Origin of the sequence: Aquimarina agarilytica ZC1 (assembly GCF_000255455.1) — a bacterium.
In the GTDB taxonomy this organism is placed as follows: Bacteria; Bacteroidota; Bacteroidia; order Flavobacteriales; family Flavobacteriaceae; genus Aquimarina; species Aquimarina agarilytica.
The window spans coordinates 5,055-114,994 of sequence record NZ_JH621248.1 but is presented as its reverse complement, the minus strand read 5'-3'; the positions used below and the strand labels follow the sequence as shown (position 1 = coordinate 114,994).

The 109,940-nt window shown below is 33.4% G+C and carries 81 protein-coding genes and 1 tRNA gene; 40 read left to right on the top strand and 42 right to left on the bottom strand.

The genetic code is table 11. The features are described from left to right. The 4 genes from KQA_RS0202485 to KQA_RS0202470 form a co-directional block, all read left to right on the top strand. The coding region (locus KQA_RS0202485; protein ID WP_010177737.1) for an alpha/beta hydrolase at positions 1–871 on the top strand (871 nt) is incomplete at its 5' end. A 169-nt stretch (positions 872–1,040) separates the two neighbouring features. Then, the gene (locus tag KQA_RS0202480) at positions 1,041–2,195 is read left to right on the top strand and encodes a cytochrome P450 (protein ID WP_010177735.1); all 1,155 of its coding nucleotides are present in this window, start codon (positions 1,041–1,043) and stop codon (positions 2,193–2,195) included. A 47-nt stretch (positions 2,196–2,242) separates the two neighbouring features. Continuing rightward, positions 2,243–2,557: a 2Fe-2S iron-sulfur cluster-binding protein gene (locus KQA_RS0202475; RefSeq protein ID WP_010177733.1), complete on the top strand. Its 315-nt coding sequence runs from the start codon at positions 2,243–2,245 to the stop codon at positions 2,555–2,557. A gap of 15 nt (positions 2,558–2,572) precedes the next feature. Next, positions 2,573–3,826 carry an NAD(P)/FAD-dependent oxidoreductase gene (locus KQA_RS0202470; RefSeq protein ID WP_010177730.1) on the top strand — a complete coding sequence of 418 codons (1,254 nt, stop codon included), beginning with the start codon at positions 2,573–2,575 and terminating at the stop codon, positions 3,824–3,826. Between the two features lie 29 nt (positions 3,827–3,855). On the opposite strand, the gene KQA_RS0202465 is transcribed toward KQA_RS0202470, so the two are convergent. From KQA_RS0202465 to KQA_RS0202350, 24 genes are all read right to left on the bottom strand, one after another. Continuing rightward, positions 3,856–6,498, bottom strand: a complete 2,643-nt coding sequence (locus KQA_RS0202465; RefSeq protein WP_010177729.1) for a TonB-dependent receptor — start codon at positions 6,496–6,498, stop codon at positions 3,856–3,858. A gap of 3 nt (positions 6,499–6,501) precedes the next feature. Then, the gene (locus KQA_RS0202460) at positions 6,502–7,422 is read right to left on the bottom strand and encodes a FecR family protein (protein ID WP_010177727.1); all 921 of its coding nucleotides are present in this window, start codon (positions 7,420–7,422) and stop codon (positions 6,502–6,504) included. An 11-nt stretch (positions 7,423–7,433) separates the two neighbouring features. Next, on the bottom strand, positions 7,434–7,565 hold the full coding sequence (locus KQA_RS20885; protein WP_262482118.1) for a hypothetical protein: 132 nt from the start codon (positions 7,563–7,565) through the stop codon (positions 7,434–7,436). Positions 7,566–7,583: 18 nt separating this feature from the next. Next, positions 7,584–8,099 (bottom strand): RNA polymerase sigma factor, encoded by a 516-nt coding sequence (locus tag KQA_RS0202450; RefSeq protein WP_010177725.1) that lies wholly within the window; start codon positions 8,097–8,099, stop codon positions 7,584–7,586. Between the two features lie 380 nt (positions 8,100–8,479). Continuing rightward, positions 8,480–8,899: a Fur family transcriptional regulator gene (locus KQA_RS0202445; protein WP_010177723.1), complete on the bottom strand. Its 420-nt coding sequence runs from the start codon at positions 8,897–8,899 to the stop codon at positions 8,480–8,482. A 2-nt stretch (positions 8,900–8,901) separates the two neighbouring features. Next, positions 8,902–11,190 (bottom strand): TonB-dependent receptor, encoded by a 2,289-nt coding sequence (locus tag KQA_RS0202440; RefSeq protein ID WP_232285838.1) that lies wholly within the window; start codon positions 11,188–11,190, stop codon positions 8,902–8,904. 31 nt (positions 11,191–11,221) lie between these two features. Further along, positions 11,222–11,803: a hypothetical protein gene (locus KQA_RS0202435; protein ID WP_029209417.1), complete on the bottom strand. Its 582-nt coding sequence runs from the start codon at positions 11,801–11,803 to the stop codon at positions 11,222–11,224. A 360-nt stretch (positions 11,804–12,163) separates the two neighbouring features. Beyond that, the gene (locus tag KQA_RS0202430; protein ID WP_010177718.1) at positions 12,164–12,487 is read right to left on the bottom strand and encodes a hypothetical protein; all 324 of its coding nucleotides are present in this window, start codon (positions 12,485–12,487) and stop codon (positions 12,164–12,166) included. A gap of 3 nt (positions 12,488–12,490) precedes the next feature. After that, positions 12,491–12,826: a hypothetical protein gene (locus KQA_RS18370; RefSeq protein ID WP_232285837.1), complete on the bottom strand. Its 336-nt coding sequence runs from the start codon at positions 12,824–12,826 to the stop codon at positions 12,491–12,493. 198 nt (positions 12,827–13,024) lie between these two features. Further along, on the bottom strand, positions 13,025–14,668 hold the full coding sequence (locus KQA_RS0202420; protein ID WP_010177714.1) for a glycosyltransferase family A protein: 1,644 nt from the start codon (positions 14,666–14,668) through the stop codon (positions 13,025–13,027). Beyond that, positions 14,665–15,537, bottom strand: a complete 873-nt coding sequence (locus KQA_RS18365) for a DUF6734 family protein (protein ID WP_010177712.1) — start codon at positions 15,535–15,537, stop codon at positions 14,665–14,667. Before KQA_RS18365 ends, KQA_RS0202420 begins: the two co-directional genes overlap by 4 nt. A 38-nt stretch (positions 15,538–15,575) precedes the next feature. Further along, positions 15,576–15,764, bottom strand: coding sequence for a hypothetical protein (locus KQA_RS0202410; protein WP_010177710.1), 189 nt, complete (start codon positions 15,762–15,764; stop codon positions 15,576–15,578). A gap of 102 nt (positions 15,765–15,866) precedes the next feature. Beyond that, entirely contained in the window at positions 15,867–16,145 is a 279-nt protein-coding gene (locus KQA_RS0202405; protein WP_010177708.1) for a hypothetical protein, read from the bottom strand. Further along, positions 16,129–19,722: a tail fiber domain-containing protein gene (locus tag KQA_RS0202400; RefSeq protein WP_010177706.1), complete on the bottom strand. Its 3,594-nt coding sequence runs from the start codon at positions 19,720–19,722 to the stop codon at positions 16,129–16,131. Before KQA_RS0202400 ends, KQA_RS0202405 begins: the two co-directional genes overlap by 17 nt. A gap of 72 nt (positions 19,723–19,794) precedes the next feature. Then, on the bottom strand, positions 19,795–20,424 hold the full coding sequence (locus KQA_RS0202395) for a hypothetical protein (RefSeq protein ID WP_010177704.1): 630 nt from the start codon (positions 20,422–20,424) through the stop codon (positions 19,795–19,797). Positions 20,425–20,440: 16 nt separating this feature from the next. Beyond that, positions 20,441–25,027 (bottom strand): hypothetical protein, encoded by a 4,587-nt coding sequence (locus KQA_RS0202390; RefSeq protein ID WP_029209416.1) that lies wholly within the window; start codon positions 25,025–25,027, stop codon positions 20,441–20,443. 9 nt (positions 25,028–25,036) lie between these two features. Beyond that, positions 25,037–29,590 (bottom strand): hypothetical protein, encoded by a 4,554-nt coding sequence (locus KQA_RS0202385; protein WP_010177700.1) that lies wholly within the window; start codon positions 29,588–29,590, stop codon positions 25,037–25,039. Between the two features lie 4 nt (positions 29,591–29,594). Next, positions 29,595–35,669, bottom strand: a complete 6,075-nt coding sequence (locus KQA_RS0202380) for a hypothetical protein (RefSeq protein ID WP_010177698.1) — start codon at positions 35,667–35,669, stop codon at positions 29,595–29,597. Positions 35,670–35,680: 11 nt separating this feature from the next. Continuing rightward, entirely contained in the window at positions 35,681–36,799 is a 1,119-nt protein-coding gene (locus KQA_RS0202375) for an RHS repeat domain-containing protein (RefSeq protein WP_010177697.1), read from the bottom strand. Beyond that, the gene (locus KQA_RS0202370; RefSeq protein ID WP_010177695.1) at positions 36,786–40,448 is read right to left on the bottom strand and encodes a peptidoglycan-binding domain-containing protein; all 3,663 of its coding nucleotides are present in this window, start codon (positions 40,446–40,448) and stop codon (positions 36,786–36,788) included. The genes KQA_RS0202375 and KQA_RS0202370 overlap by 14 nt, the downstream gene beginning before the upstream one ends. A 3-nt stretch (positions 40,449–40,451) precedes the next feature. Next, on the bottom strand, positions 40,452–42,527 hold the full coding sequence (locus KQA_RS0202365) for a hypothetical protein (RefSeq protein ID WP_010177693.1): 2,076 nt from the start codon (positions 42,525–42,527) through the stop codon (positions 40,452–40,454). Between the two features lie 23 nt (positions 42,528–42,550). Beyond that, complete coding sequence (locus KQA_RS0202360; protein WP_157366566.1) at positions 42,551–44,065, bottom strand: hypothetical protein; 1,515 nt, start codon at positions 44,063–44,065, stop codon at positions 42,551–42,553. Between the two features lie 7 nt (positions 44,066–44,072). After that, positions 44,073–44,723: a hypothetical protein gene (locus KQA_RS0202355; RefSeq protein ID WP_010177689.1), complete on the bottom strand. Its 651-nt coding sequence runs from the start codon at positions 44,721–44,723 to the stop codon at positions 44,073–44,075. Positions 44,724–44,737: 14 nt separating this feature from the next. After that, on the bottom strand, positions 44,738–45,352 hold the full coding sequence (locus tag KQA_RS0202350) for a hypothetical protein (protein ID WP_010177687.1): 615 nt from the start codon (positions 45,350–45,352) through the stop codon (positions 44,738–44,740). A 608-nt stretch (positions 45,353–45,960) separates the two neighbouring features. Here KQA_RS0202350 and KQA_RS0202345 point away from each other — a divergent pair. Beyond that, entirely contained in the window at positions 45,961–51,348 is a 5,388-nt protein-coding gene (locus tag KQA_RS0202345) for a DUF7379 domain-containing protein (RefSeq protein ID WP_010177685.1), read from the top strand. A 3-nt stretch (positions 51,349–51,351) separates the two neighbouring features. After that, positions 51,352–52,086, top strand: a complete 735-nt coding sequence (locus KQA_RS0202340) for a toll/interleukin-1 receptor domain-containing protein (RefSeq protein ID WP_010177683.1) — start codon at positions 51,352–51,354, stop codon at positions 52,084–52,086. Between the two features lie 324 nt (positions 52,087–52,410). Here the strand turns inward: KQA_RS0202340 and KQA_RS0202335 are convergent, their stop codons facing one another. Then, complete coding sequence (locus KQA_RS0202335; RefSeq protein ID WP_010177681.1) at positions 52,411–54,069, bottom strand: MBL fold metallo-hydrolase; 1,659 nt, start codon at positions 54,067–54,069, stop codon at positions 52,411–52,413. A 599-nt stretch (positions 54,070–54,668) separates the two neighbouring features. On the opposite strand from KQA_RS0202335, the gene KQA_RS0202330 reads away from it, so the two are divergent. The 3 genes from KQA_RS0202330 (at position 54,669) to KQA_RS0202320 (ending at position 59,008) form a co-directional block, all read left to right on the top strand. Next, complete coding sequence (locus tag KQA_RS0202330) at positions 54,669–56,354, top strand: alkaline phosphatase PhoX (protein ID WP_010177679.1); 1,686 nt, start codon at positions 54,669–54,671, stop codon at positions 56,352–56,354. A gap of 6 nt (positions 56,355–56,360) precedes the next feature. Further along, entirely contained in the window at positions 56,361–58,205 is a 1,845-nt protein-coding gene (locus tag KQA_RS0202325) for a cytochrome-c peroxidase (protein WP_040395997.1), read from the top strand. A gap of 161 nt (positions 58,206–58,366) precedes the next feature. Next, entirely contained in the window at positions 58,367–59,008 is a 642-nt protein-coding gene (locus KQA_RS0202320; protein WP_010177675.1) for a hypothetical protein, read from the top strand. A 238-nt stretch (positions 59,009–59,246) separates the two neighbouring features. Here the strand turns inward: KQA_RS0202320 and KQA_RS0202315 are convergent, their stop codons facing one another. The 4 genes from KQA_RS0202315 to KQA_RS0202300 all read right to left on the bottom strand — a co-directional run bounded on the left by KQA_RS0202315 (position 59,247) and on the right by KQA_RS0202300 (position 66,713). Next, on the bottom strand, positions 59,247–60,692 hold the full coding sequence (locus KQA_RS0202315; protein WP_010177673.1) for a hypothetical protein: 1,446 nt from the start codon (positions 60,690–60,692) through the stop codon (positions 59,247–59,249). Positions 60,693–60,825: 133 nt separating this feature from the next. Beyond that, positions 60,826–64,254, bottom strand: a complete 3,429-nt coding sequence (locus KQA_RS0202310) for a hypothetical protein (protein WP_010177671.1) — start codon at positions 64,252–64,254, stop codon at positions 60,826–60,828. 111 nt (positions 64,255–64,365) lie between these two features. Then, positions 64,366–65,928 (bottom strand): DUF4301 family protein, encoded by a 1,563-nt coding sequence (locus tag KQA_RS0202305; protein WP_010177669.1) that lies wholly within the window; start codon positions 65,926–65,928, stop codon positions 64,366–64,368. A 161-nt stretch (positions 65,929–66,089) separates the two neighbouring features. Continuing rightward, entirely contained in the window at positions 66,090–66,713 is a 624-nt protein-coding gene (locus KQA_RS0202300) for a 4'-phosphopantetheinyl transferase family protein (RefSeq protein ID WP_010177667.1), read from the bottom strand. Positions 66,714–66,848: 135 nt separating this feature from the next. Here KQA_RS0202300 and ahcY point away from each other — a divergent pair, with 135 nt between their 5' ends. After that, complete coding sequence (gene ahcY, locus KQA_RS0202295; RefSeq protein ID WP_010177664.1) at positions 66,849–68,165, top strand: adenosylhomocysteinase; 1,317 nt, start codon at positions 66,849–66,851, stop codon at positions 68,163–68,165. Positions 68,166–68,253: 88 nt separating this feature from the next. Beyond that, complete coding sequence (locus tag KQA_RS0202290; RefSeq protein ID WP_010177662.1) at positions 68,254–68,844, top strand: NUDIX domain-containing protein; 591 nt, start codon at positions 68,254–68,256, stop codon at positions 68,842–68,844. Between the two features lie 45 nt (positions 68,845–68,889). Here KQA_RS0202290 and KQA_RS0202285 read toward each other — a convergent pair whose 3' ends face one another. Beyond that, entirely contained in the window at positions 68,890–70,431 is a 1,542-nt protein-coding gene (locus KQA_RS0202285) for an Rne/Rng family ribonuclease (protein WP_010177660.1), read from the bottom strand. 304 nt (positions 70,432–70,735) lie between these two features. Next, on the bottom strand, positions 70,736–71,026 hold the full coding sequence (locus KQA_RS0202280; RefSeq protein ID WP_010177659.1) for an HU family DNA-binding protein: 291 nt from the start codon (positions 71,024–71,026) through the stop codon (positions 70,736–70,738). A gap of 117 nt (positions 71,027–71,143) precedes the next feature. Here KQA_RS0202280 and mutY point away from each other — a divergent pair, with 117 nt between their 5' ends. From mutY to KQA_RS18360, 10 genes are all read left to right on the top strand, one after another. Beyond that, positions 71,144–72,196: an A/G-specific adenine glycosylase gene (mutY, locus tag KQA_RS0202275; RefSeq protein ID WP_010177656.1), complete on the top strand. Its 1,053-nt coding sequence runs from the start codon at positions 71,144–71,146 to the stop codon at positions 72,194–72,196. A 115-nt stretch (positions 72,197–72,311) separates the two neighbouring features. Then, on the top strand, positions 72,312–72,803 hold the full coding sequence (locus KQA_RS0202270) for a single-stranded DNA-binding protein (protein ID WP_010177654.1): 492 nt from the start codon (positions 72,312–72,314) through the stop codon (positions 72,801–72,803). A 77-nt stretch (positions 72,804–72,880) separates the two neighbouring features. Continuing rightward, positions 72,881–74,200 (top strand): gliding motility-associated protein GldE, encoded by a 1,320-nt coding sequence (gldE, locus tag KQA_RS0202265; RefSeq protein WP_010177652.1) that lies wholly within the window; start codon positions 72,881–72,883, stop codon positions 74,198–74,200. After that, positions 74,190–74,807, top strand: coding sequence for a gliding motility lipoprotein GldD (gldD, locus tag KQA_RS0202260; protein ID WP_010177649.1), 618 nt, complete (start codon positions 74,190–74,192; stop codon positions 74,805–74,807). Before gldE ends, gldD begins: the two co-directional genes overlap by 11 nt. A 121-nt stretch (positions 74,808–74,928) precedes the next feature. Next, positions 74,929–75,405: a DUF4199 domain-containing protein gene (locus tag KQA_RS0202255; protein ID WP_010177647.1), complete on the top strand. Its 477-nt coding sequence runs from the start codon at positions 74,929–74,931 to the stop codon at positions 75,403–75,405. A 281-nt stretch (positions 75,406–75,686) separates the two neighbouring features. Beyond that, positions 75,687–76,319, top strand: a complete 633-nt coding sequence (gene rplU / locus KQA_RS0202250) for a 50S ribosomal protein L21 (RefSeq protein ID WP_010177645.1) — start codon at positions 75,687–75,689, stop codon at positions 76,317–76,319. Between the two features lie 56 nt (positions 76,320–76,375). Further along, a complete protein-coding gene (rpmA, locus tag KQA_RS0202245) occupies positions 76,376–76,636 on the top strand; it encodes a 50S ribosomal protein L27 (RefSeq protein ID WP_010177643.1) in 261 nt (86 codons plus the stop codon). A 471-nt stretch (positions 76,637–77,107) separates the two neighbouring features. Next, on the top strand, positions 77,108–78,256 hold the full coding sequence (locus KQA_RS0202240; protein WP_010177641.1) for an Mrp/NBP35 family ATP-binding protein: 1,149 nt from the start codon (positions 77,108–77,110) through the stop codon (positions 78,254–78,256). A 3-nt stretch (positions 78,257–78,259) separates the two neighbouring features. After that, a complete protein-coding gene (locus KQA_RS0202235; protein WP_010177639.1) occupies positions 78,260–78,499 on the top strand; it encodes a NifU family protein in 240 nt (79 codons plus the stop codon). A 9-nt stretch (positions 78,500–78,508) separates the two neighbouring features. Next, positions 78,509–79,021 carry a hypothetical protein gene (locus KQA_RS18360; RefSeq protein WP_157366564.1) on the top strand — a complete coding sequence of 171 codons (513 nt, stop codon included), beginning with the start codon at positions 78,509–78,511 and terminating at the stop codon, positions 79,019–79,021. Positions 79,022–79,039: 18 nt separating this feature from the next. On the opposite strand, the gene KQA_RS0202225 is transcribed toward KQA_RS18360, so the two are convergent. Beyond that, on the bottom strand, positions 79,040–79,615 hold the full coding sequence (locus KQA_RS0202225) for a phosphatase PAP2 family protein (protein ID WP_010177635.1): 576 nt from the start codon (positions 79,613–79,615) through the stop codon (positions 79,040–79,042). Positions 79,616–79,738: 123 nt separating this feature from the next. On the opposite strand from KQA_RS0202225, the gene KQA_RS0202220 reads away from it, so the two are divergent. The 9 genes from KQA_RS0202220 to KQA_RS0202175 all read left to right on the top strand — a co-directional run bounded on the left by KQA_RS0202220 (position 79,739) and on the right by KQA_RS0202175 (position 90,475). Next, on the top strand, positions 79,739–80,200 hold the full coding sequence (locus KQA_RS0202220) for an FKBP-type peptidyl-prolyl cis-trans isomerase (RefSeq protein ID WP_010177633.1): 462 nt from the start codon (positions 79,739–79,741) through the stop codon (positions 80,198–80,200). A gap of 175 nt (positions 80,201–80,375) precedes the next feature. Continuing rightward, positions 80,376–81,491: a lactonase family protein gene (locus KQA_RS0202215; protein ID WP_010177631.1), complete on the top strand. Its 1,116-nt coding sequence runs from the start codon at positions 80,376–80,378 to the stop codon at positions 81,489–81,491. Between the two features lie 171 nt (positions 81,492–81,662). Then, complete coding sequence (locus KQA_RS0202210) at positions 81,663–82,781, top strand: lactonase family protein (protein ID WP_010177629.1); 1,119 nt, start codon at positions 81,663–81,665, stop codon at positions 82,779–82,781. 195 nt (positions 82,782–82,976) lie between these two features. Next, positions 82,977–83,294, top strand: coding sequence for a thioredoxin (gene trxA, locus KQA_RS0202205; protein ID WP_010177627.1), 318 nt, complete (start codon positions 82,977–82,979; stop codon positions 83,292–83,294). A 140-nt stretch (positions 83,295–83,434) separates the two neighbouring features. Then, on the top strand, positions 83,435–83,995 hold the full coding sequence (locus tag KQA_RS0202200; protein ID WP_010177625.1) for a DNA-3-methyladenine glycosylase I: 561 nt from the start codon (positions 83,435–83,437) through the stop codon (positions 83,993–83,995). Between the two features lie 81 nt (positions 83,996–84,076). Next, complete coding sequence (locus tag KQA_RS0202195; RefSeq protein ID WP_010177623.1) at positions 84,077–85,006, top strand: DUF58 domain-containing protein; 930 nt, start codon at positions 84,077–84,079, stop codon at positions 85,004–85,006. Positions 85,007–85,174: 168 nt separating this feature from the next. After that, a tRNA-Asp gene (locus KQA_RS0202185) sits at positions 85,175–85,248 on the top strand. Between the two features lie 368 nt (positions 85,249–85,616). After that, positions 85,617–88,178 carry a T9SS type A sorting domain-containing protein gene (locus KQA_RS0202180; protein ID WP_010177621.1) on the top strand — a complete coding sequence of 854 codons (2,562 nt, stop codon included), beginning with the start codon at positions 85,617–85,619 and terminating at the stop codon, positions 88,176–88,178. 245 nt (positions 88,179–88,423) lie between these two features. Further along, a complete protein-coding gene (locus KQA_RS0202175; RefSeq protein WP_157366563.1) occupies positions 88,424–90,475 on the top strand; it encodes an ATP-binding protein in 2,052 nt (683 codons plus the stop codon). A gap of 270 nt (positions 90,476–90,745) precedes the next feature. On the opposite strand, the gene KQA_RS18355 is transcribed toward KQA_RS0202175, so the two are convergent. Both KQA_RS18355 and KQA_RS0202160 read right to left on the bottom strand, forming a co-directional pair. Then, on the bottom strand, positions 90,746–94,507 hold the full coding sequence (locus KQA_RS18355) for an Ig-like domain-containing protein (protein ID WP_010177618.1): 3,762 nt from the start codon (positions 94,505–94,507) through the stop codon (positions 90,746–90,748). 577 nt (positions 94,508–95,084) lie between these two features. Next, on the bottom strand, positions 95,085–95,546 hold the full coding sequence (locus KQA_RS0202160) for a hypothetical protein (RefSeq protein WP_010177616.1): 462 nt from the start codon (positions 95,544–95,546) through the stop codon (positions 95,085–95,087). A 246-nt stretch (positions 95,547–95,792) separates the two neighbouring features. Here KQA_RS0202160 and KQA_RS0202155 point away from each other — a divergent pair, with 246 nt between their 5' ends. The 4 genes from KQA_RS0202155 (at position 95,793) to trxA (KQA_RS0202140) (ending at position 98,244) form a co-directional block, all read left to right on the top strand. Then, positions 95,793–96,644, top strand: a complete 852-nt coding sequence (locus KQA_RS0202155; protein ID WP_010177614.1) for a helix-turn-helix domain-containing protein — start codon at positions 95,793–95,795, stop codon at positions 96,642–96,644. 74 nt (positions 96,645–96,718) lie between these two features. Next, entirely contained in the window at positions 96,719–97,447 is a 729-nt protein-coding gene (locus tag KQA_RS0202150) for a cysteine hydrolase (RefSeq protein ID WP_010177612.1), read from the top strand. 5 nt (positions 97,448–97,452) lie between these two features. After that, complete coding sequence (locus KQA_RS0202145; RefSeq protein WP_010177611.1) at positions 97,453–97,872, top strand: OsmC family protein; 420 nt, start codon at positions 97,453–97,455, stop codon at positions 97,870–97,872. A gap of 57 nt (positions 97,873–97,929) precedes the next feature. Next, positions 97,930–98,244 carry a thioredoxin gene (gene trxA, locus KQA_RS0202140; RefSeq protein ID WP_029209414.1) on the top strand — a complete coding sequence of 105 codons (315 nt, stop codon included), beginning with the start codon at positions 97,930–97,932 and terminating at the stop codon, positions 98,242–98,244. 77 nt (positions 98,245–98,321) lie between these two features. Here the strand turns inward: trxA (KQA_RS0202140) and KQA_RS0202135 are convergent, their stop codons facing one another. From KQA_RS0202135 to KQA_RS0202105, 7 genes are read right to left on the bottom strand one after another with little or no spacing between them, the layout of a single operon-like run. Continuing rightward, the gene (locus KQA_RS0202135) at positions 98,322–99,353 is read right to left on the bottom strand and encodes a M14 family zinc carboxypeptidase (protein ID WP_010177607.1); all 1,032 of its coding nucleotides are present in this window, start codon (positions 99,351–99,353) and stop codon (positions 98,322–98,324) included. Position 99,354: 1 nt separating this feature from the next. Further along, entirely contained in the window at positions 99,355–99,687 is a 333-nt protein-coding gene (locus tag KQA_RS0202130; protein ID WP_010177604.1) for a hypothetical protein, read from the bottom strand. Between the two features lie 37 nt (positions 99,688–99,724). Beyond that, positions 99,725–100,249, bottom strand: a complete 525-nt coding sequence (def, locus tag KQA_RS0202125) for a peptide deformylase (RefSeq protein ID WP_010177602.1) — start codon at positions 100,247–100,249, stop codon at positions 99,725–99,727. Positions 100,250–100,276: 27 nt separating this feature from the next. Further along, a complete protein-coding gene (locus KQA_RS0202120) occupies positions 100,277–100,777 on the bottom strand; it encodes a DinB family protein (RefSeq protein WP_010177600.1) in 501 nt (166 codons plus the stop codon). Between the two features lie 19 nt (positions 100,778–100,796). Next, entirely contained in the window at positions 100,797–101,372 is a 576-nt protein-coding gene (locus tag KQA_RS0202115; RefSeq protein ID WP_010177598.1) for a DUF2911 domain-containing protein, read from the bottom strand. Positions 101,373–101,388: 16 nt separating this feature from the next. After that, positions 101,389–102,192, bottom strand: coding sequence for a DUF6503 family protein (locus KQA_RS0202110; RefSeq protein WP_010177595.1), 804 nt, complete (start codon positions 102,190–102,192; stop codon positions 101,389–101,391). Positions 102,193–102,207: 15 nt separating this feature from the next. Next, complete coding sequence (locus tag KQA_RS0202105; protein WP_010177593.1) at positions 102,208–102,843, bottom strand: VOC family protein; 636 nt, start codon at positions 102,841–102,843, stop codon at positions 102,208–102,210. A 297-nt stretch (positions 102,844–103,140) separates the two neighbouring features. Here KQA_RS0202105 and KQA_RS0202100 point away from each other — a divergent pair, with 297 nt between their 5' ends. The 5 genes from KQA_RS0202100 (at position 103,141) to KQA_RS0202080 (ending at position 106,997) form a co-directional block, all read left to right on the top strand. Continuing rightward, entirely contained in the window at positions 103,141–103,890 is a 750-nt protein-coding gene (locus KQA_RS0202100; protein ID WP_010177592.1) for an SDR family NAD(P)-dependent oxidoreductase, read from the top strand. Positions 103,891–103,962: 72 nt separating this feature from the next. Continuing rightward, positions 103,963–104,265: a carboxymuconolactone decarboxylase family protein gene (locus KQA_RS0202095; protein ID WP_029209413.1), complete on the top strand. Its 303-nt coding sequence runs from the start codon at positions 103,963–103,965 to the stop codon at positions 104,263–104,265. Then, positions 104,265–105,317: a flavin monoamine oxidase family protein gene (locus KQA_RS0202090; RefSeq protein WP_010177587.1), complete on the top strand. Its 1,053-nt coding sequence runs from the start codon at positions 104,265–104,267 to the stop codon at positions 105,315–105,317. Before KQA_RS0202095 ends, KQA_RS0202090 begins: the two co-directional genes overlap by 1 nt. A 116-nt stretch (positions 105,318–105,433) precedes the next feature. Further along, complete coding sequence (locus KQA_RS0202085; RefSeq protein ID WP_010177586.1) at positions 105,434–106,321, top strand: helix-turn-helix domain-containing protein; 888 nt, start codon at positions 105,434–105,436, stop codon at positions 106,319–106,321. Between the two features lie 76 nt (positions 106,322–106,397). Next, positions 106,398–106,997 (top strand): methyltransferase domain-containing protein, encoded by a 600-nt coding sequence (locus tag KQA_RS0202080; RefSeq protein ID WP_010177583.1) that lies wholly within the window; start codon positions 106,398–106,400, stop codon positions 106,995–106,997. A gap of 15 nt (positions 106,998–107,012) precedes the next feature. On the opposite strand, the gene KQA_RS0202075 is transcribed toward KQA_RS0202080, so the two are convergent. After that, positions 107,013–108,224: an autotransporter outer membrane beta-barrel domain-containing protein gene (locus KQA_RS0202075; protein ID WP_010177580.1), complete on the bottom strand. Its 1,212-nt coding sequence runs from the start codon at positions 108,222–108,224 to the stop codon at positions 107,013–107,015. 405 nt (positions 108,225–108,629) lie between these two features. Between KQA_RS0202075 and KQA_RS0202070 the strand changes: the two genes are divergently transcribed. Next, on the top strand, positions 108,630–109,844 hold the full coding sequence (locus KQA_RS0202070) for a site-specific integrase (RefSeq protein WP_010177578.1): 1,215 nt from the start codon (positions 108,630–108,632) through the stop codon (positions 109,842–109,844). Positions 109,845–109,940 lie beyond the last annotated feature (96 nt).

Below are 109,940 nucleotides of genomic sequence, written 5' to 3'. Positions count from 1 at the left end.
CCAAAAGCCAAAAGCCAAAAGCCAAAAGCCAAAAGCCAAAAGCCAAAAGCCAAAAGCCAAACTAAAAAAAATGTCCAAATTTAAAACTACCGAAATTTCAGATCCTCGTTTTGAGTCCAATAATTTGCGTCACATTACGGTAAAAAGTAAACACTTAAAAAATAGAGGTGATATTACGGTATATGTACCTTCGGGGAATCATGAAAATTTGCCCATAGTTGTGCTAATGCACGGGGTATATGGTAGTCATTGGATATGGTCACAAAAAACAGGAATACATTTAAAAATGCAATCCTGGATTAAGAATGGTGAAATACAACCGATGATCATAGCTATGCCCTCGGATGGGTTGTGGGGTGATGGAAGTGCCTATGTGCCACATCAAAATTCGGATTTTGAAAAATGGATAGTTGAGGATGTTATTGATGCGACTGTTGAGTTAATTCCTCAAGCAAGTGAACATTCAAAGTTATTTATAGCAGGATTGTCCATGGGAGGCTTTGGAGCCTTGCGAATTGGTATTAAATACCATGAAAAATTTTCAGGAGTTTCTGGTTTATCTTCTATAACTGTTTTAGATGAGATGAAATTATTTGTTGAAGAAGATTTATCTTTATATAAGCAGGATGATATAGAAAACAATTCGGTACTGGAAACTATAAAAAAACATAAGAATAACTTACCTCCATTTAGATTTGATTGTGGATCGGATGATTTATTAATTGAAGGAAACAGAAAGTTGCATAAGCAATTAGTTGATATGGGTATAGCGCATACCTATAAAGAAAACCTTGGTAAACACGAATGGATTTATTGGGAAACTCATATAAAAGAAACTATACAATTTTTTAACAAGATTCTAATTAGCTAACAAAAAATAAAGGGATTCTAATTATAGGGCAATATAGTTTAATTTTTAGACAATAAAGAGTGTGTTTTAAGTTGAAAATCTAACGTTCTTTGCATAAGAGGTTAGTGTTAAGGATATTGAATAAGGTGTTCCCTTTGGGGGGTATATTGAGTCATAAAAAAAGATAGAAATGGAAAAAAGTAAACTTACCGATCCGTTTGAAAAGGCAAGACTTGAAAAAGGTTTTGGGGAAATGAATGATCAAAATGATCCAGTAACCATGCTTTTACGCCTTAAAGATGTGCGTAAAGGAGCGCACAACTGGAAAACATTTCAGTCTGGTGCAGAACCTGGGCGTATTGTAGTTCCTTCGGAAGTGGCTATACGTGACATCCGTCAAATACCTTTTGAAGTTGATCCTCCAGCGCATAAAAGTTATCGAGACTTAATTGAACCTTGGTTTAAACGCCCATTGGAAGAGGAATATAGAAACAAGCTTACAGCTCAAATTAATGAAATTATTGATGAGGTATTGACCAAGGATAGTGTGGAGGTGGTTACAGACTTTTCATTAAAATTACAGTCACGAGCATTAACATTATTGTTAAATATTCCTTACGAAGAAGCCGAAACTTGGATAGGTTGGGGCACACATGTTTTTCGAAGCGAAGGTGAAGCCTTAGATGGTGATAAGGCCAATATTTTATATGATTATATCGATGCCCAAATTGAGAAAGCTATAGCGCATCCTGGTGCTGATTTATATTCAAAATTGATAGCTTCGGAAGTGAACGGTAAAAAATTGACTAAAGAAGAAATTAAAGGAGTAATGATCCTCACTTTTGCAGGTGGTCGTGATACAGTAATTAATGCAGTAACTAATTCAATCGCCTATTTTGCAGAACATCCAGAATCCTTACAACGTATAAAAAATGAACCTGAAATTACAGGAAAAGCGGTGGAGGAATTGATAAGGTATTTTGCACCATTAACGCACATGGGGCGTGTAGCTACCAAAGATACTCAAGTATGTGAGCATGCTGTAAAGGCGGATTCTCGTATTTCATTGTGTTGGGCTTCGGCAAACCGTGATGCTTCGGTATTTGAAAACCCAAATGAAATTGTGTTGGATCGCAAATTAAACCCACATGTCAGTTTCGGTTTTGGGACGCATAACTGTTTGGGAGCAACGCATGCACGTCAAATCATGAAAATTTTAGTAGAAACCTTAGCACAAAAAGTAGCGTCAATTGATATTATAGACTTTAAAGAAAATATAGAAGATTTAGATCAATTTAAGCGAAAAGTAGGCTACGATAGTATGCAAGTAAAATTCAATTCTTAGTAGTTAAATAACAAAGCCTTATATCCCTAAGGCTAAATAGATAAATTATGGCGAAAATAACATTTATAACAACCGATAATGAATCCATAGAGTTAGAGGCAACTTCTGGTTCTGTAATGCAACTAGCAGTTGACAATGATGTGCCTGGTATTGACGGTGATTGTGGAGGCGTGTGTTCCTGTGCAACTTGTCATGTGCACGTTAAACCAGAGCATATGGAAAAAACAGGTGAGGCTAGCGAGATCGAAAATGATATGCTAGAGTTAGATGATCATGTAAATGAATACAGTCGTTTGTGTTGTCAGTTAGAAGTTAGTGAAGCCCTTGATGGATTGGTACTTCAAGTAGCAGAAAGCGATTGATATAATATAAAAAACATGTCCTTAAATTTTTCAAAAGATAAAATCTGCGTAGTTATTGGCGCTAGCCATGCGGGTGTAAATTTTGCTTTTTCTTTACGCAAAGAAGGCTGGGAAGGTCGGATCATTCTTTTTGATAAAGATCCCGTGTTGCCTTACCATCGTCCACCATTGTCAAAGGCTTATTTGACTAGTGCTGATGCTATTGACAAAAATTTACTTAAATCTGCCGAAGCTTATGATAAATCAGGTATCGAATTAAGCTTAGGAGTTACGATAAATACTATTGATCGAGTAGCAAAGCATGTTGTTTTAAGTGATGGAAGGCTACAAACTTATGATACTTTAGTATTAGCAACAGGAGCGCGACCTATTATTCCGCCAATAAAAGGTTTAAGAGAAGCTTCTAATGTATTTACTTTGCGTACTGCAAATGATGTTGAGCGCATACGTAAAGCGATGTCCACTAGTGTGCATAAAAAAGTGGTCATTATTGGTGGCGGTTATATTGGTTTGGAAACAGCCGCTTCATTAAAAAAGTTAGGAGCTAGTGTTACTGTTTTAGAACGAGAAGAGCGTATTCTAGCTCGGGTTACTGCTCCTGAGATGTCTGATTTTTTTGAAAAATTACATGCCTCCAATGGGGTAGAGGTGTTGACAAATAAAAACGTAGTAAGTATAGCCAAACAGGCCAATTTTAATCAAGTTATGTGTGCCGATACTACAAGTTATGAGGCCGATATTATTATAGTTGGCGTAGGGGTGCATGTAAATGTAGCGTTGGCCGAACAAGTTGGCTTGGATATAGCTAATGGAATTAAAGTAAATGAAGCAGCAAAAGCAGCTACTGATATATATGCTATTGGTGATTGTACTAGTCATTATAATCCGCATTATGATCGTTTTATTAGATTAGAATCTGTTCAAAATGCCGTAGATCAAGCTAAAATAGCTGCGGCAGCAATATGTGATAAAAAGCCAGTTTATAATAGCATACCTTGGTTTTGGTCCGATCAATATGATATTAAATTACAAATGGTTGGTCTGTCTACGGGGTATACCAAGGCGTTACTTCGTAAGGAAGAAGGGACGCAGATTAAATTTTCCATATGGTATTTTAAAAATGATGAATTATTAGCGGTTGATGCGGTAAATAACGCCAAAGCCTATGTATTGGGAACTAAGTTTATAAAGAATAAGACTAAAATTGATCAACTAAAATTAGTTGATCCTTTTAGTGAATTTAAGCCGGCTGCTTTAATGATAAAATAAAATTATAGTGGTGATCAATCACTTAGTCATTAAAAATTAAGACGAAACAAAAAGTCGGGTGTAAACTGTAAAGATGCGGTATTAAAACTTTGTAGTATTGAACCTGTTTCATCATTAAAATTCAATTGAAACTCTTGACCAATTTCATTTTTTTGGTTATAAATATTTCGAATTGAAAAACCAATGAGTCCATTAATTTTCTTTTTTTGATCTAATGAAAAACGATAGGTAGTAGAAGCATCTAGTCTGTGATAATTTTTTAATCGTTCTGCATTAAAACCTTTAGGGTCAATGTTGAATTCAACTAATGAGCCCGAAAATTCATTGGTAGAAAAATTAGAAAATGGGCGTCCCGAAGCAAAGTTCCATCCTAAAGCAAATTCTAATTTTTTTATTTTTAATGTTTGTGAAATATTTAAAACATGAGGTTGATCAAAATTGTTAGGAAAAGTTTTTGCTTGCACACTTGGAATCGATACCGAAGTCTTACTCCAAGTATAACTCAGCCAAAAGCGGTAATTTTGGATTCTTTTTTTTAATAAAAAATCAACCCCCCATCGTTCTTCTTTTGAGTTAGTTACAAATTCGTCAGCTGTTGAAGTAATAGTTAATAAAAAGTTATTTGTAAAAGAGGTATCATTTAGGTTTTTATAATAGCCTTCCAGATCAACATGCCATCCTTTTTTAGCGTAAAGTAGTCCTAAAGTAACTTGTCGACTTTTAATAATTTGAAATTCTCTAAGGATTTCATCATTTTTAGCACCCGATAGTATCCATAATCGATCTCCATTGGGTAGGGTTGGGGGGGCATCAGTTTCATTAAACTCGCTAGCAAAAGTATCAACTTGAATTGATTGTTGGTTTTTTAATTCAAAGGAACTGGTTAGTTGTAAGTTTTTTGATAAGGGAGTTGATAAAAACATTCTTGGTTCAAAAAATAAGCTTTTATTGCTATTGCTTAATAGCGAATTTCGTAAACCAATACGCAGGTATATTTTTTTAAAATTGTAAATATATTCGTTGTAAAATGTATGGTTTGAGCCTTTTCCTTTTATAAATAAATCTGTTATTTCTTCGTCATCTGCACCAGTGAAGGTGTTGAAAATAGTAATATCAGTTTCATTATGAGTAAACTGATATCCTGTGTGTAGTGAATGGCTTTTACCAAGTTTAAAATTAAAATCAATTTCAGCTCCTGTATCACTTACCTTATTATCAAGGTCATTTTTGAATTCGAAATTTTCATTAATTCTTTTAAAAAATAGATTGTAATCAAAATTATATTGCGAAGTATAAACACTGAATTTTTGTGAAATTTTAGGCGTGTATTTTTTTCTCCAAATTAAGCTAGCGCCAAAATTTTGAGTTTTTAATTGGTCAGTTATATTGGTTTTAGAACTATTTTCGGCTTGTTGTTCTCTATAATTATCTAATATATTTTGTGTGGCTATAGTACTTAAAGTAATTTTATTATTAGTATTGGGTTGCCATAAAAATTTGAAGTTAGTATCAGCAAATTGGAGGATATCTTCGCGATTATTGTTTTCTTGACCTAGTTCTTCTTCTTCTGTTATTTCGGCTCTAGTATTTTGAAAAACTTTTTGACTCAAGTTTTTGGTAAGTATATTATCATAGATATCTGTTGATGATCTTCGGCCAGCAATTAAGAATCCTGCTTTGGGCGAAAGTGGAATTTTGGCATATATATCTGCATGGGTTAAATTAAATCCTCCACCTATTTTAAAGCGTTCTGTTACATCATCGTCAGAATTAATAATTACCGCACCCGAAATCCGATCCCCGTATTGCACACTTGTTCCACCACGGTAAATTTCTACATTTTTAATAATGTATGGATTAAAGGTGGATATCTGATTAAAAAAATGTCCGGTATTGTAAATTTTGATACCATCCCAAAGGATTAAATTTTGATCTGGAGTTCCTCCTCGTATAAACAAACTAGCAGGGTCTTCGGTAGGACTACTAACACCCGGTAGTAATTGGGCGCTTTGTAGCACATCGGGCTCAACAAGGCCGGGTAAAATTCGTAAACTTTTTGTTGAAATGTGGATGGAAGCATCTTCCTTTTTGTACATTCCTTTGGTTAAATACTCATCAATGATAACATCGTTTAGCGTTTCAACCTTGGGGGTAAGGTAAATAGTATCGCACAAGTTTGAGGGGAATTCTTTGGCAAGAATAGTTTTAGTCGTGTAACCCGTGTAGCGAATACTAATACTATCTGTTTGTATGGTTTCTATGGAAAAAAATCCATGCTTATTGGTTAAGGAAACCGCCCTATTATTTTTAAAAATTGTAGTCTGTGCTAATTCAAAATTAGAAGATTGGTCGACCACAGTACCACAAATTGTAATGGGACTATTATTTTTTATTAGAATATAATTTGTATTGTCAATTTTTTGCAACTTATAAATAGTCTGTTTTTTTACAAGTTGCGCTAATTGTTCAATAGATATATTCGTTAATTTGTTACTTATTTTGACATCAATGTTGTGAATTAACTCTGGATCATAAGAAAACTTAAGGGAGGCTTCTTTTTGAAAATGCAACAAAGCATCTTCAAGGGGTACCTTTAAAGTTAAGTTTGAATTTTGAGAAAATCCGTAAAAGTAACTAAATATAAAAATTAAAAAGGGTTTAAAATACCTCACTCATTATTCCTTTAATACAATTTCATTAGCACTAGCAAATGTATATTTTATATGTAAAGGTTCAAAACAGGTTTTTATTGCATTTTCTAAATTTTTATGTGTAAAAAAACCAGTAAATGTTCTTTTGGTATTGATATGTTTACTGTTAATTTTAACATCGTATTGTCTTTCTAGGCTTTCTATAACCTCGTTTAATGTAGCCTTGTTAAAAGCGCTATAGCCTTGTGTCCATTCTGGTTTGTTATCAGTTATTGTATAAGGAGTAAAGGTATTTTGCTCGTTTATTTTTACGGCTTTACCTTTGGTTAAAATAACTGCTTCGGCGGTATTTTTTACTTGTACTTTACCTTCAAAGCAACGTACTTTTAATTGATTATTACGTGAAAAAACATCAAATTGAGTTCCTAAAACACTAATGGCTCCTTTGTTGGTATTTACCGTAAAAGTGGATCCTTTAGCTACTTCAAAAAAAGCTTGACCTGTTAATTTGAGTGTTCTTTTTTTAAGGAACGTATCTTTATCATATTTAATACTACTTTCGGCATTTAACGTAACCATCGAATGATCGGGAAGTTCATGTGTTGTTTTTTCGGCTAAAGAAGCATTTATAACAATATTAGCCGGCGAAAACATTTTTAAGCCAATAAACATAAGTAGGGCAACAGAAGCTGCAGCGGCATAAATCCATGGGCGCAGTTTTATTACTTTTGTATTTTTCTTAGTGTAGTTTTTGTTGTATTCTTTTTGTTGTATTAATTCATGGTCTAGGTTAAATTCAGGCTTTTCAAACCTTTCAACAGCATTTAAAATTTCGCTGTAAGCGGAAAAATCATCAGATTTTTCAAAAGCTTTTTTTTCTTCAGCCGTCAGGTCATCTTCAAGCCAACGTGCTAAAAAATTATTTTTATTAATATAGTCTGACATGATTATTTTTTTTAATATGATTTTGTACTGGATACCACTAAGTTTTTATAGTTTTCCGACTTTAAAAATAAAGCCTCCTCTTCTAACGTAAGTTGCCTATGCACCCATTTAATTAAAAAATCATTAGTAAGAAAATTATCCATCGTATTCATATTTTAGGTTTAAATATTAGGGATTGTTTTTTTAAGGTTTACTAAGGCTAGCTGCATTCTTTTTTCTACGGCTTTTACCGATATGCCTAATAATTCAGCAATTTCCTTGTATTTTTTTTTCTCTATTCTACTTAAAAGAAAGACTTCCCGTTGTCCCTCTTTTAAATTATTAATAGCATATTCCAACCGAATCATAAATTCCTTTTCTTCCATTTGAAAATGGGGAGACTCATAAGTGCGATCAGATGTAAAACTTGTTTTTTGATGATTTAAAACTACTTTTTGATGCTTAATGTCATTTAAAGAAGCATTATTAGCAACTTTATACAAAAAGCTTTTAGCATTTGAAAAAGTAACCGATTCGCAATTTACCCATAACTGAGCAAAGCTTTCCTGAACCATGTCTTTGGCCTTTTCCATATTTCCATATTTAAAGAACAAGTATTTATATATTTTATCGGCATAAGTTTTATAAATTTCTGCGTATGTTTTTTCTTGACATACACTTATGTTTTCTTCAGCCATGCAATTAGTGTTTTAGTTAATCTTGTAATTTTTAATAAAGAGCGTCCTCATTAGGCTGTTATATTTTACAATAATATAACAACCTTAATTTGAAAAACCCTAAAAAATAATATTCTTGCATAATTAGGGTTTAGACCCAGATTATGTATTAGCACTTCATTATTAGTATGGAAAGCTCAATAAAATCAAGTGTTTTCTTGGTTTTAGCATAACATAGTTATGGTGAAATCAAAAAATGCAGCAAAGCCTTTGATTATGCAGAGATTTCGATACAGAATAGATTTTTTAATGCATAATTTGGGTTGAAACTTATTTCAATAATAAAATACAGAAAATAGGCATTACAATTTATCGTATTAAAAGTAAATTGGTTTGGTATACTAATTACAATTGTTACAAATACCAGTTAAAAGTACCTGCATTTTTTCAATAGTAAAATTAGGTAGTGCAATTGTTATTTCTTCATTTAAATGTTGGCAGGTCACATTATTACAAACATTACATTTAAAATGTACATGGTCATGAGCATGGATGTCGGCAGTACAGCTACTTCCGCATAAAGCATAATAGGTTTCTTCTTTATTGGTAAGGGCTTTATGAATGATGCATTTGTTTAATAAAGTTTGTATGGTACGGTATAGCGTGATACGATCAGTATCGGTTAATTGCTCTTGTATTTTAGAATAGGGAATAGCACTACCAAAACTTTTAATTACTTGAAGTAACTCAATACGAGTAGCGGTAGCTTTTAAATTACGATTACTTAACAATTTTTTGGCAAAATCTAAGTGTGTATCCATAATTAAAAAGTTAATTGTAGACCAATACTGGCATTTATACCTAAATCATCAGCAAAATAACGTTGTCTATTTAAATAATCTCTGTAGGTTGCATTTAAAATATTAGTTACTTTACCTGTGATTCTTAGTCTTGTTTTATTTAGTTGAATATCCGTAGAAGTAGTAAAATCTAACAAATTATAAGCATCCGGAGGTGTTACCGTAATTTCAGGGGAAATACGGTCTTGCTCAGCAGTGGTCCTAGATTGTGTGATGTATTTATTTCTTAGTGCGAGTTTAAAGTTTTCAAATTGTTTTTTACCGATACTTATAGGTTTAGGAAACTCATAACTAAGACCACCACTAAAATTAGTTGTAGGGATAAAGACTAAAGCTTCATTTTTTGTGGTGTCTTCACCAATAATATAACTTAAGCCTGCTTGTAATTTAAAAGAGGGTGAAATGTTATAATTAGTCAATACATCTAAGCCATAAATTTGAGCATCAGTTTGTTTGTAATCAAATAGGGGAAATGCACCTCGAATAGTTAACCGTAGTTCTCCTCTAGGTTGTATAAAAATATAGTTGTCAAATTTTTGAAAATAGGCAAGGGCTTCAAATGAAAACTTTTCGTGAACATCTCCCTTTATGCCTAATGTTGTTTTTAAGGCTTTTTCGGTTTTTAAGTTGTTATTCCCTTGCTCAATACCAGCTACACCTTGATGTAAACCAAAGCTGTATAATTCATTAATTGCAGGATTACGAGTAGCATAACCAAGGTTATAAGACAAGGAAATATGATCTGTAGCCGTATATACCCAACCCCCAGAGGTGCTAAAATTATGGAATTCATTTTTGAAACGTTCTACTCTCCTATTGATTACACTGGCCACATTTTGAATATTATTATCGTAACGTGCCCCCAATTCAAAAAAGGACTTCCCTTGTTTTTTAGACAGGACAGTATAAGCACTTGATTTAAACGAAATATAATCGGGAATTAGTGGGAGTGTACTTGTTATGGGGTCATTTTGATTATTAATATAATTAAACTGTACACCTGTTTTTAGCGTTAAGCTAGGACTTATTTTGTTTAAGTATTTTGTTTCAAAAAATAGGCTGAATTGATCTAAACTTTGGACAGGAAGATTGGAACGACCACCACGTCTTTTGTCAAACTCTTCTCGATTATTTAGTTGAGCAGATACAGTAACGTCTAACCATTGAGAAAAGTCAATAAAGTATTTGCTGTGTAATTTAACTAAATGATGATTTACTTGTTGTTTAGGCGGGTTGATATCAAAACTAGCTTCGTTTTTAGTAAATTGAGGTTCTTTTTCGGTAAATGCCTTTTTCAAATCGGTAGTGTTTCCGATTTGTGTTCCTTCTAAAATACCTAATTCGGTATTAAATGTGCTAAAATAAAAGTCGGTATGCCATTTATCTGAAAATTCCTTTTCAAGTTGCAAAGCAAAATTTATTTCTTGTGTACCTGTATTGGTTAAAAAATAATCGGGAGTTCGTTTGTCGGCACTTTTTTTGAAAGTTCCGTTTACTTTCCATCCAATTTTTTTGGTATATTGTTGTAATTGTGCGTTAACACCATTACTTAAGCCATTACTTTCAAAATAGTAATTGGCTTTCCCATGTAAATGTGGTTCTTTTTCAATTTTTTCGGGCTCAACTAAAATACTTGCGCCTAGGTTAGTTCCCATGTATTCTAGTGATGCAGTACCTTTAACTACTGTAATTTTATTAGCGACTAAGGGATCAATTTCCGGACTATGATCTGCGCCCCATTGTTGTCCGCTTTGTGGTACTCCATTGTTTAAAATGTTAATTCGGTTTCCCCATAGTCCATGTACCACGGGCTTGGCAATTCCGCTTCCGTTTTTAATAGTGCTTACCCCTGCAATGGCTTCTACCATAGTAGCTAAACTTTGATTAGCGTTGTCGGAGATATGTTGTTCGGTAAGTGTTTCTGCTATTTGTGTAGTTGGAGGTGCAGATTTGCCTGTTAACACCACATCATGCAAATCATGGATGGAATGTTTCATGGTTAAGTTCACATCTGTAGTGCTTTCGTTAAGTTCAATAAACACTTTTTTAGATTCGCACCCAATGTGACTTAGTGTAATGTGGTAATGTCCTTTACATAACTTTGATAATTCGAAATGACCATCGGCATCTGTTTCCGTGCCAGTTTCGGTCTCATTAATAAATAAGGTAGCATAAGGAATAGGCTCGTTCGTACCTATATCCTTTATGCTACCAGTTAATGTTAATTCGCAATTTTGTGAAAATCCTACCAATGGCAGGATTAACACTAAAAAAAAATTTAATTTACTCAACAACATTAATATCAAATGTTACATCAGCTTCGGTAACTCCACCTGCATTTCCAATTTTCCCTTCTTTAACACCTTCAGCACTTTTATTTGGTTGGTGTCTTAACTTTAAGTTTATATTACCCATACCAGCATCACCTGTAGTAACCGTTGTAGTTATTCCCAGTGGATTATTATCTGCATCTTTATCGGTATAGGCTATAGTTACTCCTTTAATTGAAGAAGCATAAAAAAGTTGATGATCCTCATCTTCTTCTATTATTTCTTCCGTTACATTTTCACTTTTGCCGTTTTGATTATTAAGTAATTCTAAAACACCTGTATATGTAGTATTGGCTTTTAATGTTCCACCTGTAATGGTTGGTGCGTTACCACCGTCACCATCTAAATCTTCAAATTTAAGTACAACTGGTGTCCCTGTTGTTGGTGTCAAAGTAAAGTTGATGTTGGTAATTACTTCTTCCTGATTAGGTACTACAGGATCCGGTTTTACTGCGTTATTGTCATCATCATCACCGCAAGAAGTAAAAGCAATACTTAAACTGCATAATGCCAAAGCAATTTTTTTCATTTTCATAGTATAAATTGATTTAAAGTTCATATTAATAATGCCAAAAATACTTTTTTATTGCAACAGTGTTGCAATAAAAAAATGTTTTTTCGAATTTTTTATTTTCTACACTTAATTAGATAGGAATATTAAAATAAACGCGCTTTTTTATGAATTTATGATACTTATCAGTGTTTTCATTCCAGTAAATGCGTACTTAAAATAAAAAAATAAAGTGGTGTTTTGAAAATCAATCAATTAGTTTTTTTTGATTTATAAGTTTGATAAAAAGCGTTTTTTTAAGAATGAAATGCTTTGCAAACTTACAGTAGGTTTGGAATTAGTGAGGTATTGGTCTACGATATCAATTTTTGAGTTACTATAAAATTATAACACAATAGTAACTATGGTGTTAAAAATAGTTTTGAGGATTTTGTTTTTTAAATGACCCAAACGTTGTTTGGATATACCGGCTTGATATAATGTTTCAAATTGCAGTAAATCTTTCTGGCTTTTTAAAAGCCATTCAAAATCAGATTCGCTAATTTTTTTTGAAGCCAATAATATAGTCCAACGTTCTAATTTTTCTTCTGAGGCCTTTAAAAAAACTTCAATATCTTTTTTAACTTCCTTTTTATGGTCTAAAAAGCTATCTGTAATTATAGCAATTACAGTTTCCTTTGTTTCTTTTAATATATTGTCAAAATTCATAGCTTATTGATTTTTAATTACAAAATTTTCTAAAAGTGTTCTATTTTCTTTACTTTTTTGCCCTTCAAATTTTAAAAGGATTTGCATAGCTTCTTCAATTTGTTTTTTAGCCTCGGTGGTAAAACTAGCGGATAATTTAGTTTCGTTTTTCCAACGCTTAAAAAATCCGGCCAGTAAGTTTTTGTCAGTGTCAATTAACATTGCCCACATTTTGGTGGTGGTTTCATTGTTTGGTTTGTTTTTTTCGTATTCGTGTAATTTTTGAGCATTTAATAATACTTTTTCAATAGAAGTTGAATATTGGGGATAGGCCTCAGTGGCTTTATCTATTAAATTCATACTTTCAACTTTTATTGAAATGGCTTCTTCATACGAATGTTGATCAAACAAGGCTGTTTTAAAAGAGGAACAACTTATTAAAAAACTGCTGGTAATTAATAAAAAGAGAAATGACTTTAGAAAACTAATGCTTTTTAAACAGTTAAAAGTTAGTGTGCTATTTTTCATAATTTTTTGTAAATAAGGTAGATTTATATTTTAATGATCAAATTGATAAGGATTAATTAGTTTAACGTCAATTTTATTTCTTTTATGATCAATTTTATAAAGTTTTAAGGTTTCATAGTTATTTTGGTTGGGAAATAATTTGAAGGCTAGGTTTCGATTATGGTATTGTGATTCGTATTTGGAATAGTGTAAATTTGGATATTGCGACATCGGTTTTTCATTAGCTACTCTTAGTTTATCGTCATGGTCAATAAATGCTAAATGTAAATTATTAGGTGTTAATAATTGTTTTACTCCTAGCTTTTTAAGCCTAAGCGTAATTTCGCTGTCTTCAAAGCCATAGTTTTCAATATTTAAATTATATCCGCCTATTTTTTTAAAATCCTTATGGTGTATCATAATACGGCCAAAAGCCCCTGCGGAATTTTGATGTGAGGGTCTTAAAAAAAAGTGATGTTCATTTTCAATCATTTGCAAACAATAATCAAGGTAGTTTTCATCAATAAAATTATCTGCGTCAATATTTATTAAATAGGCTCCTTTTGCTAAAAAATGGATGTTATTTTTTGGAAGTGTTCTGTGATAATATTTTGCATCGTAGTTTTTGTAATATGTAAGCAAATTATTTTCAATAGCTTCTAAAAACCAAGGTTGTTCAAAAAGGTAGGCTTCTAATCCATCTGTAGAGTTGTAATCTAAAATATTTAAATCAATTTGACCTGCATATTTTTTAGCAATACCAATATTGTGTTTTAATGTAATTACTACGTGATCAAAACGATTTTTTACTACGGTGCATAAACTTATTTTAAGTGGTTTTTTTTCTTCGGACTTTTTTTGAATAAGGAATGAAAAGTCAGGAAATTTATCGTTTATGGCACGTTCAATTTTTTGCTGAGCGGTTTTACTGTATTTACTAAATGATGTAAAATGAGTATAACCGATATTTTTTGCAAGGTTTTCAATTTCGGAATTATTATTAATGACTTGTGTTAAGCTAGCATTTGTGGACTTGAGTACACAAAATAATAAGTATTGATCTAGTATTCGAGAAAAGTTAGCATGCTTTCCGTTTTCACAAACAGCTAAACATTTATAAAATTCAGAGACGTATTGATCTCTAATTTTAAGGTTGTTAAATCCAATGATGGCAGTATTGCAATAATGATTTCCGGGTTTGTGGAATTCATCAATAAAAAAAGGACTTAAATCCACTAAATGTTGAAAAGCATAAATTTCATCAGTACTTATTTCAGTATCTTTTTTTTGGACTCCATTTTTAATGCTTTTTCTGGTACTTTCTATAATTACGTCGCTCGTACAGTTTTTTATAATTGAAGCAATTTCTTTTTTTACTAAAAAGACATCCCAATCTATATGCACAAAAGGAGTAGTTTGTTTTGAAATGGCTATTATTTTAGCTTCAGTCCAAGTACCTGTATATGTTAAAAAAGTAAGTTCACATGATATGTTATCGGCAGGTAAATCACTAAAATAATGTTTGTCATTAATGTGAGTGAAAATTTCTACTTCAAACCCCCATTTTTTAGCATAGAGTACAGAAAGATATAAACACCTAATGGAAGATTTTAATATCTCATCAGTACTTATATTTGATGAAGACCAACGCTCTTTTATAGAAGCACTCCAAAAGCTGTATATAATTTTATTCATACAGCGTTTGTAATTAACGTTGAATTTGAATAGTTTTTTATTTTTTTAGAAAGCTCTTTATATTGATCCGGGAATTCAGTTTCAAATAAATAGTGAATTCTTTTTATAGTTTTAGGATCGTATTTCGAAGAGCCATATAAATGAGTATACCCAATGTTGTTTGCAAATTGAGATTGCTCTATTTCATTAGTCCCCTCAATAATTTTTTTAGGAATTATATTATTATGATCCAGTAAACAACCTAAATTAAATTGCTCAATTACCAGACAAGGTTCTTGGTAATTTCCTGGACCTCCCATTTCTTCAAGGTAATTTTTATAGGCTATATGGTGTTTTTTGAATGTTTTTTCGAAGGTGTAAAAAGCGCTTACAAAAGCGTTTTTTACATCCATATTAGCAAAGCCAAGTACACCACAGCATGGAATTGATTTAAAATCCGGATTCCAATAATCTAGTTCATTAGCATAATTATTAAAAAAACGAACTAGTGATGAATAATTGTAATAAGCATTATCTGTACGTTCAACTATGACTGAATTAAAGGACAAATCGATATTCTTTTTAAAAAACACATCATTGTCTACATGTATAAAGGCTGAAGTTTGTTTTTGGATCACTTCAATTTTGGATTTCATCCATAATTCTGCGTCATTTTCAAAATCAGTTTGAATTACTTTACAGGGAAAGTCTTTGAAAAACGGAAACCCAATTTTATCAATATACAATTCAACCTCAGCATACCACTTGGTTGCATATTGAATGCTCAACCCGGTCATGTAAATAGTATTTATAAGTTTATTACCCATATTCCAGCGATTATTAGTAATCGGATAGGTGTTTAAACTAAATATAATTTTGGGTGATTTCATTTGTTTTAAGTGACAGAATGCGATTAATTCGTAAAACCTTAGTTTTTGTTTAGTTGGTATTTTTCGGCAATCATATTGCTAATTTCGCCGACCTCACCTAATGATATGTCTAAACCTTTTTGGTTGACTAATTCATTTACAGTCATAATAAGATCTAGGGTGGGCACATCAAAATTAGCACCAACCGTTCTAAGTGCAGAGGATAATAATTCAAGATTGTTATTCATTATTTTCTTTTAAAAATCATTAATTGAGCGTTCAATACAATTAAAAACTCATTCTTTAATTGACCAATTTAATAAATTAAAGAATGAGTTTAAGTTGTGGTACTACAAATCACCTATTGGGGGATTAAAATTAGTTCCTCTAGCTTGGTTTTGCCCAGAATAATAGGCTTGAGATTGGTAATAAGTATAGTAATAAAGCCCCCATGATTCCCCGTACCAATCGCTTAATTTATGTCTAATATCAAAAAACTTACTCTTTCCTGTTCTACGAAACCAATATTGTGCTAACGTATCTAAATCAATTTGATAATTGTCAGCAGTAATATTCATTTCCTCTAAAATATCTTTAATGCTAATTGGTCCACTAGTTGGTAACGCCATGCTTTAAGTTTTTAAGTGCTGCTTTTAATGCTTTAATTTCCTTGTGTAGTTCCTGAATTCCTTTTACAGCAAGTACTGCGCCCATTTTATCATAAGAAACGGCGTAGTGTTCGTTACTTTTATGAACCCATTGTGGAAATACTTCCATAACTTCTTGTGCAATAAAACCTAACTGTTCTGTTTGTTCTTTAGCTTTATCCTTCCATTGGTAAAAAGTAGGTTTTAGTTGATCTATCTTATTTAAAAAACTTTCAGTGACGGGTTTTAAGGCTTTTTTTAGTCTTCTGTCTGAAAAAGCAGTAATGTTTCCTGAGGCAACGGTGTTTCCATTTTCGTCTACTGAAAAAATAACATTTGAAGTACCCGAGGTATTATGACCTATTTCAAATCTGGAATTGGCATTATTGTTATTTGAATCTATATTTAATCGAATATGGTTAAATGAGTTCATGGTTAAACTATCACCAAAAGATGTTCCGTAGGTACTTCTGATGGCATGTTGTGTGTTGGTGCCATAAGTATCAGAGTCCCAAGTAAAGTGGATACCACCAAATTTATATAAATGTGAATATTTTTTGTCAACAGATTTACCTGTTATATTTCCATAAACGGTAGTGTTTCCATTTTTATCCACTTTGAATTTATCTCCCCCTCCACCAACTTGGAGTTCACCATCGGTACGCAAAATTTTACTTCCACAGTAAATACCCGAAGTAAATTGACTTGAAGGGTTTAAGCGTAACCAAGCATCACTAAATTGTATAATTTTTTTATTATCACCATAATAACCTGTGCCATTGGCATGGATGTCGCCAGCTACTTTTAGTGCATTTGCTTTTAGTTGCATCCATTCGACAGGTTCTAGTCTAGTTTGATGATGAATCCATTTAAAATATTCATTTGCATTATCAGTAGTTTTGAAATATAAATAAGAATCAGTATCCCTATCACTGGTATTCTTAAATCCAATAGCTGCACCATCGGTGTTTTTATTCCATTGTAATTCTTGATCTGTCAAATTTAAATGAGCTCCTTCTCTATGTACTTTTTTATCTTGAATAAAAATTTCAGCGCTTGAATTTAAACCGAGTGTGTTATCTAAATTTACAGTAGCAGCTATATTTGTTAATTTGGTATAATCCTTAATGCCTTTTGGAGCAGTTGCATCTGGAATCCATGTTTGGGGTGTCCAACCAGAAGATTGAATATCTTCAAAAATAAAGCCAGATACAGGAGCATCATCGGTATCAATATAAGCTTGTAATACAGCCCCATCATAAGTGCTGGCTTCTTTAATTCTTAAATTTTTAATGGCGCCACCACCCGAATGCCAGCTGTTGGATAGTACCGTAATCACATTTCCGTTTCCATAATTATGTGCGGCATAAAAATGAATACTTTGGTGTCTACCAGATCGGGTTTCTCTTAGTACAAATTTTGCACTAGCTCTATTCCCAATATTGGTAGCAATGGTATACCAGCCAATTTTTAATGTTTTAGCAGGAATAATTTCTTGTCTAGCAAAACCACTGGAGTCAATACCATCTAGTTTATCGGCATCAGAAACTTTTGTGTTTGCAGCTACAAGTCCTGCTAAGGCGGTGTTTACCCAAGTTTGCGTGGCTACACGTACGCCATTTTCAAATATAGCGCCATCGCTATGGCGCATGTAGGTGTCTTTCTGATATAATCTTATGTCTCCGTTAGCATGAACTCCTTTATTGAAATAGAAATTAGAGCGATCGGTTTCAAAATGAAACCAGCTAGTATTTCTTGAACCTAAATCACCATAGCCCGTTGGAGTTTGAATGCGGATTTTTCCACCGTTTATGTGTAATTTTTCTTTAGGGTTAGTTGTCCCGATACCAATATTACCTGTTTTTTGAACAGTAAATACCCCAAAAATTGGTTTTTTTTCAGCTTGATCGTAAATAAATAGCTCCATGCGACCACCTTGATTGGGATTGTGGAAAATATATTTATCATTACTATATCCATCAATAAAATTAAGCCAACTACCCCACTTGGAAATAATATTCATACGTGCACTTAGATGATCAACGTCAATTGTTTCAGGAGTAAGATTAAGTTTGTCATTAAAATAGACATCCCCTTCAAAAACTCCCCCATTTTTTTTAGACACAAAATCGCCAATACTATTAAAAGTGATATCCCATTTGTTTAAGTTAGGGGCTAGTAACTTATGATCCGTTTCGCAATTATGCGATAAGGCATTGATCATTAATTCGGGTTGTTGCGTTGCTTGATCTCCCCATCCCGTTACTAATGCAGTACTTTTTTTGGTTGTGGTTTCGTCTATAATAATAACATTATCAAAAATTAAGTGTCCTTCACCAGTTGTACTATTTTTCCTTTTGGAAAGTATAATGGCTGAACAATTTTCTTTTTGAATAATCAGTTTACTATTTCTTACTTCTAGTCTGCCATTTCCATTATTTCTATGTATTGAAGTGTTTTCAGAATACATTAAACAAGATACTTGAGGACTTATAAGGACTAAATTATCAGTGTAGGTATTATAAACCTCATTTATAATGGAATCGTTATCTTTTCTAGAAGTATCAATTGGAGATATTGCAGCTAGATTTGTCCTATTTGGTCCATTAAATATAATTCTGAATAATAATTCTCCTTTATAATCATAAATATCTGTGGTTTTATTTTTTGGATCATCGGTATTATAAGGCGGTAAAATAAAATCACAATCTTTAAATATTTGATTTCCGCCATCATTTCTAAAACTAGGAAACCTAAGACCATTTAAAAATCTACAATTGGTAAATTTCATGCTTTTATTTTTCCAAAGAGCATATTTAAAAATGATATCCATATTTGCAAAGTCAAAATGTACTGCATGATCGCGCCATATATCAATACCATCAACTAATTTAGCTTCGATATACATGGAGGAAACTTGTTGCATATTAATACCTTCTCGACCGTCAAATGAATCATAATTCTTATTTACAAAAGTTCCTTTACCATATACATTAGCATTAGTGATAGCTTCAAGTTTGTCATTAATTATAGAGCTAACAGTACCTTCGGTCCACACCACAGCTCCATCTTCAAAGTACATGTCCACGTGGTTACGATTCACACTTTCTTCATTATACGTACCTTTAAAAACATACACCATGTTTTTATTGCCTGTTTTATCATAATCAGCTCGTGCCGCTTCTGATGCCGCTACGATAGATTTGTAAAAACGGTAACTATTAGGAATGGCTTTGTCATCGTCCCCTTTTTCTTCCGATACAAAATAAAAATTATCATAGCTGTCTACATAGGGGATGGGCATTTTAACGGTGCCTACGGACCCATTTGTAGTTATATTAATAGTATCTCCACCCACAAAAGTAAATACAAGATTGCCATCGTCGTCAGTAGTTATACCATCAACAATTCCTGTACCTGTAGGGCCATCATTGGTATTAGTGCCTCCTCCTTCGTTTACATGAATTAATGAATCTATTAAATCTGAAAATTGTTGTTCGTTGGGTTTATCACCATTTTCAAAATATGTTTTTAATACGTCTCTTGATTTTACTGCCATGGCTATATGTTTTTACTGTGTTTGTGTTTCTTTAAATCCACATGGTGGAGTTTTTTTAAATGGAATGTTATTTTATTTTGCTATAAATGAAATTCCAGAAAGGCTAATGGTGGCATTTTTATTGCCTGTAACTTTACCATTGGTATTGATCGTAATTTTAACTGATGATGCATTGCTACCCAAGGTATATAATGTAATACTTCTAGAAGGTCTATATTCAGATTTCAACTCAAAAAGATCGGTGTTTCCTGCGGTAGTAGATGCTATGATTATTTCCCCTTCGATAAAAACAATTCCTACTTTTTTACGGTAACGTGGTGCATTTCCAACTTTTGTAATCCCGGTACTTAACGAAATAGTTTCCCATGGGGTATCATCTTCGGTATAATCAGGAATAGTAACCTTTCCAGTTTGTCCATTTACCTCTGTTATAGGTGGGCTAGGTGCAAATTTTTCAACGGCTCTTTTTGCACCTTCGGGAGTTACATATCGTTCTTTGTCTAAACCCGCATCAACTTCAGTCAAAGTTGCTTTTTCAACTATTCCTTTAGCAGTCGAGGTAGCATCAGGCAATTCATTAAACTTAAAATAAGGATCCTCTAATTTGTTTACGTAACTGTCAATAAAGTTCGCATAATCAACTTCGGTTGGTTTATCTCCTTTTTTGAATTTATTTTTTAATTCGTCTCTCGTTTTTTCCATTTTTATGCTATTTATTTTATCGAACTAAATTTGTGTTTTCTATAATCATACTACCTATACCTTCTAATGCAGCTTGTCCAGCTTCTCCAGGAATGGTTAAAATTTGACTCTTGGTATTTAACATGCCTACTGAATTTTCAGCATCTACTTTAAAGTGATGGTATGTTGGATTTCCATCACTATCTTTTATTTGCAATAGACTATCAATATCCGTTTCATTTAAAAACAATTGAACGTCTTGGTCATTAGTAATCAGTTCATGTATTTTTACCCAATTCCCTTGAGTGTTCATTTGATAAATATGATACTTACCGTTGTGAACTGTTTTGTTCCATTTAAGGATGACATTGTCAATAACCGAATCATTATTGGCTAATGCATCAAAACTATAAGTAGCTATTGGTGCATTTGGACTGGATGATTCAACGATACTGCTAATTACTAATTTTGATGGCTTAGAGGGTTGGTACTCTGAAACCAAAATAGTTGGATCACTTTCATTTATTTTAGGCTTGGCATACTCAACTTCTCTACTTACTGTTACTCTGTAAAATAAAGGATCACTGTAAGGGATAAATTCCAAATCAAGGAATTCATCTTTAATGTTTAGGATATTAGTATCTAATTGGTTCGTTAATACCAAATCTATAGAATTTACTAAATCCATTGTTCGAACGCTTAGTGAGTTTTCGGGTCGCATGGTTCGATATAAATTTAGTTTTCGAATACGTTGATCCGATTGATAGGCATTAACCTCAAAAGATAAAGCTGGATTGATTTCGTTTTCAGCAATATCTTTGACCAAAGCTTCGGTAGTCATCATTTGCAAATTTCTGATTTCACTATCGCTATCAAGCATAGAAAAGTCAATAAATAAGGGAATATTACTATCTAAAGCTAATTCGTAAAAAGGACGTTGATCTTTTTTGAAAATTAGATGATCATTTCTTCTTTCTATTTCTAACAAACTATTTTCATCATATTGCACACATTTTTCAATAAATACATCATTTTTATAAATAGATAAATAACCATCATCGCTTGCCAAAAGTGAGTAATCAATTTTTTTAGTACTATCTTGATTAAGTGTATCATCGGCTAAGCCCAACATGATATTTGTTCTCGTTTTTACGTTGTATGATATGGAACCATAATTAGGAATATATTCTACTGAATACGCGCCAGCATCCCAAGCATCGGCATTTATGCCCGCTTCTTTAGTAATCAATTGATCATTAATTTGAACAAAATTTTCTCCCGAAAATGATAATGGAATGTTAGTTCCTTTTAACACTTCCTTTGTGTAGTTAGGCGCAATGGAAAACAATGCGATATCTATAAGGCTACTCCCTGTTGTTTTTAATGAAACATCTAAGACATAATCAGTAGCTCTAATTAATTTAGTTGTATAAAGGATGACCTCATCTCTACTAAAAATAATTTGGTTTGCGTTAACTTCTATTTTAAACTGGGAATCTTTGTTGTAAAAGCCAACTTCGCCAAGGTCATTTCCACTTTCGTATATATGCAATTTACCATTCGCTTTTATGTATAATCCATATTGTATGGTACTGTAATGCGCACTGGTATTAAAACTAGAAAAACCGAGCATTCCTTCGGTACCATCCAAAACTTTAAAAGTAACATAGGAGTTTCCACGTAAAATTTGTCGGCTTGCTAGACCAGCATCCCAGTCATTTGCAGAGATTTTGGTTATGGAACGTTCTTCATTAATTTCTATATTTTCAATATCCGTAAATTCTAATGGGAGTTGCTCATATTCAAATGTACTAGTGCCTAATATGGGTAAAGCCCTTTTTATTTCTGGATTTTCGGGAGCTTTGGTATTTACTAATTTTACAGGCCCTTTTATGGTACTAAAATCCCCTAATTGAGTGGTGCTACCCACCTCTCTTGCCGAATAGAAATAAGTGTTTTTAGAGGTGCCATCTAATTTAAAGTCGGTAAATAAAATATCATCATATAATTTCCCTTCTACATTAAGTCGTTTAGCCATAGGAGCAATATCGTATGCACCAGTTCCAGGCTTAAGTAAATTGCCATTACGGTCTCTTATAACTTGTCTTTTCGTAGTGGGTTGATATGCTTCTCCCTCAATATAGTCATATAATAAAGGAACCTCAGTTAAAGAGACAAATGAATTCATGATGGCTTTTTCGACAAAAGTGGCCACTGTTTTTTCTGGAAATGTATCTAGGCCTTCGATCAATTCTGGTATAACTACTGTACTTAAATCAAAATCCTTTTTAGGATCAAATGCAGCAACCGATTTGTTATTGATTGTATTGAACCTAGTAATCTCATCATTAATATCTTTAAAAAAGGCAGGTTTATTTGGTGTTGGAAAACGATAAGCATTTTCATTTTTAGGAAATGTTTCAAACACAACTTTTCCATCTGAATCGTCCGATTTTTTGTAATCAAAACCTAAAAGATTGTCCCAACGATTGGCATAAAAAGGATCAGGATCGTAGGATTCTAATTTGGTAATAATTTTATTTACAGTTTCATTAGTATATAATGCTCCTAAAATAGATCGATCATTAGATCTGTAATACAACACGCCATAAGGTTGTTGTTTAAAAGAGGTGGTTAGGGTGTAAGTGGCTTTACCAAACGAATCTGGTGGAGTAGCATAAAGAGCCCCTTTTGGCTTATCGGGTTGTAAAGGATCGGTAATTTTATGCACAAACATCATAGCTGGTGCACTTACTTGGGAGGCGTAAATTTTATTATATGATCTTTCCCCATCAAGGTCTCTACTACGTAAACCAAATATGGAATATTTTAGGTCTTCATCAGTAGGAGTAATACTGTTTTTTGTTAAATTAAAAGCGGTATCGGCATATAAATAAGCTTTATAGCCTGGGTAAAAGTTGACTTCTACCTTGTCGCCAATTTGTATGGCATCATCGATTACTATATTCCCATCGGCATCTGGTAATACTGTTCCAAAAGAGTCATCGGATACATAAAGTGCTACATTTTTGGTAGTACTCCCTATGTTTTCAATGCGAATCACATTTAGATTTTTTCGGGGTCCAGTGTTATTATTTGCAGTATGTACTCTGATAATTCCGCCAGACCATTCTACAAAATTACCTGTAGCGTCGGGTTTGTTTTGAGAATGTTTAGCAAGCTTAAAAGGCATTTCAATAAGGTAAAGACCTCTGTGTGCTTCTTTTTTAGGTGTTCCATCATCATTAATTTCAATAACTTGATCCACTTTTGTTATTTTAGCCTCTCCCCAAAAGCCTCTAGATTTTTCTAATACTTCTTCAGGTTGATCATCGGGGCCTTCATTATTCACAATAATTTCTCTATGAATTTTAGTATGATCCCCTAAATCTAAATTAACTTTAAAGGTTTTATTTGGATTTGTAGGTCCCCAGGTTTCTGTAGCAGACATGTTTTCCAATGCCATAAATAAGGCATCATTCATTATTTGAGGAGCTTCTAATGGGATATTTCTTCTAGGAATTACAGTAGTTTGTATGCTGCCGTTTTCAATTTCTTTTTTAAATACATTGATTATTAAATTTGAAGCATTATCAATAATACTTTCTATAAAAAAGTTGGTTCCATTAGTGGTAAATATGCCACCTTCAAAATTTAGACTTGTTGTTCCAGTGGGTAATTCAGGAATTAAATACTCTTCATTTTCTTCATCACTATTACTGTGAACTTTGTATTTGTCTGTGGTAATTACCGAAATACGATCATCCGACGGATGGTCGGCAATACGTATTATTTTACCTCTTATATTTTGTGGAATTTCATTTCTGAAGAAAACTTCAATATGGTCGGCAAAAATCTCCTTTTCATCTTTGTAAACCGCATCATGGTGGAGTAGTGGGTTATCACCCGCAGATAACACCTCTTTTAATTTATCATTGGCCTCTAATTTTAATCTATCTGTGATTTTATATGAAACAAGTTCCTGAGTGGTGTTGTATTCAAAAGCCAAACGGACTAAGGTATCATCGGATTTGGTGTTGTTTTGCAATAACTTTTGCTCACTTACCGAAGTAAGTAATAGTGGGCGCTCTTCAACAATGTGTAAGGCATTAATATTATGTGGAGGCAATAAATTATTATCGGGAACAAACTCCGTTTTTATATTTAAGGCTTTTTGAACAGGAGAAACACGACTAAACCAGTTAATTCCATAAGTACCATAATAGTAAATACCCTCTTGAGTTTGTTTGTGGACAAATAAAGGTTTTTCCTTTTCGGGAATACCCAAAGGAATAATTTCGGGTGTGGGTTTGCCCGAAGCTGTTTTGTTAAAATATTCTTGTGTAATGGAAAGTTCGGGCTTGTCCCAAGGGGTATCACCAGGTTTCCACCCAGTATTACCATCTAAATCCTCAACTTTTTGCTCAATACCACCAAATACAGGAACCGTATAATTTGAACTATTAAATTGGGTTGTTTTTTGATAAAAATCTACCAATACTTCATTTTCTTGATCATCTTCGACAAATAAAGAGACAAAACGAGATCTTCCCTTACTATAGCCATCTTCATTTAACAATGACATGCTTGGTTCCACACTCACCACATTTCCTTGATCGTCCAATTGTTCTGCCTAAGGTAAGCCAGATGGCACTCCAGGTCTCAACTTATCTAATTGAAAAGGGAGCGGTAAACGTTGATCTGTATCAGATGTAGGTAAAGAAGTATATATGTGTTCTACTTCAAAATTTTTGTCATCATCGTATATGTAATTTTCGATTTTGTTTTTAGTAGTATACTTAATGGCATAAATATATTGTTGAGTTTCGGTTTTACCTGATAAATCAAAACAGCCTAAACCAAGCATACGGGCAATATGGTAATCTGCAGCGGCAATATTTAAAATATCGGCATATGCAATTTCTTGTGGATCGGTATCATCTTCACTAAATGAAATTAATTCTTTACCACTAGGATTATTTTGGTTATTACTCAAGCGAATATAATCGGTTACAATTTGTTTAATATCTTTTTCAAATGCCCCTTTTTTGTCATTATTCCATTTGTTTTGGTAGTTTTTTATATTCACTAAGTCTCCTTCATTAAATCTAGGCCACTTGCCATCAATTAGTCCAGCTTTGGGTTCTAAATATTCAAAGGCTTTTGCATCATTGTTTGTTAGGGCATATTCACCCATTTCTTCCCATAGATTCTCTTTATTTGCTTTTTCAACAATAGTAGCATACAATTCAATTTTTATACCTGATACGATACAGTTATTTGCTCTAAATCGTATCCGTTTAATATCCTCAGCTTGTTGAAAAGTAGTAGAAAATTGATTGCTTTTAAATGTTTTTCTAGCAACAATACCTTGTTTTCTGTCGGCAAGTAATTTTTCTTCGGTTGAAATTAATTCGGTTTGAAGTGTACTATTAGGGACACTATTGGCAACTATAAATTCAACAGAAAAAGCTAAACTATACGAGGTTTCTACCTCAATACTATTATTTCCATAACTCTGTAAAAATTCAATAGGATTGGTTTCTGGATTAATAGTCCTTGCCGAATTTTGATACTGGGATATATTATTAAAATAAATAATATATCTATTGCCTTCAACTTCATATACCCAAAAAGGCATTCTTCTTAAAAAGATAAAACTTCTTCTTCCCGAAAATACAAAAGTGGGTAAATCATTAAAGTCGATAATTATTTGCTCCTTTTCATAAGGGACTTTACATATTTTTACAAAATCGTTGGGCTTATTAAAGCCGTTCGAGTTTGCTGCCAAAGTTCCTTTAGGTAGATGATTGTCACCTAAAGTATTTTTAAAAATCCAACGTAAATGCACGCCCTTAGCACTTCCATCTTGTCCAGTCGAACCTGCAGCTTGCAAGTATACAAAGGGAGATTGGGTGTAATTTATTTTAGGTAAAGGCTTCACTAAAATTTTGATAGTAAGCTCTTCGGGGTTGAGTACACCTGCTACAGAAATTATTTCTTCGAACTCTCCGTTTTTAAATGGCGTACCCACTAAAATAACAGGAACTATACCCACGGCACCGCTAGGAATTATCACTTCGGCAATAGCCGTAACTACCAGTCCATTTGTACTAATTAATTGGGTGCCTGCTTTTATTACATGTGGTGATCCTTTGTCATTTTGTAAGCTGATACTTCCAATTTCCAAGCCTACTACTTCTTGTTGAGAAAATACGGTAATTTCATCAAAACTAGTACTTATAATAGCAATGTTACCACAACCTACCTCGGCTTCAATTAATGAATCATTTAAGCCTTTTAATGCAGTACTCAGTTTTTCAAAACTGTTAATTCCTCTGGTATAATCGGTAATTAAAATGTCATTGTTAGAAGTACTAGGTATTGGAGATCTATTCCAATAATAGGATAGGGTATCTTCAATAGTTCTTCGGCTAAAATTTAAACCATTGTGGTATAGTCCTCTATCTAATGCATATACAAATAAGTGTGATTTATTATTTCCTTTTTTAACAGCATCAAAAAGTTTTGTGGATGAGCTGGCTTGAGCGCCATCGGCAACGATAATAATAATATCAGGAATGGATGACAAGCCTTCTACTACATCCAAGCCTGATGACCAGTGATGAGATAAGCCTTTTACTCTACCATTTCTAAAATTAGAAATCCAGTTATTGAAGGTAGCTTTTGAAGTATTGGTTACTTTTTGTTCCAATACATGATCTTTTCGAGTATTGGTATCACTGTCCGACATTCCGATTAAGGAAATCGTAAGGTTACTACCTTCTTGCAATTCAATAAAGGATCGTAATCCGTTCTTTATTTCGTCTATTTCATTTGTAGTATAATTATTGATTGACCCCGATTCATCAATAAGAAAAGCAACGTGAGCAGGGCAGGTTACTTGTGTGGGTCCAACACTGAGTTCGACAGATAATTGGTCTGGATTCAAAACTCCAGCTAACGAAATTATTTCAGTAAATTCTCCACTTTTTGATGGGATTCCAGATAGTACAGTAGGAATATTAATTGTTGCACCCGTTGGAACAACAATAGTTTCAAGTGTACTAATGATGATTCCATTTATAGCAGCTATTTGGGAACCAGCAATTACCGTGTGTGAACTACTTTTATCATTTTTTAAGGTAATAAATCCCACTTCCAGCGCTAGAATTTCTTCTGAAGGCTTTAAATTTATATTGGTAAAACTTGTACTTGTAATAGCTATGTTACCACAACCTACTTCAGCTTCTATTAAAGCTTTGTTAAGGTTTGATAAAGCTTCGCCAAGCTTGTTGAAATCTATTATTCCTTCCTGAAAATCAGTTATTAAAATATCATTGTTTAGAGTGCTTTTAATAGGGGTTCTACCCAAATAATAAGCTAATGATTCTTCAATTGTACGTTTAGCATTTGGGTCTATTCCATTGTCATAAAAACCTTCTTGGAGGGCATAAACAAATAAATGGGATTTGTTATTAATTTGTTTGACTAAGTTTAACAATATTGATGAATCAATTACAACTAAACCATCGGCAATAGCAATTACAACATCGGGAATAATAGATAATGAATTAACAACTTCAAGCGCAGACGCCCATTTATCGGAACTACCACTAACACCTCTATTTCTATAATTACTTACCCAACTATCAAATGTTGTTTTGGAAGTATTAGTAACTTTTTGTTCTAATATGTGATCTGTACGTAAATTGCTATCTCCATTAGACATACCGATTATTGATACTGTCAAATTGCTTCCTAATTGAGCGTCAACAAAAGCCTGAAGACCTAACTTTATTTGAGAAGCTTCTTCACTGTCTATTGAGCTTGATTCGTCAACTATCAGAGCAACGTGAGCAGGACAAGTAACTTGAGAAATTGGAGTAAATGTACATATCGTTTCAATTGAAAAAGAAGCTAAATCTCGACTTATTATTCCAGTAAAATCATTGTGTTTTATGGGTTGGTTATTAATAGTAGGATTATAATCACTATCTGTAAAAATGGAATTTAATTTTGTTTCAACAACATCTAAAGGCAATGTTTTTATATCAAGGCATTGCCCTAAATTAAAGTCAAGATTGATTTTGCAAAATGAAGGGACGATATCATCAACTTTATTTTTGAATAAAGTCATAATCCCATCACTTAATGAATTAATTTCAAATATGTTTTTGTCAATTTCTTTTTTCCATAGTGGGGTTAAGTTATGGTCAAATTTATAACAGATCGTGCTGTTTGATGTGTTATAAAATGCAAATCTGGCTTTATCATTAGTATCACTAAAATATAGGTTTGTTTCATTTTCTAAACCAGATAATTTAAATGAAAGTGTTTCTAATTCATTTCTCGAATTTTCAAGGGGAAGTTTAGTTGCATATAGAATATTAGTAAGATATTCTTTAGCATAAATTATAATTTCATCATTAACAACATTTAAAGATATATTGGAATATTTAATGTCTGAAGTCCCATTGATATCAATAAAAAACTTTTCTATAACATTTAAATCATGATCCAATTTAACAAAATGCTGATAGTCATGGGATACTTTATATTCATTGTTGTTAGCAGTTGAATTAGTTAAAAAAACAGCTGCAACCATTATAATATACTTTTCAGTAATTTCTACATTATAATGTGGGTTATATTCAGATTGGGTATGAGCGTCTAAAAAATTGTAGCTTAGACTTTTTAAATTATTCCCATTGTTATCAAATATAAAAAATGATCCATCTGAATTATCAATATTATAGTTTGCATTATTAAATAAGAAAAAATTATTGTTATTTAATGGTTTTATAAAATCATAACTATGGTGTCCCGAATCACTTTCCTTTAACCATAAAAATTCACCTTGAGATGATATTTTAAATAGAATACCTCTTTCTTGAGCATAGCCTTTAAATCGCTTTCCAACAAATAAAATATTTCCATCTTTATCAGAAACCCCATCATTTATTATAAAGGAGTTATTAAAATCTTCAGAATTATTGACATTAAAAAAAGAATTATAGGCATATTCTTTACTCCATATAACATTTAGTTGTAAATCAGTTTTTATAATTTTTACATTCTCAGGGTTGTCAATAAGAATATAAATATGCTCATCAATTTTTAACCAGTTAGGTTCTAATAAGCCTAATGAATTTTCAATCTTCTTAATGTAAAACGCATCTGCCATAACCTTATCCTTTAGTAGTTGTTAAAATATCAGTTACGCTAACGGAGCTTTGTCTTTTGTATTCAAATCCGTTCCATAATAAATAGGTAAATCTCATCGCTAATGTTTCAGCGGTTATAGCAATTTGGTTATTCATGTTGTACATTACTAGTATTTGTGAGTAATCTTTGGCGTGTAAAATTTTATAATCTGTATCCACAGTAGCACCTGACATTACAGCAAAGGCTTGTGTGTCTTTGTTTTTTATTCCATTTATTACATCCAATTCAATTTTTGGATCATTAAAAGGTTCAGGATTTCGTATTAGTAAAGCTACAATGTCACCAGTTTCGGTGTTTTTTATAAAATTAAATTCGGTAGTAGCAGCAGGATCTAAAGGAGTAATTTCAAATAATCCATAGATCACCCGATCAAATAAATCGTGGGTTGCTCCTTCAAGGTTTTTGCTGATGCTGTTTGTTTGCGCTTTTCCATTTAAAATAGCATAAGCTGTAGTTAAATTTTGTTTACTAATACTGGTTTCAATACTAAATACAGCTTTATTAGCTACCTCTTCAATTAATGATTCGGTATCGTTTTTAAGTAAATAACTTTTTACTTGTGCTTCAAAATTGATGTAGCGCGATGTTTGAAAAACAAAGTTGTGTATCTCTTTTTCGACAAAATCAGTGGCACCTGCTTTTTTGTATTTTGAATTTACAATTGCCGTATACATTTTTTGCGGCTTCATGTTATTCAAAGTAACTTCGGTCATATAACTTTTAGGTTTGGTAATTGTAGAGCCACCGCCCATACAATTATCACCATTGGCTAAATTGTTATAAAGTTGATGCTCTATAGGGAATAAAGCATTATTATCTGGTGTCCAATCTACCTGTGTAGCAGGTATTTCTTTGATTTCAATATCAGATTTTGGAGGATTGTTTAACAAAATATCCTCGACAGGGTCTTTAACCAAAACCTCAACCTTATTTTCAATAGCGTCTCCAATACCATCGTATGCTGGCCAATCTCCTAACATATGAAAAGCATAAGGTTTTAAATAGAAGAGTACTATTTTATTATTACCCCCTTCTGTACCATAAAACAAAGGTTTTGATAACAATAAGTTTCCATCGGCATTAGGGTACGAACGTTTGTAATCAATATATTGCCTTAAGGTAGCATGTGCATAAATGTCCTTATCGGCTTGCGATAGGTTTAATTTAAAACTGTCTTTTTTGTACACACCATAAATTTCCTTTGGACCTGGGTAATGCCCAACGGGTCCCGAAGTAGCAAAACCAAAATAAAATTCCTTAGTACTTTTAGTGCCTTGAACGGTATCGGCTAAGGAGAAATGAATACGGTATTGCGAGTCTGGACGCCAAATAGGTTCTACTACATTAGTTATAGCGTCAACACTAGCTTGAAAATCTTCGGTGATGGTTTCCTGATTTGGTAAATTTTCAGATAATTGGTGGTCGTAGTCAGATAGCCAGCTAGCTTCAAACAGTACCGTATCACAAATACTTTGAGTAATTGGAGGTACATCAGCCTCTTCTTTTCCAACAATAAAATCATCGTTAACCATCATGTCACCAATACCAGTACAAGCGACTTCTACCTTTCGGCAGCCTTGGGCTTCAAGTATGCTCAACTCATTAAGCAAGCGAGCCAATTCGGCTTCTTGTTCGGCGCTAGTGGTTTCAATATTTTCTACTTCAATATCCAGGATATTGTCTTGTAAAGTTTCAATTTGCTCACGTACTGCGGCAATTTGATCGGCATTGGCCACATCGGGGATTATTTTTACCTGACTAATCGTATTGGCATCGGGAGCGGTGTATTCAAATTCTTCTTCAAGCTGTGCGGCTGTTTGGTATACGGTATCAAAAGCTTCAAAAGTTACCCGAGTGTAGGTGTTATTAAATACACTTTCATAAAAAATAAAAGTAGCTCCTTTTGCCCCTGTATTTAATTTAAAACTTACTTGGCGTGATGCATTACGGTATTTAAGCACCAGTGGATTCAAGTTATTAAATTGCAAGCCTCGACTAAAATTAAAATTAGGACTATAGGTTTTAGCTACCACAGCATAATCGGCTTGAGGTCTGTTACCACCTGTTGTAAATTGATTGCCAATAATAGTGAAAGCTAAGTTTTGGTGCTCATAAAATTTATCAACCTCCGAGGCAATGGCGTCGGTAATATCTAGATCAAGATCCATTTCAACAAGCGGATAACGCCTACCTAAAGGCACATTTCGCCAATTGGCACGTTGTACATAATCAAAAGTATGTTCACAAAATAAGGATTCGGATGAAATTCCCGCCTGTTCTGGTATAAACCAACCCGGTTCTCCTTGTTTAATGTATGAAAATGGCGTATCTCCCAGTATACGCAGTGCATTGTACTTGGCTTCTGATTTTTGCCAATAGCCTATTTTAAGGCGATCTACATTAACATTGTCTTTAATAGTAATGGCTTTGTAAGGGTTGTAAGGCACCCATGCGCTACCATTCCAAGTGGATATCTCAATAGATTCTATACTATATTTATGTTCCACTTGTCTAAAATCCCTTCCACGTACGGATTTTTCTGGTGGAATCAATTCAATACTCCCTTCGGGTCTATGACTTATACCACCAATAAGCGCCCTGACGTTATGAGGAATCACAGGTTTTTGAAATTTCAAATCCACAAAAACATCCATTGGCAATACAGGCAAGTTACTGTTTGGAGCCCTACCAGCTGTACTTTTAGTCATGCGCAACAAATCAAAAGCTTCGCCAGTAAGCATACTAATAGCTTTCACATTTTGATCAGCTATGTGTTCTGGTAATACTTCAATAGGTGTAGTATCAACTCGTTTTTCTTTTTCCCATTTCACATCAACATTAATACACTTCGAAATTTTAATGAAGCCTATTTTTATACGTCCACATACGCGAACACGCGCATAAATTCGGAAAGGTTTTGGTACCTCGGCTCCAAATAACGTATCGAGACTAATTCCTACGTTAAGAATCCAAAATTTAACTTCGGCACCACCCCCAGCAGCTACATAGCCCCCAATTTGCGGACGCTCAAAACTTATTTCGCCCCCTACTTCGGCATATAGCCATGCTTTTACTTTAGCAGGGCCAAAACTTTTATCAAAATTAAAATCGGCACGTGCCCCTACAGCCATTCCTTTAGCAGAAAGCTCTAAGTAGGATAACATGGTAATTAAAGTGAAAACGCGGGCTTCGTTTGGTTTTTGTCGAGTTCCTAAATGTACATACCAAGCCGATGAGTTTCGGAACGGGAAGTAGGCTTCCATACCTACATTTAAGGTAATTAAGTTTCCATTACTTTTAGGAAGCTTAAAGTTGATGCCAGCACCTAACTCTAACGAGCCATCGCCAATAGCAATAAAGGCAAAGAAAGGCGGATCACTAGTATCATCCAAACCTAGGGCAGTACCTAAAATATTAGCACGTCCATCAAATACAAATAAGCTAGGAATCGATAAAATAAACATAACCCTTGCCGAAAGTAACGTGCCATCGGAAGTGACTAAAGTAGCTCCCGCACCAATAGAAAAACCTTTTTTAGCTTTTTCGGATTTATCTGGACCTCTAAACTTTCTAATATTTACACCGCGTTCAGGGTAGGTATAATAATCATACCACGTATCCCCACCTGGACCCGATTTTAAGCCTACAGCTTCTTTTTCGGCAATATACCTAAAGCCTAATAAACCCCGGAATCCACTAATACTTACGGGGGGCACTATAGGAATTGGTGTGGGTATTTCCACACTAGCATCAATAAGAAATGCGGGGTATTTGGGTTGTAAGCGGAACTCCGCACTCCCTGCAATTTTTGCTTTTGGTAGTTTTATGGAAACGCCTCCAATATATTCTGGCGATTCACCAGGTTGCGGTATGGATAAATAACCTTTTATAATGGCTGTTGCCGAAGCTGGCGAGGCACTCCCCGGAATAATAATATCCGCCTCAATGGTCTGGATACGGAATTCGGAATGAAACTCGCCTTTATCAATAGTAAAGTAATATTGCATCCCTTTACCGCGGGCTTCCAAACCTAAGGAACCTAAATTAATAGCTCCATCGAACCCAAATACCATGTATTTACGGGTTTTTCCTTTGTATTCCTGTTGGTAGGATCCTAAATTGATATTGGTAATGGCCACCTCAACAGGTCCTAAATTTAAGCTGAAGTTAGCCGGTACAGGAATGGTTCCTCCAATAATTTCGAAGCTTCCATCACTGTAAATACGCATACGTTGTATGGGAATGCGTTGCGCTCCAAGGAATTTTTTCATTAATGGGCTAGGGAACTCAATATCACAAGCACAACCAATAAAAAACGTGCCATCTTGACTGCCTAGCTCCACAGATTTTAAGTGAAACTGGATTACATTTTTAATCCCAAAGGGTTTAAAGCCATCTTTTTCGGATGCCGATACTAAAAAGTCGCCGCTATCATCAAAATGACCAAAAATTTCTATTTCAGCAATATCACCATTGGCATCTTGTAAGCGAGGTATTTTTAAGCCTCCTAAAATATTGGATTCAATTACTTTGTTTTGTTTAAACGTAATATCAAAAGCCTCAAACCACACCTCAAAACCATTGCCTCCAATTTTTTTAATTAATCGGTTAGGTGCGCCAGCGGTTTCGCAGGTGGTCAAAAAGTCGGCATAAGCAGTTTGGTTAGCAAATGTTTCTACCTCACCATTAACAGTAGTAAGTGTTAATGGGAAATTAAAGGTAAAAGGCTTTCCTTTAAGTTCATTTAGTTGTATAAGTAAATCACTTGAATCTGCAATTTCAATAGTTTCGGCAGTAGCGGTTACTGCAATGGCTATTGGGTATTGAAATGTAAAGCAGTCGCCGTAATAATCGGTAATGGTCCCATCGGTAGGTAAGCTAATTGCTTCTAGAGCAATGGTTCCAGAGATACCGCCAGTACCTATAAGCAAGTCATAACCTGCTACGCGGGCTGTAGTCCCTGGGTGATTGTCTGCACTGTCAAACCACCTTGGGGGTAACGTAATGGCAGCAAGTTGTGCGTATACTCCTTTAAAATTTTCGGGGCGCCCGTCGGCAATAGCTTCGGGGATGTTGCTGTCATTACTTAGATCAACTTTTAAGCCATCAAACTCGGCAATGATACCTGTATTGGCAATTTCGGATCGGGTAAGGCTAAAGCTGTTTTCTTTTACAAATTGGAAACCACTTTGTGTAGAATATTCTAAAGCTCCCGCGTTGAATTCTAATTTAGATTGTTCGGGTTCGGGTAAACGCTGGAAATTTGCATCCAAGGGTTGTAACCACTTACGTGGAAACAATAAGCCTAAACTAACCTTAGGCATAGAAAAACGAAACTTAATTTTTAAAATTTCCGAAATATCGGTAGTTTCTATATTGCCATACCAACGTGCTAAAAGACTTTTTAAGTTTTCAAAACCAGCTTCAAAACCTCCTTTTTCTACATATTTAGTAACAATATATTGAACAAAATCAATATCGCCAGCATCAATATTATTGAGTACTCCTTGTATTTGGTTGCTTTCGGGTTGGTTAGTATCCAAGGCTAATGCCGTGCCATTATCGGTATTAAATTGTGTAACAAATAAGCTTAAGGCGTTGTAATCTTCAAAAAACGTAGTTAATACCTCTTGTAATAATTCCTCTTTGGTAATGCCAGCCAGATCAAATAGGATACCAAAAATTGAACGCACCGAATTATCAAAGCTATCAAAATTAAAGCTACTAAAATATTTAAGGACCTCCCAACTGTAATCGAATGTAATGGGTATTTCGGTAGCTGCACCATCTGCCGAAGGATTAACGACTAACGTTAAATCATTTACAAAAGGAATATCTAAACCCAAAGGGTTTAGTGATAATAAAGTAAGGGTATAATACCCTGCCTCGCCGTGGTAACTTTTACCTACAATAAGGTCCTTAAAATACACTTTGCCCAAAAGTTTTTCGAGCACCTCTTTAATGCTCTCTAACTCCGAGGGTATTTTTTGTAGTGGTAATAAATCACTAACTACGGGATATAACTGGTTTTCTGGCATGGTGGATCTGTTTATTCGTAGTATGTTAGTATTCGTTTGGTATAGGTTTCGGGTACGCCATTTTCTTTGTATGAAATACGCTCGGTCCAATTGCCATAAGCATCATAATTAAAAAATTTGGCTACTCGTTTTCCGTTAAGAAACTCTACCTGTCCAAACTCATTAAATTCAAAATCGCCTACAGACATAGTAGTGCGTAATTTGGCAGACTTTATAATGCCTGTAGGGTAGTATACATACTCATTGGTTTTTCCATATAAATGTCTGGTCTGTGTGTACAGCTTTCCATTTTTGTATTTATAGATATCATGTATACCATCCTCCTCTTTACTTTCAATTAGTCTTCCTTTTTTATCATATTTATGTACAATTGGGTTTGCGTAATCTCTTTCTAATTCTAAATTTGAATTGCCTTCTAAAACTTTCCAATATTGAGAATCTATCAAATCCCCGTGTGTATTGTATTTAAAAACCAAACTATCTTCAGTCCACATGTTTTTATCATCATCATCGTGATTAATTAATAAACGATATGCTTGTTTACCATCAGCTCTATAAGCAAACTTATTTCCAGAAACTGAGAAGAAACCATCCCTGTCCTTTTCTAATACTTTTTCTCGTATTAGTCTACCTTTATTGTTATAAACAAATTCACTTCCTATTTTTTGGATATTACTTTGAGTGGTTTCGTAAGTGTATGTGATATTTCTTTTTTGTCTTCCTAAAGAATCAAATTCTACTTTAAAATTCCAAGGTAAGTCAATTCCTCTTTTATAGTATCGTTTAGTACTTTTTGTATAGTTACCATGCGCATCTTTGTACATATAATACATTACTTCTTCACTTGATTTGACTTTACCATAAAACATACGTTTAAAGCCACTACCTAAATATACTTGCCATATAATGGTGTCTTTAATTTGTTTTTTCTGTCTTATATCTTTTTTTTGATCATTCCTTTTTTTTGATTCTTCATTTTTCTTTAATCTTTTTTCTGCGTCAATTTTATCAAAATCAATTTGAACTACTTGTAATTGCTCTGTTTTATCAGTTTTAGTGCTTGTTTTTTTAGCACAACTTAAACTGATAAAAACAAGCATAAAAAAGCTTAGTTGTTTAAATGTTTCCATAAGCTTGGGTTTTGTTTGCGGTATTTATAATAAGTAAATTGCCTACCAGCACGCTTAAGCCTAATGGGCCAATACTTGTAGCTCCTAATACCCCTATAAAACTTTGGAGTAGTTGGAAATAAGGATCATCGGGTTTAAAAATAGCGCTGAGTTGTCCTTTTTCTAGAATATCAATTTTACTGTAAATACCCCCACTGGCATAAAAACCAAATTCTACTTTATAGCCTTTGCTAACATTACCAGCAAGCGCAGCATCAAAAGTTAATTTATTTTCAACAGCTACATTGAGTTGGGCTTTGACTAACAAAAATTTTATGACTTGTTTGAGTATTTCGGCAATTTCGGACAAGTACGGAGATACAGTTCGTATAATAGCATCAGGTGTGTCTTTTAAGGTGTTAAGTACCCCCTCTTGATCCATAGTTTGTATAAAATCGCCTATAATGTGGGTATAGGGGCGTAGGCTATCGGTATCAAAAGCCTCGGCAGTATAAATGTTTTGTAATTTGGTTAATGCCGTTTCAAACACTGTATTTAGGGAGTTGCTGGTAATAGCCGTTTCGGAATTGACTGCTATTTCGGCTTTGGTTTCGCATACAATACTAGCTACTTGTTCGGCTACTTTTTGGTATATTACAAAATTGTCTCCTGTAAATTGTACTTGCGATATAGCAAAACGCAAGTACTCGTAAATAAATTTAATGGTATTTACAATCTCTTTAGTTTCCAAAGTGGCTTCGGCATCCAAGGCTGTTATAAAAGAAGCTTTTCTTTTGTCATCGATGAGAGAGGCTATAAAATTACTTCTATCATCTTTAAACGTTTTTTTATAAAAGGTACCCGATTTGCTATTTTGTTGTTGTACCGTTTTTTTAGCTTTACGCGAGGCCTTGTTGGTAATGCGATCGCCAATAAGTACGCGTTTGCGGATACTAAAGGAGTTAAATAGTTCAACTAAAGTATCTATATTGGTTACGTAGTCTGCAATGCTAGGTGGTATATTGTTATTTCCTTGGATTTGGGCATCGGTTTGTACTTGGGTGATAAACTCTTTAATTTTAACAAATTCTAAGAAAAATACACTCTCGTTACCGGGTTCCAATGGCGTATCTAAATCACCAGAAAATATTTTAAGTCCTACTTTTTTGGTAATGTTTCCATTAGGGTCTGTGGTGCTAAATAGTTGACTGGCATCAATTTTATGATTAAAAAACTCATGGTTTTCAGGAATGTCTTTTCTCTTATAACTTAATTGGTATAAAATAGCAATCCCTTTATGTAAATTAAAAGAAGGAATAAAAGATATAGGACTAATAGTATTTACTAAACCAGCAATAAAATTGACTAACAAAGCATTAAAACGTAGGCTTAATTCTACTTGTAATTCATAATAAATTTCGCCTTCAATACTAGTTTCACTAGGCATTCTAAAATCAGCGTTATATACTTCGGGTAAATTATCAAATTTAGCTTTATACGTATATTTTCCGCCAAATCGAAAAAAGTTATCGGTATTTGCACTAACTCCACCTAATTTAGTAAGTAGAGCGGTAATACCACCTCCTTTTAATTGATCAACTTGTTTTACATTATCTGCGCCCCATGTATCTGGGTCGGGGACTTTACCTATATAGGCATCGCCATAAATACGCCCTTCCAAATAGAAACCAGCATCATTATGGATTAGATAGTCGCTGGGATCAATATTTATAGAAAAAAAGTATTCTGATAAATCAAATAAGCGTTCTTTTAAAGCTGATTTTAAAAGCCCTGTAGTGCTTGGCACATTGTTTAATGTGTTTTCGAACATGGCAATGGTCATAGCAATGAGTGGCGTGTTTGATTTTGAAATGTCAAATTCATACACGCTAGTCATTTCTAAATTAAGTGTAATTTGGCCCGTAATGGAGGCAGCAATACCGTAGTGAGTTTCCTCTTCTTTGTTTTTACCTTTACCAGCCCCTACATTTTTAGTTGATTTACCTTTGCCACCAGTTTTGAATGAGCCAGTACTAGCTCCAACAGCAAAACCAATACCTGCAGCAAATTTTTCACGTAGATTAATAACAAAGTCTTCATCATTAGTTACTTTTCTAAGTAGGTAAGCATCTCCTTCTGCATTAGCGGTAAGAGGCAGTCCAAATACAGGAGCACTTGCTGAAATTCCGCCTTCGGCAACGCCACCAAAACCACGAGGCCATCCAAATTCGGCAATGTCTTTTACCCAGCCGTGCATTTTTATAAAGTATTCTCGTGCTTCGTTGTAAGTATCCACCACATCATCTACAAAATCGACTACTTCAGCTCGTACTTTTTCTATAAATTTATCGTGCTCATTTTGAGTTGTCCAGTCAAAATAAAAAATTTCGGCTAAGGTATCGGGATCAATACTTGGCTTTGATTTTTTGGTATACATACGCCCATCTTTGGGCTGGTAGTTTAAGCTATAATACAAACCTTCAACATAAGTACGAGAAGGTAACCATACGTATGAGCCTTCGGGTAATTCAATAGGAGCATCAAATCCAAAAGGTTTGTCGGGAGCATTTTCAAAATCCCAGTTATAGTTATCGTCTTTTTTTACTAATTCATCAAAAAACACTTGATAATTGAGCTGGTAACCTTTGTTATCATAAATGTTTACTTCATCTAAATGTGCATCTGTATAATTGCTATAGCCGTTGTATTGGATTCCGTTATTAACCACTGGCGAATGGTTCATGTAATACACCAGGTTTGTTAAAAATTTAAGACGCGTATCTTTTTTTAATTCTCGTTTTGGAAAGCTGTGAATTAAGTTTGATGGATTCGTCTTATCATTTTCGGGAGCATTTTCGTTTTCTAAGTTAGGGCGTTTTAGTATTGGATAGTCATTTTTATAATATTCATCATATATTAAAGAAATAATGGTATCATCTTTTCCTACTCTAACTAAACGTGCTCCAGGTTCGGGTTGTTCTGTAATTGGTGGTTCTATTAGCAAACCCTCAGCATCTTTTTCTAACTTAAATAAATTACTTTGACTTAAACTTGGGTTTGTTGTGTTTTCATCATTCACAAAAATAAGGGTGTCATTAAAAGCTATAGTATCATTTTTAGGAATAATTTTATAGACCTTTCCTTCGGACCCGTCAATTGGGATTTGATTTGTATCCTCGAGTGTAGTTGTTACATTTATTGACACATTAGCTTTGGTAACCACAATACGAGTTTCGCTATTATTGGTATAAAAAGTACCACTAGCGGAATCATATATAGTGTTTTGCGATAGTTGGTAGTCAAGAGCAATAAGTGTTTGACTATCTAGTTCACCGGTTTGAGGTAATTTAAATTCTTTTTGTAAATTTTTTAATGCATTTTGTGTTTGATCACCAAATTTACCATCAGCTTTTAGCGTGTTATCAATACCTAGTTTTTTAGAAACAACCGCTATGGCAAATTGAAGCACTTGAATATTTTCAGTAGTATTGGTAGTGCCTTTTTTTAAAGTATCGGCACCATTACCATGTACTGCTAAATTTTGAAAAAAAGGATTGCCCTTAAAGTAATTAGATTTTAGGGTACTTCCTCGTAAAAACGTAGGCAAATAAGTACTAGCTAGTTCATACGGAATATGCGTTGCTGCTTTTTGAGATATATAAATTGCCATGTTTTATCCTTTAGTAACTAAACCGTTAATCGTTATTTTATCTGTTCCAGAAATGAAACTTTGTTTTTGCTCTAAAATATCCTTGCTGTTATTTAAGCTAATACTTTTTATACCCAATTCCATTTCATCAAGGCGGTACCGGTCGTTTTCCCTAAAATCGGTTTGATTTATGTGAACAAAGGATCTATATTTACTTGCTTCTGCCAGCTTTTTTAACTCATCATATTCTTCAATAGTTATAGTAATGCAATCAAAAGTTCTGGGTTCTATGTATGAAAGTCCACTATTGTTAGTGCCAGGATTTAAATAATATAAATACTCTCTGTTTTCATCGGTACCATTTTTTGGAAACGGATGGCTTACTTTTTTTAATTTTAAGCTTTGCTGTTGTAACCTTAGCGGTAGCGCAGCTAAAAAACCTAAACTTTTAATATTAGGATCATATTCAAATTCATCTAAAAATACAGCATTGTCATATTTTCCTTTTCGAACAAGAGATAAAGGGTAATTTAAGCTGCTATCAGCAGAACTGTGGTTTATTTTATCTTGAAAGGCAAAAAAAGTAATATGATGTTTATCTTTTGCAATGCCAATAGTTGGTAGATATACATCTTTACTATCATCATTACCTACTGTTTTATCTATAACCGGAGCATTTATTGATGAATATAGATAGGTATTAAAATCGCCATCGTCTGGTTTTTTATCATCAATAAGTAATTTCATATCCAATGAAAATAAGGTGTCTAAAATAGAATTTCGAAGTATGCTATTACAAAATGAATATTGGAGTGAACTGTATTTAAAAATAAAATAATTAGCTCCAAGAGTGTCACTGTCATTAGTCCAACTGGAAAGTGTAATTTTTTCAGAAAAACCAACCAAAAATTGTTTTTTTTCGTCTAATTGATTTAGATGATGAAATTTGTTTTTTGAATCAGTTTCGGGAAGGAATTCATGAGTAAACGAGCTTAAGTAATACTTTGAAGTATCATCACTAATTCCAATAAAAGGAAGTTCTAAAATTATTTTAGATGTTGATTTTTTTATAGGAAGCTTTTTGTTTTCTAATCGTAATAAAGGCCAATCATTATAATAGTTTATTGATTCTCCTTGTAATTCATCACTTCCTTCTTGCTCAAAGCTCAAACGAATCGTTTTTCCAAAGCTATCGTAATAATCATAGGAGTAATTTTGGTCATTTCGAATATCGAGGTATACAACTTCTTTATTAAAAAATAGATTTACTATTTTTTCGGCATCTTCTTTTTTTGCAGATTGTCCAGTGTAAGCTTTTACTTTTTTATTAGTTGCTTTTGCACAGCCATAAAAAGCAGCAGGATCTACATAGGTTAATATACTTTCTTTTTGATGCCAATAGTTAAACGTAGCTTCTTTTGTGGTATTTGCAGGAGCATTTACTTCAATAAAAGCTTCTTTGCTTCGTATTTCGCCCAAAGTGGGTTCATAACCCAAACGATCTTGTATAATTTGAAACCCAGCTTTTGAACTGCCACCAATAAATTGTCCTATTTGACAACCTGCTTTTACTAAAGGGAGCTGAATGCTATCTTTTAAAAAAATAGCTGTTTCGGTATAAAAATCATTAGCTTTAAAATTATCACCATCAATAGAGTAGTGGTATCCAATGTTTTCTGATTTAGGTTTTGGTTTATCAACTCCAGTATCACCATTGTCCGCATTTATTTTATCCTGTAAATCGTGTAATACTTTTAAAATATTGTTTGCTTTCCAATTAGAATAATCGTTACTAATTACACCGTCGGCACCAAATAAAGATGATTTTTTTATACCTCGATACACAAAAAATTTAATTGTTGGAAAATCGAAATCTGGATTATTAATTGGATATAAAATAACATTAACACAATCGGGGTTATCAATACATTGCTGTACAAAAGGAATTCCTTCGAGTACAGCAATGGCAGCTGCATTAGTTTTTACAGAAAAACTATTATCGACCTTATATTTTAAATCATTAACTGGTCCAAAAGCATCTTGCTTTACTTGAGTGCCTGTTAAAGAATCTGTGTCTGTAAAAAAGAAAAAATCTGCCATGTAAATGTGTGTTACAACGTGTATTAGTTTTTCAATATCATTTTACCAAAAGTTTGATTCCCCGAACCAATAGCTTTGGTGTAAAATGTAGTATTACTAGCTTTTATTAATGTATTTGGACAAAAATTGGCACTGCTTTTTTTACCTCCTACCTCATCGTCAAAAATGGGAGTGCTCACTTGATTTCCCTGGTCATCAATTATAGTATGGTTCAACGTATATTCCCCGTGATCCATTGTGATAAGTTTATCCGATAGCTCCGTCATATTAATGGAAGAAAACAAGTGTAGTTTTCCATCGATTAGCGTAGGATAAAAAGAGCCTATTTGTTGCTCTCTATTTTTAAATCGTTGACTATATTCAAAATAAGACTCGTAAAGGAGCTCGCCTGTTACATTGAATTTAACTACTATGCCAGGGCCATTAAAATATTCGTAATCATATTCAAAAGATTTACCGGGTATTGCCGTGGCATCTTCTTTATACCGATCTCCAATAAGGTAAATATTGTTCTGGTCTACAATAACATTTTTAAGTGTTAAATGGGTAAACCCCTTTCCTAAAAACTTTTTTGATACCTCTTTGGTCCAAGCATGTTTTATGAGTGTTTTTTGAGTTGTAATATCGTATAAAAAGGCATACTTACTTTTTCTATCGGTATTTGCAACAGCTCCTTTCCATAGGTCGGTGGCAAAACCTAACAGCATAGGTCCTTTGGTGGTTTCTACAATTTTTGATGTAATTACAAAAAAATCATCTGTAGGCAATTCATTTGCTGTTACCTCTTGATTGCCTTGTAATGATACAATAACTGTTTTTGGAGTAGTTTTGTTTTTATCAACGGTTTTAACAAGCAAGCCTTTTTTATCATTGGTTAGGTATAAGACTTCGTCATATGCTTTTTTACTTTTGTAATTAAGACTAACGTCTTTTTTTTCAAGCTCATTAAGCGTATTGGCATCAAATAAGTGAAAAGTAAGTTGCTCTTGGCCTTTTTTTATTTGTGGTAAATGGGCAACTACACCAATACTTTGATTGTCTTCGGAAACTGCAAACAGAAAATCTCCAGAGTTCGAAGTTTTTTCAATAGGAAAACTTACCAGTGTTTTTGGTGCACTTATTTTAGATTGCCCAAAAGTATAGACCTGTACAAATAGGGTGTTACTTTTTCCTTTTACGGGTAAATACGAAAAAATAAGGAGCTGATTGGCGGTGCTAAGGGTGTTTAAATAAATAGCCTCCTTAGCATCAAGTATTGGTAATGCTACTTTAGTATCGGCAATAATTTTGCAAGCAGCATCAAAGGATTGGATGTAAATGTGGTTCCCAAAGGTTTTATTTGGAATAGGTTCCACACTATACGTAACAAAACCTTGATCAGATGCTAAATCCAGTTTAGGGTTTAGCATTCCAATACTAGTTGTGTTGTAATATTGAGACCACTCAAAGCTTGGTTTTTCCTGTGCTGTACTAGTAAAAATAGCACTAAAAAAGAGTAAAGCAAGGAGTTGGTAAATGTTTGTATGTTGTGTTTTCATTGCGTCACTATTTGAAATTAGCATTGTATTCATAAACAATTTTTAAAATACTGAGCATGCCATATCCTTTTTCTTTGTTTTTAATTTTTGTAGCTAGTTCAGGATAATCTTTCATGTAATTACTAACTACTTTTTTAAAGCCTAAGATCATTTTTGGTGATGCAAATTTTAAAACTTCGCCAGTTTCTTTAATGGCAATGATTTCGGTTTGTAATCGTTTCCCGTCAATATCTATAGCCACTTCGGTATTCCCTTTTTTTGCTACAGTGGCTTGAGCTAAATCTTCGGTAACATATTGGAAATATTCAAAAAGGTTTATTTTCCCTTGGACAGATTGGTGTATAAAAACTTTTGTTTTTCCAGTTAAGCCTTCATAAGGAATAGATTCGTAATAATCATTTAATATTTTATAGGCATTTAAGTCTTTTGGGCCATATTTTGTGGGTTTTTTATCTTCTTTTTTAGTATAAAATTTAACCGTTCTTTGGCTAGCTATTTTACCTTTTCGTTTGATAAAACCTTCTATTTTTTCACCTTTTTTTGTAATTACAAAGCCTGGAAGTCTTTCCCCAATATCATTGGGAATATTGGCATCTTGCGCAATTACAGTAAAAAATGAAATAAGACAAAGCAATACCGATGTTATATAGTTTTTCATGATTGTCTTTTTATTTAATTACACAACTCCAATACAAAGTTTCCGTTAATGATACTTCCTTCAATTCCACTGGCTACAACGCTACCGGTAAGTTGATCATCGCTGTTAACACCATTAATTATAAGTTGACCGCAAGCAGGTTCTAGATCAGTACCATCTCTACGAAAGGCAAAATTGGCATTGCCTATTAAGGCAGCAAGTTCATCTGCAGTATTGGCATTCTGAATAGCTTCGGCAGTAGGCTGTTTACCATTTAGTTCAATAGTTTGCGTTTCAAGAGAGTTTATAATAAAGACAATAATATCATTAGTACCTTCAAATTCAGGAAAAAAACAGGTGCTTCCTTCGGACTGTGGTTTTACAAAAATTTCTATAGTGTAAGCTGTTTTTCCGTCAAATCCTGTATCTGTGTAAAAACCTCCTTGTACCGTAAAATCAGCACCCCTAAAGCTTCCTTGAGCTACTTGATCAATAAGTGCTGGCGCGTTACAGTCGGCATTGCTACCTCCATTGCTCGAATCGTCGTCGGAACTACAAGCTAACAGTGTAAGGCTTGTTGCAATAGCAGCTAATTTTGTTTTGGTAAGTGAAATAGTCATTGGTTTAATTTTATCAATTTTGGTTAACATTCATTTTAAAAATGGACATACATTTCCTGCTTCGAAAAAAAACTTTTTTTCGAAAAATTGTTATCTAATAACTCTAGGTGGATTTAGCGTTTAGAGATATTAGTACCATTAAGACTATTTTAGAAACTAGGGGGTAAAAAAATAGCTGTGTTTGTCTTAATCTAAAACTACTAAATTTTTAAACTGGTGCTTAATTTTTTTTTAGATGTAAATGATAAGTAGTTTTTTTAAGGTACTTACTAATAAGTTAGTTTTATATAAACAAAGGGCTGAGCGGTTTTTTGTATTTTATTTGGTAGGAATAAACGTGCAAAATGATTAGAGATAGCTGGGATTAATTATTTTTTATAATTTCATTACTTTGAAATATGTAAATTGTTATTAGTTAGTATTTTATATGTTTATAGATCCTGTTTTTTTAATAAGTTTATAAAATGAGAGCTAAGCCTGATTTTGTTTGTAAAAAGTTCAACAGTGGAGGATTATTAAATAATAATTGCATTTTTATGTATGTAATTTGATGCCTGTATTTTAATTGAAAGAAAATGTAGGTAGTAATTAACCGATACTCGAATGATTTTTAGTATTAAAAAACAGCACAATAAAATATGTCCACATTAAAAAAAATAGCATTCCATGGAACGGAACAGGTAGCATTTTCGAACGAAACAGCTTTGAATTATTATATAGCTACTACTATAAAAGGAAGCTACGACATAGCGTTAAACAGAAACAAGTCATTAGAAAAAATTATTGAAGTAAGCTCGGACGATGTTGTCGAAATGGAATTTGAAAATGGGTTTATTCGGGTAATGACAGCCGATCAGATTGCCGAGGAATTCCCTGGTAGAAAAACCAGAAGTGTACATGAGGGAGTAGGTGTTGATGTGATAAGCCTACCTAATTATATTGACGAAGAAATACAGTCAAGAGGGGTATTAAAAAATATGTTGAAACGCTTGAAAATTATTTCTGTTGATGAGCAATTAGCAAGCATATCTGCAAAGGCAATAACCCAAAAAATTGAATCCAAGTTAATTGTTAACGAAGGTTTATTCCATTGTTACAATGACCCCAATTTAATTGAAGGCCCTGTAGTTCATTTAGAAATAAATCAACCTGTTTTGCTTTTTTTACATGGTACGGCATCCAATACTTCGGGCAGTTTTGGAGGCTTAGTTACTCAGGGAGTTGCTTCCCAAGCATGGACTAAATTAAAGGGAAAATATAAAGAACAGATCCTAACCTATGAACATAAAACCTTGTCCAAAAGTCCGCTTGAAAATGTGGTTCATTTATTAGAAAGTTTACCTCAAAATACTACTTTGGACATTGTTTCGCATTCGCGAGGTGGTTTGGTTGGCGAAATTTTAGCACGCTGTACTCCATCGGACAAAGAAGCTTTTTCGGCTACCGAGTTGCACTTTTTTGAAACCTTAGGCAGAACCGACGATTTAAAGCATGCACAACGTATAAACGCATTACTAAAAAGTAAACAACTCACTATAGGTAAATTTGTTCGAGTGGCTTGTCCAGCCTCGGGAACCACGTTGGCATCCAAACGTCTGGATCAATATTTTACAGTGTTGTTGAATTTAATAGGATTAATACCAGGCTTGCAAACAAGTAGTTTGTATGGTTATATAAAGTCATTTCTGTTGGCCTTTGTTCAGAAAAAAGAAGACATTAAAATATTGCCTGGCTTGGAATCTATGATGCCGAGTTCTCCTTTGATTCGAGTGCTTAACAATGCCTCATTAACTGTAGCGTCAGAATTATATGTGATTTCGGGAGATGTAAAATATCATGGGGTGTTACATTCTTTATCTGTAATGTTAACAGATGTGTTTTTTAGAACACAGCATGATTTTGTAGTGAACACTGCCTCTATGTTTGGAGGAGCACCCCGAGCAAAAATGTATTATACCTTTAATAGTAATAAGGATATTAGTCATTTTAATTACTTTTTTAATAAATCCTCCCAAGGATATATCGCTTCGGCATTACTAGGAAACCCCACAGCCTTTAAAAAATTAACGCAGCAAAACTTAAGTGCATTTAAAAATGATGGTGTACGGGGTATTTTGGATGCGGTTTCGAATGAAACACGTTTTGCCAATAACAAACCCATAGTATATGTAGTGCCGGGTATTATGGGAAGTAAATTAAAAGCCGAAGGCGATCGTATTTGGGTAAACCCTTTGCGTTTAGTAGTAGGTGGCTTGTCGCGAATAAAAAATAATGCTACTGATATAGAAGCTTATGGCTTAATGGGTTCAGCCTATAAAAGTCTGTTAAAAGAGCTACAAGAAAAAAATAATGTGATCCCTTTTCCTTACGATTGGCGAAAATCGATTATTGAAGCAGCGCACAAATTGGCAGCCGATATCACCAATCGTTTGCAAGAAACCACGCAGCCTATTCGAATCATAGCGCATTCTATGGGCGGTTTGGTGGTACATGCCATGTATAGTTTGCCCGAGTATCATGAGTTGTGGCAGCAAATGGTGTCGCGTAATGGGGCACGCGTGTTATTTTTAGGTTCGCCATTAAAAGGATCTCATATGATTCCTTCGCTATTTATGAAGAAAAATAAGCCATTTAAAATTCTTCATTACATGGACTTAAAAAACTCTGCTAAGGAAGTGCTTCAAATTATCAAAGAGTTTCAAGGTTTGTTAGAATTGTTACCTACCGATGCAGAACATGCCTATTTTGATCAAGAGATATGGGATACATTACTCAAAACCGAAAAAGATTTTGTTAAACCTCCAAAGGAATTACTATCAAAGGCAAGTAAAGTATATGAGCTGTTTAAGCAAAAACCAATAGCGGGTGAAGCCTTAGTTTATGTAGCCGGAAAAGAGCGCCTTACGCCAAGTAAATTGAATTTTGAAAATGGAAAAGCACAGCTTATTGGCACCACCCGTGGTGATGGTAGTGTTACTTGGCAAACAGGTATACCCGATGCCTTGCAAGATAGTACATGGTATATGAATACTACTCATGGGAAATTATGTGATGATAAAAAACATTTCCCTGCATTGATGGAATTGCTGGAAAAGGGCTCTACAAATTTACTTTCTAAAAGTCCGATTCTTGTACGTGGTGAAGTGGACGAAATACCCATGCCAGAGGATGAACCATTGTTACTCCTGTCTAACCAAGAGGCATTAGAAAAAACGATAATGGGGATCGACCATTTTCCAGATGTTGAAGAGCCCGATGCGATGATTAATGTAACCATATGTCATGGCGATTTAGGGAATGCGAAACACCCTGTAGCAGTAGGGCATCATATAAATGATCCTATTGTAAGTGCCGAAAGTGTGGTGGATTATTATATGAATTACCGCCTTTCGAAAAATAAAGAAGTAAATGTATACCCAGGACCCTTGGAAACATCATTGGTGATGTTTAATGATTTACCCACCTTATTCCAAGGAGCTGTAGTCATTGGTTTGGGAGAGTATGGTGTATTAAATGAAGGGAATTTGACAAAGAGTATTACCAATGCCATGTTGGACTATGCCGTTACGCATGCTAATAGGAATTGTAAAAATCCTAATGAAATTTTTGGGATAGGTATTAGTGTATTACTTATAGGTAGTGATTATAGTGGATTACCGATTAGAAACTCTATGCGTGCCATATTACGAGGAATCGTTTTTGCTAATAAAAAATTGTTAGCCATGAATGACCCCGAAGTTCAAATTATAAATGATATTGAATTTATGGAAATTTATGAGGATCGTGCTATTCACGCCATGCATGAATTACATAAAATAAGAAAAGAACCTTCTTTTGAAGAGGTAATACATATTAGCGATCCTTATGTAAAAAAAGTTTCGGGAAGGCGAAAGCGAATTCCAGGAGATCAATCTTCGGTGTGGTGGCACCGTATTAAAGTTGAAGGGGCTAAACGAGGTGGCGTGGATAATGAAACCGGCTGCACTAATGCTCCTTTAAAGTTTGTTTCCTTAACAGATAAGGCTAGAGCCGAAGAAGAAATTAAACCTACTCAGCGTATTTTAATTGATAAATTAATTTCGGCTTCGGTGCAACATAACGAATGGAATGAAGAAAAAGCACGGACCTTATTTAATTTATTGATCCCTAATAATTTTAGAGATTATACAACCGATAATAAGAATATCTTATTCATTTTAGATGAGAATTCGGCACAATACCCTTGGGAAATTTTGCATTTACCCAACTCTAAAAGCAATAAACCATTGGTGACCCAAATAGGTTTTATTAGGCAATTGGTCACTAAAAATTACTCCTCCATAAATGCCGTTGTCGAAAATTCTATTTTAGTAGTAGGTAACCCCAAAAATCCGATTTCATTTTTACCTGGAGCCGAGGATGAGGCGCATAGCGTTTCTGAAATTTTTCAAACCCATTCCTTTGAGGTAAACAAATCAATAAATGAGGATGGAGTGGCTATTATTAATAAACTTTTAGGAGGGAATAATTATAAGATTATTCATTTTGCTGGTCATGGAGTTATAGGGAAAGTACCTGCGGAAACAGGCGTGGTATTAGATAATGGGATTTTAATTACTGCAGTAGAAATTGATGCCTTACCCAAAACACCTGAATTTGCCTTTATAAATTGTTGTTATTTGGGAAAAACAGAAGAAATAACACAGGAGTTCAACAAGCTCGCGGCAAATGTAGGGACACAGTTTATACAAAAAGGAGTAAAGGCTGTTGTGGCTGCGGGTTGGGCCGTTGATGATGGAGCTGCTAAACATTTTGCAGAGGTATTGTACCATTCACTTTTGTCGGGAGAAACCTTTGGAGAAGCCGTTCAAAATGCGCGTTTATCAACCTACGACACCTATCCATCAAGTAATACTTGGGCGGCTTATCAATGTTATGGCGATCCGTTTTATAGGCTCACTGATACGCAACGCGTGAATAAAAAGGAAAAAATGACTTTTGTTGATCCTGTGGAGGTAATTGTTGAAATTAATAATTTAACTAGTCAAACGGAACCGGCTTCGAGCAGAGATCGAAAAAATTTAAGTGAGCAATTGAGTGCTATTATTAGTCAGATTCCTCAAAAGTGGCTAGGTAAATCTAAAATAGTAGAAGCTATTGCCAATTGTTATTACGAATTAAACTTATACGAAAATGCCTTGATATATTTTGATAAACTCGGCGATCTTATTGATGGGAATACCAGCTTAGAAAGTATGCTTCGGATGGCAAATATTCAAACAAAAATTTCGGTAAAACAATTGGATAAACCAGAGCAATTGACTCAGGCACAAAAAAAGCAGGCTGTTGTTAGCATCCTGAATTCTGAAAAAATTATTGATAACCTAATTAGTTTAGGCGAAAACAGTAGGCGTTTTGGGGTGCTAGGAGGGCATTTTAAACGAAAATGTATGGTCGGTGTTGATATAGATGCTTTATTAAAAAATGGGAAAGGAGATTTTACAGGGAGTAATGAGTTCGATTTTATAAAGGAATGTTTGTTGAAATCAATAGCATCTTACCATAAAGCGAGCCTTTTTGTTATTGCACAACAGCAAGATTATTATGCCGTGTTAAACTGGGCTACCTTAGAGGTAATGTATAAATTGTATGATGGAAATAGAAAAAAAGAGCTAGCTAAAGCGGAAGAAAGAATACAGCAATTAGAAACGGAATTTGAAAACGGACCTCGTATTTCACGTTCTTTTTGGTATCAAATATTTCCCGCTGCTATTGAAATTTATAAGCTATTAAGTATAAGTAGTGCCGAAAAACGCAAGGCTTGTTTGGATAAACTGATTGCCACTTATGATATGAATTGGGCCAAAGGAGGATCTGTACGAAAGGCTGAAAATACTATTGGACACCTCGATTTTTTAATTATAATGTTACAACGTAGATTAAAATTCAACTTATCGGCGGCAAAAAGGAAACATATTGAGGCTACTGTAGATTCGTATGTTTTTTTAAAGAAAAAATTAACTCAGGTGTTAATTAGTAAAGTTTAAAAAATGGGGAATCAAGTTTTTATAAGTTACAGTAAAAAAGATAGTCATTTTTTGGATGAATTGCGGGTCCATTTAAGTTATTTAGAACGTGAGTATAAATTTGAAATTTGGGAAGATTCTAAAATTCGGGCAGGAGATGATTGGCGTAACGAAATCTATGAGGCTATTGAAAAAACAAGTATTGCAGTATTATTGGTAAGTGCTAATTTTATAGCCTCGGATTTTATAAATAGCGAGGAGTTGCCTGCATTACTCGAAATAGCCGAAAATAAAGGAGCTAAAATATTTTCCGTAATACTAAGTCATTGTATGTTTTCTGATATTGATGCTATAGCTAAGTTGCAAAGTTTAAATCCGCCAAATCAGCCTGTAATTGAAATGGATACGGCTGCTCGAGATGCTTTTTACATGAAAGTAACTCAGGAAATTAAAAAAGGATTGATTACTCAAATAAGCCCATCACAACTAAAAAAGAAGCCAAAAAAACTAATTACCAATTTAGAGTTAGCATTTTTTAAAGTGCGTGTAGTTAAGCTACTGTACAAAAACCCTCAAAAAATGACTATTTCGAATATGCAAAAAGAATTAGCTATTGAAAAACGAAAAATTCTAGTGCAAATAATTCAAGAATTAATTACTGAAGAAATGCTACTAAAAGAGAAAGAAATTAGTGGGGTGTGTTATTTTTTAAGTGCAAAAGGAATAAAAGTATGCTCAAGTTACATTACAAATAATTAATGTACTGTTTTGAGATTTACTTTGATCCTCCTGTTTTACGTCCTGAGCTAGACGATACAAAGCAAACCCCATGTAAGTACACATTACTTAATGAACATTGGTTTCGAACATAGTCCGATCCGATATGTATAATTTGCTTTAACATACTATTCGATTTAGAATTATATATTGTTATATAATTAAAATATACCGCAAATATAAAGCCAAAATTTTATAATTGACAATTAAATTCGCTTTAAATAATAATATGATAATTTTTGTGGTGTTTTAGTTTAACCTACTTTATTTTTTTAGGTTATAAAGTAGGTTAAACTAAAATGAAAACTATTTTTGAGAGATATCCCTAATAGTTTTAAAATCAAAGTCTAGGGTGGTAAACCCATGCGAGCAATGAAAAGTAGTAACAGCTAAGTTTTTATCATCCACAAAATTCACGATATCTTTTGCAAGTGCAATCATTCGCTGTTGGTCTTCGGTTTTAAAAGTATCAAACACATTAATAAAACCAGGATTATATAAATCATTAAAGTAAATGGTTTTGGTCGCTGGTTTGTATAACACTATGTAATCATCCTCTTCGGCATGTAAGGTTGAAATAGTATATAATGCTACTTTTTCATCACCAGTTCCAATAGTCATTACATCTGTTACTCCGGTAACATTTATAGGTGTATTTGCAATGGGATTTGGCAGCACGGTACTAGGGCGTTGTAATACGTTTTCAATAAATGATTTTGAACCTTGTCCAACTATGAGGTCACCTCCTTCGGCTAAACTACCCCTAAGGCCACCAGTGTGATCAAAGTGATTGTGCGAGTGTACCACATATGTAATAGGATCGGTACTAAAATCTTGCCTTATTTTATCAAGTACCACTTTTGATCTACGATCATTAATAGGGGAATCATAAAGTAATAAACCGCCATCAATTTTAAATGCATAGGTGTAATGCGATTGAAAATCACCCGAAACACGATAGACATTGTTATCATTAGCAACTAATTCAGATGCTAAGGCTAATGGTGATGATTGTGTTACAATTTCCACAGGAAAATCAATAGGAAAAGTTTGTAGTAATGTTCTAAAATGAAATTGAGAGGATAGGTGTCCAAATTTTGCTTCGTTGGCATTATAGCTAAAAGCTTCTTCATTGGTAAGTGTTAATTCTGTATTTTCAATTTCGGGATTGATTTTGACCTCAGAAATGGATTCTTTTCTAATGATATTACCATCAAGTATATGTGTTAAGCGAGTAGGGTATTTTAAATCATTACTAGTTTCCCATTTTTCATAAACCACTTCGTATACTACATCACCCAACAAAGGATCATTTTCGAGCACTTGTGATTTAATAGGTAAATTAGTATCCGTATCAATTACAAGTTGAATATCTGGAGTATCACTTCCAAAACCTAAAGGAGATGTATTAAAGTTAACATTTATTATTCCAGCTTTTGTACTTTGTATAGCTCCCTTAGCAATCATTTTAGTAATAGCTATAGGTGATGACATGAGTAAGGTTTTTTGGCGTGCGGCTAATTTTGTTGAAAACATAGGATCGCCAGTGACACCAAAACCACTAAAGTTTGCAGAAAATGTGCCTGTTGTACCTTCAGATTTTCCTTTGGTATGGTCAATAGTCTCTACAAAACTAAAATCTGTAGCAAAGGCATAGTCGGCATTTACATTCCAACTTTGTTTGGATTGTGTTCCATTTAAGTTATAAATTAAGCTGTAGTCAAAATCAGCAACTTTGCCATTAACAGGTTCTGGATCCTCTTGAAATTCAAAAGCTTCTCCAGTAGATTTGTAAGTTATAGTTAATGCACTTGATAGGTTCGCTTTACCACCTAAAGCCTCCTCCACTTTGGCGAATAATGCTTTATTGTCATTGGAAGCTGTGGTCTCATCATCTTTTTTGCAACTTACTATTGCCAGTGTTGCAATGATGCTTAGCCATAAAATTTTACCTAGTTTTTTCATAATTTTTTAAGTTTTAACAATGGATGTGTTGAATTTTAAACCCGAATTATGCATTAAAAAATCTACTCTTTTTATAGTCTATTGCAACTACTATTGTAAACCGTGTTTTTAATTTAGTAATAGCGGTAGGTGTTATACTAAAATTAAGAAAACACTAGTGTTTATATATAAACTTATAACGAAGTGCTAACGCATTATCCGAGTTAGATCAAATTTCAGTATAATTTATGGGCTATAGGTTAAACTAGATTAACAAAGTAAGGAGACAAGGTATTGTTTGATTTATCAGGAAATTGGAATACTACCAGGTTAATACAGGCATTGCTATCTCTAATGTTAAGCACTTGCATGGTATTAGTATTTCTCTATTGAGGTTGTTTTTGAAAGTTTTAATTATATGATAATTAATATTTTATGAAAAATTTAAGTGAATTGGCAGCAGTAACTTTAATTTAATGAAATAATTATTTAATATTAAGAAAGTTCCTTTAACAATTTAGCAACATTTTAATAATTATTATACAGTATTACACTAATATACAAACAACTGTTTGAATTTAATTTTGTCTCAACCAATTAGATAATTAAACTTAGTCAATATGTATAATTCAAAATTATTTTTAAAACTATTTGCTTCATTAGCATTAGTAGCTTCAATTACAAGTTGTGAAACTGAAGATGGTAAGGTAGGACCTCCAGGGCCAGCTGGTCCAGCTGGAACTATAAGCGAAGCCTCAAAGGCAGAAATTGATGCTTTAAAAGCACAAATCGAAGAGTTAATAAAAAAAGGAGATGCTACAGCTGAAGAGATAGTTGAAGCTGAAGAAAAAATAAAAGCTTTAACAAAACAAAATGAAGATGCCGAGGATGAGTTAAGTAGTCTTATGGCTAGTCTAGAGCAACTATTGAAAAGAAATGCGGAAGGTATTCCTTTTGGTGAATTAGTGAATTTTTTAGATGTTAAGCCAGAGTTTTCTTCAATTAAAGTAACTCCATTGTTATCTTCTGAATCAAAATTAGCTAATGAATTTGTATATGGTTCAATGGCCGATGGGTGTGGCTTATTAAAAGAAGCTGATGGAACATACACGTTTATTAATAATATTGAAGCTGATTATTCTGTAGCACGTATTAAGCTGGATGCCGATTTAAAACCAGTTTCTGGAGAATATATATTAAATGCTGAAGCTACAGCAAATACAGCTCAGTGTTCAGGTTCTTTGATAACTATGGAAGAGCACGGTTTTGGTCCCATGTACCTTTCTGGAGGTGAGTGGGGAGGAGACTCTAAAGGGGTTTTTGTAACTGATCCTTACAGATCGGCTTCCGAAGCAGGATCGGCAACAATGTTAACTGCTTTTGGTCAATGGTCAACTGAAAATGCAGTGGTCATAGGAAAAGATGCTTATCCAACTAAAACGGTTGCTTTTATTGGTGATGATGATTCTGATAATGAAGTGCCTCAAGGTCACTTAGGAATGTATGTAGGTACCCGAGGAGATTTATCTGGTGGTAAACTATATACGTTAAAGGTGTCTTCTGCAGGAATTTTGAATGAAGTAGATATGGCTGAAGGAATGGAATACGATGCCGAATTTGTTGAAATGTCGGAAACTGAAATAGAAGCTTTAAATCAAGAAGCTATGGATAAGGGTGCTATGGGATTCTCTCGTTTAGAAGATATCGATTGGAGAAGAGGTACTGCTGAAAACCAAAGAGAAATTTATTTTGCGGTTACTGGTCGTAATAAATCTGGTTTGGTAGGTAAAGGAAGTATTTTAGGACGTATTTATAAAGTAGTATTAAATGAAAACGACCCTACAGGAGCAGCTAAAATTACTTGTGTGTTAGATGGAGATAAAGTAGGAGGAATAGCCGATGGTTTCCACTCACCTGATAATATTTTAGTAACAGAAAACTACGCCTATATTCAGGAAGATCCTAATGGATATTTTGATGTGAATCCTGCGATACAAGGTTATGCTAAAGTATACCAATATGATTTAACTTCGGGAGCGTTAAAAACGGTTTTAGAATGTGATCAAGAAAAAGCAGAAAGTTTAGGTTTTGGTACTACTTCCAGAACATGGGAACTTACTGGAATGATCGATATTTCTGATGTAACAAAATCTGGTAAAAATCAATTCTTATTAATTACTCAAAACCACGGTTGGAATGCCATACCAGGTCAGGTATTTACAGACAAGAATGCCATTTCGGATGCTAAAGGACATTGGGCTCAAGAAGGTTCAATGCTGTATTTAATAGAGGGATTAGATAGATAATAAACTATGAGATTTTATATTTCTTTAAAACAAAAGACATGCCTGTTTTGTGCATGTCTTTTGTTTATTTTAACAAATTGTAATAAAAATAAAACTACAAGTGCCGAAGGTGAATATATAACAAAAAATGAGTTGTTAACACCACTGGAAAAACTGGAGTTGAATTACAAGGAAACGCTTAAAAAAGCTTTTGAAAGTTTAGATAAGTTGCAAGAAGAATCTAAGCATCAAAAAATGGTAGTACATTACAAAGTTGCTAGAAAACAATTTAAGTCTATTGAACCTATTTTGTCCTTTATAGATAAAAATAATTATGCGTCACTAAATGCTCCTAATTTGATTAAAGTCATGGAGGAAGATGCTACTGACATAAAAATTTTACATCCTTTTGGTTTTCAAGTGATAGAAGAACTATTATTTGAAGAGGAAAAAGATCTAGAAGCAATAAAGACAGTAGCTAAAAAAACAGCTAGCCGCCTTAAATTATTATATAATAACACAAAGTTAAGGTTCAAAGATTATCATATTTTATGGTTGATAAGAAATCAAATTGTTAGGATTGCAACAACGGGGATCACTGGTTTTGATTCGCCAGCCTTAGGGCAGTCGTTAAAAGAATCGTCTTGGATTTATCAAGAAATACTACATATTTTAAAGATATATAAAGAAAATTTTTCTGATCCAGAATTAATGCAATCATGGGAAAAAGAAACACAAGCTTCAATAACTTTTTTAAATCATGATTTTGATAGTTTTGATCGCTTTCTGTTTATAAAAAACCACATAAATACCCAGTTGGCTTTAATGGCTAAAATACAACAGGATTGGGGCGTAAAATTTAATGTCACATTGGCATTAAATCACGAAGCGGAAAAGTTATTTTCTGAAGAAGCTTTCAATATGAAGTATTTTTCGGATTACCGTTTTGAAATGAATAATATAGACACAAAAATAGCTATTGGTAAAAAGCTATTTAATGATAAAAGATTGTCTATAGCCAATACGATGGCCTGTGCTACTTGTCATATAAAAGAAAAAGCCTTTACCGATGGATTACAAACTTTTGATAAGCATCAAAAACGAAACACACCTACTATAACTTATGCTGCGTTACAGCAGTCTTTTTTTGTTGATGCTAGGGCAGGTAGTTTGGAGGGGCAAATTGTTGGTGTAGTGACCAATCATGGAGAATTCAATACCAATTTGAAGCACTTAGAAAATGTGGTTAAAAAGGATGCCTATTACAAAAAGGCATTTGATACTTTATACACTCGTGGTGGGACAGATATGAATATACGTCATGCCATGGCTTCCTATATTAGAACCTTGAACAAATTCGATTCTAAATTTGACAGAAACATTAGAGGTGAGGAAAATACATTAACTGCATCTGAAAAAAATGGATTTAATTTATTTACGGGTAAAGCCTTGTGTGCTACCTGCCATTTTGCACCAGTGTTTAATGGTACCGTACCGCCAAATTTTTTAGATACCGAATTGGAAGCCATAGGAGTGCCTGTAAAGAATGATACTATAAATGCTAAAATCTCAACAGATTTAGGAAGGTATAACCAGTTTAAAACCCCACAGCGAAAACACTTTTTTAAAACACCTAGTATACGGAATGCAGCTGTAACAGCTCCATATATGCATAATGGTGTATACAATACACTGGAAGAGGTGGTGGACTTTTATAATAGAGGAGGAGGACAAGGTATTGGTATTAATTTGCCCAATCAGACGCTTCCATTTGATAATTTGAATTTAACAAAATCGGAACAAAAGGATTTAGTCGCTTTTATAAAAACCTTAACTGATGCAGATTTTGTTAAAAAATTAAATAGGGTTTAATGAAATATCTACTCGATAAAAGTAGTTTTTGGAACTTGTTATTAAATGTATAATTAATAACTTTTTTTTAACGAATAGTTAACCGTAATACAACTCGGTAAAATACAATTAAAAGCGCTGAAAAGTCGTTCTAATGCTGTAAATTAAACATATTCAGTATTATGAAGAAAGTGTCATTTTTTTTAATCGTATTATTAATTGTCTCATGTTCAAAGACCGATGAGGCTAAAACGCCAGTTGAAGAGGCTGTAAGTTTTTATGGACTTAAAGAAGGAAATTCTTGGGTATATAAAAGTTTTAGACGTAACAGAGAAACGGATTCTTATGAGGATGTTAATGTAGTGGATTCCGTATCGGTATTGTCAAGAGAAATTATTGATGGAGAAACTTTTTTTAAAGTTAGAACAAAAACTACAGGGAATGAAAAAGGCATTGCTTTTTGTAATCCTAATGGAACTAAATATGAATTTTTAAGAGATTCATTAGGCAGTCTTATAAATGATAAAGGAGAGATTTTGTTTGTAAATAATTCGAATGATAAATTTTTTCGATCTGAGAGGATTGAATTTGAGGTGTTTACTGAATTAAAAGAAGGAACTAGAGATATAACGACTGAAGCGGGAGAGTTTAAAACTTTAGATATGGAAACTTACGCCATAGATTTAAAAGATTCAAAACGATTACCAGGTAAGGATAATGATTATTACTCACCTGGAATTGGTTTAATTTTAAAAAAATATTCAACTGTTTCAGATAGCAAGCATTTGATTGAAAGAAGACTGCAATCATATACAATTAAGTAACTAAAATTAGTGTCTGGTTAAAATTTATTGAAAACCTTAAAGCATCTGTATATGCAGATTTTAAATTAATTTTTTTATAGAAGTTGCTTGATATTAACTTAAGCAATTTTCTTATTCTCCTTAGAAATATAGAGTTAAATCGAAGACAATTTTTAATACAAAAAAATAGGCAAGGTTTTAAATCTTGCCTATTTTCCATTTAGGTACTATTATTATGATCAATAGTAAAAAAATAGATTTAAATTTTCGACCAAGACCATTTAGAACCAGACCAAGAATTAACCCATAAATTACCGTCACTACCCTTAACAAATACATAAGGTCTACTTCCGTCAACGGTTATACTTCCCATGGCTTTGGATATAGAAATATTAGTTTTTGGTTTCCCTTGATTGGCCCACACCCATTTGGATCCTGTCCATAAGTTAACCCATAAATTACCATCATTACCTTTAACAAATACGTAAGGTCTACTCCCGTCAACAGTTATACTACCCATTGATTCGGAAAAGCCTACACCAGGTTTTCCTTGGTTGGACCAAATCCATCTAGTTCCAGACCACCAATTTGACCATAGGTTACCGTCCGTTCCTTTCACAAATACATAAGGTCTGCTACCATCTACAGTAATGGCTCCCATAGATTGCGCGATGTTAGTTCTTGGTTTTCCTTGATTAGACCAAGACCATTTAGACCCAGACCACCAATTTGACCATAAATTACCATCAGTTCCTTGAACAAATACATAAGGTCTACTACCATCTACAGTAATGGCTCCCATAGATTGCGCGATGTTAGTTGTTGGTTTTCCTTGGTTAGCCCAAGACCATTTAGACCCTGACCACCAATTTGACCATAGGTTACCGTCAGTTCCTTGAACAAATACATAAGGTCTACTGCCATCTACAGTTATAGCTCCCATTGATTGAGAAAAACCTGAGTTAGGTTTTCCGTGATTATTCCAAGACCATTTAGATCCAGACAAACTATTATTCCATAGGTTACCGTCGTTTCCTTTAACAAATACATAAGGTTTATTGTTATTAACAGTTGCAGTTCCTATTGATTGTGAAAAACCAGTATGAGGTTTTCCGAGATTTAAAGTAGATCGATTTCTAGATTCGCTCCAAAGGTCATTGTCATTACCTTTAGAGAATAGGTAGTATGCATTGTTGATGGAGCTATTAGTTATACCCATGGATTCATTAAAAGGAATTAATTTTTTTCCACCTGAAATATTGATATCTCTTTCACTATGAGATTGATGTATATTGGGGTTGTTTGGGTCTATGACTTTTATACTATATGTACCATTAAATATGTCAGAAGGTATTGTCCATTTGTAAATCTCTTTGTCTATAGTAGTTTTTACGTTTTTAGCTATAGTTAAGGAATTTTTATTTCTTTGATGATTATACAGATATATATCAACAGTGTTTGAATCCCATCTGTCACATCCATTGCAAAGTGATCCTTCTAAGTTGATTGTGACTACATCACCAGGAGTCATGTTTAATGTACTTAAATTCGGATAAAAGTCTTTGTTAATAAATACTGTCCAGTTATTTGTTGTAATCGGTTGAACACTTTCAGAAATTTCGTTGTTACTAGTATCTTTCTCGCAAGAAAGAACAAATAATGATAAAAAGTTAATAATTGTAATCTTGAAAAAAATGTATCTCATATTTAAATAAAATTTGGTTAAAATATTAAGTTAAAAATAAATTAAAAACAAATACTTTTTAGTAGTAAAGGAAAAATATTTTTTCGTTTATAAATCTACAAAGTGTAGTGTGTTGAATTAAGTATGGAGATATTTAAAAAAACGCTCTCAATTGTACACTGCCACTATGAATTGTTTTGGAAATTTTTGTTTTTCGACCGCTGTAGTTCAGGTTGAGTTCTAAAAATTTAGTGATCTTTTTTTGAGCTAAAAGATTCCAAGTAAAATTAGTACCTGGTTGTAGTCCATTTAATAATTGATAGGCTACAGGTGAAAAGGAGTTGCCTTCAAATTCGTTTTCAAACCAATCAAAGGCACCTGTTACAGTGGCATTTTCTTGATTTCCTAAACGAAACGCAGCTGTTAGTTTTTGTTGATTTAATTTTTCGGCACCAAGGGCAGTATTTTCTTTAGTTAAAAAAGAATAGGAAACAGAAACACTTGATTGTCCCGAGAATAAATAGGAAACCTTTGGTGTAAATTCATTTCCTTCCAAGGTAAAGTTTCTATCTGGAGTGTTTTCAACCTCACTTTTTTGATGGCTCATAATATAACGGGAATCAAACAACCAGCTTTCTTTAATTTTATGCGAAAAATTAAAATTGTGAGATGTAGTTTCGTTGGATTGACTTCCTGTAATGAGTATGTTGTTGGTAGTTGCGTTTAAAAAGGTGTAGTTACTAGTATAATGTTGTTTGCCTCTGTTGAAAAATAAAGAGTTTCGTAAGTTGGCATTTAAGCCCAAGTCATCGGCGCTATTTTTAAAAATATTAAAATTGAGGTCGTTCCCTTCGCGTGATACTTTACGGTCAATAATAAAGGAGGTTTGGTTGTAAAAATGAGCAGCAAAACGTTTCCATGATAGTTCGGATTTTTTCCAATTAGCTAAGTCTAATGTGACTTGCTGGCTCAGTTTGTTTTGGTAGGTTTTTAGAAAAACTTGTCTTGGTAAAAGTACTCTAATATAGGTAGCTTGATCGGGAAAAGGGCTTAATTCAAATTCAAGCAAATCTTGTTTGCCATCATTATTGTAATCATTCCATGTGTATAAACCACGTCCTGGTTCAACTTCTACGTAAGTGAAATCCTGTCGCGGTAGTGTTCCACTTTGAGTTTCAATAGCGGTGTTCCATAAAATTCTATTTCTCCATAATTTTTGACGGAAAAGGAGGCGCGAATTTAAGTTTTTGTCTTTTTCAGTTTCTCGGACATCATTTTGTACTCGGTAGTTTACAAAAAGGGATAATCGAGTAGTGGAGTTGCTAATAAGTTGCGAGTTTAAGTAAGCGGTATTAGCAGTACTCACACGTTGCAATTGGTTGTTTTGGATGCTGTCATTAACGCGATAGCGATAGCCAATTTTAGCAAATACTTTAGTACTATCACCCACACCAGTAAATACTTCGTAGGATTGATAACGTTGACTTTGGTTTGTGAGTCGGTTGGTGGCTTTTTCCGATTCTTGGTTATTTTCCAACCCCCACTTGGCACCAGTCCAAAATTTTTGTTTGTTGTAATTAATCCCAGTATAACTACGTAAAAAAGTGCTTTTTAGTGCGGTGCTAGTGCTTTTTAAAGTACTTGATCTGTGCGTGAGTTGCCAATTTTTAAGGCGTAATAGTGTGCTAAGTAAATGTCTATTACCTGTATATTGATTCCCAAAATCCAAGTATTGAAAGTCATAATTGATTGTTCCATTTTTGGGATGTTTAAAATGGAGCCCCATATTGGTTAGTAGTTGATCATTAATTCCAGGGGTTAAATTCCAATCTCTATTAAATTCAATATTATATAAACGCTCAATACTGCGATAGTTTTTTTGTACCCAATCTGCACTTCCAGTAGCAGTAGCACTCCAACCAATAGTATCTTTTCCAAATAAGCGTTGCTCAAGTTTAAATCGGGCGGCACCTCCATTATTGTTATTGTCATTGATAGATGAAAACAGATTCTGGTCATTTGAACTAGCGGCTAATTCAAAATCCAATGTGGTTTTCTTATTAGGGATATAAGTTCCCATAAGTACACCAACTTGTAATTTGTTGGGAGCCTGTAATTGGGTTATTGGAGCAAAATCTCCTTGAGGGACTCCATTATCGGGTGCTATATATTCAAAAATACGGTTGGCAACAGTGGTGTTTATTAATCTGTAATTACCGCTTCCTTGAGCTACCCTCGAAAAACGTACTTGAAAAAGTGGTTCATTTGGATTAGCTAAAGTGTTTATGTCAGCTAAAAATTCATAAACAGGATTGGTTTCTGTTCCAGTGTTTCTGTACAAAATTTTATTTTCACCAAAAGTATCGGGTACAGCCGAGGGGGCAGTCATCAAATTTTCATCGTCTCCAGCTTCGGAAAGTACTCGTTTTTGCTCATTACTTAAATCCTGTTGTAGGGTTTGATTTTTAAGATCATTTTCCGAATACACAAAAGCCTCTAAGTTTAGTTTTTTGGAGCTGAGTTTAGCGCCTCCTAATCCAAAAATACGCGCATAGTTTCGTTGTGATGTTTGGTATTCCACAATAATACGCATATCGGTAGTAATGGGGTAGGTGGGGTTAAAACGGAGTTCGCCTGCATTGTAATCAATTATATAGTCATTGTTTTCACCTCGTTTAAGTAAAAGTCCATTTACATATACACGTTCACTGCCCGAAACTATAAGTACAAACAATTCACCGCCTTGACCAATCAGCTTATACGGACCTTGATTTCCCTCTTCCCCATCAATACTACTACGATTGTATTGACCACGAACTAGTGCACCAGATAAATAGGCATTGGTTTCTGTATGAGCTCCGCTAAATGTAGATTGAACGGACAAGCCTTGTAATTTTTTGGTGAATGTGGCAAATACACTTTTAGTATTGGAAAGTTGAATATCACCAGCTCTAATGCCCCATTTTTTTCCTGTTAATTCAATAAAAATTTGATCAAATTCATCAATACTTTGTGAATAACCACCTTCCTGTAAGGGGATATTCGAATCTTGTAAGGATGCTTTTAGTGTAATTCCTTCGCTTAATTGTCCCGAAATTTGTAAATCTAATTCCGAGTTAAATACGGAGTTTTGATTGTTACCCACTGTAATTCCTCTTGAAATACTTCCGTTGGTGGACAGGCCATTAAACAATTCAAAGGAACTTTTGTAATTAGGTTGCTTAAGTTGATATAGTTTTTTTGATAGCGTGTTTTTAGGAATAATTAATGAGGGATCTAGATTTTGATATTTTTTAGTAATAAAATCGGGGTACCTAAAATAGGTTACTTGAATGGAGTCACTAAGGCTTTCGGTGTTTTTTAAATACAATTTCGCTTTCGCGAAGTCGATTTGATAAAGCGTGCTGTCAATTGGTTTTAATGTATTATCAACTAATTTGAAGCCAAATTTTTGAATGCTTAATGAGTCTAGCTGAATGGAATCCGTAACCTTTATAAAACGCTTTTGCAATAGACCAGTGGAGTCCTGAGGGTACCCAATGTAAAAAAAGCTAATTAAAAAGAGAAAAAAAAGTCCTCGCATACCTGTCAAAGCTACACTATTTCGTAGTTAAAACGCAACAAGACTTACAAATTGCATGCTAAACCATAAAATATGGACTACAAAACTAAAAAACTCTTGAAAAAGTACTATTTAAAACATTTCAACCTGATGCGCAGATTTTAATAAATCATTAACTGTTTTTACAGGGTTAAAAGTGGTTAAAGGTACTTCGACAAAAATGCTAATCCATTTGGACATGGCACCATTCCATAAGCCAGGTAATTCAAGTGCTTTTATTTTTTCTCCATTAATGGATTTTTCAGTAATAAATCCAGCTTTAGGGTCAACATAATTTAGCAAATTGAATTTTTCGCCTTTATAGTTTTTCATTCCACAAACTAAATCAACGGGATTAAAGTGAGTAGCTTGTCGCATAATAGTATTTTGGCGCGTGTCACGTTTGTCTATTTGTGCACCTTCAATAATTTGCAACTCCGAACGTCCTCGATTATTTTTAACCCAAAATGGACCTCCACCAGGCTCCCCTTCATTTAATACAATACCGCAAACACGGATAGGCCTATCTAGTACATCAAGTAAATATTCTTGCTTGTATTTTTCTGAAAATTTTTCAAAATCAATAGGCATATTTATATTTAATTCCTTGGTGATAAATTTACTTATTTTAGCAAGTTCTTCTTCATCAGGAATTTCTTTTTCAATAGTTGTTAGTATTGAAAATACATGATTTTGTATGGCTAAAAGCTTTCCGGCCAAAGCTTTTTTGTAAATGGATAATTCATCTTGATATTTACGAACAACTACGTTATCAATGTTTTTAATAAAAACAAGGTCGGCATCAATATCATTAAGATTTTCAATTAATGCACCATGTCCTCCAGGTCTAAATAAAATAGCACCATCAGCTAATCGAAAAGGCTTGTTTTCCATGTCAACAGCTACAGTATCTGTAAATTCTTTTTGAGTAGAATAGGAGATTTCAAAGGTAGTTTGAGTCTTTTGCTCTACAATTTTACGAACACGTTCAAATTCGTTTTTAAAACCCAATAAATGTTCTTTTGAAACAGTAAAATGTAACGCAGCTTTACCATTTACTGCAGTGTAACTTGCGGCTTCATGTAAATGTTCACCAAAAGCAGTAGTTATGGTATCCTTGTATTTGTGAAACGGTAATAAGCCCTTGGGGTAACTTCCATAATTTAAGCCGCTTCCATTTTTTAGCATGGTTTTTACAAAAGCATAAAGCTGTTCCCCTTCAGAATAATCATCAAAACGTGGGTGTTTTTTTTTGGTAGCATCAAAAACAATATGATAAAAAGGGAGTTTTTCTAATCCAATTAAAAACAAACGAATAGCAGTAGCTTTTTCGTAGTTTAGGTAAGAGTTTAAGCTTTCCTTAGTGTAATCGTAATTATCTAAAAACTTAAATAGCTCTTTAAACATACGCGTAGCAGCACCAGAAGCAGGAACAAATTTGACTACACGTAGTTTGGAAATTTGGCGATCATAAATTTTGGAAAGTTCCAATAGTTCGCCAGTATCAAAATTAGTAATACCATTCCCTAGTTTCGCAGCTTCTCTAAGTCTCACAAAAGGGATGTCATTTTTAAAAATTTCAATCTGTTGTGCTACTTGTTCAACAGTTAATCCTTTAGCTTTTATTTGTTTAATGTCAGCTTCTGTAATTTGCACTATAGTCGGTATTTAATCCACAACGTGGTGTTTAATTTTCCGAGTTTTACCTCGGAATAAAAAAATATTGTTCAACATAGACCTTGCGGACTTGCCTTAAGGTGGGGTAACTATATGTTTGCAATATAAGTATTCGAAATAAAAAAAATAACTTAATTGAGTTAGAAAGTGTAAACGCAGGTAAACTCCTCAAATTCTAGGTAAAATACATCAAAAAATTCAATTTCTTCTTTAAAATGAACACTAGCTCTAGTAAAGGTTTCTTTAAAATTAAAAGGTGCTAACTCAATATGTTGTTTAAAACTAAGTCCAACTTGTCCGTAAAGTTTGTAAATGGACTCTTTAGCTCCCCAAATTACCGTTAGTGATTTTATGTTGTTTTGATGTTTGGAAAGCCATTCCTTTTCTTTCTCAGAAACAAATTTGTTAGCTATAGTTTCAATTTTAATACGTTGCTTTTCAATATCAATCCCTACAGGTTTAGCACTTAGTATGATGGCCGAAAATTCATGAGAATGAGTAATTGACACACAAACACCATCACTTAACTTAGGCTTTCCTACTTCATTATAGGTAAGGTCTTCATCGGTATATTGTGCAATGGCGAGTAAATGACGGACACTTAAATAGGCTTTGCGATGCATTTCAGATTTCATTCCCAGAACTCTTTCTGTAGAGTTTTTGCCTAATGAAATCCCAGTGGATAATTCATTTTCTGTTTCTGTAATTTTCCAAATAAGGATATGTGTTTCATCGTCGGCAGCAATGCTTTTGTAAAGTGGCATGAGTATAAGCTATTTTGGTCTGTATTTTGTAACTTTGCACTTCTTAAAATAAAAATATATAATAAAAAGTATCACTATATTTTAAGAATACAAAGTAAGTCAAAAATAGTTACACGACTAAGAAAAATAAAATCTATGAGTACTACTGCAACACCATACGTAGCCTATAAGGTGAAAGACATTTCGTTAGCGGAATGGGGACGTAAAGAAATTGAATTAGCTGAAGCTGAAATGCCAGGTTTAATGTCCTTGCGTGAAGAATATAAAAACGAGCAGCCTTTAAAAGGAGCACGTATTGCTGGGTGTTTACATATGACTATCCAAACTGCTGTACTTATTGAAACTTTAATTGCACTTGGGGCCGAGGTTACTTGGAGTAGTTGTAATATATTTTCTACACAAGATCAAGCGGCTGCAGCTATCGCTGCTGCAGGGATACCTGTTTATGCATGGAAAGGAATGAATGAGGAGGAGTTTGATTGGTGTATTGAGCAAACACTTTTCTTTGGAGAAGATAAAAAGCCGTTAAATATGATTTTAGATGACGGCGGTGATTTAACAAATATGGTGTTGGATCGTTATCCTGAATTGGTAGGTGACATTAAAGGACTTTCTGAAGAAACTACAACAGGAGTACATCGTTTATACGAACGTGTAAAAAATGGTACGTTACCAATGCCGGCAATTAATGTGAACGATTCGGTAACAAAGTCAAAATTTGATAATAAATACGGGTGTCGTGAAAGTGCTGTAGATGCTATTCGTAGAGCCACGGATATCATGTTGGCAGGAAAACGTGTTGTAGTGGCTGGTTATGGTGATGTTGGTAAAGGTACAGCGGCGTCTTTTAGTGGAGCAGGAGCTATTGTAACGGTAACCGAAATTGATCCAATTTGTGCATTACAAGCAGCTATGGATGGTTACGAGGTAAAGAAAATGGAAACAATTATCCCTAATGCCGATATTGTAATTACCACAACTGGAAATAAGGATATTATTTTAGAGAAGCATTTCCGTGCTATGAAGGATAAAACTATAGTATGTAATATAGGTCATTTTGACAATGAAATAGACATGGCTTGGTTAAACGGAGCTTATGGTAATACTAAAGATGAAATTAAACCTCAGGTAGATAAGTACACTATTGATGGAAAAGACATTATTGTATTGGCAGAGGGGCGTTTAGTAAACTTAGGTTGTGCTACAGGACATCCAAGTTTTGTAATGAGTAATTCATTTACAAACCAAACTCTTGCACAGTTAGAGTTGTGGAATAATGCTGCAGCATATAAAAACGAAGTGTATATGTTACCTAAGCATTTAGATGAAAAAGTAGCACGTTTGCACTTGAATCGTTTAGGAGTGGAGTTAGAAGAGTTAAGACCAGATCAAGCAGAATATATTGGAGTAACGGTTGAAGGGCCATTTAAACCAGAATATTACAGGTACTAAAAAATGTACCAATAAATTTTAAAGAGGCTGTCTAATTTTTAGATAGCCTTTTTTGATTCGCTTATATTTGATACTATAATTTTGAAATATGGAAAAGGATCCTGAAATAATAATAAAATCAAAGGAAACATTGTCAGATGATTATTATGTGCTTCATAAGGTAACTATTGATTATAAAAAAGAAGATGGAAGCATTGAGGAGCAAGTCAGGGAGGTGTATGATAAAGGCAGTGGAGCGGCCATTCTTTTGTATAATAAAGAAACACGAAAGGTGATTTTAACACGCCAATTTCGATTACCTATTTATATAAATGAGGGTGAAAAAAATGGGATGTTAATAGAAGTGTGCGCTGGGTTATTGGATGGTCTAGATCCCGAAACTTGTGCTAAAAAAGAAGCTTTGGAAGAAACAGGCTATAAAGTTGATAAAGTAGATTTTTTGTTCGAAGCCTATATGACTCCAGGAGCGGTAATGGAAAAGGTGTCATATTTTATAGCAGAATATAATGAGCATATGAAGGTTGCAGATGGAGGAGGGTTGTCTGAAGAACAAGAAAATATTGAGGTGTTGGAAATAGATTTTAATGAGGCTTATGCGATGATCGCTAAAGGTGAGATTATTGATGGTAAATCTATTATTTTATTACAGTATGCATTTATGAAGATTTTTGATTTATAGCTAAAACAAAAAAGCCGCTTAAACATAGTTTAAACGGCTTTTTATTTATTTTATAGTTTTCCCTTTTTCGTTATGAAAATGGTATTCTAAATACGTGTAAGCGTCTCTTGGAGAGATCTTAATCCATTGCTTGTGGTTTAATGACCATTTTGCACGGATGGATGGAAAGCCTTTAGTTAAAAAGGCGGTTATAAAAGGATGAGCAGTAATGCTAATACTTTTATTCTTTTTGTTGTTAATGAGTTTCTTAAGTTCAACCTCAATTTTATTCACCAAAACAATCGGTGCTTCTACCTCGCTACCAGAACCATTAGGGTTTTTTTCGCGGGTTTTAATGTTTGTTTCGGGTCGAACACGCTGTCGCGTTATTTGTACCAATCCAAATTTACTTGGTGGTAAAATTTTGTGTTTTGCTTTATCATCAAGCATTTCTTCTCGTAGGCAATCAAATAGTTTGCGTCGATTTTCTGATTTTCCCATATCAATAAAATCAACAACGATGATTCCTCCCATGTCACGAAGTCTTAATTGACGAGCAATTTCTTTAGCGCTTATTAAGTTAACTTCAAGCGCGGTGTCTTCCTGGTTTCGGGCTTTGTTTGAACGATTTCCACTGTTTACATCTATAACATGTAATGCTTCAGTATGTTCAATAACAAGGTATGCGCCTTTACTCATGGAGACAGATTGTCCAAAACTTGTTTTTATTTGACGTTCAATGCCAAATCGCTCAAAAATAGGTTCTTTGCTTTTGTAGTGCTTAACAATCGATGTTTTTTTTGGGGCTATTTCAGTTAGGTAATCAGTTACCTGGTTGTATAATTCCTCTTCATCTACATGGATTCCAGTAAAGGTATCATTAAAAACATCTCTTAGAATAGAGGAAGCTCTATTCATTTCTCCTAATACTTTTGAGGGGTGCTCTGCTTTGTATAGTTTGCTACACATACTTTTCCAGCGCTCCACCAAGTTTTCTAAATCTTTGTCTAGTTCTGCTACTTTTTTGCCTTCTGCAACGGTACGAATAATAACACCAAATCCTTTAGGTTTAATACTTTTTACTAATCGTTTTAAGCGGTCTTTTTCCTCATTACTCGTGATCTTTTGTGATACGGATACTCTATTTGAAAAAGGAACTAAAACAATATAACGCCCAGCTATCGATATTTCGGAGCTAAGGCGAGGACCTTTAGTTGATATTGGTTCTTTTACTATTTGTACTAATACAGACTGATTTGCTTTGAAAACATCGGTAATTACACCGTTTTTTTCAATGTCTTTTTCAGTTTGAAAATTCTCTAAAGAATAATCTTTAAGTTTACCTGTGCTTACACGTTTTACAAACTTTATCAAAGAGTTGATTTGAGGGCCTAGATCATGATAATGTAAAAAGGCATCTTTTTCATAGCCTACATTTACAAAAGCAGCATTAAGCCCAGCAACAGGTTTTCTTATTTTGGCAATAAAAATATCACCAACTGAAAAATTACTGTTGTCTTCCTCTTTGTGAAGTTCGATTAGTTTTCCATCCTTTAGTAAGGCAAAATCTGTAGATGAACCCGACCTAATAATTAATTCTTTATTCATTTTATTAGGTTTATGCGTTGCTAAACAACGCTGTTATTACAAATTTTATCACAGGAAATAGCTTAAGTACACAAAATGAATTTAAATAAATTGATATTTAGTGTACTTATTGTATTTTCCAACAAACACATAAATGTGTTTTATTTCAATGAACTGTTCTTTAAAAAAAAAGAAAAAGTAGTACTAGACTACTTTTTCTTGTGACGATTAGCTCTTCTACGCTTTTTACGCTTGTGAGTTGCTACCTTATGTCTTTTACGTTTTTTACCGCTTGGCATATATTAATTTATTTATTGGTTATTTACTACTGTACTTCAACATTAGTTTTCACACCTTCGATGAAAACCTTTGCTGGTTTAAATGCAGGAATATTGTGAGCTGGAATCTTGATAGTTGTATTTTTTGAAATATTTCTTCCAGTTTTTTCAGCTCTTGTTTTGATAATAAAGCTACCAAAACCTCTTAGGTAAACGTTATCACCACTTTCTAAAGATGTTTTTACTTCAGACATAAATGTCTCAACTATAGCTTGAACATCAGTCTTTTCCATTCCTAACTTTTCCGTAATGTTTGCAACAATATCTGCTTTTGTCATAATGTAATTATTATTTTCGGGGTTAATTTGCCTGCAAATATATGAATTTAAAACTCAAAATATCAACAGTTAACGATTATTTTATGTTATTTAAACGCTTATGTTTGCAAAAAAAGTATGTGGCCTACTAATTTTTATAAAATATTGTCATTCTGGTACTTAGAAAATAAAAGAGACTTACCGTGGCGAAATTCTCGGAACCCTTATTATATTTGGCTTAGCGAAATTATCCTCCAGCAAACTAGAGTGGCTCAGGGATTGCCATATTTTTTACGATTTTCTGAAACTTTTCCAACAATTTTCGATTTGGCTAAGGCTTCGGAGGAAGAAGTGCTTAAACTTTGGCAAGGTTTGGGCTACTATTCCAGGGCTAGAAATTTACATGCGGCGGCTAAAATGGTTGTAAATGATTGCAATGGAGTGTTTCCAAAAACCTATAAGGAATTAATTAAGTTAAAAGGGGTGGGGGTGTACACGGCTAGTGCTGTAGCGTCTTTTGCTTCAAATGAGCCTTTGGCTGTTGTGGATGGTAATGTTTATCGGGTATTGGCACGTATTTTTGGTGTATATACTCCTATTAATACTAGTCAAGGAGAAAAAGAATTTAAGCTATTGGCGGATTCTTTATTGAATACCCAAGATGCAGCGACCTACAATCAGGCTATTATGGAATTCGGAGCTTTACATTGTACACCAAAAAAACCAAAATGCGTCGATTGTCCTTTTCGGGAAAATTGTTATTCATACAAGGAGCATGTAGTTTCGGAATTGCCAGTGAAGTTGAAAAAAACAAAAATAAAAAAGAGGTACTTTACCTATTATATAATAAAGAATAAAAAAGAAGTGCTTTTTCGCAAGCGTGGAGCTAAAGACATTTGGCAAGGTTTGTATGAGTTTCCATTAATGGTTACGGATAGTTTGCTAACTTTTGAGGAGGCAAAAAATGGAATTGAGAATTTTGTTACAGTTGATATTGAAAAAATAGCGCTAATTCAACAGAATGAAAAAGCACACAAATTATCACATCAGCATTTATATGCATCTTTTTATGAAGTAGTGTTGGCTGATTTGCCTGCTGCGGATGGGTGTGAAAAAGTAATGTTTGAAAAAATAAATGATTATCCAATGTCGGTTTTGATTTCCAAATTTTTGGAAGGCTATATTTTTTAATGCGTCATTAGGGTTTAAGCAGGTATTGTTTTTGTAAATTTACTTGTTAAACATATTGAGGTGCGCTTTAGCTAATGGGGTAATTAAACTTAATTTGTTTGTAAATAATTTTATTATGGCTGGAACTTTAAATAAAGTAATGCTCATTGGGCATACGGGTGATGATGTTAAAATGATGTATTTTGAGGGTGGAGGGTCTATTGGACGTTTTCCTTTGGCTACGAATGAGGATTATGTAAATAAAAGCACAGGTGAAAGAGTGACTAGTACAGAGTGGCACAATATTGTGGTGCGAAATAAGGCTGCTGAAATTTGTGAAAAATATTTAAAAAAAGGAGATAAGGTATATATTGAAGGAAGGCTGAAAACTAGAAAATGGCAAGATACAGAAGGTAAAGATCGTTACAGTACCGAAGTTCAATGTATGGAATTTACTTTCTTGAGTCCTAAAGGAGAAAATCAAAATCTGTCAAGCGGAGGTAATGCTCAGCAGCCTGAGGGGCAGGTTAGTCAAAATGTACAATCTAATAATAATGCTATTTCTGCAGAAGCTGATAGTTCACCTGTGGTAAATCAAGTTGAAGAGGAGGATGATTTACCATTTTAAATAATTATGATTTTTTTATAAATAGCATAAAATAAAATCTAAATTTATAGAGTTCTTGTTAAAAAAAAACAACGTAATTGGATCCTGATCCCGAAAATTTTATAAACTCAATACTTTTTCAACAAATAGTTAGGATAGTGCTATTGGTAGTGCTGTTGCTGTTTTCTGCTTTAATTTCAGGGAGTGAGGTGGCTTTATTTTCATTGCAACCTTCGGATTTAGAAGTAAATGACGATTCTAAAAAACAAAGAGCAATTAATGTTATAAGGGAATTATTGAATAAGCCAAAAAAGTTATTGGCAACCATATTAGTAGCTAATAACTTCATTAACATAGCAATTGTATTGTTGTTTGATGCCTTGGGAGGGTATTTTTTACATGATATTGACAATGTTGTATGGGGATGGTTGTCTGTTCGTTTTTTTATCGAAGTTGTTTTAGTGACTTTTTTAATTTTATTATTTGGTGAAATACTTCCTAAAATATATGCTAGTAGGAATAATGTGGCTTTTGCAATTTATATGGCTTATCCGTTGCGTTTTTTAAATAAAGTTTTGTTTTTTATCAACTCGCCAATGCGTTATGTTACGCTAAAAATTCATAATCAATTTGGAAGTCAAAAAGCAGAAATAAATGTAAGTCATCTTTCGCAAGCATTAGAGGTTACTTCAGATACAGATACTTCATCTGATGAAAAGCGTATTTTGCAAGGTATTGTTAGTTTTGGTAATACGGATGTACGTCAAGTGATGTGTCCAAGGTTAACTATTTTTTCATTATCCAGTGAGGAAACATTTGTAAAAGCGATCAATAAAATTTCAGAACAGGGTTATTCAAGGGTGCCTATTTTTGAAGATACTCTTGATAATGTAATAGGAGTATTGTATGTTAAAGATTTGTTGCCTTATTTAGGTAGGAAAAAATTTGATTGGATGGAGTTGGTGCGTAAGCCTATGTTTGTTCCAGAGAATAAAAAGCTGGATGATATATTGACAGAATTTCAGGAAAAGAAAAATCATTTAGCAATAGTAGTTGACGAGTATGGGGGAACAAGTGGTTTGGTGACAATGGATGATATTATAAGTGAAATAGTTGGTGATATAAGTGATGAATATGATGATGATTTGGTTTATAATAAATTAAATGATGCTAATTATATTTTTGATGGGCGTACTCATTTAAAAGACTTTTATAAAGTAACCAAGCTAAAAAACAAGGAGGTTTTTGAGGAGTTTAAAGGAGAAGCGGAAACATTAGCGGGGTTTTTACTTGAAATTTCTAGTAATTTACCTAGAAAGGGGGAGCAGTTGTTTTTTAAAAACTATATTTTTAAAATAGAATCTGTAGATCGAAAACGAATTAAAGAAATTAAATTTACCATAAGGGATGCAAAATAAAAATAGGCAGAATGTTAATATGTTTGTAGAGTTGGTTAGGTTTAGGGCTATAGGAATGTTGTTGTTTTTGTTGTTTGGCTTATGGGGATGTAAGGATGAAGTGTTGCCCAAGCCTAAGGCGTTGTTAAGTTTGGAGTACAATGATCCATTGTATGAGAAAAGTGTGGCAGCTTGTGGTTTTAGTTTTCAAAAAAATAAATATGCACAATTAAAAAAAGTGTTAAAAAAGCATAAGTGTGGGTATATTATAAACTATCCAAAGTTGAACGCCTCAATGTACTTGACTTACAGGGAGGTTAATAATGATTTGAGGAAGTTGCTAACAGATGCCCAAAATTTAACACAAGAGCATGTGGTTAAGGCCGATGAAATAATTCCTAAAGAATATGTGAATAAGAAGTCTAGAGTGTATGGAATGTTTTACGATGTGCTAGGGAATGCGGCTTCGCAATCTCAGTTTTATGTCACAGATAGTGTACAACATTTTTTATTAGGTTCTATTTATTTTAATGTAAAACCTAATTACGATTCATTATATCCTGCGGCTAAATACCTGCAGCGTGATATGCGTTATTTAATGGAGACAATCCGTTGGGATAATGAATAAATGACTGTTTTGTAGAATTTTAACATTTATTATGCTACTCTATGCTATTCATTTTTGTAAATTTGAGTATAATATTCTAGTAATTTAGTTTTTTATATGCTAGAGGTAATACTTTTAAATTATGAATAAGTCCAAGATCCCCATGGTATTCGGAATTGGTATTGCAGTAGTGCTTATCTTAGTCTTTTTGATATTTGCATCATTTGGATTACATACTAACCCAATTTTTAGTTTGTTTAATGGCGTAATTATGGCTTATGGTATGTTTCTAGCTATAAAAATGTACAAAAAGGAAAAAGGAGATCTTTTTAAATACGAAAAAGGGTTTGTGGCTACTTTTTTAACAGGGCTGAATGCAACAATTATTTTTAGTGTCTTTTTTGCATTGTACGGGAGTTTGATTGAGCCGGACTATATTGCGACTATGCTAGGTAATTGGAGTACACATTACAATACTTCGGAGGGATTAGTGGTTTTTGTTGTTTTTGTAATGGGTATGACAACTACAATGGTGCTTACCTTGGCCTATATGCAATTATTTAAACCAAGTTGGAATACACACAGTCGAAAACCAAGTATGGGTTTAGGGAGTGTTTAGGATGAATAATATATAGATGTTGTTACTTGATGATTACAATAAGTTTAATATTAACTTTATAAAGTTATTTGATTTTAGAAGCTTATTTAGGTAAACAGAGTAACAACTGAACGGAAGCCTTGTTTTTGTTAAAATACAAGGCTTCTTTTTTTATGTATATCGTAATTTTTTTTAATAAGATGGGTTTATGTTATTTTTTACTAGAAGCTATTGTTAGTTAGTAGATTATTTGTACTTTTGCAGACCATTATTGGAAAAATAAATATATTAATACTTACGCTATGTACGCAATTGTAGAGATAGCAGGGCAGCAATTTAAGGTTGCAAAAGACCAAAAAGTATTTGTTCATCGTTTAGCAGGTAATGAAGGTGATACTATTACATTTGATAATGTATTACTTACTGCAGACGGAGATCAAATTACAGTTGGCGCCCCAGCTATAGAGGGAGCTCAAGTAGGAGCAAAAATCTCTAGACACCTTAAAGGTGACAAAGTAATCGTTTTTAAGAAAAAAAGACGTAAAGGTTACAGGAAAAAGAACGGACACAGACAATCACTTACAGAAATTGTAATTGAAAGTATTGTAGGAAGTGGAGCTAAGCCAGCTAAAAAAGAAGCGGCAAAACCAGTAGCTAAAAAAACTACAGCTAAAAAAGCAGCAAAGGGAGATGACCTTAAGAAAATTGAAGGAATTGGACCAAAAGCAGCTGAGGCTTTAACAAATGCAGGGATTGAAACTTTTGCAAAATTAGCAAAAGCAGAACCAGCTAACATTAAAGAAATTTTAGTTGCTGCAAGTTCTCGTTTAGCTCATTTAGAGCCAGGAACATGGCCACAGCAGGCACAATTAGCCGCTGATGGTAACTGGGATGAGTTAAAAGTATTACAAGATAAGTTAGACGGAGGGAAGTAATTCCACTCTAAAGTTTAATCCTTTTCGCGTTAGAGCGAAAAACAAATCGAAATAAGATGGCTCATAAAAAAGGGGTAGGTAGTTCGAAAAACGGTAGAGAATCAGAATCGAAAAGATTAGGTGTTAAGATCTTTGGAGGTCAAGCTGCAATTGCAGGTAACATCATCATTCGTCAAAGAGGAACTGCGCACAGACCAGGTGAAAATGTTTACGCTGGTAAAGACCATACATTACATGCAAAAGTTGATGGTCTTGTGAAGTTTACTAAAAAGAAAGACAACAAGTCTTACGTTTCAATAGTTCCTTTCGAGGCATAATTGAATCAGTTTTATTAAAAAATAGAGCTCACTGCATTTTTGCAGTGGGCTTTTTGTGTTTTTGTTCATTAAATTGATTTTAAATCAAATTAATTGTATAATATAACTTGGTTAGATATATTGAAATAATACGATTTGCTGATAATAATTTCGTATAAATATGCTGAATTATTTTTTGTTAGTCTAAGGCAAAAAAATCAAGCATAGCCTTAGTTACGATTGCTTTTTTTAACGCCAGAATAGTGAAAAAGAAACAGCATATATGCGAAATTTTTGTTGGTAAATCGTATAACTGATTTATGGATAGATTTTGGTAAGAAATAGATGTACCGTAGTGTAATTCGGGTCTAATATGATTAGTGGATGTTATAAGTCTTTTTTTTAACGCATAATCAAACTATATTTGCACTTAGATTAAATCTAGATAAACAACATGGGAGTGGTGCTAGATTTTAAAGAGATAATGGCAAAATGAAATTAAAAAAAGAAGATATACTTAAGGCCTTAGAAACGATTACTGTTGCTGGTGAAGGGAAAAATATGGTGGAGAGTGGTGCAGTAAAAAATGTAATCACTTTTGCCGATGAGGTGGTGGTTGATTTACAGTTGTCAAATCCAGCACTTCATATACGTAAAAGGGCTGAAGTTGATGTGCTAAAGGTGATTCATGAAAAAGTATATGCTAAGGCTAAAATAAAGGTGAATATAGCTGTTGCTCAACAACAGCAAAAACCAGATGCGCCAAAAACAAACGAGATTAAAGGAAAGCCAATTCCTGGTATTCAAAATATTGTAGCTGTGGCTTCTGGTAAAGGAGGTGTAGGTAAATCTACAGTGACAGCAAATTTAGCCGTAACCTTAAGTAAAATGGGTTTCAAGGTGGGTTTATTGGATGCGGATATTTATGGGCCTTCGGCTCCTATTATGTTTGATGTAGTTAATGAAAAACCACTTTCTGTAAAGGTAGATGGGCGATCAAAAATGAAGCCTATTGAAAGTTATGGGGTAAAAATATTATCTATTGGATTTTTTACATCACCTGATCAAGCGGTTGTTTGGAGAGGACCTATGGCTGCTAAAGCCTTAAATCAAATGATTTTTGATGCCGCATGGGGCGAATTAGATTTTTTATTATTGGATTTGCCACCGGGAACTGGTGATATTCATTTGTCTATTATGCAATCCTTGCCAATTACTGGAGCTGTTGTTGTTAGTACACCACAACATGTGGCTTTGGCCGATGCTAAAAAAGGAGTTGCAATGTTTCAGCAAGAAAGTATTAATGTCCCTGTTTTAGGTATAGTTGAAAATATGGCGTATTTTACTCCAGAAGAATTGCCCAATTATAAATATCATATTTTTGGGAAAGATGGCGCTAAAAATTTGTCAACAGATTTAAAGGTGCCTTTTTTAGGAGAGTTGCCTTTAGTGCAAAGTGTTAGGGAAGCGGGTGATGTTGGAAGACCTGCTGCATTACAGGAAAGTGGAGTTATAGCTACTTCATTTAATGAAATCACTAAAAATGTAGTGCAACAAGTAGTGGAAAGAAACAAAGATTTACCCCCTACCGAAGCAATTAAAATTACAACAATGGCAGGATGTGCTGCTGTGAAAAAATAAATTATGACAGCTACTGAGTTACAAGAAAATGTAGAAAAAGCACTTGAAGAAATTCGTCCTTTTTTAAAAAGTGATGGGGGTGATATCCGTTTGGTTGATATTGAAGAAGGTAAGCGTGTGCGTGTAGAATTACAAGGTGCATGCGTGGCTTGTAGTGTTAATCAAATGACATTACGATCAGGTGTTGAAATGACAATAAAAAAATATGCACCTCAAATTGAAGAGGTGATCGATATTTCTTAAACGTGTTTTTTGGAAACAAAAATGTATAATAAATACAATTATTATCGCAATACATATGCGGTTTATAAAGAGGTAAATCCAGCGGATTTACATTTTTCTGTTTGGCATTATGTGAGTAAGTCGGGCAGTTCTTATTTTTATACAAAAGAAGGAGTGTATCGGCTTTCGAACCACTGGGGTAGGGCAGCTAAATGTCGTTGGGTATTAAGTGCGGCCGATAATAAAATGTATGTGTCCAAAGGGCGCTCCAGAATAGGTTATGCAAAATGGGGTGATTTCTATGAGAATAGTGAATCTACAAAGGCATATTTTATAAAAGTAGATTATCAAAAAATGGAAGTGACCTATGATCACAAATCCAGAGATACTTCAGCGCAAGCAATATATAGAACAGCAAAAGAAACTCAGAAAATTATAATAAAGGTAAAAAGGCTATTGCTAACTAATGCCTGGTCTAAATATTATGAATACGATGATTTGGAAGTTTTAAGAAAAGAGCTTATTGATGAGTTAATTTTTTAATGTATAATCCGAGTGTAATCATGCATCCGTTAGTTTAAGCTTTGTGGCAACTTTATTGAATAATACATGGAATAGTAGTGCGATTAATGTACCAACGCTATATCCAGTTAGCAAGTCACCAGGGTAATGTACGCCAATGTAAACTCGGCTGTAGCCCATTCCAAATGCCCATATAATTAAAAATATAAAAAACTTAGGATATTTTGGTTTTAAAAAAAGCCCCATAAAAACAGCTAATGCCATACTGTTTGATGAATGCCCAGAAAAGTAACCAAAACGGCCACAATATTTGGCAATAGCGCGAATAGCGCCTTCAAGTTCAGGAACTCTACAAGGGCGTGGCCTTTGAAATGTATGTTTGGCTAAATTTGTGAATTGATCGGTCAATGTAACCATGACACCTATAAATAATAATGTTAAAAAAATTTTTTTTTTACCCAATGTTTTGAAAAGTAAAAAGCCAACTAAAAGCATTAAAGGGATATGTGTAGGCATTTCGGTGTAGGTGAGCCAAAAATGATCCCAAGTATCTGATCCTAAATTATTTAAATAAATAAGTAGTTGCGTGTCTAGTTCTGCAATTCGTTCTAACATGGTAGTATTGTTATAATGCAAATATCTGTTTTTTTATTTTTATTGACTAGGCTAATGAGGCTTATTGAAAGTTTGATTAGTTACATTAAAATTAAAAATACCTAAATTAGTGCAAAAATTGATATGAAAATTCTATTAACATTGTTCGTCTTAGTCGGTTTATTATCTTGTAACGATTCGGAAAATAATTCAAATACAATAGATTTTACGGTTCAAAATGACCAAGAAATTCAAGCTTATATTAAGACCAATAATTTAGATGCTGTAAAAACAGATACAGGTCTATATTATGTAATTAATGAACTAGGTGAAGGGAAACAACCAGCAAGTACATCAGATGTAAAGGTGGCATATAAAGGCTATTTTACTGATGCTAAGGTTTTTGATGAGAATAAAGAAGGGGTAAATTTTAATTTAAGTCAAGTTATTCCTGGTTGGACCGAAGGGATAACTTATTTTAAAGAAGGAGGAAGTGGCATCCTTTTAATACCTTCAAGTCTAGGTTATGGTAATAGTGGCAGGCCGGGTATTCCCGGAGGCGCGGTCCTTGTTTTTGATATTAACTTAATAAAAGTAAATCAATAATTTTTTTAGTAATGAGTAATAGATAACATCTATTCCCAAAATAGATGTTTTTTTAACTATAGTTACGAAAACGTTTTCTTTAAAATGTTTTTGTAACACCCAAATTTGTAACCTACGTTTCTGGAGCTTTTAATAATGTAATTGAAAGGCTTTAGGAGATTTTAATAATTATGTTATGTCAATTAGATTTTTTAAGGGTCTTTTGTGGATCACTTTGTGTTGTTTAACTTTTCAGGCAAATGCCCAGTCTCAAAAAGCTTATAGTTTTTTTGTGGGTACTTTTGAAGGAAAGGTTGGTAGTAAAGGAATTTACAAGTTTAAGTTAGATTCCAGAGGGCAGTTTACCTCTTTAGGGTTGGCTGGGCGAACCCAAAATCCATCGTATATTACTTTTAGTGATGATAGAAAGTTTTTGCTTTCGGTAAGTTTGTATCCAAGTTTTGGTCCAGGAATTGTAGAATCTTTTCTAAGAACAAAACGAGGCTTAAAGCCTGTAAGTAAAAGTCCAACAGATAAAGCTCCATGTTTTGTTGCTGTTAGGGATAATCATGTTTTGGTAGCTAATTATTCAGGAGGGAGTACCGAGTTGTTTAAGCTGGGGCCTAACGGAAAGTTGACACACTCTTTGTCAAAAGAACAACATGAGGGAAAAGGGGTGAATAATAGGCAAGAGGCACCACATTCTCATTCAGCATGGTTTTCTCCGGATTCTAATGTTATTATTTCTCCAGATTTAGGAACGAATCATTTATGGTTTTCAGAATTAAATACAGGGACTTCAACTTTAGATCCCAGAAAACAAGAGAAATTAAAAATGAAGGAAGGAGCAGGACCACGTCATTTGGCTTTTCATCCATTGCATTCAGATTGGATTTATGTGGTTAATGAGTTAGATAATACCATATCATTAGTAAAAATTAATGAAAAAGGGAAATATAAAGTCTTTTCGTCTATTAGTACATTGCCTAAAAATACATCAGGGAATAATGTAGCTGCAGATATTGGTATTTCTAGTGATGGTAAATTTTTATATGCTACAAATAGAGGAGTAAGTGATTCTATAGTCATTTACAAAATCAATGAGCATTCTGGAGAGTTAACATTAGTAGGTTTTGAAGATGTTAGAGGGGATTTTCCACGTCATTTTGCTTTTTCGCCAAATGAAGAATTTATAGTGGTAGCCAATCAAAATTCAAATACGTTAGAATCCTATAAAAGAAATAAGCTAACAGGTAAATTGACATTTACAGATAAAATTAAGACGCCTAACCCTACTTGTATTTTGTTTTAGAATTATTAGCTATATTAGCTCTTTAGGTACTTTAGTAAATAAATGATTTTATTTACAGTTAATGGTTATATGAATTGGGATATAATCAAAGTACATATTTTATAAATAGAATATTGCTAACAATTGTTTCGTTTGCAATTAAGTTTTTGAAACAATTATAATTACGTTTAAATGAATAAAATGTATCGTTGCTTTTTAGGGGCATTTTTAGCTTTAGGCTTGTTACAGGCCAATGCACAAAAAAAAGAATCACATGAATTTTATGTGGGAACATTAACTTTTGATGCCAATAGTAAAGGAATTTATAAATACACCTTGGATGACAATGGAAAATTTGAATCTTTAGGTATTGTTGCAGAAACGGATAGTCCATCTTATTTGGCTTTTAGTGATGATAAAAAGTTTTTAGTTTCGGCAAATATGGATAAAAACTGGGGGAATGGTAAAGTAGAATCATTTTCAATTACCGATAAAGGTTTAGTTTCGGTAAGTAAGAGCCAAACCGATAAAATACCTTGTCATGTCTCTATTAGGAATAATTATGTGTTGATTTCAAATTATAATGGAGGAAATACGGAGTTATTTAAATTAGACGCTTCTGGAAAATTATCGGATGTATTAGCAACAGAACAACATGAGGGAAAAGGAGTGACAGATCGTCAAGAAGCCCCACATGCACATTCGGCTTGGTTTAAGCCTAATTCAGATACAGTAATATCAGTTGATTTAGGAACCAATCATTTATGGTTTTCTAAATTAGATGAAGCAGGAAATAGTTTAAAGCCATTAAAATGTAAAAATTTAGAAATGGCTGAAGGAGCAGGGCCACGTCATTTAGCGTTTCATCCTTTAAAATCAGATGTACTATATGTATTGAATGAATTGGATAACACAGTGTCCTTGGTTAAAAATGTTAAAAAAGGGAAATACAAAGTAGTATCATCAATTTCAACATTGCCAAAAGATTTTGCAGGGAAAAATACAGCTGCAGATATCCATATATCTAAGGATGCAAAGTTTTTGTATACTTCGAATAGAGGAGATAATAATTCGTTAGCAATTTTTAAAATAGACGAAACTACGGGAGCATTAACTTTAGTTGGAATAGAGCCGACTAAAGGGCAAGTGCCACGTAATTTTTCTATTTCGCCTACGGGGGATTATATAATTGTGGCTAATAAAAAAACAAACAATTTGGTGTCATTTAAAAGGGATAAGGCTACCGGTAAGTTGTCCTTTGTTGATGAAATTGAGGCGCCTACGCCAACTTGTGTTTTATTTTATAATTAAAGAGTAACAGGTACTTACTTTAATTTATAGAAATTATATGTACAGTGTAATTTTTTACACAAACCGCTGTATTTCTATTCAATAAGCCCAAACAATGGGTATATAGATAAATATGATTTGTGTTTTGTAAGTATTGGAACAATAATTGACTAAGTTTGTGTAATAAAACATAAAATAACCATTAATAATTGATATATGGCTTTAGAAATCACAGATGCTACTTTTGATGAAGTAGTTTTAAAAAGCGACAAACCAGTTTTAGTAGACTTTTGGGCAGCATGGTGTGGTCCTTGTAGAATGGTTGGTCCAATCATTGAAGAGATAAGCAGCGAGTATGAAGGTAAAGCTGTAGTTGGTAAGGTAGATGTTGATGCAAATCAGGAATTTGCTGCTAAATATGGTGTTCGAAATATTCCTACAGTATTGGTTTTCCAAAATGGAGAAGTTGTTGGACGTCAAGTAGGAGTTTCTCCTAAGAATGTATATGCAGATGCTATTGATTCTTTATTGTAATCAGTAACTTTTTAAGGTATAAAATCCACTTTTTGGATTTTAAAAAAGACTCAGTATTTTATATGCTGAGTCTTTTTTTGGTTGAATAAGTTAATAATCTTGATATATTTATACCATTTGCCATTAAAAATAAAGATGTTATGAAGACCCGATGTCAATGGGCCTGTAAAACGGCACATGAAGAACACTATCATGATACCGAATGGGGAGTGCCCTTACATGATGATCAATTACTTTTTGAATTTTTAATTTTAGAAGGAGTTCAGGCAGGTCTAAGTTGGTCTACTGTATTGGCTAAACGTGATAATTATAGAGTGGCATTCAATAATTTTGATCCTAGAATTGTAGCGAATTATAATGAGGAAAAAATTGAAGCGCTACTTCAAAATCCTGGGATTATCCGAAATAAATTAAAAGTGAGAGCTGCAGTAACTAATGCCAAAGCTTTTTTGAAAGTAGTGGATGAGTTTGGATCGTTTGATAATTATATATGGGCATTTGTGGATTACAAGCCAATAGTAAATACATGGCAAACTTGGGAAGAAATACCAGCAACTACACCTATATCCGAGGCTATGAGTAAGGATTTAAAAAAACGTGGTTTTAAATTTGTAGGACCAACTATTTGTTATGCACACATGCAAGCAACAGGTATGGTGAATGATCATACCATTGATTGTTTTAGGTATAATGAGGTGTAATGCTGGAGGATAATTTCTTAAAATCAATAAAAAAATACGCTAAAAGTATAATTCATAATGCATAATTTATAATTTAGAAGAATGAATATAAAAGATGCAGTACAGCAAAGTGTTGGTTTTGGGAATCTAGATTTTTTAGCCAAGCAAGTGGTGGAGGGCTTTATTTCGGGAATGCACAAAAGTCCTTTTCATGGCTTTTCAGCCGAGTTTGCCGAACATAAAGTGTATAATCAAGGAGAAAGTACACGGCATATTGATTGGAAGTTGTATGCAAAAACAGATAAATTATTTACTAAACGTTATGATGATGAAACTAATTTACGTTGTCATTTTGTTTTGGATAATTCTTCGTCAATGCATTATCCGTTGTTAAAAAAGCAAAGTTTAGAGCTGTATAATAAAATTGGTTTTTCGGCATTGTCTATAGCAAGTTTAATGAATTTGTTAAAAAAACAACGTGATGCCGTTGGTTTAAGTGTGTACAATAATCATTATGATTATTATGCGCCGGAAAAAGGAAGTGAGCGTCACCATGCCATGCTTTTAAATCAACTGGATTTGGCTATTCATAAACCCAATGAAACTAAAGGAACAGATACCTATACTATTTTACATCAAATTGCAGAAAAACTGCATAAACGATCCATGGTAGTGCTCTTTTCTGATATGTTTGAGACAAGCTCGGAATCAGATAAATTATTTGAAGCCCTACAGCATTTAAAGCATAACAAGCATGAGGTTATTTTGTTTCATACACTAGATTACAAAACAGAGGTTGATTTTAGTTTTGAAGCCAAGCCACAACGATTTATAGATGTTGAAACGGGAAAGCATTTGGATTTGTATGCCGAAAATGCAAAAGAGGCTTATAAAGAAGCTATGGAGGCCTTTGCGGATCAATTAAAAACTCAATGTGCTCAATATCGTATCCATTATGTGCCCGTAGATATTCAGGAAAAATTTCATCCAATACTTACCCGCTTTTTAGTACAGCGCCAAAAGTTTATTTAAAGTCTTTTATGTTGAAATAAATTTAATTTTTTTTAAAGAAATTAAGTGTTGATTTATAGTTGATTATGTTCTTTTTTAAGCCGCTTGGTAAAATTAATTTTATTTTTTTTCAAAAAAAGCTTGGTAAAGTAAAAAAAGGACGTATCTTTGCACACGCAATAACGCACTGGTCTGGTAGTTCAGTTGGTTAGAATACCTGCCTGTCACGCAGGGGGTCGCGGGTTCGAGTCCCGTCCAGACCGCAAGTATTGTAAAAAGCTTCAAAGAAATTTGAAGCTTTTTTTGTAAAATGTTGTGTTGTGCTATATTATGGTGATATAGCCAGGTGAAACCTTTAAGGTTTTTCAACGAGAAGCTTTTCCTGATATGGAGAGGCTTTTTTTGTGCTAAAAAAGAATTTTCGTACAATAATAATCGGGCTTTGTGTATATCAGAATAAATACGATTATTATCTGTTTTTTTAATTTTTTCAACTGTTTTTTAAGAGTGTATTGTAAGTAAATATTGGGGGTATAACAGGTGTTAATCCCTTTGGTATACTTAGTAAATACAATAAGGCTAGATGATGTTAAGTTAACATGGTAAACTAAACCTATTATAACTTTTTACGATGCACAAAATTACATTAACAGCGATTGGAATACTCTGTAGTTTACAAAGCTTACTTGCTACGGATATTTATGTTTCAAAATCAGGTAACGATAGTAATCCAGGAACCGAATCACAGCCTTATAAAACGATAACAAAAGCAGCTAATGAAGCAGTTGCAGGGGATGTTGTTATTATAGCAGGAGGGACTTATGAGGAATTACTTAGTCCTGCAAGATCGGGAACTGCCGGAAATCCGATTGTTTTTAGAGGAAAAGCGGGAGAAAAAGTGATTATAACTGCCATGCAGGCTATTAATAACTGGTCACTTGACAGTGGGAATATCTATAAGTCTTCTGTAAATTGGGACTTAGAACAAGATAATATGGTGTTGCACAATGACAAGTTAATGGATTTAGCAAGGTGGCCTAATAATGTTCCTCAAAATGTGTTCGAAAGAGATTATTTACCTGGATGTGATAAAGGAAAAGACGGAGGAGGAAATACTTGGATGAATTATAATGGAGGAGAGGCTAATGGTCATGCTACTTCAATTCCACATGCAGGGAAATGGGAAAATGGAGGTTCATTACATTTTTATGGAGGAGCAGGCTTTTTAGCTTGGACAGATTTTGTTACTAAATCAACAGCAAATAGAATAGATTTTAAATTAGAGCGAGCTCAAGGTTGGATTAGGTCAAGGCATAATCCGGGTTACACTGGTCATGGAGTTAGAAAAGGAGAGTTTTTTCTTCAAGGTATAAAAGAGGCACTTGATTATAAAAATGAATGGTATTATGATAAAAATAATAAAACCTTGTTTGTGCAAATCGAAGGAGGTGGAGCGCCTAAACAAAATACAGTACGTTTTAGAAGAAGAACACAAACCATTAAACTAAATAAAAATTATATACATGTAGAGAATCTAGCTGTATTTGGAGGGTCTATTGATATTAGTGGAAATAATAATAGGTTGTATAAAGTGTCAAGTTTTTATGGGAATCACACTTTAGGGGTTATACGAGGTTTTGATTCGGGTAGACAAAGTGTTTTAATGACCGGTAAGCGCAATAAAATTGAACAGTGCGAAATTGCCTGGGGAGGTGGAAATGGTGTGTATGATAAAGGAGAGAATAATGAGTTACTGAATTCATATGTACACGATTTTAATTACTTAGGAAACTATGATTGTGTATTAAATACACGTGGAGCCAAAAGCGGGAAGTATAGGAATAATACATTAACTAGAGCTGGGAAAGATATTATTCAGGCTTATGTTGATGGAGGTGAGTTTGCTTATAATGATATTAGTTTAAATAATTTTGTGGCAGATGATGGAGGGCTTTTGTATACGACTAATGTCAGAAAACAAAAATCGTCTATTCATCACAATACGTTTCATGATTCGCAAGCGCGAAATGGAAGGTTTAAAGGAGCAGGCATTTATTTAGATAATGATTCGCAAAACTGGGATGTACATCACAATGTAGTTTGGAATATAAAATGGACAAATATTCAAATCAATTGGAATGGAATTAATTTGAATATTTTTAATAACACCTTTGCCAAAGGTTCTGCTACTATGGGGGCATGGCATAAAGCGGGTACCATGTTTAGTAATGTTAAAGTTTGGAATAACATTACGGATAAGTTTTCTAGTGATCAAGGAGGAAATCAAGAAAGTGAAGGGACATGGGAACCACAATCGGATAAGCAAAATAATTTGGTCGATAGGGCTTCTTTTGTAGACTGGGAGAATAATAATTATCAACTAAAAACAGGAGCAAAAGCCATTAATTTCGGAAGGCTAATTGACGGTTTTACAGATGGCTTTGTTGGAAATAAGCCAGACGCTGGTGCTTATGAGTTTGGAGCTACTCCTTTTAAAACAGGAATAGATTGGGATGTAACTTTAGGAGCTTCGGGTAATGGATGCTATAATTTGCCAGGTGAACAATGTGATGGTGCTACCGTGCCTCCTCCTACTGAACCAACCGTAAAAGAAACTGTTTTATTTGTAACACCTTCAGATCAAATAGTACAAAAGTTAGTATATGATTTTACGTTTGAATATACCGCAAATGAGGATAGAGATGTAAATTTAATTTTAAAAGATCCAGCGGATAAAGAAATAACTTCGGTAACTAAAACGGTTAGTGCGGCAACTAAAGGGACAGTTGATTTAACATTGAATTTGGCTAGTTTACCTCAAGAGGCTAAAAATTATAAATTAGTACTTAGTATTCGTCCAGTCGGGGCTAGTTTTTCTGAAAATATAGAAAAGAAACTTCACTTTTTTGAGATTATTGAAAACACACTATCCCTAGTTGATTTTGATAGTTTTAATCAAAACGAACAAATACGTGTTTATCCTAATCCTGCTAGTGATTATTTGTATGTGAATTCTAAGGGTTATGGTGCTGTAAATGAGCTAGCTATCTATGACTTAAATGGCAGACTTGTACTCAGTAAAAAAGAATCAAAATTAACTAATATTGATGTAAGCTTTTTGGAACAAGGTGCTTATTTTGTAAAAATAACCATAGGGAATAAATCGGTGTTTAAGAATATTATTGTGGAATAATCTTTTTTTTAACAAAAATGCATAAGTGTGAGGCGATATTTAATCATTTTTAAATATCGCCTTTTTGATTTAGTGAAGTTAATAAATTGCTGTTTTTTAGATTCTTAAAAGGATTTTTATGTTTGATTAAAAATAGAATTTAATTTTTTTAGACCAATCAAATAACAAATTTTGAGAATTGTTATAAATAGCTAATGGTATAATAATGTTAAAATTATATTATATTAGAAGATAAATTTTTCTAAATGTTTAAATCCCTCTTTAAGTTAATTGCTTTTCTTGTTTTGTTGAGTTCTTGCTCAACAAAACCGATACTTAATAAACAAGAGGTGAATTGGCTTAAAGAGCATCCAAATTTAAGTGTTTCCGTTTTTGGTTATTATCCACCTTATCAATTTGCAAATGATTTTGGAGATGTTGAAGGTTTGTTTATTGATTATTTAGAGCTACTCGAAAGAAAAATAAACTATAAATTTAAAAAACAAAAATATACCTATTGGCATAATGTTATTGAAGATGCTCAGGTAGGTAGAGTAGATATTATTCTTGAAATTCAAGAAACTAAAAAAAGGAAATCCTATCTTAATTTTTATTCTCAGTTATTTGAGTCACAACATGTTATTGTAGCCAAAAAAGGTACCGACATTTACAGTTTGTCTGATTTAGAGAATAAAAAAATAGTAATTCCGAAAGGCTATGCCATTTGGGAATTATTAAATGAACAGTACCCCAATTTAACAATTGAAATGGAGGAAAATGAAGTGGAATGTTTGCGGGCATTAAGTGCCGGAAAATATGATGCTTACATTGGCGCCAAAGCGGTTGTAAATTACTTTATCCAAGCTAAAAATTTTGAAGATTTAACAATTAGTGCCGAAATACCCTATAGTTATTCGCCTGGAATAGCTGTTCTTAAGGATGATGTTATTTTAAACGATATCATTAAAAAAGCAACAGAAAGTGTGAGTATAAATGAAAAAAATGCACTTTTTGATCGTTGGTTGCTAAAAAAAGTGAAGCCTTTTTATTTAGAATTTAGCTTCTGGCTTACAGTTTTATTGTTTTTGTTTACGCTATTACTTGCTAATGTGCTTTTTAATAGGTATTTAAAATATAAAATAAAAGAGCGAACCTATGCGTTATTGTTGGCTAAAGAAGAAGCGGAACAAAGTAGTTTATTAAAAACGAGTTTTATTCACAATATTTCACATGAAATCAGGACCCCTTTAAATAGTATTTTGGGTTTTTCTGAATTAATTAAAAAAGAAGGTGATATATCTGCGGATCAGCAAAACCATATTGAAAAGGTAATCCATAGTGGGAAGCAGTTAATTTATATTGTTGATGATATTTTAGAAATCTCGAATTTGCAAACAAAAGAGGTTACTGTACACTATGACGAAGTTGATTTAATTGATGTTTTTACTAATATAATTGATTATTTTAAACCAAAAGCTGAAGAAAAGAAAATAGCGTTAAGTGTGGATTCTTCTTCCTTAATTGAAGGAGATGTAGTGAAAATTGACAAGCAACGTTTGATTACGATACTTAATAAACTTATAGATAATGCTATAAAATTTACATCAGAAGGTTCGGTTTCATTGTCTTATTCCAAGAAAGAAGATGTGCTAGACATTAAAATTGTAGACACAGGTATAGGAATAAAAGATGATGAAAAAGAAATAATATTTGATAGCTTTTTACAATTAGAAAATAAGATTTCAAGAAAATTTAGCGGTTTAGGATTAGGGCTTTCTATCGCAAAGGAAAACACCTTAGCTTTGGGTGGGTCGATTTCTTTTGAGTCTAAAGAGAATAAAGGTTCAACTTTTACTATAAAATTACCATATAAATCTGTAGCAGAAATAAATAAAAACTTTGATGCGGTTAAGTATGAAGATGATAATCTTAATTATACTGTTTTAGTTGCCGAGGATGTAAAAATTAATTTTTTATTAGTGAATTCAATATTAAAGAAATTTTCTCCTTTTAATTTTAGCGTTTTGCATGCCGAAAATGGTAAAGAAGCGGTGGATTATGTCAAAGAGCACCAAGAAATCGATTTGGTTATTATGGATATCCGTATGCCTGTAATGGATGGTTATGAAGCTACTAAAATCATAAAAAAATTAAGGCCAGAACTTATCGTGTTAGCGCATACAGCTTATTCTTCAGACAAAGATATCGAAGCGGCACTAAATGCAGGTTGTGAGGAGGTAATTTCAAAGCCTATCGAGGTTGATTTTTTTAAGAATACGGTTAAAAGATTTTTACTTTCAAGCCAGATTATGCAATAGAACTTTGTTAGGAGTATTGAACGCTTCATAAAATCAAGTGCTTTCTTAATTTTTAGTATAGCACTGCTATTGCTAGTTAAAAGTACAGTGAAACATTTGGTTTTACTGAAATTTTGATACGGAATAGATTTTCTAATACATATTGCTGGTTCAAGCAGTGTGATAGTTTTTAAATGATGTACATCCTTTGCAATAAAAAAGAGGCCATAATAAAATGACCTCTTTTACTAATAATTAGTTGTTAAAAAATTAGATTAGTTGTTGTTGTGATTATTTTTTTAGGAACTTAGTTACGTTACTAGTTCTTCCGTTAGCGCTAAATTGAATAAAATACATTCCAGAAGCGATACCAGATACATTTATGTTTTCTCCATTGGTAATCGTTCCTTCAAGAACAACAGCACCTATAAAGTCATAAACTACATAGTTTGCAGCTTGGTTTAAGCCATTAATAGTAATAAATTGATCAGCAGGATTTGGAGTTATTACAACTGTAGCAGCAAAAGAATTTTCAAGTGATTTAGCACCCGTAGTATTGCCAGTTTTCAATGTGATTTTATCTAAATTCCATTGCCAAATATTACTACCCGAAGCATTTACTCTAATGGTATGACTTCCAGCTGTAAGAGTTACACTATTTGCAGCATTAAGTACTTCGTAGCTATCCCATTGTCCGTTATTAGGAACATTATCAGTAGCAACTAAAGTACCATCAACCATTAGTTGGATTTGAGCATTATCCGATGGGGTTGATATTAAATATTCAATAGCATAATCTCCAGCAACAGGTATATTAATTTCATAGGCTGCCCAGTCACCAGAATTTACATAATTGATGTTTGAACCCGATGCAGTAACACCTAGACCAGATCCTCCAAAAGCAGCGTCATCAATAGTACCTCCAGTGGAATTAAATAATTCTGCTTCAATGACAAGCTCTTGTGGAGTAGTTTCCTCAATAGTATCATCTTCGTCTTCTTGCTCTTCTTCAACTTTCGAAAGTTGGAAGTAGTTCAGATTCCATTCCCATCCATTGGTTCCGGCTCCAAGTAAACGTATGGTATGTGCCCCGCTTGTAAGAGCAACATTTTGACTTCCTTTTAATGAGGTAAAACTATCCCAGTCTCCATTATTAGGGACATTATCCGTCATTATTGAATTTCCATCTAAAATGAATTCAATAGCTGTATTGTCTAATGGAGTAGCAATTAAATAGTCAACTTGATAAGTTCCTCCATCGGCAATAGTTACCGTATACTCTGCCCAATCACCAGTTTGGTTAAAATTGGTAGCAGTAATGTTTCCGATAGTATATGTTTCAAATCCTCCAAAGGTCCCCCCAGTTGCAGAAAAATCTTCGGCTTGAATAAGAAGTGAGTCACCAATAATAACTACGGGCTTATTAACGCTAATAGTTGTAGTATCAGAGAATCCTCCATCATCGGTAGTTGCAGTAATTATAGCACTTCCTTCAGCAACAGCTAAAACTAAACCATTAGTATCTACTGTAGCTACAGATGTGTTATTTGAAGACCAGTTAATTGCTTTATTAGTTGCATTTGCAGGAACTACATTTGCGGTTACTTGAGTTGTTTGACCAACAGTTATTGAATTAGATGTTGTTGTAACATTTACAGCAGTAACATCCACTATAGTTACTACTGCTGGGTTTACAGTAATTTCAATCGTATCTGTAAAGTTTCCATCGGCTGTTGTTGCAGTAATGCTTGTTTTTCCGGCTGCAATACCACTAACTACTCCATTTCCGTTTACTGTAGCTATACTTGGTTCACTAGATGACCATGTGATTAATTGGTTAGTAGCATCTGTAGGTGCAATTGTTGCATTTAGAGCAACAGTTTGTCCCATGTCAACAGCTGTGTTTTGAGCTGTAAGGCTAATACCTGTAACGTCAATTGTATCTTTTACGTCACCTCCATCGGTTCTCCCGGGATTTTTACTCATGTCCCAAACTTGAATACTTACGTTAGTATAAGTGTTCGAGTTTTGAAGTGTACTTTTAATTACATTATTTGTTTTTAAGTACTCAAGCGGAATAGGAATTTCTAATACACCAAAGAATACGTTTTTTTGCGGATCTTCCCCTCTCCAGTCAGAGTTGAATTCTAATGGGAATCCATTTACACTAATAACATTTCTGTCATCTTGTCTGGTAACATGCTCCCAAAAATAAGCACCACAAAGTCTTAACATCGCTTCTCCTTTTGAGGGTACTGCTACACCATTGACTTGAGCAGTCATCGTTCCATTTTCAACTTTAACTCTATGAGGAGTAGCTCCATTTGATCCACTCAAGCTTTCGCCATAATACTTTTTCTCTTTTGAAGTGTGATTAATAGCGATGTCACTAGAAAAGTTGTAAGCTAATATCATTGTAGCTTCGGCGCCTAATGTTACCGATTTTGGAGCACTATTTACAGTGTTATCTGTAAGTGTAGGTTGGTTGCCATTTAGGTATAAATGTTTGATAGTTACATTATCAATAGTATTTCCATTTTCGCCAAAAAAGTTTAGATCAAGTGTTTTGTCTGTTCTTTCAAGGTTGTTAAGTATAAGGTAAGCAGTATTACCATCAACATAAGCATCTACTTGAATATCTAAGTCGCCAGCTTTAGTATCTATACGCGTACCTTTCACATCTGACCATAATTCATACCATTTAATAAATTCACTCCATTGCCAGTCACCATTCGCATCTTGATCCATCATGGTATATGGGTATCTACTAGTTACTTCTCCGTTGGCATTTCGGTAGTCACCCCATTCAGCTTTTAAAGGAGTAAAAGGCATTGTTTTTATGATATAGTCTGGTCTTTCTAAAAACTGCATCATCATTTGAGAGAAAGGTTTTAAGTTTTCCCAGTCTCTACGGGCGGGGTCTAAGCCAGGTTGGTCTATGTAATTAGTTACGGCACCATATTCGGAAATAACAACGTCCTTACGTTTTCCAAATTTATGCACATCATACCATTCCATCATATCCAGCATAGCTTCGGTATGACCACCAGATCTAATGTTAGGAGCGTTTCCATTCCAAATAGGCCAATCGTAAACGTGAACGGAATAAAAGTCCATATTTTCACCAGCAGTATCCATAAAGCCTTTCCACATTACATCCCACTGGTACCATTCATTATTTCGGGTTGCAGTTAAATCGGTTTTGCTCATTTCAAAAAATACGGGTATTTGTTCGGGAGTTAAGTATTTGTCATAATGCCCTACATCAAAGCGCCCTAAACCATCGGGTAAATGAAAATCATGTTGCCCCCAAGTCATACCTCCAATTAAAGGAGCTTGGCTTCCAAGTCGTTCTTTAACTCCTTTAGCTACTAAATTGTGATATTCCCATAGTTTTTCTTGTGAAGTTACCATGAATTGTCCAGTCATCATTAGCATATCTGGTTCATTAATTACTTCCCAATATTTTGGTAATTGAGGCCCATCTTCGGTGTCATTTTTAGCAAAATATTTGTCTAAATATTCAACTACCCAATCAGCAGTAGTAGTAACGTCCTTAGGTTGCCATGCGGGATCTGTTTTTGTTAATCCATTATCAAACCAGCTTAAGGTAGGATATGTCGGATGTGGATTGGTACCCATGATCATTTCCGAGGAACGTGCCTCGTATTGTAATCGGAAAGGTTCAAGCTTTTCATATTCTCCGTTCCAAAAGGCAGCTTTAATTGCCATGGAGTCTATATGAGGGTAATTGGCTATTCTTGGATCAACGGGAGTGTCCTCAAATAAGAATGTAGCTCTTCCGTTGTCTCTACCTAGATAGGCATCAAGTTTATTGAAAAGGTAGTCAACCTTTTCTTCTTCTCCCACCCAGTCTGGCTCACTTAAATTAGCATGTACAGTGATGTGTCTTTCGCGACCAAAGTCCGAAACTCCACCCACAGAGTGTTTAATGTCCAGATTGATGTCCACAGGGACACTTTGCGCAGAAACAGTATTGATTCCTCCCAATAAACTGGCTAAGGATAATACTAATGTTAATTTGGTTTTCATGAATTAGTTTAGTTTTTAATGGTTATTGTTTGTTATTATAATAATTAGTCTTGATTAGAATTATATAAATATCACCGCCATTTTAAGATGAATTTTTAATTTTTACAATCATTTTAAAAGAAAACGTTGTAATGCATTCAACTTATAATTACATAAGCTTAGTTGCATATTTTATGCAAAAAAATAAGCATACGTTATGACTAGTGAACTGATTGTAAAATCACTTAAAATTGATGATGGGGGATTTAAAAATAATTGCTTTGTTAGTTGATAGTTGTTGTAATAGTTCGATTACTATTTTAATAATGACAAAACAATTGTGTGAGCATAAATGTTTTGTTAAATAGTAATGAACGGCATCAAAAATACAAACAAGGAGATTGTTAAAGCACTAGTAATCAGTAGGTTTTTTCTTTCCTAAATTATTTATTTTGAGTTGTTTAGCTTAAAATAATGGTATTTCAGCGATTATATAGTTTTTGTAACTTATTGAAAATCATTTCAATAAATTTTTTGTATCGTTTGATGTGTAATGGAAAGGCTTAATTTGAGAAACAATATATGACAGAATTCGAATCTAAGCTATTAAAAGTTGCTGTTGGTGAGTTACATTACGTTCTAGCATAGTTAGACTTTCTCTCATTTCGTTTATGTGATTTACAAAACGATGAAAAACAGCTCCTACTGGATTCAGTTTACAAGTAATTTTTAAATAAAAACCAATAAAATCTTGTTCAGTAGCTATTAATTGTAGCAAATAAGAATCAATATTTTCAGAATTGATAATCGGTATAGTGAAGTCTAGTTTAAAATCATCTTTAATGCTTACATCAACACTTGGGTATTGTTTTTTTAAACGGTCAATTTCATAAACAGAGGCATTGTAAAATCGTTTTTTTTGACTTTTTAAAAATTCCAAAGAAGGTATAATTTCTTCTAAATCATTGTTATTTATTAATGTATCATAGTGAACAATCATTTTTTGATTGATTTCTGCTACTAGATCAAGTTTTAATAAACAATTTTGTAAAGTGTTCATGTGTTTTTTTTGTTTAAAGATAACTCTAATAGGATAAACAAAAATATATTTATTGATATTTGATAAAATATTAACATACGTTAGTAATTACCTCTTTTTTTAATTTTTATTAATATGATAAAATTAATAGTTGTAAAGGAAGTCGTTCAATATATTTTGGTATTTAATGCATAACTTTATCATGAATATGATAATAATTTATGAGCTCCGAATTTGATGAGTTTGTAGTAATATTTTAAGTAAAAAATGAAGTTCCTTGGAAGTGTACAAGAATATTTGCAGTTAGAAATTATTGATTTTAAAACCTGTCATGTACTCAACGATCAATTAGAAAGTAGCTTGACTGTATTGTGGTTTGTCGAAGATATTAATGAGCTTATAATTGATGGGAAGCACTTTTCTTTTGAGCCAAATCAAATTGTTTTTTTGACGGAGTTTCATAGAATTTCAGCCAAGAAAATTGGAAAAATTAGATTACTACGTTTTAATAGGCCTTTTTACTGTATTCTTGATCATGATACCGAGGTAGGCTGTAAAGGCATCTTATTTTTTGGAGCATCGCAATTACCTATTGTTACGATACCAGAGGAAGAGCTTAATAAGTTTGAGATTCTGTGGAAAATGTTTTGCATTGAAATGGAATCGGATGATAGTTTACAGATCGAAATGTTGCAAATGATGCTAAAGCGTTATTTGATTTTGTGTGCACGTGTTTATAAAAATCAAGAAAATTACCCCGATAAAAAGGAGGATTCGGATATAGTGCGAGAATTTAATTTTTTAGTAGAACAACATTTTAGAGAAATGCATTCGGTTACAGAATATGCCGAACTTTTATATAAATCGCCAAAAACACTATCTAATTTATTTTCAAAAATAGGATCAAAAACGCCTTTACAGTATATTCAGGATAGAATAATGCTTGAGTCTCGTAGGTTACTTTGGTACTCTTCATTACATATTAAAGAAATTGCCTTTGAAATTGGTTTTGACGATATTCAGTCATTTAGCCGTTTTTTTAAAAAACATGAAGGAGTTTCTCCTTCAGAATTTAAGCAAAATAGGCTTCGGGAAGAATTGCCAACTCTTAAGGAATAGTTACCTACAGATTAATTTCTATATCTGCCGACATTTGTAATGTCAAGTTAAAGTTTAACATAAAACATTACAAAATGAAAAATATAGTAACAAGTTTAGCAGCAGTAGTACTAACAAGCTTAGGTGCATTTGCACAGTTGCCAGATCCTGGTTTTACGGTGGATTCACGAACAGCAATAGTTATTACGGACCCACAAAATGATTTTCTAAGTCCCGATGGTGTCACCTGGGGAGTGGTTGGAAAAAGTGTAACAGCAAATAATACAGTCGAAAATCTAGAGTCCTTGTTTAAAGTAGCAAAGGAAAAAAATATGACTGTATTTGTTTCTCCTCATTATTATTACAAGCATGATCACAATTGGAAAATAGAAGGCGCATTAGAGGCATTAATGCACAAGATTAACATGTTTGATCGATCGCATACATTAAAAACAGACGGTTTTGAAAATTCGGGTGCGGATTGGTTAGATCGTTACAAAAAATATATCGATGGTGAGAATGTCATAGTAACAAATCCTCATAAAGTATATGGACCAGAATCTAATGATTTAGCATTACAATTGCGTAAACATGGATTTGATAATGTAATATTAGGAGGCATGTCGGCTAACCTTTGTACGGAATCGCATATGAGAGACTTAGTGGAGTCTGGGTTTAGAGTAGCAGTAGTATCTGATGCCACTGCAGGAGCAATTTTACCCAATATGAATGCGTATGAAGCAGCTCTAGTGAATTTTAAAATGATTGCTAGCCATGTGTTTACTACCGATGAGATTGTAAAAGAAATTAAAACAGCGAAGTAATTGATATGGCTACAGAAATTAAAATAAAAAATATTCCAACAGGTTATCAGTCTATTATTAGCAATGGAAGGCACTCGGTTGTAGGTGACGAACCAAAACCTGCAAAGGGAACTGATTTAGGTTTTTCGCCAGTAGAATTTTTGTTAGCAGGCATTTCTATGTGTAAAGTGGCAACCATACGCAATGTAGCACGCAGAAAAGGATGGGAAATTGGAAATGTAGATGCTGATTTATCGCAAGTAGTTTCTAGAAATGAGGATGGAAGCTTAAAAACAAAAGTGACATCAAGCATAAGTATCGAAGGTCATTTAACAGAAGAGCAACGTGTTTATTTAATAAAGGAAGCAGATAATTGTTATGTTACCCGAATGCTTAGAGGGGAATGGGAATTTGAAGATTCTACAGTGCTAGAATCAGTTTACTAAAATCACTTTCTGCATTGTGTTTTTCAATGCAGAAAGTTTTAACAACGAATGAAATATATGAAAGCAATAGAAAATAATAAAGATTTTAATGAAGTATTGAGTCAGGATAAGCCTGTGTTATTGGATTTTTATGCCGATTGGTGTGGACCTTGTCAGACATTATTGCCCGTAGTAGAAAAATTATCGGATGAATATGCCGGACGATTTGAAATTAGAAAGGTTAATGTAGATAAGAACAGAGAATTATCGGCTCAATTTAAAATACGTAGTATTCCAGCCTTATTTTTTATAAAAGATACTAAGGTAGTTGATCAAATTATTGGGCTTGCGCCAGAAGATCAATTGAGGGCAAAAATAGATACCTTATTGTAGCTAAAAGTTAAATTAGAATAAATTAGAAAAGCCATTTGAGAATATCTTAGATGGCTTTTTTGGTCAATTATTTATAGTTAAGAAACACTTTCGATACCAGAAACAATAAGTTGCCATTGTAGTCGCATTTGATCTTCCCAAGGCATTGGGATAACTCCTAAATCTTTAGCCTCAATAGTACATTGTTCGGGAGTGATTTTTCCTTGAGCTAATTGTAATTTCCACGAAGCAAATTGAGTAGACCATTTTTGTAAAAAAGGATCGGGCCATTTTAATTGTCTAGTTTCTTTAGGGAAAATGAATAAAGGCATTTCCGAAACTAATGTTAAACAATCGTCACTCAAACTACGAATTGATTCCATAGAGCTAGGATGAAATTTTTGTGCAGTTTCAATGTCATTAAGTGCTAAAAAATGTTTTTTCATTTCATTGCTATCAGGTCGCGTACAAAAACCTTCATCAATACGTTTGAAACCTTTTTCGCCTTTTCGGTCTAAATCGAATAAATGATAACCTAATTTTTTGGTACGAAGGGCGCATTGGGATCTTAGTTTTTGGGTACGATTTATCCAATTTTCATCTATTAAAAACCAAGGGCCGTAAGTTGTGGTCATTCCGTGTAGTGATACATGCAGGTCAAATGAGGTGTTTGCTTTTTTCCAAAAATTATAAATGGACTCATTCTCGGGTCTTAAAGCATTGTGTTTTCCCTCAACGGGAAATCCAAATTCCATATCATGTCCAGGAAGTTCTCGAGTTACATGAGTTAAATAAGTAGCTAAATGAGTTTCGGTATCATTGTAAGAGTACCATTTTTTGTTTCGTTGCTCCCCATCTGGATTAGTGTGGGGTATAATGTACCAAGTGTACTTTTGTAATAAAGTATGCTCGTTTTTTAGCTCAGATAAAAAGCTTACTAGTTTTTTTAGTAATAAAGGACCAATAGGTTCATCGGCATGATTTCCAGCAATAAGACTAATCTTTAGAGACCCATTTCCATAAATAAAACCTTCAATACTTCTACCCTCTATTGAAGTCCCTATCTTAATACCCCGAATGTTAAAAATAGAGGCCTTCAGTATAGAGGGTATGTATTGGTAAAGTTCCATTTTAGATAACTTCTATTAAAGTAATTTCTCCTTTATTTATTATTTCGGTATTCACAGATTCGTATTTCTCAAATAATTCTATTCGACCATCTTGGAGTATTTTAGGAATAGAAACACATTTTCCTAGCTTAAATTCTAAATTAGCATTTAAGTGTTGGTAGTGCATTTGTAACGTACCGTTAGGCTCTACCTTGGCAATTAGACTTCCTTTAGTTACTCCGCCACCTTCATATTCACCCCAAAGGATATCGCCTTTTTGGTAATATTTAAAATGAGTAACATCATCACTATCTCCAGCAACTTTAAAAGTTTTATTGTTATAATTTATCGTCATAAGTTTTTTATTTGTTTTTTGATGCTAACTTTTATAACTACATCCAGTATTTTTCATATTCATCCTGAAAGCTAAGTGTTTCCATGGAATCCATGCGGTCAATGAGTAACGTGCCATTTAAATGATCTAGTTCATGTTGCGCGACAATTGCTGCAAAACCACTTAGTTTTTTTTCAAAATAATCCCCCATACGGTCTTGACCTTTGAGTATAATGTTTTTATGCCGTTTTAATTTACCACGTATATTAGGTATTGATAAGCAACCTTCCCAACTATCCACCAATTCATTATCCGTAAATTCAATTTCAGGATTTATAACAACTTTTAAAAGAAAAGAATCTTTGTTAGGGTAACGAGGATTATTTTGCATTTCCATAACAAAGACTCTTTTTAAACAAGCAACTTGAGGTGCTGCAATCCCAGCACCATTATAATTACGCATGGTGTGAATTAGGTCATCAATGAATGCTTGAAATTCAAATGAATGAAGTTCATTACCAACATGACCAGATTTCATGCGTAACGTGGGATGTCCCATTTTTATAACTTTTAATATTGCCATTATATAAAGTGGGGTTATAGTTGATTTTTATCCGAATAAGTTTTCGTCCGCAGAAGAAACATAACTAGCAGGAACGCTAATATTGTTTAGTCTTAAATATAATCCAACTTGGGCTCTGTGATGAATAGTGTGATTAATAATTAGTTTTCTTAAAACAGCATATTTAGAAAGCGTAAAAAAGATAAAGTCTCCTTTTTTCATAGTCCATTCAGCATTTAAATCCTCATTGGTAATAGTGTCAAAGGCTTTAATAGCTGTTTCCACATTACTTTTATAAGTAGCTACTAAATCTGTTGCATTAGTAATTTTTGCAGGAGGAGTGTATTTCATCCAGTCCAATTCAGAAGCTCCTAAAACACCAGCAACCCAGCTAGGTATTTCGGTCATGTGATTTACCAATTCAGCTAAAGTTTTAGATTTTTCATGTGGAGTAAAATCAAAAATATCATCTGTTACGGCTTCAAAAATGCGAATGCTCGTTTCCATTTCGTCTTTAAATTCTTGTAAAATGATGTCTTTAAGTGTCATATTTTTAATGTTAAGAGTGTTATTTTAATTGAATTGGAAACGTTGCAAATGTGCTATCCCAACCTATTTTTAAGTGTATTGTTTTTTCCGAAGTTTCATATAAAGCCATGGATAAATGTTCGATTACTTTTTTTGAATTTTGTATTGGTGATGTAATGCTAGCAATGTCCAAAGAAGCATCATATCCATAATTCCCCCAACCATCAAGTAAAGTGTTTAGTTTAAGTGTCCATTGATCTTGTTCGGGAATAGCAATAAGTGAATAACGACCAGCTTTTATATCAGTGCCTCCAAAAACAACATCGGTCATAAAAATAATTTCGGTAGATTCGTTGGCGCCGATTCTCCATGGTTCATTGAATTTAAGGAGTTCTCCAAAAATTTTTCTTCCTTTTTTTGCAGGTCTAGAGTAGGTTACTCTAATTTTAGGAATGGCAGCTTTCTTTTTAGCATCTGTTTTTTCAAACGTGCGTAGTGCAGCATTGGCCGGATAATAAGCTCTGTCCATAGGGCTTTTATCCATTTTGTCAAATTTTTGAGCATTAGCTTGTAAAAAAGCAAATGCCAAAGCGAGTAGTAATAAGTTCTTTTTCATGGAATTGATTTGTTAGTTATTTGTTTTTTGTGTTGATGACATTTTCTGTTTCTATACGTGATAATTCGTCAAGTTTACCTTGTTCAAATAATGCAGGTAAATTTTTCAAAGGCGTACCAGTGGGTGCTTTCCAATTAATATAATCTTGAAATGTAATTCCGTCAATAACGCGTCTATTGTAAAAGCTTCTAAATCTTACACCACCTTTATTTACACTGTAGTTATATGCTAGGTAGTCTATTTTATTCGTTTGTTTATTTATCCAATAATGAAATTCATCATCATGGTCTTTACCGCCTCCTTGTTGGTTAAAAGTGACTTCAATTACATGGTAAGATGCATCCTTTATATTAGTGGTCTCAATAAATTTTTTAATAACAGCACTATCTTTAAGTTTGTGAGGGAGTGTAGCAAAATAAATAACAGAATTTAATGCTCCCATGCCTGCATCAATATGTTTTTGACTTAGATCAATAGGTTCTTCATTAACAAATCTCTCAAATTTACCATTGGTAATAAAATCACAAGTTTGATTGCCATTATTTTTTTGTTTTACGGAATAGGTATACTCATTGCCTTTATTAATAAAGCGATATTCTTTTTTTCGAAAAGTAAAGGAATAGTCGGCATTGTTATATAAGTCTCCACCATGAGCTTCTATGGCTTTTTCAATAATAAGATCCGCCTTTGAGGGTTTTTCTTGTATTTGAGTAGGTAAAGTTGAAGTCATTGTTGCTTGAACTTCGGTTGTGCTTTTTTGCGTATTATTACAGGCTAGTATTGTTAAAAATAACCAGGTAAAACTTAATATTTTTTTCATTTTAAGAAATGTAATTTATAATGTTACTAGTCCATTGGGGGTGTCAATCACCATTTTTAAACTTATTTGTTCACTTTTTTCAATGGGTATTGAAAAGTTTAGTTTTTCAAATAAAGGATCAAACTTTTTAACATTAGGGTGAGTCCCATAAAGTTTTACAAGCTTACAGTTCATGTTTGGTAAAAATTCCGATGGATGAATTTCAGAATTAGACCAATCAACAGTGAAAGGAACGATTTCTACTTCGGGTGTTGCCAATGGTAAGGTTAACTTCCATTTTAGCATGTCATTTTTGGGGGTTTTTCGTTGTCCATTATTTATAATTCCCATGGCATCATGATACTCTTTTAGTAGATGACTGTCTTTTTTTAAATTAGTGGATTTTAAAGCAAATCGAGTAATTTGATTTTTAGTTAATACATCCACTCCCATCCACCTAGGGCTTTTAATGTTTGTATTTTCTGTATCTACAGCAAGTAATTCTAAGTAACAGCCATTATCTAAATTGATCAATGCATTTTTTGTCCCTTGATTTTTATGATAACCGCCAAAAATAGGTGAAACTCCAATTTTTTCTTTAAAAAATTGGATAGCAATATCTAAATCTAATACGCTGTATACAATATGGTCAAGGGGTCGTTTACTAAACATTGTTTTTTTGGATTGAATCAAAAGTAACGGTATTCAAAAGGATGGAATAGTACATTTAAGAAAATAGATGGTAGTTTCGGAAAACTTCTACGAAAAGTACATGAATTGTGTATAGGCTATTTTTTGAAAATGAGGCTGCAAATTTGATTTTGTTGTTTCAACAAAAGGTGTTTAAAAATGTATTTTCCTAAAATTACCATTTATTTTCTTTTAAGCACTATTTGTAAGTGTATGATCATCATAACTTTGTAGTGTCATTAAAAAAATAAATTTTTAAACAAATAAATAATTTTCATTATGAGTAAAAGAGCATTAATCATCGGAGGAAGTAGTGGTATAGGAAGAGCTACAGCTGAAAACTTATTAGCACAAGGTGTTGAAGTACATGTAGTAGGTACAAACGATTCAAAATTAGAAGCATTTAAAAGTGCAGCATCTGGAAACTTACACACGCATAAAATAGATATTACAAATGCAGGTCAAGTTGAGGAATTAAATGCAGCTGTAAATGGATGGGATAATCTTGATTATTTAGTAAATGCTTCAGGTATTTTTGGCCCTAAAGCTTTTTTAGACCATACAGTTGCAGATTATAACTCTTACCAAGATTTAAACAGAGGTTTCTTTTTTATTACGCAAACAGCTGCTAAAAAAATGAAAGAAACTGAAGGTGGATCAATTGTAAATGTAGGATCTATGTGGGCAAAGCAAGCAGTTAAAGCTACTCCATCTTCGGCATACTCAATGCAAAAAGCGGGATTACATTCATTAACTCAGCATTTAGCAATGGAACTTGCAGATCACAAAATTCGTGTAAATGCAGTTTCTCCAGCAGTTGTTGAAACTCCAGTTTACGAAAGTGTATTTGGAGGTAAGCAAGAAGCGCATGATGCGCTTCAAAATTTCCATGGTTTTCACCCAATTGGAAGAAACGGAAAAGCACAAGATGTAGCAGATACGATTTCTTATTTATTATCGGACAAAGCAGGATGGGTAACTGGAGCAATCTGGGATACTGATGGAGGTGTAATGTCTGGAAGAAACTAAGAATATTAAATTATATAATAGGGCAAGGTTATCTATAATTTTGCCCTTTTTAACACTAAAAAAAGAATCACTATGTACGACATGAAAAACCTAAATAAATTAGGTGCACTAGGAAAAAACGCAGAGGCTATGAAGGCGTTTGAAGCTTTTGATATAGCAGCTTTAAAAGACGGAGCAATACCAAAAAAATATAAGGAGCTTATTGCTGTAGCAGTAGCCTTAACAACGCAGTGTCCTTACTGCCTTGAGTTGCATAAAGATTTTGCGATTAAAGCAGGAGCAACCGAAGAAGAATTAGCAGAAGTAACTTTTGTAGCAGCTGCTTTAAGAGCGGGTGCAGCAGTAGTACATGGAACTCACTTAATGAAGGGATAATGACATCAAACACCACTAAATATATTATAGTAGGTGCAGGTCTATCAGGTCTCACCACAGCTTATATGTTGACAAAGTTGGGTGAGACTGATTTTGTTATATTAGAATCAAGGGATCGAATAGGCGGAAGAATCTTTACTGACGATGGAATTGATTTTGGGGCCACATGGTTTCATGATCATCATCAAAATGTAGGTGGTCTGCTTAATGAGTTAAACATAGATAAGTTTTACCAATACAGTAAGGGTAAAAGTGTTTTGGTGTATAGTACTATGGCTCCTGCGCATTATTTTGAAAATGATCCTAATTCCCCATCAGCGTTTAGAATAGCTGGAGGATCCACGGCAATGATCAATTCGTTAGCAGGTCATGTAGGAGAGGAGCGCATAAAAACCGGAGTTACTGCTTCGGAAATAGTAAATGACAACAAAAATGAAGTAACTGTAGTAACTGACAAAGGAACCTATAGTGCAGAAAAAGTTATTGTAACCATTCCTCCACGTATAGCGACCCGTATTAATTTTTCGCCAGAGTTGCCAAAATCATTACAAAAAGTAATGGAGGATACACATACATGGATGAGTAATGCTATAAAAGTAGGGCTTACTTTTAAGTCTCCCTTTTGGAGAAATAAAAATTTGTCTGGCACCCTCATAGGTCAAGTGGGTGTTGTTACAGAGTTATATGATCATAGTGATGTGAATGATAAAACATTCTCATTAATGGGATTTGTTAATGAAGGGATGCGAGATGTTTCTGCTAAAGAAAGAAAAAAAAGAATTTTAGCTCACCTGCAAAAATATTTAGGTAACGAAGTATTGGAATACCTTACTTACGAAGAAAAAGATTGGTCACAAGATAAAGATACCTCGTGTAATAAAATTAAATCTATTTATATGAGTCCTAAGTACGGTAATTCAAAATTTGAAAAAAAATATTTCGATGGGAAGCTTATTTTTTCGGGTGCCGAAACCTCTCCAGTGTATGGAGGTTATATGGATGGAGCTATATATAGTGGATTAGTAGCAGCAAAAAAAATACTTGACAATTAATGTCAACTAAATTTAACTTTTTGTCATTATTTTTTAATCATTCATTTATGGGGGATTTTATAAAATTTTGGTTATAAAATGGTACATTAGAAGTACTGTGTTTTAATACGAGTAATTTGAAAGATTCAAAAGTTAAAATAGAAAAATATCACCTTCATAAAGCACATCCAGAAAAGCTTCAGTTTGCAGTATATGATTTAAATGACTATAGAAAACGGAGTGGTGAAAAAGCAGCCATTGCCCATTCGCACAGTTACTATCAAATTATTTGGTTTTTTGAGGAGGGTGGTGAGCATGTGGTAGATTTTAATACATATGCCATTAAAAAAAATACGATTCTATTTATTTCTAAAGATCATATACACGCTTTTGATACAAATTTAGCTGTTCAAGGTTATCTTATCCATTTTAATGAAAGTTTTTTTATGCATAACGACGTGGATATTTTTTTGAAGTATAATATTTTTAATACAGTTGAAAATCCTTGTTATGTTATAGATGCAGCTACAGCTCAGGTAGCCAACGCTTATATGGATTTAATTAAAAAGGAGTTATCAATAAAAGGTGCCTTTGGGTACGAGGATATTATTCGTTTTTCATTAAAGTCATTATTAATTATTTTAGAACGTATTCACCGAAAAGACGGTGATACTAACTTACAATTTAATAGTCATTATGAGCTTCAGTTTGCAAAGTATAAAGAGTTAATTGAAGAAAATTATCAACAAGGACTTTCGGTAAGTGAGTATGCAACACTACTGAATATTTCTTCCAAAACCTTAACAACAATAACCAAAAATGTGGTAGGGAAATCAGCTTCAGAACTGATATCAGAACGCATTATTTTAGAGGCAAAGCGTTTGTTGCGTTTTACCAGTCTGCAAATAGGAGAAGTTGCTTTTAGAATTGGTTTTGAAGACGCTTCTTACTTTGTAAAATATTTTAAACGATTTGTAGGTTTTTCACCTAAGGTATATAGGGAGCAGGCGTTGAATAATTCGTAGTTACTTGGTATTTATTGATAGCTTTAAGCTTTTGTCAACTAGTGCATATTTAAAAAAATAGTTTTAAAAAACACCTATGAAAAACATTGAAAACCAAAATTATTGGACCCAACGTTATTTAGAAAAAAGAACGGGATGGGATCTTGGTAGTCCCTCGACACCTTTACAGACTTATATTGATCAACTTAATGATAAAAGTATAAGTATATTAATACCTGGAGCAGGGAATGGGTATGAGGCGGAATATTTATATAATAAAGGTTTCAAAAATGTTTACATCATGGATATTTCGGAATTACCACTGCAATCATTTTCCAATCGAAATCCAAATTTCCCTAAAGAACAGCTGTTGCTAGCAGATTTTTTTGAGCATACAGGTCAATACGATTTAATTTTAGAACAAACATTTTTTTGTTCCTTTCCACCAACGGAATCTAATAGACTAGCTTATTCAAAAAAAATAGATGCGTTGTTAAAGCCAAAAGGGAAATTAGTAGGCGTTTGGTTTGATATTCCTTTAAGTGGTAATATGGAAAATCGTCCGTTTGGGGGAGATAAAAAAATGTATTTAAACTATTTTACTCCCTATTTTAAAGTGCATGTATTTGATCCTTGCTACAACTCTATCCCTAAAAGGGGTGGTCAAGAATTGTTTGGGGTGTTTGTAAAAAAATGAGGGTATTTTTGGTAATTAAAAAATGGTGTAGCCTAATATTACAGATGTATTTTTATAGTCCGAATTCCAGGCCACAAAATCGCTTAATATATTTCTGTTTGTAAAAAACCGAAGCTCTACACTGTATTTATTTTTTAGTTTATATCCTATACCAAAGGCAAAATTATTACGCGAATTGATTTCTAACGAAGAAAGAGGAGTGTTGTCCGGTCTTTTGAATTGGATAGTAGGTTGTTTTAAATTAAAATTAATTACATACGAAGCATTAATAAAGATTTTAGAGTGCTTGTTTAAGAAAAAATAATGCCTAACACCAATAGGTAATTCAATGGAAGAATATGTAATGGTTGAAATTTGTTCTATGGGTTGATCTTTTGTTTTTTCGGCAGCGTAATTTTGGTAAGTGGGTTCAGTGAAAACAGCCCATTTGTTTTTGTTAAAAGGGAGCGTGTATTCTGCCTCAATTCCAAATCCAAAACTAAATTTATTTCCAAAATCAGTATCTCTAGCATTAGAAATGTCGTTGGCTATACTTAATGAAGTTTTGTTAAAGCGGGGTCTTAATGTTATATGAAATGCGTCTTTATGTTGCTTTTCTTCATAGTTTGAAAAATTTGAATCACTACAGTTGTTGTAATCGACAAAAAGAGTTATAAGTTTATTTTGTGCATAGGTTAAACTTTCAAGTTTGCTTTTTTTAGTATGTGGGCATTTTAAATCGATCCATAACTGTTGTTTAAATTGATTGTTTTCTCCTATTTTATTACCTGTTTTGTAGCTTTTGTAAACTAACTGTTGAATGTCTGAATTTTCTTTACTATAAAAATACCTGCTTAAGTTTTTATCTTCATATTTATATAAACTAGCTTTTCCTTCAATTAATACCTTTAAAAAAAGGGTTTCTTTATTAAATATGGGATTTTTGGTAGTGCTTATATCAGAAAGGTTTTCACTGGATCTATCGATATCAACACTACTTCTAATGTATTTTGATGTGTTATAGATTCCAAACTCCTTTATGGTAGTAATGGAGGCGTTGCGTATTTCTCCATTTTTGGATAGTTTATAATTAAAATGAGTTGGATTATTTTTCCAATCAATATTTTTGATAAAACAATCTGTTTTCTGTCCAGAATTAATAATATAATAGCCTTTTTCAAAGGATATTTGAGAATAAGAATTAAGGCTAGGTATAATAATTAAGAAGTAAAATAATAATCGGTTCATTTATATGTTGTTGATGTTGTTTGTCAATATACTAACTAATGTTTTTAAATGAATGAAATGTATAGGTATATTTATTTATGTTAGAATATTTTGAGTTAGCCTAATTGAGGGGAGGCTCGAGGTGAAAAGCATAATATATTGATGATAAAAAAAAGCCGACTCGTTAAAGTCGGCTTATCCTATGTTGTGCGGGCGGGGAGACTCGAACTCCCACGCCGTGAAGCACTAGATCCTAAGTCTAAATTAAACCAATCTCTGTTGTCCTTTAAAAACCTAAAATCGTTTATTTATACTGTATTTAAAGGGATTATAAATTTATTAAAGTATTTTAGTTTTCGTTAAAATAGCCTAATTGTTTAAACCATGTTTAAACCAATTGATTATATTTGATTAAAATTAATCATAATGGCTACTGTAAAAGCAATTTTATATAAGAGTAAGAAAAAATCAGACGGAAAATATTCTATAGCAATTAGAGTTACAAAAGATCGAAAATCTAAATATTTTTTCTTAGAATGGATTGATGAAAAATACTGGGATGTTAAGAATTTTAGAGTTAAATCAGCCCACCCCAATTCAAGGCGTTTAAATAACTTGATTGCTAAAAAAGTTGCTGAAGCTGATGATACAATATTGGAATACGAAGCTTCTAAAAAGCATTATGCAATTAACGACATTATAAATGTTTTAAAAGGAGAAAAAATCACACTTTCTTTTTTTGACCTAGCTGAAGAACACATCCTTCAGCTTAAAAAAATGAATAAGGCTAACAGAGCAGTTTCAGACAATAGTAAGATTAATACGTTCAGAGAATTTATTAATAAAGACGAATTATTATTTGACGAAATAACCGAACAATTATTGAATAAATTCAAAGCCTATTTAGTAGCTAAAGGATCTGTTTCTGAAAGATCCATAATGAACATATTTATTTTAATTCGATTATTATATAATCGAGCTATAAAAATGGGTATAGCAGATAGACAAAGGTATCCGTTTGGCGAAAGTAAAATTCGAATTTCGTTACCTGAATCTATAAAAATAGGTTTGGATGAAGATGAAATTAGAAGAATGGAATCTTTAGAACTTGAAAATGGATCACCTATCCTGCACACCAGAAATGTATTTCTTTTTTCTTTTTATTTAGCTGGAATTCGAATTTCAGATGTACTAAAAATGAAATGGAATGATATTAAAGATGATCGTTTGTACTACCGAATGGGTAAAAACAACAAAATAACTTCACTTAAAATTCCTAAAGCTATTTTCGAAATTTTAGAGTACTATAAATCAGAAAAAATAAAAGGGAGTGACTATATTTTTCCAGAATTAAAGAAAGCTGATGAAAATAATCCCGAAGACATTTATATTAAAACAAAAACGGCAATTAAAAAATTTAATAAGTACTTAGGAACTTTAGCAAAAATGGCTGAAATTGATAAAAAAGTAACAACACATATTGCCAGACATAGTTTTGGAAATATCGCAGGTGATAAAATTTCTCCTCATATGCTTCAAAAATTATATAGACACTCAAATTTAAGTACAACAATAGGTTACCAAGCAAACTTTATCCATAAAGATGCAGATGATGCTTTGGATAGTGTTTTAAATTTTTAACGAAATAATCTTTTCAAAAACCCCTTCCGTCTCTCTAGCACTAAAGTGAATAAACTATCCGCTTGAGAGCCGTGGTTTTGAAATTTGATTTCTGCG

Excerpts from the sequence above, each read along its gene's own strand:
- KQA_RS0202480 (WP_010177735.1), top strand. The coding sequence starts at position 1,041 with ATGGAAAAAAGTAAACTTACCGATCCGTTTGAAAAGGCAAGACTTGAA.
- KQA_RS0202475 (WP_010177733.1), top strand. The coding sequence starts at position 2,243 with ATGGCGAAAATAACATTTATAACAACCGATAATGAATCCATAGAGTTA.
- KQA_RS0202470 (WP_010177730.1), top strand. The coding sequence starts at position 2,573 with ATGTCCTTAAATTTTTCAAAAGATAAAATCTGCGTAGTTATTGGCGCT.
- KQA_RS0202460 (WP_010177727.1), bottom strand. The coding sequence starts at position 7,422 with ATGTCAGACTATATTAATAAAAATAATTTTTTAGCACGTTGGCTTGAA.
- KQA_RS20885 (WP_262482118.1), bottom strand. The coding sequence starts at position 7,565 with ATGGATAATTTTCTTACTAATGATTTTTTAATTAAATGGGTGCATAGG.
- KQA_RS0202450 (WP_010177725.1), bottom strand. The coding sequence starts at position 8,099 with ATGGCTGAAGAAAACATAAGTGTATGTCAAGAAAAAACATACGCAGAA.
- KQA_RS0202445 (WP_010177723.1), bottom strand. The coding sequence starts at position 8,899 with ATGGATACACACTTAGATTTTGCCAAAAAATTGTTAAGTAATCGTAAT.
- KQA_RS0202435 (WP_029209417.1), bottom strand. The coding sequence starts at position 11,803 with ATGAAAATGAAAAAAATTGCTTTGGCATTATGCAGTTTAAGTATTGCT.
- KQA_RS0202430 (WP_010177718.1), bottom strand. The coding sequence starts at position 12,487 with ATGAATTTTGACAATATATTAAAAGAAACAAAGGAAACTGTAATTGCT.
- KQA_RS18370 (WP_232285837.1), bottom strand. The coding sequence starts at position 12,826 with ATGAATTTAATAGATAAAGCCACTGAGGCCTATCCCCAATATTCAACT.
- KQA_RS0202420 (WP_010177714.1), bottom strand. The coding sequence starts at position 14,668 with ATGAATAAAATTATATACAGCTTTTGGAGTGCTTCTATAAAAGAGCGT.
- KQA_RS18365 (WP_010177712.1), bottom strand. The coding sequence starts at position 15,537 with ATGAAATCACCCAAAATTATATTTAGTTTAAACACCTATCCGATTACT.
- KQA_RS0202410 (WP_010177710.1), bottom strand. The coding sequence starts at position 15,764 with ATGAATAACAATCTTGAATTATTATCCTCTGCACTTAGAACGGTTGGT.
- KQA_RS0202405 (WP_010177708.1), bottom strand. The coding sequence starts at position 16,145 with ATGGCGTTACCAACTAGTGGACCAATTAGCATTAAAGATATTTTAGAG.
- KQA_RS0202400 (WP_010177706.1), bottom strand. The coding sequence starts at position 19,722 with ATGGCAGTAAAATCAAGAGACGTATTAAAAACATATTTTGAAAATGGT.
- KQA_RS0202395 (WP_010177704.1), bottom strand. The coding sequence starts at position 20,424 with ATGGAAAAAACGAGAGACGAATTAAAAAATAAATTCAAAAAAGGAGAT.
- KQA_RS0202385 (WP_010177700.1), bottom strand. The coding sequence starts at position 29,590 with ATGGCAGATGCGTTTTACATTAAGAAGATTGAAAATTCATTAGGCTTA.
- KQA_RS0202380 (WP_010177698.1), bottom strand. The coding sequence starts at position 35,669 with ATGCCAGAAAACCAGTTATATCCCGTAGTTAGTGATTTATTACCACTA.
- KQA_RS0202375 (WP_010177697.1), bottom strand. The coding sequence starts at position 36,799 with ATGGAAACATTTAAACAACTAAGCTTTTTTATGCTTGTTTTTATCAGT.
- KQA_RS0202370 (WP_010177695.1), bottom strand. The coding sequence starts at position 40,448 with ATGGCAATTTATATATCTCAAAAAGCAGCAACGCATATTCCGTATGAA.
- KQA_RS0202365 (WP_010177693.1), bottom strand. The coding sequence starts at position 42,527 with ATGGCAGATTTTTTCTTTTTTACAGACACAGATTCTTTAACAGGCACT.
- KQA_RS0202360 (WP_157366566.1), bottom strand. The coding sequence starts at position 44,065 with ATGAAAACACAACATACAAACATTTACCAACTCCTTGCTTTACTCTTT.
- KQA_RS0202355 (WP_010177689.1), bottom strand. The coding sequence starts at position 44,723 with ATGAAAAACTATATAACATCGGTATTGCTTTGTCTTATTTCATTTTTT.
- KQA_RS0202350 (WP_010177687.1), bottom strand. The coding sequence starts at position 45,352 with ATGTTAACCAAAATTGATAAAATTAAACCAATGACTATTTCACTTACC.
- KQA_RS0202345 (WP_010177685.1), top strand. The coding sequence starts at position 45,961 with ATGTCCACATTAAAAAAAATAGCATTCCATGGAACGGAACAGGTAGCA.
- KQA_RS0202340 (WP_010177683.1), top strand. The coding sequence starts at position 51,352 with ATGGGGAATCAAGTTTTTATAAGTTACAGTAAAAAAGATAGTCATTTT.
- KQA_RS0202335 (WP_010177681.1), bottom strand. The coding sequence starts at position 54,069 with ATGAAAAAACTAGGTAAAATTTTATGGCTAAGCATCATTGCAACACTG.
- KQA_RS0202330 (WP_010177679.1), top strand. The coding sequence starts at position 54,669 with ATGTATAATTCAAAATTATTTTTAAAACTATTTGCTTCATTAGCATTA.
- KQA_RS0202325 (WP_040395997.1), top strand. The coding sequence starts at position 56,361 with ATGAGATTTTATATTTCTTTAAAACAAAAGACATGCCTGTTTTGTGCA.
- KQA_RS0202320 (WP_010177675.1), top strand. The coding sequence starts at position 58,367 with ATGAAGAAAGTGTCATTTTTTTTAATCGTATTATTAATTGTCTCATGT.
- KQA_RS0202315 (WP_010177673.1), bottom strand. The coding sequence starts at position 60,692 with ATGAGATACATTTTTTTCAAGATTACAATTATTAACTTTTTATCATTA.
- KQA_RS0202310 (WP_010177671.1), bottom strand. The coding sequence starts at position 64,254 with ATGCGAGGACTTTTTTTTCTCTTTTTAATTAGCTTTTTTTACATTGGG.
- KQA_RS0202300 (WP_010177667.1), bottom strand. The coding sequence starts at position 66,713 with ATGCCACTTTACAAAAGCATTGCTGCCGACGATGAAACACATATCCTT.
- ahcY (WP_010177664.1), top strand. The coding sequence starts at position 66,849 with ATGAGTACTACTGCAACACCATACGTAGCCTATAAGGTGAAAGACATT.
- KQA_RS0202290 (WP_010177662.1), top strand. The coding sequence starts at position 68,254 with ATGGAAAAGGATCCTGAAATAATAATAAAATCAAAGGAAACATTGTCA.
- KQA_RS0202285 (WP_010177660.1), bottom strand. The coding sequence starts at position 70,431 with ATGAATAAAGAATTAATTATTAGGTCGGGTTCATCTACAGATTTTGCC.
- KQA_RS0202280 (WP_010177659.1), bottom strand. The coding sequence starts at position 71,026 with ATGACAAAAGCAGATATTGTTGCAAACATTACGGAAAAGTTAGGAATG.
- mutY (WP_010177656.1), top strand. The coding sequence starts at position 71,144 with ATGTGGCCTACTAATTTTTATAAAATATTGTCATTCTGGTACTTAGAA.
- KQA_RS0202270 (WP_010177654.1), top strand. The coding sequence starts at position 72,312 with ATGGCTGGAACTTTAAATAAAGTAATGCTCATTGGGCATACGGGTGAT.
- gldD (WP_010177649.1), top strand. The coding sequence starts at position 74,190 with ATGCAAAATAAAAATAGGCAGAATGTTAATATGTTTGTAGAGTTGGTT.
- KQA_RS0202255 (WP_010177647.1), top strand. The coding sequence starts at position 74,929 with ATGAATAAGTCCAAGATCCCCATGGTATTCGGAATTGGTATTGCAGTA.
- rplU (WP_010177645.1), top strand. The coding sequence starts at position 75,687 with ATGTACGCAATTGTAGAGATAGCAGGGCAGCAATTTAAGGTTGCAAAA.
- rpmA (WP_010177643.1), top strand. The coding sequence starts at position 76,376 with ATGGCTCATAAAAAAGGGGTAGGTAGTTCGAAAAACGGTAGAGAATCA.
- KQA_RS0202240 (WP_010177641.1), top strand. The coding sequence starts at position 77,108 with ATGAAATTAAAAAAAGAAGATATACTTAAGGCCTTAGAAACGATTACT.
- KQA_RS0202235 (WP_010177639.1), top strand. The coding sequence starts at position 78,260 with ATGACAGCTACTGAGTTACAAGAAAATGTAGAAAAAGCACTTGAAGAA.
- KQA_RS0202225 (WP_010177635.1), bottom strand. The coding sequence starts at position 79,615 with ATGTTAGAACGAATTGCAGAACTAGACACGCAACTACTTATTTATTTA.
- KQA_RS0202220 (WP_010177633.1), top strand. The coding sequence starts at position 79,739 with ATGAAAATTCTATTAACATTGTTCGTCTTAGTCGGTTTATTATCTTGT.
- KQA_RS0202215 (WP_010177631.1), top strand. The coding sequence starts at position 80,376 with ATGTCAATTAGATTTTTTAAGGGTCTTTTGTGGATCACTTTGTGTTGT.
- KQA_RS0202210 (WP_010177629.1), top strand. The coding sequence starts at position 81,663 with ATGAATAAAATGTATCGTTGCTTTTTAGGGGCATTTTTAGCTTTAGGC.
- trxA (WP_010177627.1), top strand. The coding sequence starts at position 82,977 with ATGGCTTTAGAAATCACAGATGCTACTTTTGATGAAGTAGTTTTAAAA.
- KQA_RS0202200 (WP_010177625.1), top strand. The coding sequence starts at position 83,435 with ATGAAGACCCGATGTCAATGGGCCTGTAAAACGGCACATGAAGAACAC.
- KQA_RS0202195 (WP_010177623.1), top strand. The coding sequence starts at position 84,077 with ATGAATATAAAAGATGCAGTACAGCAAAGTGTTGGTTTTGGGAATCTA.
- KQA_RS0202180 (WP_010177621.1), top strand. The coding sequence starts at position 85,617 with ATGCACAAAATTACATTAACAGCGATTGGAATACTCTGTAGTTTACAA.
- KQA_RS0202175 (WP_157366563.1), top strand. The coding sequence starts at position 88,424 with ATGTTTAAATCCCTCTTTAAGTTAATTGCTTTTCTTGTTTTGTTGAGT.
- KQA_RS18355 (WP_010177618.1), bottom strand. The coding sequence starts at position 94,507 with ATGAAAACCAAATTAACATTAGTATTATCCTTAGCCAGTTTATTGGGA.
- KQA_RS0202160 (WP_010177616.1), bottom strand. The coding sequence starts at position 95,546 with ATGAACACTTTACAAAATTGTTTATTAAAACTTGATCTAGTAGCAGAA.
- KQA_RS0202155 (WP_010177614.1), top strand. The coding sequence starts at position 95,793 with ATGAAGTTCCTTGGAAGTGTACAAGAATATTTGCAGTTAGAAATTATT.
- KQA_RS0202150 (WP_010177612.1), top strand. The coding sequence starts at position 96,719 with ATGAAAAATATAGTAACAAGTTTAGCAGCAGTAGTACTAACAAGCTTA.
- KQA_RS0202145 (WP_010177611.1), top strand. The coding sequence starts at position 97,453 with ATGGCTACAGAAATTAAAATAAAAAATATTCCAACAGGTTATCAGTCT.
- trxA (WP_029209414.1), top strand. The coding sequence starts at position 97,930 with ATGAAAGCAATAGAAAATAATAAAGATTTTAATGAAGTATTGAGTCAG.
- KQA_RS0202135 (WP_010177607.1), bottom strand. The coding sequence starts at position 99,353 with ATGGAACTTTACCAATACATACCCTCTATACTGAAGGCCTCTATTTTT.
- KQA_RS0202130 (WP_010177604.1), bottom strand. The coding sequence starts at position 99,687 with ATGACGATAAATTATAACAATAAAACTTTTAAAGTTGCTGGAGATAGT.
- def (WP_010177602.1), bottom strand. The coding sequence starts at position 100,249 with ATGGCAATATTAAAAGTTATAAAAATGGGACATCCCACGTTACGCATG.
- KQA_RS0202120 (WP_010177600.1), bottom strand. The coding sequence starts at position 100,777 with ATGACACTTAAAGACATCATTTTACAAGAATTTAAAGACGAAATGGAA.
- KQA_RS0202115 (WP_010177598.1), bottom strand. The coding sequence starts at position 101,372 with ATGAAAAAGAACTTATTACTACTCGCTTTGGCATTTGCTTTTTTACAA.
- KQA_RS0202110 (WP_010177595.1), bottom strand. The coding sequence starts at position 102,192 with ATGAAAAAAATATTAAGTTTTACCTGGTTATTTTTAACAATACTAGCC.
- KQA_RS0202105 (WP_010177593.1), bottom strand. The coding sequence starts at position 102,843 with ATGTTTAGTAAACGACCCCTTGACCATATTGTATACAGCGTATTAGAT.
- KQA_RS0202100 (WP_010177592.1), top strand. The coding sequence starts at position 103,141 with ATGAGTAAAAGAGCATTAATCATCGGAGGAAGTAGTGGTATAGGAAGA.
- KQA_RS0202095 (WP_029209413.1), top strand. The coding sequence starts at position 103,963 with ATGTACGACATGAAAAACCTAAATAAATTAGGTGCACTAGGAAAAAAC.
- KQA_RS0202090 (WP_010177587.1), top strand. The coding sequence starts at position 104,265 with ATGACATCAAACACCACTAAATATATTATAGTAGGTGCAGGTCTATCA.
- KQA_RS0202080 (WP_010177583.1), top strand. The coding sequence starts at position 106,398 with ATGAAAAACATTGAAAACCAAAATTATTGGACCCAACGTTATTTAGAA.
- KQA_RS0202075 (WP_010177580.1), bottom strand. The coding sequence starts at position 108,224 with ATGAACCGATTATTATTTTACTTCTTAATTATTATACCTAGCCTTAAT.
- KQA_RS0202070 (WP_010177578.1), top strand. The coding sequence starts at position 108,630 with ATGGCTACTGTAAAAGCAATTTTATATAAGAGTAAGAAAAAATCAGAC.